This window comes from Geodermatophilus sp. DSM 44513, from assembly GCF_032460525.1.
In the GTDB taxonomy this organism is placed as follows: Bacteria; Actinomycetota; Actinomycetes; order Mycobacteriales; family Geodermatophilaceae; genus Geodermatophilus.
Genome location: NZ_CP135963.1, coordinates 3,316,969 through 3,432,311, shown reverse-complemented (window position 1 = coordinate 3,432,311; position 115,343 = coordinate 3,316,969). Strand labels below are relative to the sequence as shown.

The 115,343-nt window shown below is 75.5% G+C and carries 104 protein-coding genes, 2 tRNA genes and 2 pseudogenes (2 of these 108 only partly in view); 66 read left to right on the top strand and 42 right to left on the bottom strand.

The features are described from left to right. Both RTG05_RS16595 and RTG05_RS16590 read right to left on the bottom strand, forming a co-directional pair. Nucleotides 1-207, bottom strand: the 5' end (the start) of a protein-coding gene (locus tag RTG05_RS16595) for a Gfo/Idh/MocA family protein (protein ID WP_166526037.1). It extends 819 nt beyond the left edge of the window; 207 of the gene's 1,026 nt are visible here — the first part of the coding sequence; it begins with the start codon at nt 205-207; its stop codon lies beyond the left edge, outside the window. A 21-nt stretch (nt 208-228) separates the two neighbouring features. Next, the gene (locus RTG05_RS16590; protein WP_166526036.1) at nt 229-957 is read right to left on the bottom strand and encodes a YqjF family protein; all 729 of its coding nucleotides are present in this window, start codon (nt 955-957) and stop codon (nt 229-231) included. A 79-nt stretch (nt 958-1,036) separates the two neighbouring features. On the opposite strand from RTG05_RS16590, the gene RTG05_RS16585 reads away from it, so the two are divergent. Together RTG05_RS16585 and RTG05_RS16580 are read left to right on the top strand one after the other, a co-directional pair. Beyond that, a complete protein-coding gene (locus tag RTG05_RS16585) occupies nt 1,037-1,810 on the top strand; it encodes an enoyl-CoA hydratase-related protein (protein WP_166526035.1) in 774 nt (257 codons plus the stop codon). 254 nt (nt 1,811-2,064) lie between these two features. After that, entirely contained in the window at nt 2,065-3,396 is a 1,332-nt protein-coding gene (locus RTG05_RS16580; RefSeq protein ID WP_166526034.1) for a dicarboxylate/amino acid:cation symporter, read from the top strand. A gap of 13 nt (nt 3,397-3,409) precedes the next feature. Here RTG05_RS16580 and RTG05_RS16575 read toward each other — a convergent pair whose 3' ends face one another. Continuing rightward, nucleotides 3,410-4,252 (bottom strand): hypothetical protein, encoded by an 843-nt coding sequence (locus tag RTG05_RS16575; protein ID WP_166526033.1) that lies wholly within the window; start codon nt 4,250-4,252, stop codon nt 3,410-3,412. Nucleotides 4,253-4,329: 77 nt separating this feature from the next. Between RTG05_RS16575 and nucS the strand changes: the two genes are divergently transcribed. The 3 genes from nucS to RTG05_RS16560 are packed head-to-tail and all read left to right on the top strand — an operon-like array spanning nt 4,330 to nt 7,158. Continuing rightward, nucleotides 4,330-5,001 carry an endonuclease NucS gene (gene nucS, locus RTG05_RS16570; RefSeq protein WP_166526032.1) on the top strand — a complete coding sequence of 224 codons (672 nt, stop codon included), beginning with the start codon at nt 4,330-4,332 and terminating at the stop codon, nt 4,999-5,001. Nucleotides 5,002-5,060: 59 nt separating this feature from the next. Next, the gene (locus RTG05_RS16565) at nt 5,061-6,842 is read left to right on the top strand and encodes a 3-hydroxyacyl-CoA dehydrogenase family protein (protein ID WP_166526031.1); all 1,782 of its coding nucleotides are present in this window, start codon (nt 5,061-5,063) and stop codon (nt 6,840-6,842) included. A gap of 4 nt (nt 6,843-6,846) precedes the next feature. Then, the gene (locus tag RTG05_RS16560) at nt 6,847-7,158 is read left to right on the top strand and encodes an Rv1322 family protein (RefSeq protein ID WP_166526030.1); all 312 of its coding nucleotides are present in this window, start codon (nt 6,847-6,849) and stop codon (nt 7,156-7,158) included. Here the strand turns inward: RTG05_RS16560 and RTG05_RS16555 are convergent. The 7 genes from RTG05_RS16555 to RTG05_RS16525 form a co-directional block, all read right to left on the bottom strand. Continuing rightward, entirely contained in the window at nt 7,148-7,759 is a 612-nt protein-coding gene (locus RTG05_RS16555; protein WP_166526029.1) for a class F sortase, read from the bottom strand. The genes RTG05_RS16560 and RTG05_RS16555 overlap by 11 nt on opposite strands. A gap of 10 nt (nt 7,760-7,769) precedes the next feature. Beyond that, on the bottom strand, nt 7,770-8,606 hold the full coding sequence (locus RTG05_RS16550) for a DUF4397 domain-containing protein (RefSeq protein ID WP_315911967.1): 837 nt from the start codon (nt 8,604-8,606) through the stop codon (nt 7,770-7,772). Nucleotides 8,607-8,695: 89 nt separating this feature from the next. Continuing rightward, complete coding sequence (locus RTG05_RS16545) at nt 8,696-9,661, bottom strand: hypothetical protein (protein ID WP_315911966.1); 966 nt, start codon at nt 9,659-9,661, stop codon at nt 8,696-8,698. A gap of 60 nt (nt 9,662-9,721) precedes the next feature. Then, nucleotides 9,722-10,990 (bottom strand): hypothetical protein, encoded by a 1,269-nt coding sequence (locus RTG05_RS16540; protein ID WP_166526026.1) that lies wholly within the window; start codon nt 10,988-10,990, stop codon nt 9,722-9,724. A 191-nt stretch (nt 10,991-11,181) separates the two neighbouring features. Then, nucleotides 11,182-12,513 (bottom strand): crotonyl-CoA carboxylase/reductase, encoded by a 1,332-nt coding sequence (gene ccrA, locus RTG05_RS16535; protein ID WP_166526025.1) that lies wholly within the window; start codon nt 12,511-12,513, stop codon nt 11,182-11,184. 68 nt (nt 12,514-12,581) lie between these two features. Beyond that, nucleotides 12,582-13,055, bottom strand: a complete 474-nt coding sequence (mce, locus tag RTG05_RS16530; protein ID WP_166526024.1) for a methylmalonyl-CoA epimerase — start codon at nt 13,053-13,055, stop codon at nt 12,582-12,584. 65 nt (nt 13,056-13,120) lie between these two features. Continuing rightward, nucleotides 13,121-13,585, bottom strand: coding sequence for an alpha/beta fold hydrolase (locus tag RTG05_RS16525; RefSeq protein WP_315911965.1), 465 nt, complete (start codon nt 13,583-13,585; stop codon nt 13,121-13,123). A gap of 49 nt (nt 13,586-13,634) precedes the next feature. Here RTG05_RS16525 and RTG05_RS16520 point away from each other — a divergent pair, with 49 nt between their 5' ends. From RTG05_RS16520 to RTG05_RS16495, 6 genes are all read left to right on the top strand, one after another. Further along, nucleotides 13,635-15,107 carry an acetyl-CoA C-acetyltransferase gene (locus tag RTG05_RS16520; protein WP_315911964.1) on the top strand — a complete coding sequence of 491 codons (1,473 nt, stop codon included), beginning with the start codon at nt 13,635-13,637 and terminating at the stop codon, nt 15,105-15,107. Next, a complete protein-coding gene (gene meaB, locus RTG05_RS16515) occupies nt 15,104-16,102 on the top strand; it encodes a methylmalonyl Co-A mutase-associated GTPase MeaB (protein WP_166526022.1) in 999 nt (332 codons plus the stop codon). Before RTG05_RS16520 ends, meaB begins: the two co-directional genes overlap by 4 nt. A gap of 63 nt (nt 16,103-16,165) precedes the next feature. Beyond that, nucleotides 16,166-17,641 (top strand): phytoene desaturase family protein, encoded by a 1,476-nt coding sequence (locus tag RTG05_RS16510; RefSeq protein ID WP_166526021.1) that lies wholly within the window; start codon nt 16,166-16,168, stop codon nt 17,639-17,641. Nucleotides 17,642-17,773: 132 nt separating this feature from the next. After that, complete coding sequence (locus tag RTG05_RS16505; protein ID WP_166526020.1) at nt 17,774-18,661, top strand: hypothetical protein; 888 nt, start codon at nt 17,774-17,776, stop codon at nt 18,659-18,661. Nucleotides 18,662-18,740: 79 nt separating this feature from the next. After that, nucleotides 18,741-19,265 (top strand): MarR family winged helix-turn-helix transcriptional regulator, encoded by a 525-nt coding sequence (locus tag RTG05_RS16500; protein WP_166526019.1) that lies wholly within the window; start codon nt 18,741-18,743, stop codon nt 19,263-19,265. A 43-nt stretch (nt 19,266-19,308) separates the two neighbouring features. After that, nucleotides 19,309-20,277: a tetratricopeptide repeat protein gene (locus RTG05_RS16495; protein ID WP_315911963.1), complete on the top strand. Its 969-nt coding sequence runs from the start codon at nt 19,309-19,311 to the stop codon at nt 20,275-20,277. On the opposite strand, the gene RTG05_RS16490 is transcribed toward RTG05_RS16495, so the two are convergent. The 7 genes and pseudogenes from RTG05_RS16490 to RTG05_RS16465 all read right to left on the bottom strand — a co-directional run bounded on the left by RTG05_RS16490 (nt 20,274) and on the right by RTG05_RS16465 (nt 29,991). Next, nucleotides 20,274-20,906 (bottom strand): hypothetical protein, encoded by a 633-nt coding sequence (locus RTG05_RS16490; protein WP_315911962.1) that lies wholly within the window; start codon nt 20,904-20,906, stop codon nt 20,274-20,276. The genes RTG05_RS16495 and RTG05_RS16490 overlap by 4 nt on opposite strands. 61 nt (nt 20,907-20,967) lie before the next feature. Further along, a pseudogene (locus tag RTG05_RS22395) lies at nt 20,968-21,672 on the bottom strand (neutral zinc metallopeptidase); the annotation flags it as partial. 69 nt (nt 21,673-21,741) lie between these two features. Beyond that, nucleotides 21,742-24,279: a 1,4-alpha-glucan branching protein GlgB gene (gene glgB / locus RTG05_RS16485; RefSeq protein WP_166526017.1), complete on the bottom strand. Its 2,538-nt coding sequence runs from the start codon at nt 24,277-24,279 to the stop codon at nt 21,742-21,744. Then, on the bottom strand, nt 24,276-24,605 hold the full coding sequence (locus tag RTG05_RS16480) for a hypothetical protein (RefSeq protein WP_166526016.1): 330 nt from the start codon (nt 24,603-24,605) through the stop codon (nt 24,276-24,278). The genes glgB and RTG05_RS16480 overlap by 4 nt, the downstream gene beginning before the upstream one ends. 49 nt (nt 24,606-24,654) lie before the next feature. Next, entirely contained in the window at nt 24,655-26,031 is a 1,377-nt protein-coding gene (locus tag RTG05_RS16475; protein WP_166526015.1) for a maltokinase N-terminal cap-like domain-containing protein, read from the bottom strand. Further along, nucleotides 26,028-27,860 (bottom strand): maltose alpha-D-glucosyltransferase, encoded by a 1,833-nt coding sequence (gene treS / locus RTG05_RS16470; RefSeq protein ID WP_166526014.1) that lies wholly within the window; start codon nt 27,858-27,860, stop codon nt 26,028-26,030. The genes RTG05_RS16475 and treS overlap by 4 nt, the downstream gene beginning before the upstream one ends. 97 nt (nt 27,861-27,957) lie before the next feature. Next, entirely contained in the window at nt 27,958-29,991 is a 2,034-nt protein-coding gene (locus RTG05_RS16465; protein WP_166526013.1) for an alpha-1,4-glucan--maltose-1-phosphate maltosyltransferase, read from the bottom strand. 179 nt (nt 29,992-30,170) lie between these two features. Between RTG05_RS16465 and glgP the strand changes: the two genes are divergently transcribed. Both glgP and RTG05_RS16455 read left to right on the top strand, forming a co-directional pair. Next, nucleotides 30,171-32,720: an alpha-glucan family phosphorylase gene (glgP, locus tag RTG05_RS16460; RefSeq protein WP_166526012.1), complete on the top strand. Its 2,550-nt coding sequence runs from the start codon at nt 30,171-30,173 to the stop codon at nt 32,718-32,720. A 150-nt stretch (nt 32,721-32,870) separates the two neighbouring features. Further along, nucleotides 32,871-33,848: an FHA domain-containing protein gene (locus tag RTG05_RS16455; RefSeq protein WP_166526011.1), complete on the top strand. Its 978-nt coding sequence runs from the start codon at nt 32,871-32,873 to the stop codon at nt 33,846-33,848. A 135-nt stretch (nt 33,849-33,983) separates the two neighbouring features. On the opposite strand, the gene glgX is transcribed toward RTG05_RS16455, so the two are convergent. Next, nucleotides 33,984-36,116, bottom strand: coding sequence for a glycogen debranching protein GlgX (gene glgX, locus RTG05_RS16450; RefSeq protein ID WP_166526010.1), 2,133 nt, complete (start codon nt 36,114-36,116; stop codon nt 33,984-33,986). A 77-nt stretch (nt 36,117-36,193) separates the two neighbouring features. Here glgX and RTG05_RS16445 point away from each other — a divergent pair, with 77 nt between their 5' ends. The 9 genes from RTG05_RS16445 (at nt 36,194) to mnmA (ending at nt 47,212) form a co-directional block, all read left to right on the top strand. Further along, complete coding sequence (locus RTG05_RS16445; protein ID WP_166526009.1) at nt 36,194-36,985, top strand: ABC transporter ATP-binding protein; 792 nt, start codon at nt 36,194-36,196, stop codon at nt 36,983-36,985. Between the two features lie 174 nt (nt 36,986-37,159). Beyond that, nucleotides 37,160-38,845, top strand: coding sequence for a hypothetical protein (locus RTG05_RS16440; RefSeq protein ID WP_315911961.1), 1,686 nt, complete (start codon nt 37,160-37,162; stop codon nt 38,843-38,845). 115 nt (nt 38,846-38,960) lie between these two features. Further along, the gene (locus RTG05_RS16435) at nt 38,961-40,586 is read left to right on the top strand and encodes a glycosyltransferase family 39 protein (protein WP_166526007.1); all 1,626 of its coding nucleotides are present in this window, start codon (nt 38,961-38,963) and stop codon (nt 40,584-40,586) included. A gap of 38 nt (nt 40,587-40,624) precedes the next feature. Then, a complete protein-coding gene (locus RTG05_RS16430; RefSeq protein WP_166526006.1) occupies nt 40,625-41,410 on the top strand; it encodes an enoyl-CoA hydratase/isomerase family protein in 786 nt (261 codons plus the stop codon). A gap of 126 nt (nt 41,411-41,536) precedes the next feature. Further along, entirely contained in the window at nt 41,537-42,316 is a 780-nt protein-coding gene (locus tag RTG05_RS16425; protein ID WP_166526005.1) for an electron transfer flavoprotein subunit beta/FixA family protein, read from the top strand. A 30-nt stretch (nt 42,317-42,346) separates the two neighbouring features. Beyond that, nucleotides 42,347-43,309 (top strand): electron transfer flavoprotein subunit alpha/FixB family protein, encoded by a 963-nt coding sequence (locus RTG05_RS16420; RefSeq protein ID WP_166526004.1) that lies wholly within the window; start codon nt 42,347-42,349, stop codon nt 43,307-43,309. A 230-nt stretch (nt 43,310-43,539) separates the two neighbouring features. Further along, nucleotides 43,540-44,928, top strand: a complete 1,389-nt coding sequence (locus RTG05_RS16415) for an MFS transporter (protein ID WP_315911960.1) — start codon at nt 43,540-43,542, stop codon at nt 44,926-44,928. Beyond that, entirely contained in the window at nt 44,925-46,142 is a 1,218-nt protein-coding gene (locus RTG05_RS16410) for a cysteine desulfurase family protein (RefSeq protein WP_166526003.1), read from the top strand. The genes RTG05_RS16415 and RTG05_RS16410 overlap by 4 nt, the downstream gene beginning before the upstream one ends. Further along, nucleotides 46,139-47,212, top strand: coding sequence for a tRNA 2-thiouridine(34) synthase MnmA (gene mnmA, locus RTG05_RS16405; protein ID WP_166526002.1), 1,074 nt, complete (start codon nt 46,139-46,141; stop codon nt 47,210-47,212). The genes RTG05_RS16410 and mnmA overlap by 4 nt, the downstream gene beginning before the upstream one ends. Nucleotides 47,213-47,218: 6 nt before the next feature. On the opposite strand, the gene RTG05_RS16400 is transcribed toward mnmA, so the two are convergent. The 5 genes from RTG05_RS16400 to RTG05_RS16380 all read right to left on the bottom strand — a co-directional run bounded on the left by RTG05_RS16400 (nt 47,219) and on the right by RTG05_RS16380 (nt 54,207). Next, the gene (locus RTG05_RS16400) at nt 47,219-48,412 is read right to left on the bottom strand and encodes an ABC transporter ATP-binding protein (protein WP_166526001.1); all 1,194 of its coding nucleotides are present in this window, start codon (nt 48,410-48,412) and stop codon (nt 47,219-47,221) included. Nucleotides 48,413-48,435: 23 nt separating this feature from the next. Then, nucleotides 48,436-50,292, bottom strand: coding sequence for an alpha-amylase family glycosyl hydrolase (locus RTG05_RS16395; protein WP_208104618.1), 1,857 nt, complete (start codon nt 50,290-50,292; stop codon nt 48,436-48,438). Further along, a complete protein-coding gene (locus RTG05_RS16390; protein WP_166526000.1) occupies nt 50,289-51,233 on the bottom strand; it encodes a sugar ABC transporter permease in 945 nt (314 codons plus the stop codon). Before RTG05_RS16390 ends, RTG05_RS16395 begins: the two co-directional genes overlap by 4 nt. Next, entirely contained in the window at nt 51,230-52,840 is a 1,611-nt protein-coding gene (locus RTG05_RS16385) for an ABC transporter permease subunit (protein WP_208104617.1), read from the bottom strand. The genes RTG05_RS16390 and RTG05_RS16385 overlap by 4 nt, the downstream gene beginning before the upstream one ends. A 95-nt stretch (nt 52,841-52,935) precedes the next feature. After that, nucleotides 52,936-54,207 (bottom strand): sugar ABC transporter substrate-binding protein, encoded by a 1,272-nt coding sequence (locus RTG05_RS16380; RefSeq protein WP_166525999.1) that lies wholly within the window; start codon nt 54,205-54,207, stop codon nt 52,936-52,938. A 246-nt stretch (nt 54,208-54,453) separates the two neighbouring features. Here RTG05_RS16380 and RTG05_RS16375 point away from each other — a divergent pair, with 246 nt between their 5' ends. Further along, the gene (locus RTG05_RS16375) at nt 54,454-55,518 is read left to right on the top strand and encodes a methionine synthase (RefSeq protein WP_166525998.1); all 1,065 of its coding nucleotides are present in this window, start codon (nt 54,454-54,456) and stop codon (nt 55,516-55,518) included. Nucleotides 55,519-55,524: 6 nt separating this feature from the next. On the opposite strand, the gene RTG05_RS16370 is transcribed toward RTG05_RS16375, so the two are convergent. Continuing rightward, nucleotides 55,525-57,576, bottom strand: coding sequence for a cation:proton antiporter (locus tag RTG05_RS16370; protein ID WP_166525997.1), 2,052 nt, complete (start codon nt 57,574-57,576; stop codon nt 55,525-55,527). A 166-nt stretch (nt 57,577-57,742) separates the two neighbouring features. Here RTG05_RS16370 and ligA point away from each other — a divergent pair, with 166 nt between their 5' ends. After that, on the top strand, nt 57,743-59,941 hold the full coding sequence (ligA, locus tag RTG05_RS16365; RefSeq protein WP_208104616.1) for an NAD-dependent DNA ligase LigA: 2,199 nt from the start codon (nt 57,743-57,745) through the stop codon (nt 59,939-59,941). 39 nt (nt 59,942-59,980) lie between these two features. Here ligA and RTG05_RS16360 read toward each other — a convergent pair whose 3' ends face one another. Together RTG05_RS16360 and RTG05_RS16355 are read right to left on the bottom strand one after the other, a co-directional pair. Beyond that, nucleotides 59,981-60,712 carry a class I SAM-dependent DNA methyltransferase gene (locus RTG05_RS16360; RefSeq protein ID WP_166525996.1) on the bottom strand — a complete coding sequence of 244 codons (732 nt, stop codon included), beginning with the start codon at nt 60,710-60,712 and terminating at the stop codon, nt 59,981-59,983. Nucleotides 60,713-60,857: 145 nt separating this feature from the next. After that, nucleotides 60,858-61,538, bottom strand: a complete 681-nt coding sequence (locus RTG05_RS16355; RefSeq protein WP_166525995.1) for an ACT domain-containing protein — start codon at nt 61,536-61,538, stop codon at nt 60,858-60,860. A gap of 331 nt (nt 61,539-61,869) precedes the next feature. On the opposite strand from RTG05_RS16355, the pseudogene gatC reads away from it, so the two are divergent. The 4 genes and pseudogenes from gatC to gatB all read left to right on the top strand — a co-directional run. Continuing rightward, nucleotides 61,870-62,163 (top strand): annotated as a pseudogene (gene gatC / locus RTG05_RS16350) (Asp-tRNA(Asn)/Glu-tRNA(Gln) amidotransferase subunit GatC); the annotation flags it as partial. Beyond that, nucleotides 62,160-63,680 (top strand): Asp-tRNA(Asn)/Glu-tRNA(Gln) amidotransferase subunit GatA, encoded by a 1,521-nt coding sequence (gene gatA, locus RTG05_RS16345; protein WP_166525994.1) that lies wholly within the window; start codon nt 62,160-62,162, stop codon nt 63,678-63,680. The pseudogene gatC and the gene gatA, both read left to right, overlap by 4 nt. Further along, on the top strand, nt 63,677-63,856 hold the full coding sequence (locus RTG05_RS16340) for a hypothetical protein (protein ID WP_166525993.1): 180 nt from the start codon (nt 63,677-63,679) through the stop codon (nt 63,854-63,856). The genes gatA and RTG05_RS16340 overlap by 4 nt, the downstream gene beginning before the upstream one ends. Continuing rightward, complete coding sequence (gene gatB / locus RTG05_RS16335) at nt 63,853-65,352, top strand: Asp-tRNA(Asn)/Glu-tRNA(Gln) amidotransferase subunit GatB (RefSeq protein ID WP_166525992.1); 1,500 nt, start codon at nt 63,853-63,855, stop codon at nt 65,350-65,352. The genes RTG05_RS16340 and gatB overlap by 4 nt, the downstream gene beginning before the upstream one ends. 128 nt (nt 65,353-65,480) lie before the next feature. Here the strand turns inward: gatB and RTG05_RS16330 are convergent, their stop codons facing one another. From RTG05_RS16330 to RTG05_RS16320, 3 genes are read right to left on the bottom strand one after another with little or no spacing between them, the layout of a single operon-like run. Next, on the bottom strand, nt 65,481-66,641 hold the full coding sequence (locus RTG05_RS16330; protein ID WP_315911959.1) for a PQQ-dependent sugar dehydrogenase: 1,161 nt from the start codon (nt 66,639-66,641) through the stop codon (nt 65,481-65,483). 46 nt (nt 66,642-66,687) lie between these two features. Next, nucleotides 66,688-67,053 carry a PH domain-containing protein gene (locus RTG05_RS16325; protein ID WP_166525991.1) on the bottom strand — a complete coding sequence of 122 codons (366 nt, stop codon included), beginning with the start codon at nt 67,051-67,053 and terminating at the stop codon, nt 66,688-66,690. Between the two features lie 24 nt (nt 67,054-67,077). Further along, entirely contained in the window at nt 67,078-67,905 is an 828-nt protein-coding gene (locus tag RTG05_RS16320) for a helix-turn-helix transcriptional regulator (RefSeq protein ID WP_166525990.1), read from the bottom strand. Nucleotides 67,906-67,994: 89 nt separating this feature from the next. Between RTG05_RS16320 and ilvD the strand changes: the two genes are divergently transcribed. From ilvD to ilvC, 5 genes are all read left to right on the top strand, one after another. Continuing rightward, nucleotides 67,995-69,701, top strand: coding sequence for a dihydroxy-acid dehydratase (gene ilvD / locus RTG05_RS16315; RefSeq protein ID WP_166525989.1), 1,707 nt, complete (start codon nt 67,995-67,997; stop codon nt 69,699-69,701). 197 nt (nt 69,702-69,898) lie between these two features. Continuing rightward, entirely contained in the window at nt 69,899-72,496 is a 2,598-nt protein-coding gene (locus RTG05_RS16310) for a putative bifunctional diguanylate cyclase/phosphodiesterase (RefSeq protein WP_166525988.1), read from the top strand. 331 nt (nt 72,497-72,827) lie between these two features. After that, nucleotides 72,828-74,714 carry an acetolactate synthase large subunit gene (locus RTG05_RS16305; protein ID WP_166525987.1) on the top strand — a complete coding sequence of 629 codons (1,887 nt, stop codon included), beginning with the start codon at nt 72,828-72,830 and terminating at the stop codon, nt 74,712-74,714. A gap of 95 nt (nt 74,715-74,809) precedes the next feature. Further along, a complete protein-coding gene (gene ilvN / locus RTG05_RS16300; protein WP_166525986.1) occupies nt 74,810-75,337 on the top strand; it encodes an acetolactate synthase small subunit in 528 nt (175 codons plus the stop codon). A gap of 58 nt (nt 75,338-75,395) precedes the next feature. Then, a complete protein-coding gene (ilvC, locus tag RTG05_RS16295) occupies nt 75,396-76,424 on the top strand; it encodes a ketol-acid reductoisomerase (protein WP_166525985.1) in 1,029 nt (342 codons plus the stop codon). Between the two features lie 25 nt (nt 76,425-76,449). Here ilvC and RTG05_RS16290 read toward each other — a convergent pair whose 3' ends face one another. Further along, entirely contained in the window at nt 76,450-76,797 is a 348-nt protein-coding gene (locus RTG05_RS16290) for a hypothetical protein (RefSeq protein ID WP_166525984.1), read from the bottom strand. Nucleotides 76,798-76,871: 74 nt separating this feature from the next. Then, nucleotides 76,872-77,624: a hypothetical protein gene (locus RTG05_RS16285; protein WP_166525983.1), complete on the bottom strand. Its 753-nt coding sequence runs from the start codon at nt 77,622-77,624 to the stop codon at nt 76,872-76,874. A gap of 157 nt (nt 77,625-77,781) precedes the next feature. On the opposite strand from RTG05_RS16285, the gene serA reads away from it, so the two are divergent. Next, nucleotides 77,782-79,395, top strand: coding sequence for a phosphoglycerate dehydrogenase (serA, locus tag RTG05_RS16280; protein WP_315911958.1), 1,614 nt, complete (start codon nt 77,782-77,784; stop codon nt 79,393-79,395). 15 nt (nt 79,396-79,410) lie between these two features. Then, nucleotides 79,411-80,433, top strand: a complete 1,023-nt coding sequence (locus tag RTG05_RS16275; RefSeq protein WP_166525982.1) for a 3-isopropylmalate dehydrogenase — start codon at nt 79,411-79,413, stop codon at nt 80,431-80,433. Between the two features lie 82 nt (nt 80,434-80,515). Here the strand turns inward: RTG05_RS16275 and RTG05_RS16270 are convergent, their stop codons facing one another. Next, the gene (locus tag RTG05_RS16270; RefSeq protein ID WP_166525981.1) at nt 80,516-80,845 is read right to left on the bottom strand and encodes a putative quinol monooxygenase; all 330 of its coding nucleotides are present in this window, start codon (nt 80,843-80,845) and stop codon (nt 80,516-80,518) included. A 115-nt stretch (nt 80,846-80,960) separates the two neighbouring features. Between RTG05_RS16270 and RTG05_RS16265 the strand changes: the two genes are divergently transcribed. The 9 genes from RTG05_RS16265 to RTG05_RS16225 all read left to right on the top strand — a co-directional run bounded on the left by RTG05_RS16265 (nt 80,961) and on the right by RTG05_RS16225 (nt 89,076). Next, a complete protein-coding gene (locus tag RTG05_RS16265) occupies nt 80,961-81,773 on the top strand; it encodes a fumarylacetoacetate hydrolase family protein (RefSeq protein ID WP_166525980.1) in 813 nt (270 codons plus the stop codon). Then, nucleotides 81,770-83,236 carry a glutamate--tRNA ligase gene (gene gltX, locus RTG05_RS16260; RefSeq protein WP_166525979.1) on the top strand — a complete coding sequence of 489 codons (1,467 nt, stop codon included), beginning with the start codon at nt 81,770-81,772 and terminating at the stop codon, nt 83,234-83,236. Before RTG05_RS16265 ends, gltX begins: the two co-directional genes overlap by 4 nt. Next, entirely contained in the window at nt 83,236-84,498 is a 1,263-nt protein-coding gene (locus RTG05_RS16255) for a CPBP family glutamic-type intramembrane protease (RefSeq protein WP_166525978.1), read from the top strand. The genes gltX and RTG05_RS16255 overlap by 1 nt, the downstream gene beginning before the upstream one ends. After that, a tRNA-Gln gene (locus RTG05_RS16250) sits at nt 84,484-84,555 on the top strand. Before RTG05_RS16255 ends, RTG05_RS16250 begins: the two co-directional genes overlap by 15 nt. A gap of 46 nt (nt 84,556-84,601) precedes the next feature. Beyond that, nucleotides 84,602-84,674, top strand: a tRNA-Glu gene (locus RTG05_RS16245). 134 nt (nt 84,675-84,808) lie between these two features. After that, complete coding sequence (galT, locus tag RTG05_RS16240; RefSeq protein WP_208104615.1) at nt 84,809-85,900, top strand: galactose-1-phosphate uridylyltransferase; 1,092 nt, start codon at nt 84,809-84,811, stop codon at nt 85,898-85,900. After that, nucleotides 85,897-87,054 (top strand): galactokinase, encoded by a 1,158-nt coding sequence (gene galK, locus RTG05_RS16235; protein WP_166525977.1) that lies wholly within the window; start codon nt 85,897-85,899, stop codon nt 87,052-87,054. Before galT ends, galK begins: the two co-directional genes overlap by 4 nt. A 31-nt stretch (nt 87,055-87,085) precedes the next feature. Beyond that, nucleotides 87,086-88,750: a sodium:solute symporter family protein gene (locus RTG05_RS16230; RefSeq protein WP_166525976.1), complete on the top strand. Its 1,665-nt coding sequence runs from the start codon at nt 87,086-87,088 to the stop codon at nt 88,748-88,750. Nucleotides 88,751-88,779: 29 nt separating this feature from the next. After that, a complete protein-coding gene (locus tag RTG05_RS16225; RefSeq protein ID WP_166525975.1) occupies nt 88,780-89,076 on the top strand; it encodes a hypothetical protein in 297 nt (98 codons plus the stop codon). A 50-nt stretch (nt 89,077-89,126) separates the two neighbouring features. On the opposite strand, the gene RTG05_RS16220 is transcribed toward RTG05_RS16225, so the two are convergent. Beyond that, nucleotides 89,127-89,831, bottom strand: coding sequence for an IclR family transcriptional regulator (locus RTG05_RS16220; protein WP_315911957.1), 705 nt, complete (start codon nt 89,829-89,831; stop codon nt 89,127-89,129). Between the two features lie 83 nt (nt 89,832-89,914). Here RTG05_RS16220 and leuC point away from each other — a divergent pair, with 83 nt between their 5' ends. Both leuC and leuD read left to right on the top strand, forming a co-directional pair. Further along, a complete protein-coding gene (gene leuC / locus RTG05_RS16215) occupies nt 89,915-91,336 on the top strand; it encodes a 3-isopropylmalate dehydratase large subunit (protein WP_166525974.1) in 1,422 nt (473 codons plus the stop codon). Nucleotides 91,337-91,340: 4 nt separating this feature from the next. After that, nucleotides 91,341-91,940 carry a 3-isopropylmalate dehydratase small subunit gene (leuD, locus tag RTG05_RS16210; protein WP_166525973.1) on the top strand — a complete coding sequence of 200 codons (600 nt, stop codon included), beginning with the start codon at nt 91,341-91,343 and terminating at the stop codon, nt 91,938-91,940. 66 nt (nt 91,941-92,006) lie between these two features. Here leuD and RTG05_RS16205 read toward each other — a convergent pair whose 3' ends face one another. From RTG05_RS16205 to cofC, 3 genes are read right to left on the bottom strand one after another with little or no spacing between them, the layout of a single operon-like run. Beyond that, a complete protein-coding gene (locus tag RTG05_RS16205) occupies nt 92,007-92,951 on the bottom strand; it encodes an NUDIX hydrolase (RefSeq protein ID WP_166525972.1) in 945 nt (314 codons plus the stop codon). After that, on the bottom strand, nt 92,941-94,989 hold the full coding sequence (locus tag RTG05_RS16200; protein WP_166525971.1) for an RNA degradosome polyphosphate kinase: 2,049 nt from the start codon (nt 94,987-94,989) through the stop codon (nt 92,941-92,943). Before RTG05_RS16200 ends, RTG05_RS16205 begins: the two co-directional genes overlap by 11 nt. Before the next feature lie 48 nt (nt 94,990-95,037). Beyond that, on the bottom strand, nt 95,038-95,679 hold the full coding sequence (gene cofC, locus RTG05_RS16195; RefSeq protein ID WP_166525970.1) for a 2-phospho-L-lactate guanylyltransferase: 642 nt from the start codon (nt 95,677-95,679) through the stop codon (nt 95,038-95,040). Between the two features lie 136 nt (nt 95,680-95,815). On the opposite strand from cofC, the gene RTG05_RS16190 reads away from it, so the two are divergent. Genes RTG05_RS16190 through RTG05_RS16180 form a run of 3 tightly spaced genes read left to right on the top strand, consistent with a single transcriptional unit; the run spans nt 95,816 to nt 98,783 of the window. Continuing rightward, a complete protein-coding gene (locus tag RTG05_RS16190; protein WP_166525969.1) occupies nt 95,816-96,631 on the top strand; it encodes a lysophospholipid acyltransferase family protein in 816 nt (271 codons plus the stop codon). Further along, nucleotides 96,628-97,623 (top strand): NAD(P)H-dependent glycerol-3-phosphate dehydrogenase, encoded by a 996-nt coding sequence (locus RTG05_RS16185; RefSeq protein ID WP_166525968.1) that lies wholly within the window; start codon nt 96,628-96,630, stop codon nt 97,621-97,623. Before RTG05_RS16190 ends, RTG05_RS16185 begins: the two co-directional genes overlap by 4 nt. Further along, complete coding sequence (locus RTG05_RS16180) at nt 97,620-98,783, top strand: cystathionine gamma-lyase (RefSeq protein ID WP_315911956.1); 1,164 nt, start codon at nt 97,620-97,622, stop codon at nt 98,781-98,783. The genes RTG05_RS16185 and RTG05_RS16180 overlap by 4 nt, the downstream gene beginning before the upstream one ends. A gap of 13 nt (nt 98,784-98,796) precedes the next feature. Here RTG05_RS16180 and RTG05_RS16175 read toward each other — a convergent pair whose 3' ends face one another. Next, complete coding sequence (locus RTG05_RS16175) at nt 98,797-99,567, bottom strand: CDP-alcohol phosphatidyltransferase family protein (protein WP_166525967.1); 771 nt, start codon at nt 99,565-99,567, stop codon at nt 98,797-98,799. Nucleotides 99,568-99,683: 116 nt separating this feature from the next. Between RTG05_RS16175 and RTG05_RS16170 the strand changes: the two genes are divergently transcribed. Together RTG05_RS16170 and RTG05_RS16165 are read left to right on the top strand one after the other, a co-directional pair. Next, the gene (locus RTG05_RS16170) at nt 99,684-100,835 is read left to right on the top strand and encodes a D-alanine--D-alanine ligase family protein (protein WP_166525966.1); all 1,152 of its coding nucleotides are present in this window, start codon (nt 99,684-99,686) and stop codon (nt 100,833-100,835) included. Beyond that, nucleotides 100,832-101,464 (top strand): hypothetical protein, encoded by a 633-nt coding sequence (locus tag RTG05_RS16165; protein WP_166525965.1) that lies wholly within the window; start codon nt 100,832-100,834, stop codon nt 101,462-101,464. The genes RTG05_RS16170 and RTG05_RS16165 overlap by 4 nt, the downstream gene beginning before the upstream one ends. Here RTG05_RS16165 and RTG05_RS16160 read toward each other — a convergent pair. After that, nucleotides 101,461-102,012 (bottom strand): DUF3515 domain-containing protein, encoded by a 552-nt coding sequence (locus RTG05_RS16160; RefSeq protein ID WP_315911955.1) that lies wholly within the window; start codon nt 102,010-102,012, stop codon nt 101,461-101,463. The two genes, RTG05_RS16165 and RTG05_RS16160, sit on opposite strands and share 4 nt — an antisense overlap. A 74-nt stretch (nt 102,013-102,086) precedes the next feature. Then, nucleotides 102,087-102,320, bottom strand: a complete 234-nt coding sequence (locus RTG05_RS16155; protein ID WP_166525964.1) for an Lrp/AsnC ligand binding domain-containing protein — start codon at nt 102,318-102,320, stop codon at nt 102,087-102,089. A 92-nt stretch (nt 102,321-102,412) separates the two neighbouring features. Here RTG05_RS16155 and RTG05_RS16150 point away from each other — a divergent pair, with 92 nt between their 5' ends. The 3 genes from RTG05_RS16150 to RTG05_RS16140 are packed head-to-tail and all read left to right on the top strand — an operon-like array spanning nt 102,413 to nt 104,557. Next, nucleotides 102,413-103,447 (top strand): thiamine-phosphate kinase, encoded by a 1,035-nt coding sequence (locus RTG05_RS16150; RefSeq protein WP_208104614.1) that lies wholly within the window; start codon nt 102,413-102,415, stop codon nt 103,445-103,447. Continuing rightward, nucleotides 103,431-103,934 carry a GNAT family N-acetyltransferase gene (locus RTG05_RS16145; RefSeq protein ID WP_166525963.1) on the top strand — a complete coding sequence of 168 codons (504 nt, stop codon included), beginning with the start codon at nt 103,431-103,433 and terminating at the stop codon, nt 103,932-103,934. Before RTG05_RS16150 ends, RTG05_RS16145 begins: the two co-directional genes overlap by 17 nt. Continuing rightward, complete coding sequence (locus tag RTG05_RS16140; protein ID WP_166525962.1) at nt 103,931-104,557, top strand: cytidylate kinase-like family protein; 627 nt, start codon at nt 103,931-103,933, stop codon at nt 104,555-104,557. The genes RTG05_RS16145 and RTG05_RS16140 overlap by 4 nt, the downstream gene beginning before the upstream one ends. 94 nt (nt 104,558-104,651) lie before the next feature. Here the strand turns inward: RTG05_RS16140 and RTG05_RS16135 are convergent, their stop codons facing one another. The 3 genes from RTG05_RS16135 to rpmB all read right to left on the bottom strand — a co-directional run bounded on the left by RTG05_RS16135 (nt 104,652) and on the right by rpmB (nt 105,918). Beyond that, nucleotides 104,652-105,206 carry an endonuclease domain-containing protein gene (locus RTG05_RS16135; RefSeq protein ID WP_166525961.1) on the bottom strand — a complete coding sequence of 185 codons (555 nt, stop codon included), beginning with the start codon at nt 105,204-105,206 and terminating at the stop codon, nt 104,652-104,654. 93 nt (nt 105,207-105,299) lie between these two features. Further along, a complete protein-coding gene (locus RTG05_RS16130; protein ID WP_166525960.1) occupies nt 105,300-105,530 on the bottom strand; it encodes a hypothetical protein in 231 nt (76 codons plus the stop codon). A gap of 196 nt (nt 105,531-105,726) precedes the next feature. Continuing rightward, nucleotides 105,727-105,918 (bottom strand): 50S ribosomal protein L28, encoded by a 192-nt coding sequence (rpmB, locus tag RTG05_RS16125; protein ID WP_089304095.1) that lies wholly within the window; start codon nt 105,916-105,918, stop codon nt 105,727-105,729. Between the two features lie 164 nt (nt 105,919-106,082). Between rpmB and RTG05_RS16120 the strand changes: the two genes are divergently transcribed. From RTG05_RS16120 to smc, 12 genes are all read left to right on the top strand, one after another. Beyond that, nucleotides 106,083-107,711 carry a DAK2 domain-containing protein gene (locus RTG05_RS16120; protein ID WP_166525959.1) on the top strand — a complete coding sequence of 543 codons (1,629 nt, stop codon included), beginning with the start codon at nt 106,083-106,085 and terminating at the stop codon, nt 107,709-107,711. Beyond that, a complete protein-coding gene (recG, locus tag RTG05_RS16115; RefSeq protein ID WP_315911954.1) occupies nt 107,711-109,894 on the top strand; it encodes an ATP-dependent DNA helicase RecG in 2,184 nt (727 codons plus the stop codon). Before RTG05_RS16120 ends, recG begins: the two co-directional genes overlap by 1 nt. A gap of 13 nt (nt 109,895-109,907) precedes the next feature. After that, nucleotides 109,908-110,462: a 16S rRNA (guanine(966)-N(2))-methyltransferase RsmD gene (gene rsmD / locus RTG05_RS16110; protein ID WP_166525958.1), complete on the top strand. Its 555-nt coding sequence runs from the start codon at nt 109,908-109,910 to the stop codon at nt 110,460-110,462. Further along, nucleotides 110,459-110,941 carry a pantetheine-phosphate adenylyltransferase gene (gene coaD / locus RTG05_RS16105; RefSeq protein ID WP_166525957.1) on the top strand — a complete coding sequence of 161 codons (483 nt, stop codon included), beginning with the start codon at nt 110,459-110,461 and terminating at the stop codon, nt 110,939-110,941. Before rsmD ends, coaD begins: the two co-directional genes overlap by 4 nt. Continuing rightward, nucleotides 110,938-111,630, top strand: a complete 693-nt coding sequence (locus tag RTG05_RS16100; protein WP_166525956.1) for a hypothetical protein — start codon at nt 110,938-110,940, stop codon at nt 111,628-111,630. The genes coaD and RTG05_RS16100 overlap by 4 nt, the downstream gene beginning before the upstream one ends. A 198-nt stretch (nt 111,631-111,828) precedes the next feature. Next, the gene (locus RTG05_RS16095) at nt 111,829-112,374 is read left to right on the top strand and encodes a YceD family protein (protein ID WP_315911953.1); all 546 of its coding nucleotides are present in this window, start codon (nt 111,829-111,831) and stop codon (nt 112,372-112,374) included. 1 nt (nt 112,375) lies between these two features. Further along, the gene (gene rpmF / locus RTG05_RS16090) at nt 112,376-112,555 is read left to right on the top strand and encodes a 50S ribosomal protein L32 (protein ID WP_166525954.1); all 180 of its coding nucleotides are present in this window, start codon (nt 112,376-112,378) and stop codon (nt 112,553-112,555) included. Between the two features lie 17 nt (nt 112,556-112,572). Further along, complete coding sequence (rnc, locus tag RTG05_RS16085) at nt 112,573-113,385, top strand: ribonuclease III (protein WP_166525953.1); 813 nt, start codon at nt 112,573-112,575, stop codon at nt 113,383-113,385. Between the two features lie 4 nt (nt 113,386-113,389). Continuing rightward, on the top strand, nt 113,390-114,283 hold the full coding sequence (gene mutM, locus RTG05_RS16080; RefSeq protein WP_166525952.1) for a bifunctional DNA-formamidopyrimidine glycosylase/DNA-(apurinic or apyrimidinic site) lyase: 894 nt from the start codon (nt 113,390-113,392) through the stop codon (nt 114,281-114,283). After that, nucleotides 114,280-114,540, top strand: coding sequence for an acylphosphatase (locus RTG05_RS16075; protein ID WP_166525951.1), 261 nt, complete (start codon nt 114,280-114,282; stop codon nt 114,538-114,540). The genes mutM and RTG05_RS16075 overlap by 4 nt, the downstream gene beginning before the upstream one ends. A gap of 148 nt (nt 114,541-114,688) precedes the next feature. Beyond that, nucleotides 114,689-114,880: a hypothetical protein gene (locus tag RTG05_RS16070; RefSeq protein ID WP_166525950.1), complete on the top strand. Its 192-nt coding sequence runs from the start codon at nt 114,689-114,691 to the stop codon at nt 114,878-114,880. A gap of 91 nt (nt 114,881-114,971) precedes the next feature. Continuing rightward, nucleotides 114,972-115,343, top strand: partial view of a chromosome segregation protein SMC gene (gene smc, locus RTG05_RS16065; protein WP_166525949.1) — the beginning only. It continues 3,195 nt past the right edge of the window; only the first 372 of its 3,567 coding nucleotides appear in the window; it begins with the start codon at nt 114,972-114,974; its stop codon lies off the right edge, out of view.

Genomic DNA, 115,343 nt, shown 5'->3' with positions numbered 1-115,343 from the left:
CACCGCCTCCGCGCCGGCGGCGGCCAGCTCCTCCAGGGAGGCGACGGTGGGCAGCCCCGGGTGCTCGGCGGCGACCTGCGCGCGGCGCTCGGCCGAGGTGGTCACCACGCCGAGCAGGTCGACCTCCGGTGCGGCGGCCAGCAGCGGCGCGTGGAACCAGCGCCCGCCGAAGCCGTAGCCGACCAGGCCGAAGCGCACGGGGTCCATCCCGCGATCATGCCCTGCCGGTCAGCGCAGCCGGGGGCCGAAGCGGACGTCGACACCGGGGGAGAACAGCACGCTGTCCGGCGGACCGCCCACCGAGGGGAACCCGGCGGCGGCCCGCAGGTCGTCCGCGCAGCCGAGCAGCTCGGCGGCGTGCAGCGGCCAGGCCGGGTGCTCGTTGGGCCAGTAGGCCAGCCGGCCGCCGGCGGTCTGGTGCAGCCCCCAGCGGCCGGTGAGGAAGCCGGCCAGCGGGCCGGGGTCGGCCAGCCGCGCGCCCACCCGGACGGCGACCCGCCCGCCGGCACCGCGCGGCCCGGGCCAGCGGCGGCGCGAGGTGTAGGTGACCACGTCGCCGTCGCGGTGCACCCGCATCCGCGCCCAGCAGTACGGCAGCCCGGCTCCCCAGCGGGCGGCGAGCACCGGCAGCAGCCGGTCGGCGTCCAGCGACCGGAACACCACGCCCCGGCGGCCCTGCCCGTCGGCGGAGTACAGCCGGACGTTGGTCTCCGCGAACGAGCCCGCCCACGGCACGCCCGGGGCGCCGAGCAGCCCGATCCGGCGCATCCGGAACGGGATCAGCCCGACGTGGGTGGCGCCGTCCAGCACGTCGGGCCGGGTGCCGGCCGGCAGCAGCGGGGCGACCAGGGCCGGGTCCACCGCCCAGTGCAGGAAGGTGACGTCGCGCCAGCCCTGGGTGAACACGGTGCGCCCGGCCGGGCGGGGGGCGGTGTCGGTCACCAGCTCGGGTTCCACGCCCCGAGCGTCCCAGCCCGTTGCCCCGAGGCGGCCTGCTCCGTTGCCCCCACCCGCCCCTCCGTGGTGTGGTCGCCCCATGAGCGCAGCAGGTGAGCCCCGGGTCGAGCGGGACGGCGACGTCGTCACCCTCACGATGTGCCGGCCCGCCCGGCGCAACGCGCTGTCCCGCGACCACCTGCAGCAGCTGCTGGCCGCGGTGCGGACGGTGGGCGACAGCGACGCCGCCGGGCTGGTGATCGCCGCGGAGGGGCCGGTGTTCAGCGCCGGGCACGACTTCGCCGACGTGGCCGGCCGGCCGGTCACCGAGGTGCGCGACCTGCTGCAGCTGTGCACCGAGCTGATGCAGACGCTGCACGACGTCCCGCAGGTGGTGGTGGCCCGCGTGCACGCCCTGGCCACCGCCGCCGGCTGCCAGCTGGTCGCCTCCTGCGACCTGGCCGTGGCCGCCGAGTCGGCCGCCTTCGCCGCCCCGGGCGGCAAGGGCGGCTGGTTCTGCCACACCCCGATGGTGGCCATCGCCCGCGACATCGGCCGCAAGCGGGCCATGGAGCTGGCGCTCACCGGCGACGTCATCGACGCCGCCACCGCGCTGGACTGGGGCCTGGTCAACCGGGTGGTGCCCGACGACGCGCTGGACGACGCCGTCGCCGAACTCGTGGACCGGGCCACCCGCGGCTCGCGGGCCAGCAAGGCGTGGGGCAAGCAGACGATGCACGCCCAGCTCGGCCGGCCCGAGCGGGACGCCTACACCACCGCGGTCGAGGTCATGGCCGCCGCCAGCCAGCTGCCCGGGGCGGTCGAGGGCATGTCGGCGTTCCTGGAGAAGCGCCGCCCCGTCTGGTCGGACTGAAGAAGGACCCCCTGCCCCCCGCCGCTCGCGAGCTCGCGGCGGGCCCCTGCAGGGGGCCAGTTCCAGCACCTCGCCTGGGGGTGAGACTGCGCACAGGGGGATGGGACGGCGCGGGGAGCGCCTTGTGGCCTGACGTGCGCGACAGGTGGGACCTCACCCGGCGGCGTGCGCTGGACTTCGGACGGATGACGGCCGACTCCTGAGCGCCCGCGCGCTACGCCGTCCCCACCCTCCGTCTCCAGGAGAAGTCCTCCGTGCTCGCTCGTCTCCGCCGTGTCCCGTTCGCGGCGCAGGTCCTCCTCGCCCTCGTGCTGGGCGTCGCCCTCGGCCTCCTCGCCCGGGACCTCGGTCCCGTCGCCGACGGGACGCCGAACTGGCTGACCAGCACCCTGCAGACCGTCGGCAGCACCTTCGTCACGCTGCTGCGGGTGCTCGTCCCCCCGCTGGTGGTCACCGCGGTGATCGTCAGCATCGCCAACCTCCGGCAGGTGTCCAACGCCGCCCGGCTGGCCGGGCAGACGCTGCTGTGGTTCGCGATCACCGCGCTGATCGCCGTCTCCCTGGGCATCGGCCTCGGGCTGCTCACCGAGCCCGGCCGCAACAGCTCCGTCGACGCCGCCGCCCAGGAGGTGCTCGCGACCACCGGCGGGTGGTGGGACTTCCTCACCGGCCTGGTGCCGGACAACGTGCTCGGCCTGCAGACCGGCGCCGACGGCAGCCTGTCGTTCAACGTGCTGCAGCTGATCGTGCTCTCGGTCGCCGTCGGTGTCGCGGCCCTCAAGGTGGGCGAGCCGGCCGAGCCGTTCCTGGCGCTGGTCCGCTCCGCGCTGGCCGTGGTGCAGAAGCTGCTGTGGTGGGTGATCCTGCTGGCCCCCCTCGGCACCGTCGGCCTGATCGGCAACGCGGTGGCCAGCTACGGCTGGGGGTCCCTCGGCTCGCTCGGCGTCTTCGCCGGGTCCGTGTACGCCGGCCTGGTCCTCGTGCTGTTCGTCGTCTACCCGGTGCTGCTGCGACTGCACGGCCTCTCGCCGCTGCGCTGGTTCGCCGGTGCCTGGCCGGCCATCCAGCTGGCCTTCGTGTCCCGCTCCTCCATCGGCACGCTGCCGGTGACCGAGCGGGTGACCGAGCAGCTCGGGGTCCCGCGGTCCTACGCGTCCTTCGCCGTCCCGCTGGGCGCCACCACGAAGATGGACGGCTGCGCGGCGATCTACCCGGCGCTGGCGGCGATCTTCGTCGCGCAGTTCTTCGGCGTGGACCTGTCGCTCACCGACTACCTGCTCGTCGCGCTGGTCTCCGTCGTCGGGTCCGCGGCCACCGCCGGGGTGACCGGTGCGGTGGTCATGCTGACGCTGACCCTCTCCACGCTGGGCCTGCCGCTGGCCGGCGTCGGCCTGCTGCTGGCGATCGACCCGATCCTGGACATGGGCCGCACCGCGGTGAACGTCGCCGGCCAGGCGCTGGTGCCGACCATCGTCGCCAAGCGCGAGGGCATCCTGGACCTCGACCGCTTCCGCTCGACCTCCCCGGCCGACCCGGTGGCCCGGCTCGAGGTCGACGAGGACCTGCGCCGGCCCGTCCAGGTGTAGGCCCCGCGGCGCCTCAGTCCCCGCCCAGGTCGGCGCAGCCGGTCTCGTGGGGCAGCAGGGGCCGCAGGGTCAGGGTCCACCGGCCGCCGTCGCCGGCCACCCACGGCGTCAGCGTCGTGGCGCCCGCGGCGGCGGCCAGCACCGCCTCGGCCTCCGCGCCGCGGGCGGTGACGCAGGACAGGCCCAGCCCGCCCGGCAGCGGCTCGCCGGGCAGCGCGGGGCCGGGCCACGGCAGGTCGGGCTGGACGAGCTCCGGCTCGGCCGGCGGGGTCCACGGCGCGACCACGGCGGCCACCGACCCGGCCGGGTACGGTCCCGGGCCGGTGGCCCCCAGGGTCTCCGGGGCGCCCAGCACGCCCAGCAGGTCGAGCAGCTCCCCGCGCGCCGCGCGCTGCTCGGCGGTGAGCCCGGCGTCCTTGGGCAGCTCGACCAGTGCGGCCACCTCGCGGACCGACGTCCCCTGGTCGGTGACCAGGGTGAACCGCGTCGCCGGGACGTCGGCCAGCGGCGGGGAGCCCAGGTCGTCGTCGGCGGTCACCCCGGCCGCCACCGCACGGTCGACCGCCGCCTGCAGGCCGTCGGCGTCCAGCTGCCACTGCTGCAGGGAGGGGAGGGCCGGCGGCGGGTAGACCTCGATCTGCGCACCCGGCGCCACCACCCGGCCGTCGGCGTAGACGGCGACCAGCGGCAGGCGGGCGGCCAGGGCCTCCGGGGTGGTGAACCCGCCGACGTGCTCGACGGCCAGCACCAGCCGCCCCGGGCCGTCGGCGACCGGCACCGGCCGGGCGGCGGCCCCGCCGTCCCCGGCGCAGCCGGCCAGCAGCAGGAGGAGGGCCAGGAACGGGGCACGGCGCACCCGGTCAGGGTCCCGCGTCCCCGGCCCGGTCCCGGCGCGCCGGGCGCGTCGTCACCGGTTCGGTACCGTCGGCGCCCGTGCGCCTGGTCATCGCCCGCTGCTCGGTCGACTACATCGGCCGACTCACCGCCCACCTGCCGATGGCCTCCCGGCTGCTGCTGGTCAAGGCCGACGGCTCGGTGTCGGTGCACGCCGACGACCGCGCGTACAAGCCGCTGAACTGGATGACCCCGCCGTGCTCGCTGCGCGAGGAGCTCGCCGACGGAGCCGGCACCTGGACGGTGACCAACCGGGTCGGCGAGCAGCTGGTGATCACCATCGAGTCCGTCGAACACGACAGCTCCCACGAGCTCGGCGTCGACCCGGGCCTGCAGAAGGACGGCGTGGAGGCCGAGCTGCAGCGGCTGCTGGCGCTGCACGTGGAGACCTTCGGGACCGGCTGGTCCCTGGTGCGCCGCGAGTACCCGACCGCGATCGGCCCGGTGGACCTGCTCTGCCGGGACGCCGACGGGACCACCGTCGCCGTGGAGGTCAAGCGCCGCGGCGAGATCGACGGCGTGGAGCAGCTGACCCGCTACCTCGAGCTGCTCAACCGCGACCCGCTGCTCGCCCCGGTCCGCGGGGTGTTCGCCGCCCAGGAGATCCGGCCGCAGGCCCGGGTGCTGGCCGGTGACCGCGGCATCGACTGCCTCACCGTCGACTACGCCGTCCTCAAGGGCACCGACGACCCCTCCCAGCGGCTCTTCTGAGGGAGCGGAGTCGCTGGAGTGCGGGGATCGTCACCGGGCGACTCCGCTACCGTGGCGGCGTGGCGAGAGTTCTGACCGAGGTCGGCGTGGTGGGGCTGGGCACGATGGGTGCCGGCATCGCCGAGGTGCTCGCGCGCGCGGGCCTGTCGGTCACCGCCGTGGACGTCGACGAGGCGGCCGTGGCCCGCGGCCGGGGGCACGTCGAGCAGTCCACCGGCAAGGCCCTGGCCCGCGGCAAGCTCGACGCCGCCGAGCGCGACACCATCCTGGGCCGGATCCGCTTCGCCACCTCGATGGAGGAGCTGTCCCGGGCCGAGCTGGTCGTCGAGGCGGTGCCCGAGCGGATGGAGCTCAAGCGCGACATCTTCTCCACGCTGGACAAGATCTGCCCGCCGGACACCATCCTGGCCACGAACACCTCGAGCCTGTCGGTCACCGAGATCTCGGTCGCCACCGGGCGGCCGAGCAAGGTCATCGGGATGCACTTCTTCAACCCGGCCCCGGTCATGAAGCTCGTCGAGATCGTGCGCACCGTGGTCACCGAGCCCTCGGTCGTCGAGGACGTCGAGGCGCTGGCCGCCCGGCTGGGCAAGGTCGACGTCACCATCGGCGACAAGGCCGGCTTCATCGCCAACGCGCTGCTGTTCGGTTACCTGAACCACGCGGTCGCGATGTACGAGAACCGCTACGCCAGCCGTGAGGACATCGACGCGGCGATGCGGCTGGGCTGCGGCCTGCCCATGGGCCCACTGGCGCTCATGGACCTCATCGGCCTGGACACCGCCTACGAGATCCTCGACACGATGTACCGGCAGTCCCGCGACCGGCTGCACGCGCCCACGCCGGTCATCAAGCAGATGGTGACCGCCGGGCTGCTGGGCCGGAAGTCCGGCCGGGGCTTCTACACCTACGCCGGGCGCGACTCCGCCGAGGTGGTCCCCGACGCGCACACCCCCGCGCCGGGCGGGGCCACCGAGGGCGCCCGCGAGGTGCGCACGGTCGGCGTCGTCGGCTCCGGGACCATGGCCACCGGCATCGTCGAGGTGCTCGCCCGCGGCGGCTACGACGTCCGCTTCGTCGCCCGCTCGCCGGAGAAGGTCGAGACGGTGGGCCGGGAGCTGGCCCGGTCGCTGGAGAAGCAGGTGCAGCGCGGCCGCCTGGACGGGGCCGAGCGCGACGCCGCCCTCGCCCGTGTCGCCGGCACGACGTCGCTGGACGACCTCGCCGAACGCGACCTGGTCATCGAGGCGATCGCGGAGTCGCTGCCGGTCAAGGAGGCGCTGTTCGAGAACCTGGGCGAGATCGCCAAGCCCGGCGCGGTTCTGGCCACGACGACGTCCAGCCTGCCGGTCATCGAGTGCGCCCGCGCCAGCGGCCGTCCCGAGGACGTCGTCGGCATGCACTTCTTCAACCCCGCCCAGGTGATGCGGCTCGTCGAGGTCGTCTCCACGATCTCCACCGCACCGGACGTCGCGGCCACTGCGCACGCGGTGTCCGAGCGGCTGGGCAAGCACGCGGTCTCCTGCGCCGACCGCGCCGGGTTCGTCGTCAACGCGCTGCTGTTCCCCTACCTCAACGACGCGGTGCGGATGCTCGAGGCGCACTACGCGACCGCCGACGACATCGACGCGGCGATGAAGGTCGGCTGCGGCTACCCGATGGGCCCCTTCGAGCTGCTGGACGTCGTGGGCCTGGACGTGGCGCTGGCCATCGAGCGGGAGCTCTACGCGGAGTTCCGCGAGCCCGGCTTCGCGCCCGCGCCGCTGCTGGAGCACCTGGTCACCGCCGGGTACCTGGGCCGCAAGACCGGCCGCGGCTTCCGCGACCACGCCCGCCGCTGAGCCGGTGCCCCGCCGGCACGGACGTCCCCGGCCGGGGCCGGCCGGCCGCGACCCCGTCCGCCGTCCCGAGACGGTGGAGGAGGCCGCGGACGGCGACTGGGTCATCCGCCGGCTCACCGGCGCGGCCGGGGGCAAGAGCTACCGCTGCCCCGGCTGCGACCAGGAGATCCCCCCGGGGACGCCGCATCTGGTGACCTGGCCGGCCTACCCCCGCGACTCCGACCTCGAGCCGTGGGACACCGCCTCGGCCGCCGACCTGCGCCGGCACTGGCACACCGTCTGCTGGCAGGCCCGGGGGCGCCGCCTCAGCCGCTGAGCACGGCAGTGACCACGACGTTGTCGAGGTAGCTGCGCGCCGCGCGGTCGAAGTCACCACCACAGGTGACCAGCCGGAGCTCCGCCCGCGGCGTGGGGCCGTAGACGGCCGCGGTCGGGAAGTCGTTCTTCGGGTACCGGTCGACCCCCGTGACGGCGAAGCGCACCGTCGTGCCGTCGGCCCGGTCCACCAGCACCTCGTCCCCGGTGGCCAGCGCGCCGATGCGGGCGAACACCGCCGGGCCGTCGAGGGAGTCCACGTGCCCGGCGAGCACCGCCGGCCCGACGTCCCCGGGCACGGCCCCGCCGGTGAACCAGCCGGCCCGTCCGTAGTCGTCCGGGGGGACCAGGGCGCCGGCCGCGTCGGTGCCGAGCCGCAGCAGCTCGCTGTCCACCCCGGCGGCCGGCACCCGCACCCGCACCGGCGCGGCCGCGGTGCGCTCCGTGCCGCGCTCGACGACCACCGGGGCCGCGACGGTGGTGGCCGGGCCCGCGGCGCCGACCGTGGTCAGCACCGCCGCCCCCGACGCCACGGCGGCCGCGGCGAGCAGCCCCCGCAGCCACGGCCGGGGTGGGTGGCGCGGCGCGCGGTGACGGCTCACGGCGGGCACCTCACCGTCGGGACCGCCGGGACCGCCGGGCCACGGCCAGCCCGGCACCGGCGAGCGCGGTGACCGCGACGGCACCGAGCACGCCCGGCGCCGGTGGCCGCGTCGCGGCCCCTCCGGCCCCGGCCTCCACCGCGCCGGTCGGCACCGTGCCGGCCCCCGCGGCGTCCAGGACGGTGCGCACGGTGTACCCGCCCTCGGGCCGGTCCAGGACGAACAGGCTGTAGACGGCGCCCGCGGCCACGTCCAGCGGCAGCTCGGTCGCCTCGCCGTCCACGGTCACCTGCAGGCGGCCGCCGCCCCCGGGCACGGTGGTGGGCTCGCCGGCCTCGGCGAAGGCCAGGTCGTCGGCGACGGGCGTGCCCCCGGCGGAGGCGTCCAGCGCCGGGGCGGTGCTGGCTCCGGACACCACCCGGACCCGCGCCTGCCCCGGTGGCGGGAGCGCCAGGTCGTCCTCCAGCACGGCCAGGCCCAGCTCGGCGAAGCGGCCGACCCCGGCGACGGTGCGGGCGCTGTCCGGGCCGACCTGCACGGTGGTCGACAGCACCGGCGGGGTGGCGGGGTCCGCGCCGGCCTGACGCATGCTCACCGTGTAGACCCCCGCGGGCACGTCCTGGTAGTCCGAGATCGTCCCGTAACCCACCCCGGGCACGGTGAGCAGCGCGGTGCCGTCGCCCGGGTCGGCCACCGAGTCGACGTAGACGTCGACCGCCGGGGTGTCGGGGGACAGGTGCGCCAGCCGCAGCAGCCCGGTCTCGGCGGCGCCGGCCCCGGTCGGGGTGAGGAGCACCGCCCCGGCGCCGAGGGCGGTCACGGCCAGCACGCGGGTCCAGCGGTCCACCGTCGTCCTCCAGCAGGTCGGGGGAGGCCCGGTCGCGGCCGGCCCGGTCTCCATCTCCGCACTCCCTGCGACTCCTGTCCAACCGGGTGTCACGAGGAGGCGTCGGCGACCAGCGCGTCGGGGTCCGACGCGTAGCGGTGGGACACCCGGACGCCGTCGGCGGTGACCTCCACGTGGTCGGGGGCGAACGGTGGCAGCTGGGCGTCCAGCCAGGTCTGCAGCTGCCCGGTCGCCGGCTGCCCGGCGCCCACCGGCGCACCGCCCACCCACGTGATGAGCGCGCTGCGGGCCGGACCCCCGCCGCCCCCGGCCCGCGACAGGGCGGCCACGCCGATGCCGTCCCGGGCGGTGAGCACGGCCAGCAGGGACAGCAGCCGCATGTCGACGTCGGCCGAGCGCAGCACCGCGGCGGCCTCGGGGGTCGTGCGGGTGGTCGGGTTGGCCAGCACGGCCTGCGCCAGCGCCTCCCGGACGTCGAGCTGCTCGGGGGTGGGCGTGCCGGGCGCGGGGTCGACCAGGGTCAGCCCGTCGACGGTGGTGACCACCCGGCCGCCCGGGGGCGGGTCGCCGTCGGTCACGGTGAGGACCAGGTCACCGGGGCCGGTCGGCCCCTCCTCACCGAGCAGGGCGCCGGTGGCGCCGGCGGCCAGCAGGTCGTCGCGCGCACCGTCGGTCGGGCGCAGGCGGGTGCCGGCGGGCAGCTCGCGGTCGGCCCACCGCAGCAGCTCGGCCGCCGCCGTCCCGTCGGGTGGGGGCGCGTCGGCGGGGACGGGAACCGGTGCTGGTGGTGGCGGGCCGCCGTCCCCGGCCGGACCACTCGCCGCCGGCCGGCCGTCGGGTGCGGCGGGGGCGTCGGCCGTCGGCTGCGCCCCGGGCGCGGCGTCTTCCCCGGCACCGTCCGCGCCGAGGACGATCCCGGCGAGCGCGGCGGTGAGCACCACCAGCAGCGCGACGGCCACCACGACCGCCCCCCGCCGGCCTGCCGGCGACGCGCCCGCCCGGCCGCGGGAGAGGGCGCGGGAGAGGGCGTGGAGCCGGCTGGGAGGGGTGGGCACCTCGTCTCCTCCCCGACGTCCGTGGGCGGGACTCGTCGGCCCTGGAGGACGGTGCCCGTCTCAGCGGCGGCCGCGGGCGAGGGACTCGTCGGTGTCCGCGGTGTCCGTCCCGGGCCGGGCGGCGGGCTGCACGAGCGTGGGCGGGTCGACCCGCGGGGCCTGCGTGCCGGTGGCCGGGGCCACCGGGCGCAGCTGCTGGGTGGTCTGCGGGTCCGGCGTCGCCGGGACGTCGGCCGGGGTCACGGCCGGCTGCGTCGGCGGGGCCGGGGGCCGCGTGGGCTGGCGTACCGCGGCGGCCTCACCGCTGCCCGGGAGCGGCTCGGCGGGCCGCTGTGCGGACTGCGGCGAGGTCGTCGGCCGCACCACGGGCCGGTGGCCGGTGACCGGGCCGACCGGCGGCGGCGCGGCGATGACCGGACCGCCCGGCGTGCGCTCGTCGCGGACCTGCTCGGGCTGGCCCTGCGCGCCGCGGGGCATGGGCTGCGGGCGCGCCTGCCCCGGCCGGGTACCGCCCTGCGGCTCGGGCCGCCGGTCACCGAGGTCGGGCAGCCGCTCGAGCAGCCGGCGGGCCTCCAGCAGCCGCCCGGTGAGCTCATCACGGACCGCGCGGACGGCGGCCGCCGCGGCCTCGGCGTCGCTGACCAGCCGGGCGGCGTGCTCCTCGGCCGCGGCGACGCGCTGCCGGGCGGCGTCGGCGGAGGTCCGGTCCCGCTCCTCGTCGATCCGGGCGGCCTCCTGCCGGCGCGACCGCTGGGCGATCTCGAAGTCCTCCTCGACCTTGGCCCGGCGGGCCTGCGACTCGGCGTCCAGCCGGGCGACCTTCTCCTGGGCCTTGGTGACCAGCTCGTCGGCACGGATCTGTGCCTTGCTGGCGATCTGCTCGGCGGCCTGCCGCGCCTCGGCGATCATCCGGTCCACCTCGGCCTGGCCGGCCGCGTGCCGCTCGTGCATCGCGCGTTCCTCGGCGGCGGTGTGCTCCCGCAGCGCCTGGACCTCCTGCTGGGCCGAGCGCCGGATCTCCGCGGCCTCCTCCTCGGCCAGCCGCAGCATGTGCTGGATGCGCTCGCTGAGGTTCTCGAAGGTCGGCGGCCCGGAGGACGCCGCCTTGCGCCGCAGCTGGTCGACCTCCCCGTGCAGCGCCGAGAGCTGCCCGGCGAGGTCCGACGACCGGTTGACCGCCGCGTCACGGTCGGCGAGGGCGACCTGGATGTCGGCCTCGAGCCGCTCGATCGTCTCGGCCACCTGGTGCCGGTCGTAGCCCCGGAGCACCACGTCGAACGAGTGCTGCGCCTCGCGCATCGGCAGCATGTCGCGGCGCGGATCGGTCATGCGGTCATCCTCGCAGAGTCGGCGGACCGGCCCGGCGTGTTCTCCGGACCCTCCCCTGCAGGGTGCCAGCACCGCACGGGGCGGCGCCACGCGCCGGGTGTGTCCCGCCGGGACACACCCGGCGCGCCGGCGGGCCCCTCCTGCAGGGGCCCGCCGCGAGCCTGCGGGGGGTGGGGGCAGGAGGGCCTCCTTCACACCCCGCGGAAGCGGTTGATCGCGGTCAGGTGCCTCTCGCGCTTGGCGGTGTCCTTGACGCCGAGGCCCTCGGCCGGGGAGAGGGTCAGCACGCCGACCTTGCCCTGGTGGCTGTTGTGGTGGACGTCGTAGGCGGCCTGGCCGACCTCGTCCATCGGGTAGACCCGGGACAGCGTGGGGTGCACCAGGCCCTTGTCGATGAGCCGGTTGGCCTCCCACGCCTCCTTGTAGTTGGCGAAGTGCGACCCGACGATCCGCTTGAGGTTCATCCACAGGTAGCGGTTGTCGTAGGAGTGCATGTACCCGCTGGTCGAGGCGCAGGTGACGATCGTGCCGCCCTTCTTGGCCACGTACACGCTGGCGCCGAAGGTCTCCCGGCCGGGGTGCTCGAAGACGATGTCGACGTCGTCGCCGCCGGTCAGCTCCCGGATCCGCTTGCCCAGCCGCTGCCACTCCCTGGGGTCCTGGGTGTCCTCGTCCTTCCAGAACCGGTAGCCCTCCTCCGCGCGGTCGATGACCAGCTCGGCGCCCATCCGCCGGACGATGTCGGCCTTCTCCGGGCTGGAGACCACGCAGACCGGGATCGCGCCGCCGTTGAGCGCCATCTGGGTGGCGTAGGAGCCCAGCCCGCCCGACGCCCCCCAGATCAGCACGACGTCGCCCTGCTTCATGCCCGCGCCGTTGGGGCTGACCAGCTGCCGGTAGGCGGTGGAGTTGACCAGCCCGGGGCTGGCCGCCTCCTCCCAGGTGAGGTGGGCGGGCTTGGGCATCAGCTGGTTGCTCTTGACCAGGGCGAGCTCGGCCAGGCCGCCGAAGTTGGTCTCGAACCCCCAGATCCGCTGCTGCGGGTCCAGCATCGTGTCGTCGTGGCCGGCCGGGTCCTCCAGCTCCACCGACAGGCAGTGCGCCACCACCTCGTCGCCGGGCTTCCAGCGGTTCACCCCGGGGCCCACCCGCAGGACGACGCCGGCGAGGTCGGAGCCCACGACGTGGTAGGGCAGGTCGTGCCGCTTGGCCAGGTCGTGCAGCCGCCCGTAGCGCTCCAGGAAGCCGAAGGTGGACACCGGCTCGAAGATCGACGTCCAGACGGTGTTGTAGTTCACCGAGGACGCCATCACGGCCACGATCGCCTCTCCCGGGCCGAGCTCCGGCGTCGCCACCTCCTCGACGTGCAGGGACTTGCGGGGGTCCTTCTCCTTGGTGGTCAGGCCCTCGAACATGTCCTGCTCGTCCTTGCGGACCAGCACCGCGCGGTAGGACCGCGGCACCGGCAGCGCGGCGACGTCGGTCAGCTGGTCGGCGAGGATGGCGTCCCTGATCTCGTCCACGTACGTCTCCCGGGTCGTCGGCTCGTGAGTGCCGGCAGATGTTACCGGTGGGTAGCCAGGACGTCAGCTCACCGGTCGCGCGGGTCGTGTCGCCCGTCCGCCGCCGGCTCGACCAGCTCCACGAGCACGCCGCCGGCGTCCTTGGGGTGCACGAAGTTGACCCGGCTGCCCGACGTGCCGCGCCGGGGGGTGTCGTAGAGCAGCCGCAGGCCGCGCTCGCGCAGGGTGGCGGCCGCCGCCTCCGCGTCGGTCACCCGCAGGGCCAGCTGCTGCAGGCCGGGGCCGGAGCGGCCGATGAACCTCGCGATCGTCGACTCCGGGGTCAGCGGCGCGAGCAGCTGGATGCGGGTGTCGCCGTCGCCGACGGCGAGCATCGCCTCGCGGACGCCCTGCTCCTCGTTGACCTCCTCGTGCACCGAGTGCACGCCGAGGGCCTGGGCGTAGAAGGCCAGCGCCTCGTCGAGGTCCGAGACGGCGATGCCGACGTGGTCGACGGCGGTGAACAGCTCGGTCGGCAGGCCGGTGCGCGGGTCGGTGGTCACCGCGGCATCCTCCCGGACCGGACGGTCACGAGGACAGGCAGGCACCCCCTCGCGCGCGGAGGCCCTCAGCGGGCCAGGAAGCCGATCAGCGCGCCGTTGAACTCCGCCGGGTGCGAGGCGTTGACCCCGTGCGGGCCGCCCAGCAGGCCCTTGCCGCCGGGGTTGACGAAGTCGGCGGTGAAGCCGTCGAGGAACGCGATGCGGTCGCCGGGGGACGCCGGCCTGGAATGCTCGATGGTGGCGTCGTCCAGGTCACCGTCGGGGTTGTCGTCGGCCTGGTGGAGGGACGGCGGGACGGCGGCGGCCAGCACCGCGCGGCTGACCCGCTCGACGCCGTACCGGGCGATGTACCGGACCACCTCGCCGCCGCCCGTGGAGAAGCCGACCAGGGCGACGTCGCGCAGGTCCAGGTGCTCGAGCAGCGCGTGCAGGTCGGCGGCGAAGGTGTCGTGGTCGTAGCCGCCCCAGGGCTGGGAGGAGTCGCCGAAGCCGCGGCGGTCGCAGGTGACGACGCGGTGACCGGCGGCCACCAGCGGGCCGACCTGCCGCTGTCCGGGCGCGCCCGGACAGCGGCCCCCCGTGGACGAGCACGACCGGCCGGCCGGCGCCGACGTCCTGGTGGTGCAGCTCGACCGGCTGGCCGTCGTCGGTGCCGACGGTCAGGCGGGGCACGGGTCCTCCGGCGGGTCGACGATCGGCGGGTGCCCCACCCGGTCGGGCACGATCGACGGCGGTGAGACCTGCATCACCCCGGCGCCGCGCCGCCCCGGTCCTATCCTGGGGGATCGCTGCCGCGTCCCGAGGTGCGGCGGCCCCGACCCCGCGGTCGCCGGCGTCGCCGGCCCACCCAGGAGGCAGTCCATGTCCCGTTCGGTCATCGTCAGCGGCGCCCGCACCCCGATGGGCCGGCTGCTCGGCTCGCTCAAGGACCTCTCCGCCGCCGACCTGGGTGGCGTGGCGATCAAGGCCGCGCTGGACCGCGCCGGCATCTCCGGCGACCAGGTCGAGTACGTGATCATGGGCCAGGTGCTGCAGGCCGGCGCCGGCCAGAACCCGGCCCGCCCCGCGGCGGTGGCCGCCGGGATCCCCATGACGGTTCCGTCGATCACCGTGAACAAGGTCTGCCTGTCCGGCCTCAGCGCGATCGCGATGGCCGACCAGCTGATCCGCGCCGGCGAGTTCGACATCGTCGTGGCCGGCGGCCAGGAGTCGATGACCAACGCCCCGCACCTGCTGCCGAACTCCCGCACCGGGACGAGGTACGGCGACGCGCGGCTCGTGGACGCCATGGCGCACGACGGGCTGTCGGACACCTTCGACCAGGTGGCCATGGGGGCGCTGACCGAGCAGGCCAACAGCCGCTACGACCTGACCCGTGAGGAGCAGGACGCCTTCGCCGCGGGGAGCCACCAGAAGGCGGCCGCCGCCGGCAAGGACGGCATCTTCGCCGAGGCGATCACCCCCGTGCTGATCCCGCAGCGCAAGGGCGACCCGATCGAGTTCCGCGACGACGAGGGCGTCCGCGCCGACACCACGGTGGAGACCCTGGCGCGGCTCAAGCCGGCCTTCGCCGCGGACGGCACGATCACCGCCGGCACCGCCTCGCAGATCTCCGACGGCGCCTGCGCGGTCGTGGTCATGTCCGCGGCCAAGGCCGCCGAGCTCGGGCTCACCCCGCTGGCCGAGATCGGTGCCCACGGTGTCGTCGCCGGCCCGGACGCGACGCTGCAGAGCCAGCCCTCGCGCGCCGTCCAGCGGGCCTGCGAGCGCGAGGGCATCGCGCCCGCGGACCTCGACCTGGTCGAGTTCAACGAGGCCTTCGCCGCCGTCGCCATCGTCTCCACCCGCGAGCTCGGCATCGACCCGGAGAAGGTCAACCCGAACGGCGGTGCGATCGCCCTCGGCCACCCGATCGGCATGAGCGGCGCCCGGATCGTGCTGGACGTGGCGCTGGAGCTCGGCCGCCGGGGCGGCGGCGTGGGTGCCGCGGCGCTGTGCGGCGGCGGCGGGCAGGGCGACGCGCTGATCCTGCACGTGCCCGCCCGGACGTGACCCCGGAGGGCCCCGCCTCCCCTCCCGGGCGGCGGGGCCGCGACCCGGTCGACGTCGCGGACCTGGTCGCCCGGGCCCGGGACGGCGAGGCCCGCGCCGTCGCCCGGCTGATCTCCCTGGTCGAGGACGCCGGCCCCGCGCTGCCCGAGGTGGCCGCGGCGCTGGCGCCGCACGGCGGGCGCGCGCAGGTCGTCGGACTCACCGGCGCGCCCGGCGTCGGCAAGTCCACGACGACCACCGCGCTGGTGGGTGTCCTGCGCGGGCGCGGCCTGCGGGTCGGCGTCCTCGCGGTGGACCCGTCCTCGCCCTTCTCCGGCGGGGCGCTGCTCGGCGACCGGGTGCGCATGCAGGACCACGCCGGGGACGACGGGGTCTACATCCGCTCGATGGCCACCCGCGGCCACCTCGGCGGGCTGGCCTGGGCCACCCCGCAGGCGCTGCGGGTGCTCGACGTCGCCGGGTGCGACGTGGTGCTGGTGGAGACCGTCGGGGTGGGCCAGTCCGAGCTGGAGGTCGCCTCGCTCGCCGACACCACGCTGGTGCTGCTCGCCCCGGGCATGGGCGACGGCATCCAGGCGGCCAAGGCCGGGATCCTCGAGGTCGCCGACGTCCTGGTGGTCAACAAGGCCGACCGCGAGGGCGCCGACCGGACGGTGCGCGACCTGCGGTCGGCCCTCGCCCTCGGCGGTCGGCACGAGGCCCCGGGCGCCTGGTGCCCGCCCGTGGTGCGCACCGTGGCCACCGCCGGCACCGGCGTCGAGGACCTGGCGCGGGCGCTGGCGGAGCACCGCGCGTGGCTGGCGTCCTCGGGGGAGGGGGACCGCCGGCGGGCCGCCCGCGCGGCGCGGGAGATCGAGGCCGTCGCGCTGACCGGGCTGCGCGAGCGGATGGGCCAGGTCCGCGGCTCCGCGGCGCTGGGCGCGCTCGCCGCGCAGGTGGTCGCCGGGCGGACCGACCCCTTCCGGGCCGCCGCCCTGCTGCTGGACCAGCTGTAGCCCGCCGCCCGGGCGGGGGCGTGGCGCTGCGGGCAGGATGACCGGGGTGGACGGGCTGGAGCAGTGAACGGGGCGCCGGACGCCGTCGTCGTCGGAGCGGGCCCCAACGGACTGGCCGGGGCGCTGCGCCTGGCGGCCGCCGGACTGCGGGTGCGGGTCGTCGAGCACGCCGACCGGCCCGGCGGCGGGCTGCGCACCGAGGAGCTCATGCGCCCCGGCTACAAGCACGACGTCTGCTCGATCGTGCACCCGATGGCCGCGGCGTCCCCCTTCTTCCGCGAGTTCGACCTGGCCAGCCGCGGCGTGCGGCTGCTGCAGCCCGAGGTCTGCTACGCCCACCCCCTCGACGGCGGACGCGCGTCGGTCTCCCGGCGCTCGCTCGAGGACACCGCCGCCGGCCTGGGCGTCGACGGGCCGGCCTACCGGCAGCTGTTCGGCCCGCTGGTCGAGCACGGGCAGGACGTCGTCGACTACTTCCTCACCAGCCGGCTGCGCCGGCTGCCCACCCGCAGCGTCGGGGCGGTGACCCGGTTCGCGCTCAACGCGCTGCCGAACATCCGCTGGCTGGCCCACCGCTACTTCGAGACCGACGGGGCGCGGGCGCTGATCGCCGGCGCCGCAGCCCACGGCATGCTCGACCTGTCCCGCCCGCTGACCGCGGGGCTGGGCCTGGTGCTCGGGATGACCGCGCACCACGGCGGCTGGCCCGTGGTGGAGGGCGGCTCGCAGAACCTCGCCGACGCGATGGTCACCGCGATCGAGCAGCAGGGCGGCGAGGTGGTCACCGGGCACACCGTGACCGACCTGCGGGAGTTCGACGGCGTGCCGGTGGTGCTGCTGGACACCACGCCGCGGGCCTTCGTAGACATGGCCGGCGACCGGGTGCACGAGGGCTACCGCCGCTGGGCGTCCCGGTACAAGCACGGCCCCGGCGTCTTCAAGATCGACTGGATCCTCTCCGAGCCGGTGCCCTGGACCAACCCGGAGGTCCGCCGGGCCGGCACCATCCACGTGGCCGGCACGCTGGAGGAGACGATGGCGGGGGAGTCCGCGCCCGCGGCCGGCCGCAACACCGACAAGCCCTACGTGCTCGCCGTCCAGCCCACGGTGGTCGACCCGACCCGCGCCCCGGCCGGCGGGCACGTGTTCTGGGCCTACGTGCACGTGCCGCACGGCTCCGACGTCGACGTGACCGCAGCGATCGAGGCGCAGGTCGAGCGGTTCGCCCCCGGGTTCCGCGACACCATCGTCGAGCGGGCCACCAAGAACGCCCCGCAGATGCAGGCCTGGAACCCCAACCACGTCGGCGGGGACATCTCCAACGGCGAGGCCTCGCTGCTGCAGATGCTGGCCCGCCCGGTGCCGCGGTGGAACACCTACAAGACGCCGGTGCCGGGCACCTACCTGGCCTCCGCGGCCACCCCGCCTGGGCCGGCGGTGCACGGGATGTGCGGCGACCTGGCCGCGCGGACGGCGCTGCGCGAGGTGTTCGGCCTGCGGGAGGCGCCGCGGCTGCGCCCCGCCCCGCCCGCCGCCTGAGGGCCCGGCCTGCCTACGCCGAGATGCGCCCGGCTGCGGCCTCGGCGGGCCGCGAGGGCACCGTCGGCCGCATCTCGCCGGGGCCTGTGGACGGCGCCGGTCGGGCCACCGGCGAGCGGGCAGAGTGCGGCGGTGCCCGTGGCCCCGCACCGTCCGCCGCAGCTGCGCGGGCGGCTGTTCCGCGGCTCGCACGCGGTCCGCGACAGCCTGCTCACCCCGGCCCAGCTGCGCAGCTCCGCGTGGCGGCGGGTGTACCCCGACGTCTACGCCTGCGCCTCGGTCCGGCTCACGCACCCCCTGCGGGCGCTGGCGGTGACCCGGCTGCTCGTCGCCGGCGCGGTGGCCAGCGGTCGCAGCGCCGCCGTCCTGCACGGGGTCGACCTCGCCGGTCCGGACGACGACGTCGAGTGCACCGTGCCTGCCGGGTGCCGGGCCGGTGCCCTACCGGGCGTCCGACTCAGCCGCCGGGCCCTCGGCGCCGGTGACGTGACGGTGATCCGGGGCGTCCCGGCGACCGACGCCGTCCGGACGGCGCTGGACCTGGGCCGGATCAGGCCGCCGGAGGAGGCGGTCGTCGCGCTCGACCGGTTCACCGGCGCCCGGGTGGTCGACCTGGACGTCCTGCGGGCAGCCGCCGCCGGGTTGACCGGGCGCGGCTGCCGGGCCGTCCGGTGGGCGGTCGGCCGGGCCGACGGGCTGGCCGGGTCCCCGCCGGAGACGCGGCTGCGCCTGCTGCTGCACGACTCCGGGTTGCCGCGGCCGGTCGCCCAGTACACCGTGCGGGACGGCCGTGGCTTCGTGGCGCGGGTCGACTTCGCGTGGCCCGGGCAGCGGCTCGCCGTCGAGTACGAGGGTCACTGGCACGGGCGGCCCCAGCAGGTGCCCGAGGACCGCGCCCGGCTCAACCGGCTGACCGCGGCCGGGTGGCGGGTCGTGTTCGTCACCGCGGCGGACCTCCATCGGCCGGAGCTGCTGGTCCAGCGCATCCGCGCCGCGCTCGGGCCGCCGAGACCCGCGTGACCGTCGCCTCCCGGCCGGGGGAGGGGACGACGGGACGGATCTCGAGGGCCCGGCGGCGGTCCCCGTACCCTCGGCAGCCGTGGTCCGTCCGCTGGGGTTGCCGTTCGATCCCATCGCGCGCGCCGGGGAGACCTGGGAGCAGCGGTTCGGCCCGGCCGCGGCGATGCGCGCGGCGACGTCGGTCTTCCGGGTGCAGCAGATCCTGCTCGCCCGCTTCGACGAGGCGCTGCGCCCGCACGCGCTGACCTTCGCCCGCTACGAGGTGCTGGTGCTGCTCACCTTCAGCCGCACCGGCGAGCTGCCGCTGAAGGTCATCGGCAGCCGGCTGATGGTGCACCCGACCAGCGTGACCAACGCGATCGACCGGCTGGTCGCCGCCGGCTACGTCGACCGGCGTCCCAACCCCGCCGACGGCCGCGGCGTGCTCGCGGCGATCACCGGCCGGGGGCGGGCCGTCGTCGACGCGGCCACCGCGGCCCTGACCGCCCTGGACTTCGGTCTCGGCGACGTCCCCGACGACGAGCTGGACACGCTGTTCGCCGTCCTCGAGCGGGTCCGCCGCGGTGCCGGTGACGTGGCCGACGACGGGACGCCGGCCGGCTGACCGCCCCCGACACCGGTTCCGCGGCGATGGGAGGATCGAGGCCATGCAGCCCACCCGACCCGGACGCCCCGACCCGCGCGCGCAGGCCCAGCAGGCACAGCTGGCCGCCTCCCTCGCCGGCGCGGTCGACCTCGCCGCCGTCAAGGCCCGCTCGGAGGCCGCGGCACGGGCCCAGGCCGCACCCCCGCCCAGCCCGGCCGCCCCCGCCGGTGCGCCCGGCTCGGCCGTCGTCGACGTCTCCGAGGCCACCTTCCAGGCCGAGGTGCTCGACCGGTCCTTCCAGGTGCCGGTCGTGCTCGACCTGTGGGCCGAGTGGTGCGGGCCGTGCAAGCAGCTGTCCCCGGTGCTCGAGCGGCTGGCCGCGGAGGGCGGCGGCTCGTGGGTGCTGGCCAAGGTCGACGTCGACGCCAACCCCGCGTTGGCCCAGGGTCTGCGGGTGCAGGGCATCCCCGCGGTCAAGGCCGTCTGGCAGGGCCAGCTGGTCGCGGAGTTCACCGGTGCCATCCCCGAGGAGCAGGCGCGCCAGTTCGTCACCGAGCTGGTGCGAGCCACCACCGGGGGGGCCGTCCCGGACGCCGGTCCGGCCGACGGGGCCGAGGCCGAGGACCCGCGCCTGGACGCCGCCGAGGCCGCGCTGGAGCGCGGGGACCTGGGTGCCGCGGAGGCCGCCTACCAGGCCATCGTCGACGCCGAGCCCGACCACCCGGTGGCCGGGCTGGCGCTGCGCCAGGTGCAGCTGTTCCGCCGCGCGGACGAGGCCGGTCCGGACGCGCTCGCGGCCGCCGACGCCGCTCCGGACGACGTCGCCGCCCAGGCCCGCGCCGCGGACTTCCTGCTCGGCACCGGCGACGTCGACGGGGCCTTCGGCCGGCTGCTGGACGTGGTCCGCCGGACCGCCGGGGAGGACCGCGACGCCGCCCGCCGACACCTGGTGGAGCTCTTCGGCGTCGTCGGCGACCAGGACCCGCGGGTCGCCGCGGCGCGCCGCCAGCTCACGCTCGCGCTCTACTAGACCCCCACGTCGCAGGCGGCGGCGCCCTGGAAGAAGCCGTTGCGGAACAGGTCGACCAGCTGGAAGCCGCTGAGCTGCACGTCCGGCACCACCGAGGGGTCGGTGCCGTAGGCGAGCAGGAACTGGGCGGCCTCGTCGATGTCGCCGGGGGAGATCTCGGCGGCCTCCAGCTGGTTGTCGAAGAAGGCGGCGGAGAACCACCCGGTGAGGCACACCGCTGAGCGGATGGCCGGCTCGTCGTCCGTGGACAGCCCCAGCTGCTCGCGGGCGGCCAGCGCGTAGGGCAGCGAGGTGGCGGTGATGACGGCGTAGTCGGCGTTGTCCAGCTGCTCGTAGGCCGGGCCGACCAGGTCCTCGACGTCGTAGCCGACCAGGTCCTCCTCGGGGCAGAACACCAGGTCGAGGTCCTCGGCGGCGCAGTCCGGGGCGGTACCGGCGAACGGCTGGACCGACGGCGGGGTGAAGGTCTCCGCGAAGACCTGGTCGAAGGCGAGGGTCCAGAACTCCGACAGGCCGTCGGCGGCGAACCGCTGGGCCAGCTGGAGGGGCGCGTTTCCGCCGCTGGCGGCGTCGTCCGGGTCGGTGAAGGCGCTCTGGGTGTAGGGCCCGCTCGGCGTCGAACTCGTCACGGCAGACGGTCGCGCCGGCGTCGAAGCCCTCCTGGAACGCCGAGATGCGGTCGAAGTAGGAGCCGTGCGCCGCCTCGGTGGTGATGCTGGTGCCCACCGGGTCGCGCAGCAGCAGGTAGCCGGCCAGCACCTCGTCCAGCTCGGGCGCGCGGATCTGGGAGTGCTCGCCCTGCCCGTTCGCGACCCACGCCGTCCAGGCGCCGGCGAAGCAGTCGGCCTGGGTCTCCACGGAGATGGAGAAGTCGGGGTAGCCCACCCGGCCCTGCACCGCGTGCCCGAACTCGTGGGCCATCACCAGCGCGGGGATGAACCGGCCGTACTGCTCGGCGAGCTCACCGAGGAAGGCCCGGTCGTAGCTGATCGAGTCGGAGTTCGGGGCGTCGGTGGCCTGGCAGTAGAACGCGTTGCCCCCGACCTCCCGCGGGTCCGAGCCGCAGCCGATGCCCTGCGGGTACGCGCCGGGGTCGACGTCGTCGGGGTCGACGCTGAAGTAGCCGCCCGCCAGCGGCACGAAGTCCTGACCGAAGACCTCCGGGAACTGCTGGGCCCAGTAGGTCTCCAGGTCGGCCAGCGCGTTGCGCGCCAGTGTGTCCACGGGCCCGTCGGTGGCGCCGACGACGGTCAGCTCGGCGGCCGGGAGGTCCGAGGCCGGCGCCTGGGCCGCACTCGGCAGGCCGACGACGACGTAGGAGCAGCCGGACAGGACGAGCAGCGCGGCCGTGGCCAGCAGCGCCACGGCCGCGCGTCGCGGGGATGAGGCAGGCATGTCCCCCGGATCGTCCCATCGGGGCGCACCGGCCGCGCCCGGAGGGAACGGGCGGGCCGTGCGGGTCTCTCAGTCCGAGTGCACGAACCAGACGGTGCCCAACGCCGGGGCGGTCAGCGTCGCCGAGCACGGCTGGCCGTGCCACGGTTCCTCGACGGCCTCGATGCCGCCCAGGTTGCCGACACCGGCACCGCCGTAGCCCTCGGCGTCGGTGTTGAGCACCTCGCGCCACCGTCCCGGCCGGGGCAGGCCGATCCGGTACCGCTCGTGGGGGGCGCCGGCGAAGTTGGCCACGCAGGCCAGTGTCGGCGTGGCCTCCTCACCGGAGCGGCCGAAGCGCAGGAAGGAGAGCACGTTGCCCGACGCGTCGTTCGCGTCGATCCACTGGAACCCCGCGGGGTCGACGTCCTGGGACCACAGGGCGGCGGTCTCCCGGTACCGGGCGTTGAGGTCGGTGACCAGCTGCAGGACGCCGCGGTGGGCGGGGTCCTCCAGGTGCCACCAGTCCAGCGAGCGGCTCTCGGCCCACTCGGCGTCCTGGGCGAACTCCGAGCCCATGAACAGCAGCTGCTTGCCGGGGTGGGCCCACATGTAGGCCAGGTAGGCCCGCAGGTTGGCCAGCTGCTGCCACCGGTCGCCGGGCATCTTCCGCACCAGCGAGCCCTTGCCGTACACGACCTCGTCGTGGCTGATCGGCAGCACGTAGTTCTCGGAGTAGGCGTAGATCATCGAGAACGTCATCTGGCCGTGGTGGTAGCTGCGGTGCACCGGCTCCTTGGACACGTACCCCAGCGAGTCGTGCATCCAGCCCATGTTCCACTTGAAGCCGAACCCCAGGCCGCCCAGGTGGGTGGGCCGGGTGACCCCGGGCCAGGCCGTCGACTCCTCGGCGATGGTGACCACGCCGGGCACCTCGCGGTACACGGTGGCGTTCATCTCCTGCAGGAACGCCATCGCCTCGAGGTTCTCCCGCCCGCCGTGCACGTTGGGCACCCACTCGTCGCGCGAGTAGTCCAGGTAGAGCATCGAGGCGACCGCGTCGACCCGGATGCCGTCGACGTGGAACTCCTTGCACCAGTACAGCGCGTTGGCGACGAGGAAGTTGCGGACCTCCGAGCGGCCGAAGTCGAAGACGTAGGTGCCCCAGTCCAGCTGCTCGCCACGGCGCGGGTCGCCGTGCTCGTAGAGCGGGGTGCCGTCGAAGCGGGCCAGCGCCCAGTCGTCCTTGGGGAAGTGGGCGGGTACCCAGTCCACGATGACCCCGATGCCGGCCTGGTGCGCCCGGTCGACCAGGTACCGCAGGTCGTCCGGGCTGCCGAAGCGGGCGGTGGGCGCGTAGTAGGAGGTGACCTGGTAGCCCCACGAGCCGCCGAAGGGGTGCTCGGCCAGCGGCATGAACTCGATGTGGGTGAAGCCGTGCTCGACGACGTAGTCGACCAGCTCGTCGGCCAGCTGCCGGTAGGACAGGCCCTGCCGCCAGGACCCCGCGTGCACCTCGTACACGCTCATCGGCCGCTCGTGCCAGCCGCCGCGGGCCCGCTCGGCCAGCCAGGCGTCGTCCTGCCACTCGTGCCGGGACTCGGTGACGACCGAGGCGGTGAGCGGCGGCACCTCGGTCTCGAAGGCCAGCGGGTCGGCCTTGTGCCGCCACACGCCGTCGCGGCCGAGCACGTGGTAGCGGTACTTGGTGCCCACCGCGACGCCCGGGATGAACACCTCCCAGACGCCGGAGGAGCCCAGCGACCGCAGCGGGTAGGCGCGGGCCTCCCAGTAGTCGAAGTCCCCGGTCACCCGCACGCCCTGCGCGTTGGGCGCCCAGACGGCGAAGGAGACGCCCGCGACCGGGCCGCCGGGGGTGTCGTAGCGCCGGACGTGCGCACCGAGCACCTCCCAGAGCCGCTCGTGGCGACCCTCGCGGATCAGGTGCTGGTCGACCTCGCCCACGGTGGGCAGCCACCGGTAGGGGTCGTCGACGACGAAGCTGGTCGTGCCGCCCTGGCCGTCGCCATAACCGACCTCGATGCGGTAGTCCCCGGGCTGCTCCGGCAGGTGGGCGGCGAAGACCCCGCCGTCGTGCACGCGGGTGGCGTCGTACCGGGAGCCGTCCTCGTCGACGACGGTCGCGGAGACCGCGTCGGGCCGCAGTGTCCGGACCACCCAGCCGTCCCGCGCCGGGTGGGCGCCCAGCACGCTGTGCGGGGCGTGCGACCAGCCGTCCACGACGGCGCGCAGCTGCTCCTCGGAGACCTCGGCCGGGGCGTCGTGCTGGGCGGCGCCCTCCACGGCCGGGCCCTCCCCGGCCGGTGCCGCGGCGACCACGGCGCCGCCCTGCTCGATGACGACGTCACGCTGCGTCCCCGCGGTGCCCGTCGTCCCGGGGGCCTTCCGCTTCCTCGCGCCCGCCGTGGTGCCGGTGGCCTCGTCCGCGGCCTGCCCGGCCGTCGCCCTCTTCGCGGGTGCCTTCTTCGCCGGTGCCTTCTCGGCCGGTGCCTTCTTGACGGGTGCCTTCTTGGCGGGTGCCTTCTCCGTCGCGGCCCGCTTGCGCGCCGGGACGGCGTCGGTCGGGGCGGCGCCGGTGGTGCGCGCGGTCTCGTCCGGGGACGTCATCGGTCGTCAGCCTCGTCCGGTGCCTGGGGGGTGCTGGGCTCGGCGGGATCGGTGCTCGGCGGTTCCGGCTGGCCGGCCGGTGTCCCGGTGGGGCTGCCGGGCTCGGCGATCGGCGCGGGGGCGACCACGGGCGTGGCCGTCCCGCCCCGCTCGGCCACGACCTCGCCCTGGTCCTCGTCGCGTGGTGCGGGCCTGGCCGCGTTCACGATCGGCTCGTCCTCGGCCGCCTGCGCCGCGGCCGTCTTCTCCTCCACGGCGGCGGTCAGCTCGTCGCGGGTCTTGGGCTGGTTGCTGCTCTCGCCGGTCGTGTCGTCCGGGGCTGTCATCGCTCGCGGTCCTCTTCCCTGCCGGTGGATCGGTGGTCGTGCCGCGCGCTCACTGGCCCGCGGCGGTGAGCCGGGACAGCGACTGCAGCGGGATCATCAGCCAGTGCGGGCGGTTGCGCGCCTCGTAGACGCACTCGTAGACGGCCTTGTCCGCCTCGAACGCCCGCAGCAACGGGCTGTCGCCGCAGGAGTCCGTCCCGCTCGCGGCCGCGTAGCCCGCGCAGAAGGCGCTGCGGTTGCGCTCTGCCCACTCCTGCGCGCGGTATGCGCGCTGGGGATCACCCGGCTGCTCGACCAGCATGTGCCGGGCGGCGTAGTCGAAGCTGCGCAGCACCCCGGCGACGTCGCGCAGCGGACTGTCCAGCTCGCGGCGGTCGGCCAGCGGACGGGCCGGCTCGCCCTCGAAGTCCAGCACGATCCACCCGGTGGTGGTGCGCAGCACCTGGCCCAGGTGCAGGTCGCCGTGCACCCGCTGGCGGACGACGCGCTCGCCGCTGCCGACCACCGCGGCGTACACCGCGCGCAGGCCGTCGGCGTGCTCGGCCAGCTGCGGCACCACCTCGACGGCGGCCTCGAGCCGTTCGGTCATCTGCCGGGCGACCGTGGCGAACCACTCGGGGCCGGCGTCCTCGGTGGGCAGCACCGCGGCCATGTCGGCGTGCACGGAGGCCGTCGCGGCCCCCAGTCGCTCGCTGTCGGCGGCGAAGTCCCCACCGACCTCGTCGGCGTGCAGGTCCCCCTCGGCGTACAGGTCGCGCACGCTCGCGGTCGCCAGCCGCCACCCGTCACTGGCGTTGGGCACGAACCGCTGCAGCATGAGGACCGTCGCCGGCGGGGTGTCGGCGTCCCGGTCGTGGTCGATCTCGGCGTGCCCGAGCAGCGGCGCGATGTGCGGGTTGTCGGTCCGGCGCAGCGCGTCGTGCACCTCGACGTCGGGGTTGAGGCCGGGCTCGAGCCGGCGGAACAGCTTGAGGATCGCCTCCTGCCCGTAGACCAGCGAGGTGTTGCTCTGCTCGGTGGAGACGATGTCGCCGGGCAGCCCGACCGGGATCTGCGCGCTCTCGCCGGGGACGAAGCGCATCGGGCCCACCGACGCCCCCTCGGCGAGGTGGGTGAGCCAGGTGGCGGTCGCCTCCCGGTCGCGCATGGCGTCGTAGGCGTAGTTCTCGCCGTTCTCGTGCGGCACCGTCCCGATCAGTGCCGCGGCCAGCTCGTCGACGGGGTGGTCGCGCCACGACAGCGGCACCAGGTAGGTGTCGGTGCCGCCGTCGGCGTACGTGACCGTCACCCGGTGGATGGACAGGACCGGGTGGGAGCGGTCGAGGAAGAAGCTCTCCTCGTCCACGCCGGCCCACTCCCGGCCCTTGCCGCCGAACCAGCGTTGGGAGGGGATCCAGTCCCGGAACAGTCCGGTCAGCGCGGTCATCGGGGTCCCCCCGTGTCGGTGGTGTCGCCGGCGGGCGGTTCCTCACCGGTGCCGACGAGGCCGGCGGCCAGCAGGGACTCGGCGACGGCGGTGTCGTCGGTCGCGGCCGGCTCCTCCACCGGCGCGGCCGGCTTGGCCAGCTCGAACCAGTAGAAGCCGTGGCCGGAGAGCGTGAGCATGTAGGGCAGCACGCCGATCTGCGGGAAGTCCACCCGGCCGGTCAGCTCGACCGGGGTGTAGCCCTCGAAGCGGCGCAGGTCCAGCTCCACCGGCTGAGGGAAGCGGGACAGGTTGTTGACGCACAGCACCACGTCGTCGCCGAACTCGCGGACGAAGGACAGCACCGTCGGGTTGCGCGAGCCGATCTCCCCGAAGCTGCCCAGCCCGAAGGTGGGGTGCTGCTTGCGGACGTGGATCATCTGGCGCAACCAGTGCAGCATCGAGTTGGTGTTGCGCAGCTGGGACTCGACGTTGGTGACCTGGTAGCCGTAGACCGGGTCCTGGTTGAGCGGCAGGTTCATCCGCTGCGGGTCGGCGGTGGAGAAGCCGCCGTTGCGGTCCGGCGTCCACTGCATGGGGGTGCGGACGCCGTCGCGGTCACCGAGCCAGATGTTGTCGCCCATGGCGATCTCGTCGCCGTAGTACAGGACCGGTGACCCGGGCAGGCTCAGCAGCAGCGCGTTGAACAGCTCCAGGGTGTCCATGTCGTTGTCCAGCAGCGGCGCCAGCCGGCGGCGGATGCCGATGTTGGCCTTCATGCGGGGGTCCTTCGCGTACTCCCCCCACATGTAGTCGCGCTCCTCGTCGGTGACCATCTCCAGGGTCAGCTCGTCGTGGTTGCGCAGGAAGACGCCCCACTGGCAGTTGTCCGGGATGGCCGGCGTCTGCGCCATGATCTCCGAGATGGGGAAGCGCTGCTCGCGCCGGACGGCCATGAACAGCCGCGGCATGACGGGGAAGTGGAAGGCCATCTGGCACTCGTCGCCGTCCTCGCCGAAGTACTCGACGACGTCGGCCGGCCACTGGTTGGCCTCGCACAGCAGCACGGTGTCGGGGTAGTCGGCGTCGACCACCTTGCGCACGTGCTTGAGGAACTCGTGGGTGCGCGGCAGGTTCTCGCAGTTGGTGCCCTCCTCCTCGAAGAGGTAGGGCACCGCGTCCAGCCGGAAGCCGTCGATGCCCAGGTCCAGCCAGAAGCGCAGCGCGTCGACGATCGCCTCCTGCACCCGCGGGTTCTCGAAGTTCAGGTCGGGCTGGTGGGAGAAGAAGCGGTGCCAGAAGTACTGCTTGCGCACCGGGTCGAAGGTCCAGTTGGAGCTTTCGGTGTCGACGAAGATGATCCGCGCGTCGGCGTAGCGGGTGTCGTCGTCGCTCCACACGTAGAAGTCGCCGTAGGGGCCCTCGGGGTCGCTGCGGCTGGCCTGGAACCAGGGGTGCTGGTCCGAGGTGTGGTTCATGACGAAGTCGATGATCACGCGCATGCCGCGGGCGTGGGCGGCGGCCAGGAACTCGGTGAAGTCCTCGATGTCGCCGAACTCGGGCAGCACCGCGGTGTAGTCACTGACGTCGTAGCCGCCGTCGCGCAGCGGGGAGGCGAAGAAGGGCGGCAGCCACAGGCAGTCCACGCCCAGCCACTGCAGGTAGTCCAGCTTGTCGATCATGCCGCGCAGGTCGCCGATGCCGTCGGCGTTGCTGTCGGCGAAACCGCGGACCAGCACCTCGTAGAACAGGGCGCGCTTGTACCACTCGGGGTCGGTGCCGGGCGCGGGCAGCGCCGACGCGGTGCCGGGGGAGCGGCGGGCGGGGAGGTCGGGGACGGGAACGGTCATCGCTGTGGGTGGCCCTCGGTTCTGCAGGAGCGGTGGTGGAGGGACCCCGTCCTCCCCACCCTTCGCGAGCTCAGGGCGGGACCCGGGACGGGGCCGGCTAGGTGACGGGCGGGGGGACCGTCACCGGACGGGGGAAGGTGACGGAGAAGACGTGCGCCGGCTCCCGGAAGGGGTCGAGCTCGACGTAGTTGTACTGGCCCCAGTCGTAGGAGGCGCCGGTGAGCTCGTCGGTCACGGTCATCCGCTCGTACCAGTCCAGGCCGAGCGCGGGCAGGTCCAGGGACGTCGTCCCGATCTGGGTGTCGTGGCTGTCCAGGGCCACCACGACGAGGACGGCGTCCTGCGAGCCGGGGTCGGTCTTGGAGAAGCAGATCAGGTTCGGGTTGTCCACGGCGTGGAACCGCAGCGTGCGCAGCTGCTGCAGGGCCGGGTGGGCCCGGCGGATCTCGTTGAGCCGGCGCAGGTAGGGCGCCAGGCTGCGCCCGGAGGCCTCGGCGGCGGCGAAGTCGCGCGGACGCAGCTGGTACTTCTCGCTGTCCAGGTACTCCTCGCTGCCGGGCCGCACGGCGACGTGCTCGAACAGCTCGAACCCGGAGTACACACCCCACGTCGGGCTCATCATCGCCGCGAGCACCGCCCGGATCTTGAACATCGGCGGGCCGCCGAGCTGCAGCGACGCGTGCAGGATGTCCGGGGTGTTCACGAAGAAGTTCGGCCGCATGTAGTGGCAGTTGGCGGCCAGCTCGCGGCCGTAGTCCTCCAGCTCACCGCGCGCGGTGCGCCAGGTGAAGTACGTGTAGGACTGCGTGTACCCGATCCGCGCGAGCTGGTGCATCATCGCCGGCCGGGTGAAGGCCTCGGCGAGGAAGAGCACGTCGGGGTCGGTCTCCTTGACCGTCCAGATCAGCCAGTGCCAGAAGTTCAGCGGCTTGGTGTGCGGGTTGTCGACGCGGAAGATGCGCACCCCGGCGTCCATCCACACCCGCAGCACCCGCAGGCACTCGGCGTAGAAGCCCTCGGGGTCGTTGTCGAAGTTGACCGGGTAGATGTCCTGGTACTTCTTCGGCGGGTTCTCCGCGTAGGCGATCGTCCCGTCGGGCTTGGTGGTGAACCACTCCGGGTGCGCGGCGACCCACGGGTGGTCGGGGGCGGCCTGCAGCGCGAAGTCCAGCGCCACCTCCATGCCCAGCTCGCGGGTGCGCCCGACGAAGTCGCGGAAGTCCTCCATCGTGCCCAGCTGCGGGTGGACGGCGTCGTGCCCGCCCTCGGCGCTGCCGATGGCCCAGGGGGAGCCCGGGTCCTCCGGAGCGATCTCGTAGGGGTTGCCGCCGGGGTACTGCGGGGTGTTCGGGCCCTTGCGGTTGACCGTGCCGATCGGGTGCACCGGCGGCAGGTAGACCACGTCGAAGCCCATGTCGGCGACCGCGGGCAGCCGTTCGGCGGCCGTGGCGAACGTGCCGTGCGTGGGCCGGCCGTCGACGACCGGGCCGGTGGAGCGGGGGAAGAACTCGTACCAGGAGCCGAACAGCGCGCGGGGCCGGTCGACCCACACCTCGTACACCGGGCCGCCGGTGACCAGCTCGCGCACCGGGTGCTCGTACAGGTACCGCTGCAGCGCCTCCGCCATCGCCGGGGCGATGCGGGCGGGCAGCTCCAGCGCGGTGTCCCGCAGCGCGGCGGCGGCCTCGGTGAGCTGCGCCCGCCACTGCGCGTCGGCCCCGCCGGCCACCCGGTCCAGCAGCCGGGCGCCCTCCTCGAGGTCGTTGGCCAGCTCCTCGGGCCCCTGCCCCGCGGCCGTCTTGACGTCGACGGCGTGGTGCCAGGTCGCCAGCGGGTCGCTCCAGGCCTCCACCCGGTAGGTCCACCGGCCCTCGCGGTCGGGGACGACGGTGGTCAGCCAGCGGTCGGGCTGGTCGCCGAAGCGCGCCATCCGGCGCAGCGGCTGCGCCGCGCCCTCGCCGCCGGGTGGGGTCCACACCACGTTCGCGGCGACCGCGTCGTGGCCCTCGCGGAACACCGTCGCGGTGATCGGCACGTGCTCGCCGACGACGGCGCGCGCGGAGAACGCGCCGCAGGACACGACGGGAGCGACATCGGTGATGCCGAGACGGAGGTCAGCGCGGCCAGTCATCGCGGCCACGCTATCGAGGGGGCGTCGGGTGAGCACGTCGGCCACCGTGGCCTGGCGGGCACGGTGCGGGACGGGCGGGACGGGCGGGTGACCGGGGCGTCGGCTGGCCATGGTGCATCCTCGCGCGTACCGGGCCGCGCCGCTCTGGCGACCGGGACCGGCGTCGCTAGTCTCGCCCCGTGCGCGCTCTCCGCCGGTTCACCGTCCGGGCGTCGCTCCCCGAGGAGCTGATGCCGCTGTCCCAGCTCGTGGCCAACCTGCGCTGGTCGTGGCACGCCGAGACCCGTGACCTGTTCGAGGCGCTGGACCCCGAGCTGTGGCGCACCTGCAACGGCGACCCGGTGCAGGTGCTCGGCGAGGTGTCGGCCGCCCGGCTGGCCACCCTGGCCCGGGACCGCCGCTTCGTGCGCAGGCTGCAGGACGTCGTCGACGACCTCGAGGACTACCTGTCGGCGCCGCACTGGTACCAGTCGCTGGGCCCGGAGGCGCCCGCGACGGTGGCCTACTTCTCCGCGGAGTTCGGCATCACCGAGGTGCTGCCGCAGTACTCCGGCGGCCTGGGCATCCTCGCCGGTGACCACCTCAAGGCCGCCTCCGACCTGGGTGTGCCGCTGGTCGGCGTCGGGCTGCTCTACCGGGCCGGCTACTTCGAGCAGGGCCTGTCGGCCGACGGCTGGCAGCTGGAGCACTACCCGTCGCTGGACCCGCAGGGCCTGCCGCTGAAGCTGCTGCGCCAGTCCGACGGCACGGCCGTGGTCATCAACGTCCCGCTGCCCGAGGGCCGCACGCTGTTCGCCCACGTCTGGCGAGCCCAGGTCGGCCGGGTGGCGCTGCTGCTGCTGGACAGCGACATCGAGGAGAACGCCCCCGCCGAGCGCGGCGTGACCGACCGCCTCTACGGCGGCGACGAGGACCACCGGCTGCGCCAGGAGATGCTGCTCGGCATCGGCGGCGTCCGGGCGCTGCGTGCCTACTGCCAGCTCACCGGGACGCCGGCGCCGGAGGTCTACCACGCCAACGAGGGGCACGCGGGCTTCCTCGGGGTGGAACGGATCCGCGAGCTCACCGAGTCCCACGGGCTGTCCTTCGCCGAGGCGCTGCAGGCGGTGCGCGCCGGCACGGTCTTCACCACGCACACCCCGGTGCCGGCCGGCATCGACCGCTTCCCGCGGACGCTGATCGAGCGCTACTTCGCCGGCTTCGGCGTGCCGCTGGAGCACCTGATCCCGCTGGGGGCCGAGACCGACCCGGCGAAGTTCAACATGGCGCACATGGGCCTGCGGCTGGGCCAGCGCGCCAACGGCGTCAGCCGGCTGCACGGCCACGTCAGCCGCGGCATGTTCAGCTACCTGTGGCCCGGCTTCGACGAGGCCGACGTGCCGATCAGCTCGATCACCAACGGGGTGCACGCGCCGACCTGGACCGCCCGCGAGCTGGTCGAGATGGGCACCCAGGCCAGCAGCCAGGGCGACCCGGTCGAGGCCGGCGGCGACGTGCACTTCGACGGCGTGGACCGCATCCCCGCCGGGGAGCTGTGGAGCACCCGCCGGATGCTGCGCGGCCGGCTGGTCGAGGAGGTGCGCCGCCGGCTGCGGGAGACCGCGCTGTCCCGCGGTGCGGCGCCGTCCGAGGTCGGCTGGACCGACGGCGCCTTCGACCCCGACGTCCTCACCATCGGCTTCGCCCGCCGGGTGCCGTCCTACAAGCGGCTGACCCTGATGCTGCGCGACCCCGAGCGGCTCCGGGCGCTGCTGCTGGACCCCGAGCGGCCGGTGCAGCTGGTCATCGCCGGCAAGAGCCACCCCGCCGACGACGGCGGCAAGCAGCTGATCCAGCAGATGGTGAAGTTCGCCGACGACCCGCAGCTGCGGAAGCGGATCGCCTTCCTGCCCGGCTACGACATCGGCATGGCCCGCTACCTGTACTGGGGCTGCGACGTCTGGCTGAACAACCCGCTGCGCCCGCTGGAGGCCTGCGGGACGTCGGGCATGAAGGCCGCGCTCAACGGCGGGTTGAACCTGTCCATCCGCGACGGCTGGTGGGACGAGTGGTTCGACGGCCAGAACGGCTGGGCCATCCCCACCGCCGACGGCATCACCGACCCCGAGCGGCGCGACGACATCGAGGCCCGGGCGATCTACGACCTGCTGACCAGCCAGGTGGTGCCGCGGTTCTACGAGACCGACCGGGACGGCGTCCCGACCCGGTGGGTGGAGATGGTGCGGCACACGCTGCGCGAGACCGGCCCCAAGGTGCTGGCCACCCGGATGGTGCGCGACTACGTCCAGCAGCTGTACGTGCCCGCGGCCGGCTCCGCGCGGGCGATGGCCGAGGGCGGCTACGGCGCGGCGCGCACCGAGGCCGGGTGGCGGGCCCGGCTGCTCGACCACTGGGGCACCGTGCGCGTCGCCCACGTCGAGGCCACCGGTGCCGGCGACACCCCGGAGATCGGCTCCACGCTGGCGCTGCGGGCGGAGGTCGAGCTGCCCGGGCTGACGCCGTCCGACGTGCTGGTGCAGGCGGCCTACGGGCGGGTCGACGACTCCGACGGCCTGCACCAGGTGACCACGCTGCCGATGGCCCACGAGCACACCGAGGGGTCGCGGCACTGGTTCAGCGTCACGGTGCCGCTGGAGCGCACCGGTGCGTTCGGGTACACGGTGCGGGTGCTGCCGCACTCGGCGCACCTGGCCGACCCGGCCGAGCTGGGGGTCGTCGCCTCGGCATGAGACGCGGGGCCCTGCGAGGGGGCCGTTCCGGCACCGCACCGGGTCACACTCACCCCGCGTGTCGCAGCGGTCCCGCAGGGCTGTGCGGTGATCGGCGTGGCGGTGCAGGCGGCTCACCCAGCCGGGTGAGTCGGCTCTAGGCTGGACGCCATGCCCGACCGCTGTGAAGTCCTGCCTGGAGACTCCGTCGTCGCCCGACGGGGGAGCGGTCTGCTGTGGGTGGACGCCCCCGGCTCACCGGCCCTGGTCGCCGCCCTGCACGCCTGCCTGGGGGTGTCCGGCCCGGGCGCCGAGCGGGTGCTCGCCGCGGTCGCCGGTCAGGTCTCGGCCCTCGGTGGCGGCGCGGCGTCCTTCGCGCTGGTCCTGGTCGACACCGCCGAGGGCACCGGCACCGGTGTCGCGCTGTGGTCGGGCAAGGGCCAGCCGGCGGTGGACGGCGTCCCGGTGCCCGGCTCGTCGGTCGACGGCTGCACCCTCGCCAGCGGGTTCCAGCTCGGGCAGACGCTCTACGTCGGGCCCGGCCAGCCGGTGCCCTCGATGCCGCCGGGCGTGGCCTACGACCTGGTCGCCGGCACCGTGCCCGGCTCGGGGGCGATGCTGCAGCTGGCCGCGGTCGCGCACGCGTCGTCCGCCGCCGTCCCGCAGTCCTCCTCGCCGTTCTCCGCGGGCTCCGACCCCGGCTTCGGCGGCGCCGGCTCCTCCCGGTACGGCGCTCCGGCCGCGGCTCCGCACCAGCAGGAGGACGAGGGCGAGGCGACGGCCTTCTGGCAGCCCCGGGCGCAGGCGACGCCGGTGCTGCGCTTCGACGACGGCCTGGTCGTGACCGTCGACGAGGACCTCGTGCTCGGCCGCCGTCCCGACAACCACGAGATGGTCACCGCCGGCTCGGCGCGGCCGGTGCCGATCGCGGACACCCAGAACGTGCTGTCCTCGGCGCACGCCGCCATCCAGCGCAACGGCCACGAGGTCTCCCTGGTCGACCTCGGCTCGCTCAACGGCACCCACGTGGCCGGCCCCGAGGCCACCGAGTGGACCCAACTGGAGCCCGGCGTGGCCCACCCGCTCTCCGACGGCGACCGGCTGCTGCTGGGCTGGACGGTCATCACCTTCGAGCAGCCGCAGGACTAGCAGCCCGTCCCGGTCGTCCCGGGGACCGCGCTCGCCACTCCCGCGCCGTTCCCCCGGCTCTCCCGCCGGTGCAGCGGCGTGAGACCGGTGGCAACGGCGCGGGAGTCGCCCCGGTCGTCGCCCGGCCCCGCGGTGTCATGGCCGGCGCAGGACGCGGAGCAGCCAGACGCAGCGGGCCGGGAGCTCGATCGGGCCGGGCGCGACCACGGCCGGGCGCGGGGGTGCGCCGGTCGGCCACTCCGTCGACACGACGAACTCGTAGGCGTCTGCCCACGGCGGCCCGGGCAGGTGCACCGTCACCGGCTCGGCCCCCGCGTGCAGCTGGACGAGGTAGGAGTGGTCCTGCACCGGGCGCCCGCGCTGGTCGCGGTGCCGGATGCCGCGGCCGTCGAGGTACATGCCGACCGTCTGCAGGTCGTTGTCGAACCAGTCGCCGGTGGTCAGCTGCGCGCCGCCCGGGGCGAACCAGGCCACGTCGCGGGTGCCGCCGCTGCCGGCCACCTCGTGCCCCTCGAAGAACGCCTCCTGGCGCAGCACGGGGGACTCCCGGCGCAACCGCACCAGGCGGGCGACGAAGGCGCGCAGGTCCTCGTCGACGTCGGCCCAGTCCAGCCAGGAGACCTCGTTGTCCTGGCAGTAGGCGTTGTTGTTGCCCCGCTGGGTGCGGCCGAGCTCGTCGCCGGCGGTGAGCATGGGCACGCCGGTGGACAGCAGCAGCGTGGCCAGGTGGTTGCGCACCTGCCGGGCCCGCAGCGCGGTGACCGCCGGGTCGTCGGTGGGGCCCTCGACGCCGCAGTTCCAGTTCCGGTTGTGGCTCTCGCCGTCCCGGCCGTCCTCGCCGTTGGCGTCGTTGCGCTTGCGCTGGTAGGTGACCAGGTCGGCGAGGGTGAAGCCGTCGTGCGCGGTGACGAAGTTGACGCTGGCGAGGGGGCGGCGGCCGTCGGAGCGGTAGAGGTCCGAGGAGCCGGTGAGCCGGTAGGCCAGGTCGCGCACCCCGACGTGCGAGCCGGACCACACGTCGCGGACGGTGTCGCGGTACCTGGCGTTCCACTCCGTCCACAGCGGCGGGAAGTTGCCCACCTGGTACCCGCCGGGCCCGACGTCCCACGGCTCGGCGATCAGCTTGACCCGGCTGACCACCGGGTCCTGGTGGACGACGTCGAAGAACGCCGACAGCCGGTCGACGTCGTGCAGCGAGCGGGCCAGCGCCGCGGCCAGGTCGAAGCGGAAGCCGTCGACGTGCATCTCGGTCACCCAGTACCGCAGCGAGTCCATGAGCAGCGCCAGCACCTGCGGACGGCGCACGTCGAGGGTGTTCCCGCAGCCGGTGTAGTCCTGGTAGCGGGAGGGGTCGCCCTCGCGCAGCCGGTAGTAGCCGCCGTTGTCGATGCCCTTGAACGACAGCGTCGGGCCGGTGTGGTCGCCCTCGGCGGTGTGGTTGTAGACCACGTCCAGCACGACCTCGATGCCGGCGGCGTGCAGCGTCTTGACCATCGCCTTGAACTCGGTGACCTGCTGGCCGCCGCCGCCGGAGGAGCTGTAGGCGGCGTGCGGGGCGAAGAAGCCCAGCGTGTTGTAGCCCCAGTAGTTGGTCAGCCCGCGGCGCAACAGGTGCGGCTCGCTGACGAAGTGGTGCACCGGCAGCAGCTCGACCGCGGTCACCCCCAGGGCCTGCAGGTGCTCCACGAACGCCGGGTGGGCCAGCCCCGCGTAGGTGCCGCGCAGCGCCGGCGGGACCTCGGGGTGGCACCTGGTGGCGCCCTTGACGTGCACCTCGTAGATGACCGTGTCCGACCACGGGGTGGCCGGGCGGCGGTCGCCGTCCCACGGGAAGGGGTCGTGGACGACGACGCCGCGCGGGACGTACGGCGCGGAGTCCCGCGGGTCGGCCCCGTCACCGCCCTCGAAGCGGAAGCCGAACAGCGCCGGGTGCAGGGCCTGCTCGCCGTCCAGCGCCCGGGCGTAGGGGTCCACCAGGAGCTTGGCGGGGTTGTGCCGCAGCCCCGAGCCCGGGTCCCAGCCGCCGTGCACCCGGTAGCCGTAGCGCTGGCCGGGGCCCACGCCGGGCAGCCGGCCGTGCCAGACCTGGTGGGTGTTCTCCCGCAGCCGGTGGCGGTGCTCGGTGCCGTCGGGGTCGAACAGGCACAGGTCCACCGCGTGCGCCCCGGCCGACCACAGCGCGAAGTTCGTCCCGGTGCCGTCCCAGTGCGCGCCCAGGGGCGCGGGGGACCCGGGCCACACGTCGTGGTCGTCGGGGTCGGTGCGCACGGGAGCGATCCTGTCAGCACCGCCCGGGATCCGGGCCGCAGCGGCGCGGGTGCGGTGCGGGTTGGTTGGATGGGGGCGTGTCGAGCCAGCCGGTCGTCGAGGTGCACGGGGTGGACGTCGTCCGGGGGCAGTCGCACCTGCTGCGCGGCGTCGACTGGACGGTGCGGGCGGACGAGCGCTGGGTGGTGCTCGGGCCCAACGGCGCGGGCAAGACGACGCTGCTCCAGCTCGCCGCGGCCCACCTGCACCCCACCCGCGGTCAGGTCACGCTGCTGGGGGAGACCCTCGGCGCGGTCGACGTGTTCGAGCTGCGCCCGCGGATCGGGCTGACCAGCGCGGCGCTGGCCGCGCGGCTGCAGGGCGGCGAGCGGGCCGGCGACGTCGTGCTGTCCGCGGGCTACGCGGTGGTCGGCCGCGGGCGGGAGCGCTACGACGTCGACGACCTCACCCGCGCCGCGTCGCTCATGCACCAGTGGGGCGTCACCCCGATGGCGCACCGCCCGTTCGGCACGCTGAGCGAGGGTGAGCGCAAGCGGGTGCAGATCGCCCGCGCGCTCATGCCCGACCCCGAGCTGCTGCTGCTCGACGAGCCCGGCGCCGGCCTGGACCTCGGCGGCCGGGAGGACCTGGTCAGCCGGCTGACCGACCTCGCCACCTCCCCGTCGGCGCCGGCGCAGGTGCTGGTCACCCACCACGTCGAGGAGATCCCGCCCGGGTACACCCACGCGCTGCTGCTGCGCGGCGGCGGGGTGGTCGCCGCCGGGCCGCTGGAGCAGGTGGTCGGCCAGGAGGCCCTGTCGGAGACCTTCGGGCTGGCCCTGTCGGTGCAGCGCTCCGAGGGGCGCTGGACCGCCCGCCGGGCCGCCTGAAAGAGGACCCCCCTGCCCCCCGAGAAGGACCCCCCTGCCCCCCGCCACTCGCAGGCTCGCGGCGGGACCCTGCAGGGGGGCCGTCCGAAGCTCGCGACGGGTCCCTGCAGGGGGGCCACCCCTGGCTGTGCGAGCCGTGCAGACCGTCCGGGCCGTCCCGGGGTGTCGGCTGTCGTGGCCGGCGGCGCCCTGGGCGTCGGGGTGGTGGTCGCGCTGCTGCCGCTGGTGCTCTTCCCCACCGTGCTCAGCCAGGACGGCCCGGCGCACGTGGCGAGCGCCTGGGTCCTGCTGCGTGGCGGGGACGACGACGCCACCGGCGCGGTGCTGCGCGAGCACTACCGCACCGACCTGACGCCGGTGCCCAACATGCTGGCCACGCTGCTGCTGACCGCGCTGCTGCCCCTGGCCGGGCCGGACGGCGCGGAGAAGCTGCTGGTCGCCGGCCTCGTCCTCGGCCTGGTCGGCGCGCTGGCCGCCGCGGTCCGCGCGGTCGACCGGCGGGCCTGGTGGCTGGCCGCGGCCGCCCTGCCGCTCACCGGCAGCCACCTGGTCGCCTACGGCTTCTACAACTTCGTGCTCGGGGTCATCGGGGCGCTGCTGGTGCTGGCGGTGGTGCTGCGCCGGCCGGACGGCTGGCGGGTGGGTGCGGCCGCGGGGCTGGCCGGCCTGCTCCTGCTCACCTGGAGCGCGCACCTGCTGCCGTGGGTCTTCGCCGCGGGCAGCGCGCTGGTGCTGGCCGCCGTCCGCACCGCCGTCGCGGCCCGTGCGGCCGGGAGGCTGCCCGCCGCCCGCCGGCACGCCGTGCCGGTGCTGCTCGCCGTCGCGCCGTCGGCGGCGCTGACCGCCGGGTACCTGGCCTCGGGGGAGGGGCCGCCGGCCGACGCCGACGTGCGACCGCGGGCCGAGCGGGTGCTCGAGCTGCTGACCGGGCTGCGGCCCTACGTCACCGGCTGGGGGGAGGAGCGCCCCGCGGCGCAGGTCACCGTGGTGCTGCTCGCCGTGCTCGCCGCCGCGGCGCTGCGGCGGGCCCGACCCGGCGGTCCAGGCCGGCGCGCCGAGCGGGTCGCCCTGGGGCTGCTGCTGGTCGGGGTCACCGGGGTGCACTGGCTGACCCCCGGCCGGCTGAGCGAGGACTTCGGCTTCCTGCCCGACCGGCTGGCCTGGTTCCCCCCGCTGCTGCTCGTGCTGTGGGCGGCCACCCGCGCCCCTGGCCCGCGCGTCGCCGCGGCCGCGACCGTGCTGCTGGTCACCGCGGCCTCCGCGGCGGCGCTGGCGCGGCTGCCGGCGCAGGCGGCCGCGGCCGGGGAGGTCGGCGAGCTGCTGGCCCTGGCCGAGCACGTCCCGGCCGGGTCCACCGTCGCCGTCCTGCAGTACGACCGCTCGGTCGTCTGGCCCGGGAGGGGGTCGCCGGACCCGCTGCGCCACGAGTCCAGCCGCTTGGCGGTCCGCGCCGGCGGGGTCGACCTCGGGCACTACGAGGCGGTGTACGACTACTTCCAGGTGCGCTTCACCGGGGCGCCGTCCCTGCGGCAGCGGCTGGACGCCGACCCCGACGTGCGCGGGCTCGAGCAGATCCCCCCGGCGGTCGACCTGCCCGCGGTGCGCGGCGAGCTCGACGCCGTCGTCGTGCTCGGGCTGGCGCGGGCCGACGCCGACGTCCGTCGCACCCAGGGAGCGCGAGCCGTCACCGAGGAGCTGGCGGCCCACTACTCTGCGGTGGCGACCTCGCCGTCCGGGCTGGCCGTCCTGTGGCGCGCCGAGCGGGGGTCGGGTGAGACTGCCCGCAGCGGCAGCGCGGCCGCCCCCCGGAGCGGACCGATCGGTCCAGGTACAACGGAGGGGACGCCGACGCCCGGCTGAGCCACCGGCCGGGCCCAGGACCCGGGTCACCGGGCAGAGCCAGCGGAGGATGCGTGCCCAGTCCACAGCCGGGACCCGGCTCCACCGCCGCGCGCCCGGCCCGCCGTCCGCACGCGTGACCGCTGGCACCGAGGGCGCGCAGGCCACCCGGGTCCGCCCGGCCCCCGCCCGACCCGACCGCCGCCCCGGCCTGTGGACCCGGCTGGGCGAACGCTCCGGGCAGCCCTGGCCGCTGGCCGTGCTGGCCACCGTCCTCGCCGGGTGCGTCGCCGTCGGCGTGCTCGCCCGCTTCGTGGCGCCCCCCGAGCTGTGGCTGGACGAGGCGCAGAGCGTCGCCATCGCCCGGCTGCCGCTGCCCGAACTGGTCACCGCCCTGGAGCAGGACGGCTCACCCCCGCTGTACTACCTGCTGCTGCACGGCTGGACGTCGCTGTTCGGCACCAGTGCCACCGCGGTGCGCGCCCTGTCGGCCGTCATCGGCGTGCTCACCCTGCCGCTGGCCTGGTACGTGGCCCGCCGGCTGGCCGGCCGCCGCACCGCCGTCGCGCTCGTCGTGCTGCTGGCCACCTCGCCGTTCCTGATCCGCTACTCCAGCGAGACGCGCATGTACGCGCTGCTGGTGCTGCTCACCGTCCTCGGCGCCGCGGCCGGCGCGGCGGTGCTGCGCCGGCCCGGCCCCGGGCCGGTGCTCGGCCTCGGCGTGGTCACCGGCGCGCTGCTGCTCACCCACGTGTGGGCCTTCCACGTCGTCGCGGTCACCGGCCTGCTCGCGCTGGCGGCGCTGCGCTCCCGCCGCGCGGTCGCGCTGCGCGTCCTCGCCGCGCTCGCGGTCGGCGGGCTGCTGTTCAGCCCCTGGCTGCTGTCGCTGTTCGTGCAGCTGGCGCACACCGGGACGCCGTGGGCCGCGCCGCCGGCGTTCGCCGTGCTGCCGATGGCGCTGGAGGCCTGGCGCGGCGGGTCGCAGGTCCGCGACCACGTGCTCGGGACGGCGCTGCTGCTGCTGGCGACCGTCGGCCTGCTCGCCGCCCCCACCACTCGCCGTCCCGGCGCCCGCACGGTGCTCCTGGCGCTGCCCCCCCGCCCCTCCCGCGCGGTGCTCCTCGCGCTGTCGCTGGGCACCCTCCTGGTGGCCGGCGCGGTGAGCGCGCTGACCGGCACCGCCGTCGCCGACCGCTACACCAGCGTCGCCGTGCTGGCCTTCCTGACCCTGGTCGCCCTGGGCGTGGCCGCGCTGCCGGGCGTCGCGCTGCGCGCCACCGGGCTCCTCCTGGTCGCCGGCCTCGGGCTGGCCAGCGCGCTGCCCGGGCTGACCGACGCGCGCACCCAGGCCGGCGAGGTGGCCCAGGCCCTCGAGGACGCCGCCCCCGGGGACGTCGTCGTCTTCTGCCCCGACCAGCTCGGGCCCGGGGTGACCCGGCTGGTGCCGCCGGAGCAGCGGCTGGACCTGGTCGTCTACCCCGACCTGCGCCCGGCCGACCGGGTCGACTGGACCGACTACGCGGAGCGGGTGACCAGCATGTCGTCGGCGGCCGTCGCGGCCGACGTGCTGCAGCGGGCCGGGGACTCCTCGGGTGTCTGGGTGGTCACCGGGCCGGGCTACCGGGTGCCGTCCGGCCAGCGCTGCGACGGCCTGGTCGACGCGCTGGAGCGCGCCCGTGGCGAGGCCGAACCGGTCGTGACCCCCGATCCGCGCCCGGAGGAGAACCACCGGCTGGAGTACCTGGCGCCGGTCGCTGACTAGGGTGCGGCGACGACGTCGTCCACCGCCTGGAGGTCCCCGTGGCAGAGCCGGAGTTCGTGACGCTGCAGGTCGAGGACGGGGTGGGGACCATCCGCCTCGACCGGCCGAAGATGAACGCCATCGACGAGCAGCTGCACCTGGAGGTGCGGGCCGCGGCGCTGCAGGCCGGTGAGCGGGCCGACGTCCGGGCCGTCGTCCTCTACGGCGGGGAGCGGGTGTTCGCCGCCGGCGCCGACATCAAGGCGATGTCGCAGCTCGACGGCCGCAGCATGGTGGCCTGGGGGCGGGAGCTGACCAACTCCTTCACCGCGGTGCAGGAGATCCCCAAGCCGGTCATCGCCGCGATCACCGGCTACGCCCTCGGCGGGGGCTACGAGCTGGCGCTGTGCGCCGACTTCCGGGTCATGGGGGCCGGCGCCAAGGTGGGCCAGCCGGAGATCCTGCTCGGCGTCATCCCCGGCGCCGGCGGCACCCAGCGGCTGGCCCGGCTGGTCGGCCCGGCCCGGGCCAAGGACCTGGTGTTCACCGGGCGGCACGTCGGGGCCGAGGAGGCCCTGGAGATCGGCCTGGCCGACGCCGTCGTCCCCGACGCCGAGGTGTACGAGACGGCGGTCGCCATGGCGCGCAAGTTCGCCGCCGGCCCGCCGCTGGCGCTGGCCGCGGCCAAGAAGGCGATCGACGAGGGCCTGGACCGGCCGCTGCGCGAGGGCCTGGTCCTGGAGAGCCGGCTGTTCGCCGAGCTGTTCGACACGGAGGACCAGGCCACGGGCATGCGCTCGTTCCTGCAGGACGGGCCGGGGAAGGCCACCTTCGCCGGGCGCTGACCCGCCGCCTGCGGCGGGCGCGGTCACCGGGCCGCCCACCCCCTGCCCGTTACCGGCCGGTAACCTGGACCATCGACAGCAGGCGGGCGTCCGCCCGCGCCCCGATGCGTGGAGGAGGGTCCGACGATGGAGATCGTCGTTCTGGTCAAGCAGGTCCCCGATTCCGGGAGCGAGCGCACCCTGGACCCGGCGGACAACACCGTCGCCCGCGGCAGCGCGGACAACGTGGTCAACGAGATCGACGAGTACGCCATCGAGGAGGCCCTCGTCCTCAAGGAGGCGCACGGCGGCGAGGTCACCGTGCTGACCGTGGGTCCGGAGTCCGCGTCCGACGCCATCCGCAAGGCGCTGTCCATGGGCGCGGACAAGGCCGTGCACGTCGTCGACGACGCCATGCACGGTTCCTGCGCCCCGCAGACCTCCGCGGTCCTGGCCGCGGCGCTGCAGCAGCTGTCCTTCGACATCGTGCTGTGCGGCGCGGAGTCCACCGACGGCCAGCTGTCGGTGATGCCGGCGCTGCTGTCCGAGCGGCTGGGCATCCCGCAGCTGTCCGGCGCCCGCAAGCTGACCATCGAGGACGGCGTCGCCAAGGTCGAGCGGCAGACCGACGGCGGCTACTGGGCGCTGGAGGCGCCGCTGCCGGCCATCGTGTCCACCTGGGACACCATCAACGAGCCGCGCTACCCCTCCTTCAAGGGGATCATGGCCGCCAAGAAGAAGCCGGTGACCAAGCTGTCGCTGGCCGACATCGGCATCGACCCGTCCACCGTGGGCCTGGCGACGGCGACCAGCCAGGTGCTCGACTTCGCCGGCCGCCCGCCGAAGGGTGCCGGTGTCAAGGTCACCGACGAGGGCGACGGCGCCACGAAGCTGGTCGACTACCTCGCCGGCCAGAAGATCGTCTGACCCGCGTCGACGCGCAGAGGGAGAACTGTCATGGCAGAGGTGCTGGTCCTCGTCGAGCTCAACCCGACCGGTGAGGGCGTCCGCAAGACCACGCTGGAGGCGCTGACCGCCGCCCGCGTGCTCGGCGAGCCGTCCGCGGTCGTCATCGGTGCCCCGGGCACCGCGGCCGCCGTCCGGCCGCAACTGGCCGAGTACGGCGCAGCGCGGGTCTACGTCGCGGAGTCCGAGGAGGTCGAGCAGTTCCTCGTCGTCCCCAAGGCCGAGGTGCTCGCACAGCTCGTGGCCGACAAGCAGCCCGCCGCGGTGGTCATGCCCTCTTCACCGGAGGGCAAGGAGATCGCCGGCCGGCTGGCCATCAAGACCGGCAGCGGCTTCCTGACCGACGTCACCGAGATCGCCCCCGACGGCACCGCGACCCAGGTCGCCTTCGCCGGGGCGACCATCGTGCACTCCAAGGTCACCACCGGCACCCCGATCTACACGGTGCGCGGCAACTCGGTGACCCCGGAGCCCGCCCCCGGCGCGGCCGAGGAGGAGCAGGTGACGGTGCAGCTGTCCGACGCCGCTCGCGCCACCCGCGTGCTCGACCGGGTCGTGGAGCAGAAGTCCTCCCGGCCGGAGCTGACGGAGGCCTCGATCGTCGTCTCCGGCGGTCGCGGCGTGGCCTCGGCGGAGAACTTCTCCCTCATCGAGGGTCTCGCCGACAGCCTCGGCGCGGCGGTCGGTGCCTCGCGCGCCGCGGTGGACTCCGGCTTCTACCCGCACACCTTCCAGGTGGGGCAGACCGGCAAGACCGTCAGCCCGCAGCTCTACATCGCCGTGGGCATCTCCGGGGCCATCCAGCACCGGGCCGGCATGCAGACGTCGAAGACCATCGTCGCGGTCAACAAGGACGCCGAGGCGCCGATCTTCGAGCTCGCCGACTTCGGCGTCGTGGGCGACCTGAACACCGTCGTCCCGCAGGCCACCGAGGCGATCGCCGCCCGCAAGTGAAGGACCCCTCCGCCCCCCACCCCTCGCACGCTCGGGGCGGGACCCTGCGGAGGGGCCGTGCCCGAACGGCACCAGCCCCCCACCCCTCGCACGCTCGGGGCGGGACCCTGCGGAGGGGCCGTTCCGACACCCAGTGAGCCCGGGCGCCGGTCCCCGTCGGGGGCCGGCGTCCGGTGTGTCCGGGGCGGGGGGAGGGCACGGGGACACCGCGGTTCAACGGGGAGGTGGGCGTGGCAGGTGACGCCGGGCTCTGGGACCGGTCCTCCCGCCGGACGACCGCCGGGCTGCTCACCCTCGTCACGCTGATCGCCTTCGAGGCCATGGCGGTCGGGACGGCGATGCCGACGGCGGTGACCGAGCTCGACGGGCTGGCGTGGTACGCGTGGCCGTTCAGCGCCTTCCTCGTCACCTCCGTCGTCGGCATGGTGCTGGGCGGGCAGGCCGGTGACCGCCGGGGCGCCTGGCCGGCGCTGCCGTGGGGGGTCGCCACCTTCGCCCTCGGCCTGCTGGTGGCCGGCGCGGCGCAGCACATGGCCGTCCTGGTCGCCGGCCGGGCGGTGCAGGGCCTGGGCGCCGGGGTCATGGTCACCCTGCTCTACGTCATCGCCGGGCACGCCTACGCGCCCGCCCTGCGGCCCCGGCTGTTCGGGGCCATCTCCGCCGCGTGGGTGCTGCCGGCGCTGGTCGGGCCGGTGGTCTCCGGGCTGGTCACCGCGCACGCCTCCTGGCGGGGGGTGTTCCTCGGCCTGCTGCCGCTGGTCGTCGTCGGTCTGCTGCTGGTGGTGCCGGTCAGCCGCCTGGGCCCGCCCGGCGCCGGAGGAGCCGCGGTGCGGCGGGGTGCCGTCGGCTCCGCGCTGCTCGCCGGCCTGGGCATCGGGCTGCTGCAGTACGCCGGGCAGCGGCTGGACGGCCCCGCTCTGCTGCTCGCCGTCGCCGGGGCGGGTGCCCTCGCGGCCGGCCTGCGCCGGCTGCTGCCGGCCGGCACCGTCCGGGCCCGCCGCGGTCTGCCCGCCGTCGTCGCCTCCCGCGGGCTGCTGGCCGGTGCCTTCTTCGGGGTGGACGCCCTGCTGCCGCTGACCCTGACCGCGGTGCACGGTCACGGTCCGACCGCCGCCGGGCTGCCCCTGACCGCCGGGGCCATCGGCTGGGCGGCCGCCTCCCAGCTGCAGGGCCGGCGCCCCGACGTCCCGCGGACGAGGGTCCTGCGGGCCGGGTTCGTGCTGCTGTCCGTGGGGCTGGCCGGCACCGCGCTGGCCGCCGTCTCGGCGCTGGGTGGCTGGCCGGCGTACCTCACCTGGGCGGTCGCCGGGCTCGGGATGGGCCTGGGCATGCCCAGCGTGGGGGTGCTGCTGCTCGACCAGTCGCCGGAGTCCGAGCGCGGCGCGAACGCCGCGGCGCTGCAGATCGCCGACGTCACCGCCTCGGCCCTGTGCGTGGGCCTGGCCGGCATCCTGCTGGCCGCCGCCGGCGCCGGGGCGCTGTCCCTGCCGGCCGCGGTGCTCGGCTCGGTCGCCGCGCTGACCGTGCTCGCCGTGGCCGGCACCGGCGTCGCCGGGCGGGCGGCCGCCCCGGCGCGGCGGAGGGCTGCGGCGGACGCGACTACATTGGCCACGTCATGAGCTCCTCCGAGACGGTCTACCTGGACCACGCCGCGACCACCCCGCTGCTGCCGGCGGTGCTGGCCGCGATGACCGCACAGCTGGGCCGGGTCGGCAACGCCTCCGCGCTGCACGCCAGCGGCCGCGCCGCCCGCCGGGTCGCCGAGCAGTCGCGCGAGCGGCTGGCCGAGGCCCTGGGCGCCCGGCCGTCGGAGGTGCTGTTCACCGGCGGCGGCACCGAGAGCGACAACCTCGCCGTCAAGGGCCTGTTCTGGGCGCGCCGGGACGCCGACGCCCGCCGCCGGCGCATCGTGGTCAGCCCCGCCGAGCACCACGCGGTGCTCGACAGCGTCGAGTGGCTGGCCAAGCACGACGGCGCCGAGGTCACCTGGCTGCCGGTCGACCCGACCGGCCGGGTCACCCCGGGTGCCCTGCGCGCGGCGCTGGGCACCGGGGAGGACGTCGCCCTGGTCAGCGTCATGTGGGCCAACAACGAGATCGGCACGGTCAGCGACCTGGCCGCGCTGGCCGAGGTGGCGCACGCGGTCGGCGTCCCGCTGCACACCGACGCCGTCCAGGCCGTCGGGCAGGTGCCGGTCGACTTCGCCGCCAGCGGCGTGGACGCGCTGACCATGACCGCGCACAAGCTCGGCGGGCCGATGGGCGCCGGCGTGCTGCTGCTGCGCCGCGACGCCGCGTGCACCCCGCTGCTGCACGGCGGCGGCCAGGAGCGCGACGTGCGCTCGGGCACCCTCGACGTCGCGGCCATCGTCGGGCTGCAGGTCGCGGCCACCACGGCCGTCGCCGAGCGGGAGGACCGTGCCGACCGGGTGTCCGTGCTGCGCGACCGGCTGGTGGCCGGCGTGGTGGCGCAGGTGCCCGACGTCCAGCTCAACGGGGCGGCCCTGGACGACCTGGTCGACGGCACGGTCGCCGGCGGGCCGGGGCGGCTGCCCGGCAACGCCCACCTGTCCTTCCCGGGTGCGGAGGGCGACGCGCTGCTCATGCTGCTCGACGCCCGCGGCGTGGAGTGCTCCACCGGCTCGGCGTGCAGCGCCGGCGTCGCCCGGCCCAGCCACGTGCTGCTGGCCACCGGCGCCGACCCCGACCGGGCGCGCAGCTCGCTGCGGTTCAGCCTCGGGCACACCTCGACCGACGCCGACGTCGACGCCCTCCTCGCGGTGATCGGGCCGGTGGTGGAGCGCGCCCGCCGGGCGGGGATGGGCCGGCGGTGAGGCTGCTCGCCGCGATGAGCGGCGGCGTGGACTCCGCCGTCGCCGCCGCGCTGGCCGTGGACGCCGGGCACGACGTCACCGGCGTGCACCTGGCACTGTCACCGGACCGGCAGACCCTGCGCAGCGGTGCCCGCGGCTGCTGCAGCGTCGAGGACGCGCACGACGCCCGCCGGGTCGCCGACGAGCTGGGCATCCCGTTCTACGTCTGGGACCTCGCCGACCGGTTCGCCCAGGACGTCGTCGAGGACTTCGTCGCCGAGTACGCCGCCGGGCGCACCCCGAACCCGTGCCTGCGGTGCAACGAGCGGATCAAGTTCTCCGCGGTGCTGGACCGGGCGCGGGCCCTGGGCTTCGACGCGGTGGTCACCGGCCACCACGCCCGGCTGGTGGACGGCGAGCTGCGCCGCTCGGTGGACACGGCCAAGGACCAGTCCTACGTGCTCGCCGTCCTCACCCCCGCGCAGCTGGCCGGGGCGGTGTTCCCGCTGGGGTCGATGACCAAGCAGCGGGTGCGCGAGGTCGCCGCCGAGCGCGGCTTCGCGGTGGCCACCAAGGCCGACTCGCACGACGTCTGCTTCATCCCCGACGGCGACACCCGCGGCTTCCTCACCCGACGGCTCGGTGCCCGGCCCGGCCCGGTGGTCGACGCCGCGACCGGCGCGACGGTGGGGCAGCACGCCGGCACCCACGGGTTCACGGTGGGCCAGCGCCGCGGGCTCGGGGTCGCCGTCGGCGACTCCCGGCCGCGCTACGTGCTGGGCATCGAGCCGGTGACCCGCACGGTGACCATCGGCACCGCGGACCTCGCCGGGGTGACCGAGGTCCGTACCGCCCCGCCGACCTGGACCGGCCCGGCGCCGGCCCTCCCGGTGCGGGCCGAGGTGCAGCTGCGCGCGCACGGCAGCCCGGTGCCGTGCGCGGTCACCGCGGGGGACGACGGCGGCCTGCGGCTGCTGCTCGACACCGCGCAGCGCGGGGTCGCGCCGGGCCAGTCGGCGGTGCTGTACGCCCCCGACGCCGGGCGCGGCGACCTCGTGCTGGGCCAGGGGACCGTCGCCGCGACCGCCTGACCCGGCTCACCCGCGGATCGCCGCGCCGCTCGCCGTGTCGAAGAAGTGCAGGCGCTCGGTGTCGACGACCACCTCGATCTCGTCGCCCGGCCGCACCCGCGACCGCGGCGCGAACGAGGCGACGAACTTGGTGCCCGCCACCCGGTGCGACGTCTCCTCGGCCCGGGCGTCCTGGGCCAGGGCGCGGGTGTCCTCGGTGACCACCTCGGGGGCGTCCACGGTGAAGTGCACGGTGATCTCCGACCCCAGCGCCTCGGTCAGCACCACCCGCGCCCGGAGCCGCGCGTCCTCGGGTGCGTCGCGGGCGATCCGGGCGTCCTCCATGTCCTCGCTGCGGATGCCCACGGCCACCTCGTGCCCGACGTGGCCGGCCAGCGCCGGCGCCTTGGCCAGCGCCTCCGGGCCCAGCCGCAGCGGGCAGGAGCCGAGGTGGACGACCAGACCGTCGCCGGCGCGCTCGACCCGGCCCAGGCCCATGTTCATCGGCGGGGAGCCGATGAAGCCCGCGACGAAGAGGTTGGCCGGGTTGTCGTAGAGGTACTGCGGGTCGCCGGCCTGCTGCAGCACCCCGGCCTTGAGGACGGCGACCCGGTCGCCCATGGTCATGGCCTCGACCTGGTCGTGCGTGACGTAGATCGTCGTCGTCCCCAGGTCCTGCTGGACCTGGGCGATCTCCGCGCGCATCTGCACCCGCAGCTTGGCGTCGAGGTTGGACAGCGGCTCGTCCATGAGGAACACCGAGGGCTCGCGGACGATCGCCCGCCCCATCGCCACCCGCTGACGCTGCCCGCCGGACAGCTGGGCGGGCTTGCGGTCCAGCAGCGGCGTCAGCTCCAGCATGTCGGCGGCGCGCTGCACCCGCCGGCCGATCTCGGCCTTGTCCATGCGCTTGATCCGCAGCCCGTAGCCGATGTTGTCGGCCACCGTCATGTGCGGGTACAGGGCGTAGGACTGGAAGACCATGGCGATGTCGCGGTCCCGCGGCGGGAGCGTGTTGACCACCCGGTCGCCGATGCGCAGCGTCCCGCTGGTCACGTCCTCGAGCCCGGCGACCATGCGCAGCGCGGTGCTCTTCCCACAGCCCGAGGGGCCGACGAGCACCAGGAACTCCCCGTCGGCGATCGCGAGGTCGAGGTCCTTCACGGCGTGGAACCCGTTCTCGTACTGCTTGTTGACCTTGTCGAGGACTACCTCGGCCATGCTGCTCTCCGGGCGTTCGGGGGTCAGGCGAGCTGCCAGACCTGGAAGGTGGGTCCGTCCCCGGGCAGGACGGCGGTGGAGGTGGCGTCGGCGACCAGCGGCGGTGCCCCGCCGTGGACGTTGGGCGCCTCGCCGGTCAGCCCCAGCGGGACGGCCGGGAGCCGCAGCGGCCGCCCCGGGGCCCGGCGGGCCAGGACGAGGAGCCGCTCGCCGGGCGCCTCGCGCAGGAAGGCCATGACGTCGCCGTCGGCGGCCAGCCAGCGCAGCCCGCCGCGGCGCAGCGCGGTGCTCCGGCGGCGCAGGGCGGCCAGGGCGCGGTAGGCGTCCAGCGTCTGCCCGTCCCAGGTCTCGGGGGCGTGCCAGGGGAACGGCGTGCGCGCGGCCTCGCCGGAGGTGCCGGTCAGCCCCAGCTCGTCGCCGGCGAAGACCATGGGTGCACCGGGGAGGGTGAACAGCAGCCCCGCGGCGACCTCGTGCACCTCCCGGGTGCGCACCAGCGTGCGGATGCGGGCGGTGTCGTGGCTGGACAGGATCGACCAGGAGGTCGCCGTGGCCCGCCAGGGGCGCGCGGCGGTGAAGGCCCGCATCGTGGCCACCGACGCCTCGGCCGGCAGCCGGGGCACCGGCGGCGGCAGGCCGGGGTGGCGGTGCTCCTCGGCGTCCGGGGCGCGCAGCCAGGAGCGGACGGGCGTGCTGAACCTCGCGTAGTCCATGACCCCGTGCCAGCCCTCGCCGGCCAGGTCGGCGCTGGCGTCGAAGCTGTGCTCGGCGAGCAGCAGCGCGTCCCGGCCGCTGTCGGCCAGGGTGCGCCGCAGCGCGCGCACCACCGCGCGGTTGTGGTCGTCCCGGCCGCGGCGCCCGGTCATCTGGCCGACGTCGATGCGCCAGCCGTCCAGGGAGAACGGCGGGCGCAGCCACCGGCCGGCGGTGCTGTCCGGCCCCTCGACCAGCCGCCGGCGCAGCTCCGCGGAGCCGAAGTCGAACTTGACCAGCGTGTCGTAGCCGAGCCAGTTCTCGTAGGCGTCGGAGTCCGGGCCGGCGAAGTAGAAGAACCCCCGCTCCGCCGATCCGCGGTCGGCCAGCGCCCGGCGGAACCAGGTGTGGGTGTCCCCGCAGTGGTTGGTGGTGAGGTCGCCGAGCAGGCGCATGCCGCGCCGGTGCACGGCGTCCGACAGCCGCGCCAGCGCCTCGTCGCCGCCGAGCAGGGGGTCGACGGCGGTGAAGTCGGTGGCGTTGTAGCGGTGGTTGGACTCCGCCGGGAAGAACGGGGTGAGGTAGACGGTGTCGGCGCCCAGGCCCGCGACGTGGTCCAGGTGGGCGGTGACGCCGTCGAGGTCGCCCCCGTACAGCTGGGTGGCCACGGTCGGGCCGAACGCGTCCACCGGGTCCTGCCAGCGGGCGGGGTGCGCCCAGGCCGGCGTGCGCCGACCGTCGGCGGCGGGCGAGCGGGCGAACCGGTCGGGGAAGACCTGGTAGACGACGGCGTCGCGGGCCCACCCGGGCGCCGCGGGGGGCACGGCGAGGCGGAAGTCGGCGGCGTCGGTGACCTCGTGGCCGTGCACCCCGGCGCCGGTGAGCCAGCGGTAGCCGCGCGGTCCGCCGGTGAGCAGGAAGCGGTAGTGGGTGTCCGGGTTGCGCACCGGGACCTCGCAGCGCCACCACGTGTCGGTCGGCGTCGTCCGGTCGACCGTCCCGGGGAACAGCTCGGCCTCCCCGTCCGGGGTGGACCGCACGTGCACGCCGGTGGCGCCGTCGCCGGTCGGCACCCGCAGGAACACCGTCGCGGTGCTGCCGACCGCCGGCGCGTCGTCCGGCACGAACAGCGCCGACCCGTCGGAGTGCGGCAGCGCCAGGGCCGACGCCGGGTCGACCGGGGTCACCCCTTCACCGCACCGGCCGTCAGCCCACCGACGATGTAGCGCTGCAGGTACTGGAACAGCAGCACGGTCGGGATGGCGGTGATCAGCGCCCCGGCGGCGAACACCCCGAAGTTGTCGTTGCGCTGGATGCCGGAGGCCACCAGGCCGTAGAGCCCGACCGCCACGGTCTTCGACCGGTCGTCGGTGAGGAAGACGCTGGCGATGATGAACTCGCTCACCGTGGCGATGAAGGCCAGCAGGCCGGTCACCGCCAGGATCGGCCGGACCAGGGGCAGGATGATGCCGAAGAAGACCTGCGCGTGGGTGGCGCCGTCGACCTTGGCCGACTCGTCGAGGTCCCGGGGGACGGTGTCGAAGAAGCCCTTCATCAGCCACGTGTTCACGCCCAGCGCCGTCCCGAGGGTCAACAGGATCAGCGCCCACGGGGTGTTGAAGCCGAGGGCCGGGTAGTACTCGCTGACCACCACGAACACCAGGTACAGCGCGACGATGTTGAGGAACTGCGGGAACAGCTGGACCAGCAGCGCGGTCAGCAGACCGACCCGCCGGCCGGTGAACCGGAACCGCGAGAAGGCGAAGGCCGCGCAGGCCGACAGGAACACCGACAGCCCGGCCGACAGCAGGCCGATGAGCAGGGTGTTGCCGAACCAGCGCGCGAACCGGGTCTCGGTGAACAGCTCGGTGAAGTTGGCGAGGCTGGCGCCGGTCGGGACGAGCGTGGAGGAGCTCAGCGTCCCGACCGGGTTGAACGCGGCGGAGACCACGAACAGGATCGGGAAGAGCGCGAAGGCCAGGGCGAGCAGGCCGACGAGGTGCCGCCAGCCGACCTGGCGGAACCAGCCACCCCGGGTACCGCCGAGCCGGACGGCGCCGGGCGGCGGGTCGCCGCCTTCACCGCCGGGGTTGACCGAGGGGGGCGGGGCGGTCTGCACGCCGGTCATCGGTTGACCTCCTCCAGGGCTCGGGTGCGGCGGAACATCAGGATCGACATGACGGCGACGATGAGGAAGATGAGCACGGAGATGGCCGCAGCGAACCCGTACTGCGCGCCGCCCACCCCGAACGCCAGCCGGTAGGTGTAGGTGATCAACAGGTCGGTCGCTCCCGCCTGCGGGTTGTCCGCCGGGAACGGCCCGCCCTCGGTGATCAGGTAGACCGCGTTGAAGTTGTTGAAGTTGAACGCGAACGAGGTGATCAGCAGCGGGGACAGCGCGACCAGCAGCAGCGGGAAGGTGATGGTGCGGAAGGCGTAGCCGGGCCGGGCGCCGTCGACGCCGGCGGCCTCGGTGAGGTCGGCCGGGATGGCCTGCAGCGCACCGGTGGCCACCAGGAACATGTAGGGGTAGCCCATCCACAGCTGGACCAGCAGCACCGCCACCCGCGCCGTCCACGGCTCGCCGAGCCAGTTGACGTCCAGCCCCAGCAGCCGGTTGACCAGGCCGAAGTCGGTGTTGAACATGTCCCGCCAGACCAGCAGCATCGCGAAGGCCGGCATGGCGTAGGGGAGGATCAGCAGCGAGCGGTAGAGGCGCTGCCCGCGCAGCCGCGGGTGGTTGAGCACCACCGCCATGAACAGCCCCGCCGCGAAGGTGAGCAGGACCGACAGCGCCGCGAAGGCCAGGTTCCACACCAGGATCTGGAAGAAGTACTGGCTGATCGTGGGGTTGGTGACCACGGCGGCGAAGTTCTCCAGGCCGACGCCGACCCGCCAGCCCTGGGCCAGGTTGTCGCCGTTCTCGTCGACGAAGTAGCCGACCTCCTCGTCGGCGGTCCAGACCTGCCCGCTCTGCGCGTCGGTGATGCAGTCGCACCCGGCGTCGTACTGCTGGCGGGCCGCGCCCTCGTAGGCGCTGGACAGGCCCTGGTTGCGGATGGCCCCACCGTCGGTCGGGACGCTGAAGGTGGAGATCTCGGCGTCGCGGGCCGTCGCCTGCCCGAGGTCGAGGACCGTGTACCCGTCCAGGGCGGTGATCCGGCCGGTGGAGCCGACCTCCACGTCGTCGGGGTCGAGTTCCTCCAGCCCCTCGGCGGTGCCGAGGAAGTACTCGTCCTGGGCGGTGTCGGTGAGCAGGAAGACGACGTCCCCGGTGGCCGGGTCGCCCTCGGTGGCGATCGACAGCTCGTAGGTGGGGGAGTCGGGCAGCTGCTGGACGGAGGCGCCCTCGATGGCGCGGACCGCGTCCTCCTTGCTGCCCCGGTGCGCGTCGCCGTAGTTGGTGAAGGCGATCGACACGGTGTAGACGACCGGGAACAGCTGGAAGGCGAGCAGGAACAGCGTGCCGGGGACGAGGTACTTCAGGGGCACGTGCCGCGGTGAGAGGTAGACCCAGAACAGCAGCGCGGTGACCAGCACGAGGACGGCGAGCAGCAGCCACTCGCCGGCGGCGACCAGCGGCAGGGCGGCGGCGACCGCGATCGCGCCCACCACGGCGAGCAGGGTGGTCTTGACCACCTGGCCGACGACCGTGGTGGAACCCCGGCTCCTCGGCCGGCGCCCGCCCTCGTGCGGGGTGGAGGTCTGCGGCGCCTGCTGCAGCGATGAGGCCACGGGACGGCTCCTTCCGAGCGGGCCCCGGTGCCGGTCGGGCACCGGTGGGTGGCCGGACCGCCGCAGCCGGGGCTGCGGCGGTCCGGCCGGCCGGGTCAGTTGATCGCGTCGGAGATCGTCTGGGCGGCCGAGGTGATCGTCGACGGGACGTCCGCGCCGCCGATGACGGCGGCCTCGGCCTTGCCCATCGGGTCGAACACGGCCTGCATCTCCGGGATCGCCGGGAGGATGTCGCCGCCCTCACCGGCGGCCAGCACCTGGGCGACCAGCGGGTTGTCGGCCTGGACCGCCTCGAGGACGGCGGTCAGCGCCGGCGGGCGCGGGTCGGCCTCGAACAGCTGCTGGGCGATCTCGGGGTTGGTGAAGTAGTTCGTGGCGAACTCCTGGGCCAGCGTCTTGTTGTCGCTGCCGCTGGCGACGTACATCGCCTGCACGCCCACGAACGGCCGCGCGGGGCCGCCGTCGGCGAAGCCGGGCACCGGGCTGATCTCGAAGGGCACGTCGGTCTCGGCCAGCGGGGCCAGGTTCCACGGCCCGGACAGCATGTAGACCGCGTCGCCGCCGCCGAACAGGTTGACGATGTTCTCCCCGGTGATCGAGCGCTTGAGCACCCCGGCACCGGTCTCGCCGAGGGCGCCGATCTTCTGGAAGGCCTCCACCGACCCGGGGGAGCCCAGGCCGAAGTCGGCCGGGTCGTAGCTGCCGTCGGGGTTCTCGCCGAACAGGTAGCCGCCACCGGAGGTGAACAGCGGGTAGATGTGGTAGGGGTCGCCGACCTCGCCGACGGGCAGCGCGAGCACCTCGCTGGCCCGCCCCTCCGCGACGACGGCCTGCCCGGTGGCCACCAGGTCCTCGATGGTGGACGGCGCCTCGGGCGCCAGGTCGGTGTTGCGGAACAGCACGACGTTCTCAACCGCGAACGGCACACCGTAGACCTGGCCGTTGAAGGTGACGCCCTCGATGGCCAGCGGGTTGAACTCCGCGGTCTGCTCGGGGGACAGCTGGATCGGGTCGATGGCGCCGTTCTGGACGAAGTTGCCGATCCAGTCGTGTGCGCCCATGACGATGTCGGGGCCCTCGCCGGCCTGCGCGGCCGTCACGAACTGCGACTGGACGTTCTCCGCGATCGACTGGACCTCGACGGTGACCCCGTTCTCCTCGCCGAACTGCTGCCCCAGGGTCTCCATGATCGGGGTGCGCTCGGCGTCGACCATGATCGTCAGGTCGGCCTCGCCACCGCCCCCACCGCCGGTGCCACCGCCCCCGCCGGCCGCCTCGCCGTCGGTCTCGCTGCCGCCTCCGCAGGCGCTCACCGCCATCGTCACGGCGACGCTGCCGACCAGCGCCTTCCAGCTGCGCCCACGCATGTGTCTTCCCCCTCGTCGATCTCCGGTGACCGGCTCCGTCGGTGACCCGCGTGGTCGCGCGACGGACCGCGCCCAGCGAAGGTCCTGGCCGCCGGCCGGTCAACGCTTCGTCACCAACCGTTGCCGAACCGTTTCCCGTCGCCGGGCGGGCGGGCGACCGGCACCGGTCCGGCCCCGGCGGAGGCCGGCCGGAGGCGGTCCGTCGGGGTGCCGAGCGGCCCTCGGCCGGGGACTACCGTCGGCGCCGTGGCCCCGCTGGACCCCGTCTCGCCCGCCGACCCCGACGTCCCCGCCGACCTCGCCGCCGCGGGGACGGCCCCCGGTGCGGAGCCGGCCGGGCGGTGGGGGGCGGCGACCGGCGTGGGCTCGCTGCCCGGCGCGGACCCGGCCGAGGCAATGCGCGTGGTCACCGGCGAGCTGCCCGACTTCGCCCACCTGCCCGAGCTGCCCGGCCGCGGGGCGGGCGCGGACCTGCTCGGGCGCAGCGCCGCGCTGCTGGTCGACCTGGCCGTCGAGCTGACCCCGGCCGGCTGGCGGCTGGTCCCGCGGGCGGGGGTCGACCTGCGCCGCGCCCAGGAGTTCCTGGCCCGCGACCTCGACGCCCTGCACGACGTCGCCGAGGGCTACTCCGGGCCGTTCAAGGTGCAGGCCGCCGGGCCGTGGACGCTGGCCGCCGGCCTGGAGCGCACCCGCGGCGACCGCGCCGTCGTCGACCCCGGCGCCCGCCGCGACCTCGCCCAGTCGCTCACCGAGGGGCTGGCGGCGCACGTCGCCGCCGTCACCGCACGGGTGCCCGGGGCGCGGGTGGTCGTCCAGCTCGACGAGCCCTCGCTGCCCGCCGTCCTCCAGGGGGCGCTGCCCACCGCCAGCGGCTTCGGGAAGCTGGCAGCGGTCGAGGAGCCGGTGGTGCAGCAGGAGCTCGCCGCCGTCGTCGGCGCCCTGCCCGGTCCGGTGGTGGTGCACTGCTGCGGCAACCGGGCGCCCCTGGAGCTGTTCGGCGCGGCCGGCGCGGACGGCGTCTCCTTCGACCTCGGGCTGGTGCAGGACCTCGACGCCCTGGGCGCCGCGGTGGAGGCCGGCACCCGGCTGCTCGCCGGCGTCGTCCCCGGCACCGACGCGCCGCTGCCCGCGCCGAGGGCGACGGCGTCGCGCGTGCGGGCGTGGTGGCGGGAGCTCGGCTTCGCCGCAGACGTGCTGCACGAGGCGGTCACCCTCACCCCGTCCTGCGGGCTGGCCGGCGCCACGCCGGGGTACGCGCGGGCGGCCATGACCCACGTGCGCGAGGCCGCGAGGTACCTGCTGCCGGAGTGACCGCCCTCAGCGCGCCTCCAGCGCGCTCGCCCGCGGGGCGTCGGCCGGCCCGGCGACCGTGACGTCGTCGACGAAGCAGTGGGCCCAGGTCTCGCCCGGCTCGCCCGAGACCACCAGCGGGTGGTCGGACTCGCGGGCGTGCGCGCGGGCGTGCCGGCCGGGCGAGGAGTCGCAGCAGCCGACGTGCCCGCAGGTCAGGCAGATGCGCAGGTGCACCCAGCCGTGCCCGTCGCGCAGGCACTCGACGCAGCCCCAGGCCGTGGGCAGCACCGCGCGGGACAGCGCCCCGTGCCCGCAGCCGCTGTCCGCCGGCCACGGGTAGCGGACGACGGCGGTCGTGTCGAGGACGGTCTCGTCCTGGCCGGGCGTCTTCTTGCGGTGCCCCAGGCGGCCGAGCACCGACAGCACCAGCGCGTGGTCGGAGGCGCGGTCGCGGTCGACCACGGAGTCCGCGCCGGCCTCGGCCAGGACGGCGACGTCGACGTCGCCCCGCGGGCGGACGACGATCGGCGCCCGGGTGAGCGCGCGGGCCACCGACACCACCCGCTCGGCCTGCTCGGGCTCGTCCTCGGCCACCACGACCAGGCGGGCGCGGTCCACGCCGGCCTCCTGCAGCACGCGCAGCTTCGTGGGGTCCCCGCGCAGCACCGGGTACCCGGCCGCGGCCGCCTCCGCCGCGCCGTCGGGGTTCAGCGTCGTCATGACCAGCGGCTCACCGCGGGAGCGCAGCGTGCCGGCCAGGTGCAGCGCCGTCGGACCCCACCCCAGGATCGCCACGTGGTCCGTCGGCGCCCCGGGCTCCACCCCGGCGGGCCCGCCGTCGCGGCCGTCCGCGCCCGGGCCCGCCGCGGTGCCGGCCCGCCGGTCGACCGCGGCGCCGAGCGCGGCCAGCGCCGGGGTCGCGACCATGAGCAGCACCGTCGTCGCCACGAAGGTCTGCGCGCCGTCGTCCCCGAGGCCGAGGGGGGACAGCCCGGCGGCCGTGCCGACGGTCAGCAGCACGAAGGAGAACTCACCGACCTGGGCGAGCAGCAGCCCGGAGGCCACCGCGGTGCGCCACCGGATCCGCAGCGCGAGCACGGCGGCCGACGTGGTCAGCGTCTTGACCACCAGCACGCCGAGCGCGGCGCCGAGCACCAGCGCCCAGTTGTCCAGCACGAAGCCGACGTCGAGCAGCATGCCCACCGACACGAAGAACACCGCGCTGAAGACGATCTGCAGCGGCAGCACCTCGGCGAGGGCCTGGGAGCTCGCGCGGCTCTCGCTGACCATGAGGCCGGCGAGGAAGGCGCCGAGGGAGACGCTCACCCCGGCCAGGGCGGTGAGGAAGGCGGTGCCGAAGCAGACGGCGACGACGGCCAGCAGGAACACCTCGGGCGAGCAGGTGCGGGCCACCACCTCCAGGACCGGCGGCAGCACGCGTCGGGCCACGACGAGGACGGCGCCGACCACCAGCACCGCGGTCACCGCGGCGCGCAGCAGGGACGCGCCGCCACCGCCCTCGCCCCCCTCGCCGCCGAGGAGCGGGACGACCAGGACCATGCCCACGACCGCGAGGTCCTGGGCGATGAGCAGCGCGAGGGCCAGCTGCCCGCGCCGTCCGGACTGCTCGTGCCGGTCGCCCAGCAGCTTGAGCACGATGGCGGTCGATGACAGGGCGAGCAGGAAGCCGGTGAACAGCCCGTCCTGCCAGGTGCCGCCCAGGGCGAGGGTGAGGACCAGGCCCGCGGCGGTCGCCAGGCCGACCTGCAGCGCGCCCCCGAGCGCGATCCAGGTCCACACCCGGGCCAGCCGGTCGAGGGAGAACTCGATGCCGATGGTGAACAGCAGCAGGATGACGCCGACGTCGGCCGCCGCCTGCACCGCCTCGTCGTTCTGCACCACCCCGAGCTGCGCCGGCCCGATGAGCACGCCGGCGGCGAGGAAGCCGACGATCGGGACGACCCGCGCGCGGGCCATCAGGTAGCCGATCACCGCGGCGGCGACGACGAGCCCGGCCGCCGGCCCGAGGTAGGCCGGGGGGCCGTCGGCGGCGGCGAGGACGGTCAGCGGCTCCATGCGGCCTCCTCCGGGGCGGCCCGGCCGCCGTGGCCGGGGACCTGTGCGCATGGTCCCCCCGGCGCGTCGGCCCGCGCCAGGACCGGCCCCCCGGTCGCCCCCGGGCCCGCCGCCCGACGGGGTGAACGGAGCTCCGCCGTCGTACCCGGCGGATACCGTTCCCGCCGTGACCACCGACGCCGAGCTGGAGGAGCCGCAGGTCGACGCGCCCCGGGTCGTGGCGCCGGCCGACCGGGCGGACCTCACCGAGGTCCCCGACGCGGCGCGCACCCGGCACCGCGACCTGGCCGAGGAGCTGGACCGCCACGCGTTCGCCTACTACGTGCAGGACGCGCCACTGGTCAGCGACGGGCAGTACGACGAGCTCATGGGCGAGCTCCGGGCGATCGAGGCCGCCCACCCCGCGCTGGTCACCCCGGACTCACCCAGCCAGAAGGTCAACGGCGGCTTCACCGCGACCTTCGCCCCCGTCCGGCACCTGGAGCGGATGCAGAGCCTGGACAACGCCTTCTCCCGTGACGAGCTGTCGGCCTGGGCCACCCGGGTGGAGCGCGAGGTCGGCTCCGCGGCGGTGTACCTCTGCGAGCTCAAGGTGGACGGCGTCGCGGTCGACCTGGTCTACGAGCGCGGCCGGCTGGTGCGCGCGGCCACCCGCGGGGACGGCGTCACCGGGGAGGACGTCACCGCCAACGTGCGCACGATGGACGACGTCCCGCAGCAGCTCACCGGTGCCGACGTGCCGCCGCTGCTGGAGGTCCGGGGGGAGGTCTACTTCCCGGTCGCCGCCTTCGCCGACGTCAACGCCGGCATGGTCGAGGCGGGCCGGGCGCCGTTCGCCAACCCGCGCAACGCCGCCGCCGGCTCCCTGCGGCAGAAGGACCCGCGGGTCACCGCCTCCCGGCCGCTGCGGCTGGTGGTGCACGGTCTCGGCGCGCGCGAGGGGTTCGCCCCCGAGCGGCAGTCGGAGGCCTACACGCGGCTGCGCGAGCTGGGGCTGCCGGTCAGCGACCGGTTCGCGGTGCTGGACGACCTCGAGGGCGTGTGGGGCTACGTCGAGCGCTACCGCGAGCAGCGGCACTCCGTGGAGCACGAGATCGACGGCGTCGTCGTCAAGGTCGACCAGGTGGCGCTGCAGCGCCGGCTGGGCTCGACCTCGCGGGCGCCGCGCTGGGCGATCGCGTTCAAGTACCCGCCGGAGGAGGCCACCACCCGGCTGCTCGACATCCGGGTCAACGTCGGGCGCACCGGGCGGGTCACCCCGTTCGCGTACATGGAGCCGGTGAAGGTGGCCGGCTCGACGGTCCAGCTGGCCACCCTGCACAACGCGAGCGAGGTGCAGCGCAAGGGCGTCCTCATCGGCGACACCGTGGTCATCCGCAAGGCCGGCGACGTCATCCCCGAGGTGCTGGGGCCGGTGGTCGCGGCCCGCACCGGCGACGAGCGGCCGTTCGTGATGCCCACGCACTGCCCCGAGTGCGGCACCGAGCTGCGGCACGAGCGGGAGGGCGACGCCGACATCCGCTGCCCCAACGCCCGGTCCTGCCCCGCGCAGCTGCGGGAGCGCGTCTTCCACGTCGCCGGCCGCGGCGCCTTCGACATCGAGAACCTCGGCTACGAGGCGGCGGTCGCGCTGCTGCAGGGCGGCCTGCTGCAGGACGAGGGCGACCTGTTCTTCCTGGACGAGGCGGCGCTGTGCCGCACCGCGTTCTTCACCCGGAAGGACGGCGCGCTGTCGGCCAACGGGCAGAAGCTGCTGGCCAACCTGCAGACCCGTCGGGACGTCCCGCTGTGGCGGGTGCTGGTCGCGCTGTCCATCCGGCACGTCGGCCCGACGGCCGCGCAGGCGCTGGCCCGCGACTTCCGCTCGATCGACCGGATCGTGACGGCGTCGGAGGAGGAGCTGGCGGCGGCCGACGGGGTGGGGCCGACGATCGCGAGGTCGGTGCTGGACTGGTTCGCCGTCGACTGGCACCGCGAGGTGGTGGAGAAGTGGCGCGCCGCGGGCGTGCGGATGGCCGACGAGGGCGACGCCGCCGGGCCCGGGCCGCTGACCGGCGTCACCGTCGTCGTCACCGGGTCGCTGCGCGACCACAGCCGCGACCAGGCGATCGCCGCCATCCAGGAGCGCGGTGGCAAGGTGACCGGCTCGGTGTCGAAGAAGACCGGCTTCGTCGTCGTCGGCGCCGACCCGGGCAGCAAGTACGACAAGGCGGTGCAGGTCGGGGCGCCGGTCCTGGACGACGACGGCTTCCGGGTGCTGCTGGAGGAGGGGCCCGAGGCGGCCCGTGCGGTGGCGACGGTCGGCGACGGCACCGAGCCGGCCGCACCGCCGGCGCCCGACGGCGGCGAGCCGCCGGGGGAGTGAGCCGGCCGGGGGAGTGGGCCGGCGGGGGAGTGGGCCGGCTCAGCCCGGCATCCGCCAGACCGACACGTGCGAGCGGCTCTCGCCGGTGAACGGGCGGCGCTGCCAGTCCTCCCACCGGGACTCCAGCACCATCCCGGCCAGTCGCGCCATGAGGTCGAGCTCGGCCGGCCACACGTACCGGAACGGCATCGAGACGACCCGCCACTGCCCGTCGCCCAGCCGGTGGTGGTGGGAGACCAGCCGCTGCGCGGCGACGTCGTACTCGTCGAAGCCGAGACGGGTGGGGGAGAGCAGGAACGGCCGGGCGACCTCCCCGGGGGGGAGCCGGCGCAGCTCGGGGACGCCCACCTCGACGACGAACCGACCACCGGGGGCCAGGTGGCGGGCGACGTTCCGGAAGCAGGAGACCTGCTCGTCCTGGGTCGTCAGGTTCATGATCGTGTTGAACACGAGGTAGGCCAGGGTGAAGACGCCGTCCACCGAGGTGGTCGCGAAGTCCCCCAGCGTGACGGGGACCCGGTCGGCCCCGGGCTTGGCCCGCAGCCGCGCCAGCATGTCGGGGGACAGGTCGATGCCGTGCACGCCGACCCCGCGGGCGGCCAGGGGCAGCGCGACCCGGCCGGTGCCGACTCCGAGCTCCAGGGCGGTGCCGTCACCGGCGAGGTCGGCGAGGAGGTCGACGACCGGGTCCAGGACCGCGGGGGTGGAGACGTCGGCGGAGGACTCGTCGTAGTGCTCCGCGACCCACCCGGCGAAGTGGTCGACCGTCATGCGGGCAGCGTGCCGACGGGTCGGGCCGACGCGCCACCGGTTTACCGGCCGCCTGCCGGGACCGCGGTGCGTGCGGACGCGAACGGCCCTCCTGCAGGGTCCCGCCGCGAGCTCGCGAGTGGTGGGAGGGCAGGAGGGTCCTCCATCAGGCCGGCGGCAGGTGCGCGACGCTGGCGGCGATGCCGGCGAGGTGCACCAGGCGCAGCAGCTCCGAGCGACGGTAGGCCGGCCCGCCGGAGCGGCCGGTCACCACCGCCGTCCGGAGGTCGCCGAAGGGGGCCGCCATCATCTCGATGGCCATCTCCCGCCAGCGCTCGGGCAGCCAGTCCGCCTCGCTGGGCAGCAGCCGCGGGCTGTCCAGCGGCAGCCACGGCAGGGTCATGCCGTCGAAGGACGGCGCCGCGTCGGAGGCGGCCAGCACCTCGCACGGGCCTCCCGCGTCGCCGGAGAGGACGACCGCCCAGCCGCTGTGGAACACCCGCGGCAGCTCGGCCGCCAGCAGCTTCACCGCGAGCGTGGGCGACCCCGGCGCCGCCGCCCGGGCGAGCGCCTCCAGCAGCTCCAGCTCGCGGTGGGTGTCCAGCGGACCGGCGAAGGGGCGCAGCGACTCCACCTGCACACCCGGCACGGCCTGCGCGGCGGTGATCAGGCTGTCCGGCAGCCGGTCGGGCGGCAGGTCCACCACGACGTCGTCGACGGCCACCCCACCGCCGCGCTCGAGCACGTCGACGGACACGATGTCGATGCCCGCCTCACCCAGGGCCGTGGCCACGGCGCCGAGGATGCCGGGACGGTCGGGGACGACCAGCCGCAGGAGATGGGACACGGTTCCTCCGGGTCGTGGCCCCTGCACGGTCCCGGCGCGAGCCTGCGAGCGGCGGGGGGCAGGGGGTCCTTGGTCGATCTCCGTCGATCGCGGGTGGCGACAGCTTCCCCCATGCACCGTCCGGGGGTCGAGCGGCCGGTCGCCCCGGCGGGCCGCCCACGTACAGTGGCGGGGTTCCGACGACCGAGGAGACCCGCGCCCCAGCATGAGCACCCCCTCCCCGCAGGACACCGCCGGACCCGGGCGCGACGACACCGCCGGACTCGGGCGCGATGACACCGCCGGACTCGGGCGGGACGACACCGCCGGACTCGGGCGGGACGACACCGCCGGACTCGGGCGGGACGACGTCGCGCACCTGGCCCGGCTGGCCCGGCTCGCGCTCACCGACGAGGAGCTCGACGCCTTCGCGGGGCAGCTGTCCGCGGTGCTCGACGCGGTGGCCGAGGTCGGGAAGGCCGACGTCGCCGACGTGCCGCCGATGACCCACGCGGTGCCGCTGACCAACGTCACCCGCCCGGACGTCGTCACGCCCAGCCTGCCGCGCGACGTCGTCCTGGCGCAGGCGCCGGCGGCCGAGGACGACCGCTTCCGGGTGCCGCAGATCCTGGGGGAGGAGGAGTGAGCACCGACCCCACCACCCTGGACGCCGCCGAGCTGGGCCGGCTGCTGGCCGCCGGCGAAGCCAGCTCGGTGGAGCTCACCCGGGCCTACCTGGACCGGATCGCCGCGCAGGACGACGTCCTCGGCGCCTACCTGCACGTGGACGCCGAGGCCGCGCTGGCCCGCGCCGCCGAGGTCGACGCCGCCCGCGCCGCCGGGGAGGAGCTCGGCCCGCTGGCCGGCGTCCCGGTGGCGCTCAAGGACGTGTTCGTCACCGAGGGCGTGCCCACCACCAGCGGGTCGCGGATCCTCGAGGGCTGGCACCCGCCGTACGACGCCACCGTCGCGGCTCGGCTCAAGGCGGCCGGCACGGTGCTGCTCGGCAAGACCAACATGGACGAGTTCGCGATGGGCTCCTCCACGGAGAACTCCGCGTACCGCCCGGCCCGCAACCCGTGGGACCCCGACCGCATCCCCGGCGGGTCCTCCGGCGGGTCCTCCGCCGCGGTCGCCGGCGGGCTGGCGCCGTGGGCGCTGGGCACCGACACCGGCGGCTCGATCCGCCAGCCGGCCGCGGTCACCGGGCTGGTCGGGCACAAGCCCACCTACGGCTCGGTGTCCCGCTACGGGCTGATCGCGTTCTCCTCCAGTCTCGACCAGGCCGGCCCGATGGCGCGCACCGTGCTGGACGCCGCCGTCCTGCACGAGGCGATCGGCGGGCACGACCCGCGCGACTCCACCAGCATCGAGGCCCCCGTGCCGCTGCTGGTCCGCGCCGCGCAGGACGGTGCCCGCGGGGAGCTGGCCGGGCTGCGCGTCGGCGTCGTCCGGGAGCTGGGCGGCGACGGGCACGCCGACGGGTACGACGCCGGGGTCCTGGACCGGGTGCGCGAGACCGTCGCGCTGCTCGAGGGCATGGGCGCCGAGGTGCGCGAGGTGTCCTGTCCCTCGTTCGCCCTGGCCCTGCCGGCCTACTACCTGATCGCCCCCAGCGAGGCGTCGTCGAACCTGGCCCGCTTCGAGGGCGTGCGGTTCGGCCTGCGGGCGGGCGACGACGGCAGCCGCTCGCTGGAGGAGGTCATGTCGCTGACCCGGGAGCAGGGTTTCGGCCCGGAGGTCAAGCGGCGGATCGTGCTGGGCACCTACGCCCTGTCGGCCGGGTACTACGACGCCTACTACGGGCAGGCGCAGAAGGTCCGCACGCTGATCACCCGCGACGCCACCGCCGCGTTCGCCGACGTCGACGTGCTGGTCAGCCCGACCAGCCCCACGGTGGCCTGGCCGATCGGCGCCCGCGTCGACGACCCGTTGGCCATGTACGCCGCCGACCTGTGCACGCTGCCGGCCAGCCTGGCCGGGCTGCCGGCCATCTCGGTGCCGTGCGGGCTGTCCGAGGGCCTGCCGGTCGGGTTCCAGGTCATGGCCCCCGCGCTGGCCGACGACCGCTGCTACCGGGTCGCCGCCGCGGTGGAGACCGCGCTGGACGCCGCCCGCGGCACCCGCTTCCTGGACCAGCTCACCGAGCGGACGCCGGCGTGAACGGGGCGCTCAAGGCCGCGTGGGCGCTGACGGCGTTCGTCGTGCTGGTGGGGCTGGTCGGCTGGATCGCCACCGGTGAGGTCTTCTTCGCGGTCTTCATCGTGCTCGGCGTGCTCACCGCCGTCGGCGCCGTGGTGACCGGCCGCTCCGTCCGCAAGGAGAACGACTCCCGATGAGCGACACCCTCGTCGAGTACGACGAGCTCCTCACCCGCTACGAGCCGGTCGTCGGCCTGGAGACCCACGTCGAGCTGGGCACCGCGTCGAAGATGTTCTGCGGCTGCGCGACCACCTTCGGCGCGGAGCCCAACACCCAGACCTGTCCGGTGTGCCTGGGTCTGCCCGGCTCGCTGCCGGTGGTCAACGCCGCCGCGATCGAGGCGACCATCAGGATCGGGCTGGCGCTGGGCTGCCGGATCGCCTCGTGGTGCCGCTTCGCGCGGAAGAACTACTTCTACCCGGACATCCCCAAGGGCTTCCAGACCAGCCAGTACGACGAGCCGCTGTGCACCGCCGGGCACCTCGACGTCGAGGTCGACGGGCAGACATACCGGGTGGAGATCGAGCGGGTGCACCTGGAGGAGGACACCGGCAAGAACCTGCACGTCGGCGGGGCCACCGGGCGCATCCACGGCGCCTCGCACTCGCTGGTCGACTTCAACCGCGCGGGCATCCCGCTGGTCGAGATCGTCACCCGGCCGATCCCCGGCGCCGGCGCGCGGGCCCCCGAGGTCGCCCGGGCCTACGTCGCCGAGCTGCGCGACATCGTGCAGAGCCTGGGCGCCTCCGACGTCCGGATGGAGCAGGGCAGCCTGCGCTGCGACGTGAACACCTCCCTGGCGCCGACCGGCAGCCTGGAGTGGGGCACCCGCACCGAGACCAAGAACGTCAACTCGCTGCGCAGCGTCGAGCGCGCCGTCCGCTACGAGATGCGCCGGCAGGCTGCCGTCCTCGACGCCGGGGGCCGCGTGCGGCAGGAGACCCGGCACTTCCACGAGGACACCGGCAGCACCTCACCCGGGCGCAGCAAGGAGGAGGCCACCGACTACCGGTACTTCCCCGAGCCGGACCTGGTGCCGGTCGCGCCCGACGAGGAGTGGGTGGCCGCGCTGGCCGCCGCCCTGCCGGAGCTGCCCGCCGCCCGCCGCGCCCGGCTGCAGCAGGAGTGGGGGCTGTCGGGCACCGAGATGACCTGGCTGGTCAACGCGGGCGCGCTCGGCCTGGTGGAGGCCACCGTCGCCGCGGGCGCCGGGCCGGCCGACGCCCGCAAGTGGTGGCTCGGCGAGCTCGCCCGGCGGGCCAACGACGCCGGCGTGGAACTGGCGGAGCTGGCCGTGACCCCGGCGCAGGTCGCCGAGCTCAGCCGGCTGGTCGCCGACGGCACGGTCAACGACAAGCTGGCCCGGCAGGTGCTCGACGGCGTGCTGGCCGGCGAGGGCGACCCGGCGCAGGTCGTGCAGGCCCGCGGGCTGGCGGTGATGGGGGAGTCCGACGAGCTGGTCGCCGCGGTCGAGGAGGCCCTCGCCGGCAACCCCGACGTCGTCGCCAAGGTGCAGGCCGGCAAGGTGGCGGCCCTCGGCGCGCTGGTCGGCGCGGTCATGAGGACCACCCGCGGCAAGGCCGACGCCGCGACCGTCAAGCGCATGCTCGAGGAGCGGCTGGTCGGGAGCTGAGTCACTGCGGTCCTACCGGACCGCACCGCGGCCAGGAGCCCGGAAGGACCCCGGTGCCCCCCACGCCTCGCAGGCGCAGGCGGAGGGCCCCTGCACCGAGGCCGAACGGCGCGCTGAGCCCCGCCGTCCTACAACGGGGAGTCGGCGGCGCCGCCGGGCGGGAAGACGCGCAGCACCCGGTCGTCGTCCTCGGCCGGGGTGCCGACGCCGTCCTCGTTGGACGTGGTGATCCACAGGGCGCCCTCGCCGTCGAGGACGACGGTGCGCAGCCGGCCGTAGCGCTCGACGAGGAACTCCCCCGGCTCCTCGGCCAGGGCGCCGGTGCCGTCCAGCTGCACCGTGTGCACGCGGCGGCCGTCCAGCGCGCCGAGGAACACCGTGCGCCCGGCCACCGCGCACCCGGCCAGGCCGCCCTCGGCCGGGGGGAAGTCCACGACCGGACCGGCGCTGTCCGGCGCCGCGGCCGGCCAGCCGCCGTCGCCGCCCTCGACGACCGCCACCAGCTCGTCGGGCCCCTCCGCGGAGTCGTCCGTGGCGAACAGCGCCTCCCCGCCCGGGCACAGCGCCGTGACGTCGGCGTGCCCGGAGCTGTACACCGGGCCGGCCCCCACCGCCCGGCCGAAGACGTCGACGTGCAGCACCTTGCCGGCCAGCGAGGCGGGGTCCTGGGCCAGCGCCGGGTCCGCGGTGTCCCCGGTGCCGACGAACAGGGTGCCGTCGGGGGCGAACGCCAGCCCGCCGCCGTTGTGCGTCTCGCCGCGCGGGATGCCGGTGAGCACCGGGTTGGGGGTGCTGCCCATCGGGAAGCGGACCACGCGGTTGTCGGTGGCCGTGGAGACGTAGGCGTAGAACAGCCCGTCCTCCGGGAAGGTCGGCGAGATCGCCAGGCCCAGCAGCCCGCCGTCCCCGGCGGTGTCGATGCCGGGCAGCGTCATGAGCTCCCGGGCGGGGGAGCGGTCGGGGAACACCTGCAGCAGCCGCCCGGTCTCCCGCTCGCCGACGACCGCGGTGCCGTCGGGCAGCACGACCAGGCCGGTGGGCACGGTCAGCCCGGAGGCGACCACGTTCGGGTCGCCGGCCTCCTCGTCGGACTCCGGGTCGGCCGGGTCCCCCGGACCGGGCACCTGCGGTGACTCCGTGGGCGGGCCGACCTGGGGCGGGGGGCCCTCCGGCCGCGGGCGGAACGGGCCGGACGGCTCGTAGCCCTCGCCGCCGCAGGCGGCCAGGACGACGGTCAGCACCGCGGCAGCGGCCAGGCGCCGTCCCCGTCGCGCGCGCAGCCGGCTCACCCCTCGCACAGTACGTGCGGGCGCCGGCGGGGCGGCTCCCGCAGCACTACCCGACGTCGGGGATGCGGCCGCCGGAGACCGCGGCCAGCCGGGGCAGGTCGCGGGTGCGCAGCACCGGCAGCCGCAGCTCGGTGCCGCGGGTGGTCACCAGGCGCAGGTCGCCGCGCTCGGCCACCCGGATGCCGGCCACCTCACGCCAGGGCACGTGCCGGGCGGCGGCCAGCGAGCGCACCGTGACCCCGTCGTCGGCGACGTCCACCCCGACCCGCAGCACCCACACGGCGATCAGCGCGGGTACGAGCAGGAGCAGCGCCGCCCAGGGGGCGGCGGCCGCCAGCGGCAGGACGCAGATGGCCAGGAAGAGGACCGGGAGCAGCGCCACCCGGCTGGTCCGCAAGCGCGCCGTGGCCACGGCCGCACATCCTCCCAGACCGGCTCAGGCCGACAGCCGCGCCAGCCGGTCGGCCGCGTCGCCACCCTCGGCGGCGGTGTAGACGACCACCGACAGGCCCGGGGCGTCGGCCGGCGCGAGCTGGTGGTGCTCCAGCAGCAGCGTGCCGACCCGGGGGTGCTCGAAGCGCCGCTCGGCGGAGCTGAACCGGTCGACGTCGTGGCTGGCCCACCCGGCGCGGAAGTCGGGGCTGGCGGCCTGCAACCGGGACACCAGGTCGACCACCCCCGGGTCGGCCAGCCGCGGGCCCACCTCGGCGCGGAACTGGGTGAGGAAGCGGCGGCTGTCGGTGCCCCAGTCGCCCAGCAGGTCCCGGACGGCCGGGTCGGTGAACACCAGCCACAGCAGGTTGCGCTCGGCCGGCGGCACGGTGGCCACCCCCGGGTACAGCCGCTGGTAGGCCCGGTTCCAGCCGGCGATCGTCCAGCCGGCGGTGATCGCGTAGGCGGGGGAGGGGCCCAGCGCGTCGAGCAGCCGCTGCACGTGGGCCGGCATGCCGTCGACCGCGCCGCCGGGGGTGCTGCCGCCGTGCCCGGTCAGCCGCAGCACGTACCCGTGCTCGGCCGGTGACATCCGCAGCGTGCGGGCCAGCGCGTCGACCACCTGGCGCGAGGGCCGGATGTCGCGGCCCTGCTCCAGCCACGTGTACCAGGTGTGGCTCACCCCGGAGAGCAGCGCGACCTCCTCCCGGCGCAGACCCGGCGTCCGCCGCGCACCGCCCGTCGGCACCCCGGCGGACCGCGGGTCGACCTGGCGGCGGCGCGACCGCAGGAACTCGGCCAGTTCACCGCGGGCGGTGGCGGAGGTGGGCACGGTGGCCTCCGGGGGACGTCGGTGGTGGTGCCGGTACCAGTATCGGTCGTCCCTGGGGCGGACCCCCCGACCGGCCTACGCTCCACGACGTGACGACCGTCGAGGACCCCCGCACCGCCACCGTCGACGTCAAGCCCCGCAGCCGCGAGGTGACCGACGGCATCACCCGCGCCCCGGCCCGCGCCATGCTGCGCGCGGTCGGGATGGGCGACGACGACTGGGAGAAGCCGCAGATCGGCGTCGCCTCGTCGTGGAACGAGATCACCCCCTGCAACCTCTCCCTCGACCGGCTGGCCAAGCGGGCCAAGGAGGGCGTGCACGCCGCCGGTGGGTTCCCGCTGGAGTTCGGCACCATCTCCGTCTCCGACGGCATCTCCATGGGCCACGAGGGGATGCGTGCCTCCCTGGTCTCCCGCGAGGTCATCGCCGACTCGGTGGAGACCGTCGTGTTCGCCGAGCGGCTCGACGGCACCGTGCTGCTGGCCGGTTGCGACAAGTCGCTGCCCGGCATGCTCATGGCCGCCGCGCGGCTGGACCTGGCCAGCGTGTTCGTCTACTCCGGCTCCACGCTGCCGGGGAAGCTCGGTGACCGCGACGACCTGACGATCATCGACGTCTTCGAGGGGGTCGGCGCCTGCGCGCGCGGGCTGATCACCCGCGAGGAGCTCGAGGCGATCGAGCGGGCCGCCTGCCCCGGCCAGGGCTCCTGCGGCGGCATGTACACGGCCAACACCATGGCCAGCGTCGCCGAGGCCCTCGGCATGGCCCTGCCCGGCAGCGCCGCCCCGCCGGCCCCCGACAGCCGCCGCGACGCCGTCGCCGTCGCCTCCGGCGAGGCCGTCGTCAACCTGCTGCGCAAGGGCATCACCGCTCGCCAGATCATGACGCGGGAGGCGTTCGAGAACGCGATCACCGTGGTCATGGCGCTCGGCGGCTCCACCAACGCCGTCCTGCACCTGCTGGCCATCGCGCACGAGGCGCAGGTCGACCTCACCCTCGAGGACTTCAACCGGATCGGCGACCGCACCCCGCACCTGGCCGACGTCAAGCCCTTCGGCCGGTTCGTCATGACCGACGTCGACCGCGTCGGCGGTGTCCCGGTCGTGCTGCGCGCGCTGCTCGACGCCGGCCTGCTGCACGGCGACGTGCTCACCGTGACCGGGAAGACGATGGCGGAGAACCTCGCCGAGATCGCCCCGCCGGACCTCGACGGCACGATCGTGCACGCGATGAGCGACCCGATCCACAAGACCGGCGGCCTGACGATCCTGCGCGGCACGCTGTCCCCGGAGGGTGCGGTGGTGAAGTCCGCCGGCTTCGACGCCGACGTCTTCGAGGGCACCGCTCGGGTCTTCGACGGCGAGCAGGGCGCCATGGACGCCGTCACCGAGGGCACCCTGCGGGCCGGCGACGTCGTGGTGATCCGCTACGAGGGGCCCCGGGGTGGGCCAGGCATGCGCGAGATGCTCGCCGTCACCGGCGCGATCAAGGGCGCGGGCCTGGGCAAGGACGTGCTGCTGCTCACCGACGGCCGGTTCTCCGGGGGGACCACGGGCCTGTGCGTCGGCCACGTCGCACCCGAGGCCACCGACGGCGGCCCGATCGCGTTCGTGCGCGACGGCGACCGGGTCCGGCTGGACCTCGCCCGCCGGACGCTGGACCTGCTGGTCGACGACGCCGAGCTGGCCCGCCGCCGGGAGGGCTGGACGCCGCTGCCCCCGCGCTACACCACCGGCGTCCTCGGCAAGTACGCCAAGCTGGTCAGCTCCGCGGCCCAGGGCGCCGTCTGCGGCTGAACAAGGACCCCCTCGCCCCCCACCGCTCGCAGGCTCGCGGCGGGTCCCTGCGAGGGGGCCGTTCCAGCACGTCACCTGGCTCGCGGCGGGCCCCTGCAGGGAGGCCGTTCCAGCACGTCACCCGGGGGCCACCCCAAGGGGTGAGGAGCCGGCCCGCACTCCTGTCGCCGGCGCCGGCACCTGCCGACTGAGCAGGTGTGGACCGGCTGAGGTGGTGGCTGCTCGGCAGCTCGGTGCCCGTGGCCGCGGCCTGCGCGGTGTCCGCGGCCACGGCCGGCCCGGACCCCGTCGGCGACCTCGCGCTCGCCGCCCTCGGGATCGCCACCGCCGTCGTCCTGTGGACGGCGGGCCGGTCCCGGAGCGCCCGGTGGCGGGGCTGGCGGCTGTTCGCGCTCGCCCCGGTGCTGCCGGTCCTGGGCCAGGTCGCCGTCCTGGTCGCCGGGCCGCGGGACCCGGTGCTCGAGGTGGCCCTGCGCTGGCTGCCCACCGTGCCCGGCCAGGTGCTGGCCGCCGCCGGCATCCTCACCCTCGTCCCGCCCGCCCGCAGGCGCGGCGGCCCGCGGGCGGCCGTGGAGCTCGCCCTGTTCCTCATCGCCTGCGTGCTCGTGCTGCAGGTGCTGGTGCTCGACCCGGTCCCCGGCTGGCGGGACCTGACCCCCGCGGGGTCCGCCGTCCTCGCCGTGGCCACGGTGGTCACCTCGGCCACGGTGGCCGCGGCGGTCCTGCTGCTGGGCGTCGTCGAGGCCCGCCGCCAGCGCACGGCCCTGGTGCTGCTGGCCGCGGTCGCCCTCCTGGCGCCCGGCCGCGTCCTGGTCGCCGCCGGGCTGGTGCTGCTCGGCGCGGCCGCCCTGCTCGACCCGGGCCCGTGCCCGGACCCCGACGCGCAGGGGCCGGGCGGGCGGCGGCTCAGCGGCCGCTCCACCGCGCTGCGCCAGGTGCTGCCGCACCTGGCGATGACGGCCGCCTGCCTCGGTGCGGCCGCGGTCTCGCTCAGCGGCCACCGGGTCAGCCCGGTGGTCGCGGTCGGCGGCTCGCTGTGCGCCGTCCTGGCCGTGCTGCACCGGTGGGTCACCGCGCGCGAGGAGGAGGAGCTGGGCGCCCGGCTGCGGCGCAGCGAGGCCTACTTCCGCTCCCTGGTCGCCGCCAGCAGCGACGCCGTCCTCATCCTCGACCGCACCCTGCAGGTCAGCTGGACGTCCCCGACACTGGGGACGGCGCTCGGTGACCCCGCCGCCGTCCCCGTCGGCACCGACCTGCTCGCGCTGCTGCACCCCGACGACGTCCTGCCCGTCTCCCGCGCCCTGGCGCCGGGGGCCGGGGACGGTGGTGACCCGTCCGGACTGCTGCGGCTGCGGCTGCGGCACGCCGACGGCACGTGGCGGGTCCTGGAGGCCAGCGTCTCCGACCTGCGCTCGGACACCGTGGTCGGCGCCGTGGTCCTGCACTGCCGGGACACCACCGAGCGGGTCGCCCGCGAGCACACCCTGGAGCAGGTCGCGTTCACCGACCCGGTCACCGGGCTGCCCAACCGGGCCGGCTGCGAGCGCACGCTGGAGCAGGCGCTGGCCGAGGGCGGGTCGTCCCCGCGCAGCCTGCTGCTCGTGGAGCTCGACGGGATCGACGCCGTGCGCGAGGACGCCGGCCGCGACGTCGTCACCGAGGTGCTGGTCGAGGTCGCCCGCCGGTTGCGGGCCACGGTGCGCGCCGGCGACCCCGTGATGCGGGTCGGCGGGGGCGCCTTCGCCGTCCTCGCCGGGGGTCCGCCCCAGGCGGTGGACCTGCTGGCCGACCGCTGCCTGTCGGTGGTCGAGCAGCCGCTGCACACCAGCGCCGGGGTCTTCGACCTCGGCGCCGACATCGGCGTCGTCGAGTTCGCCGCCGCCGGTTCGGTGGCCGAGCTGATGACCCGCGCCGAGCTCGCCGTACGCGCGGCCTGCGCCGCGGGCACCGGCACCCCGCTGCGCTACCGGCCGGCGCTGAGCAGTGCCGCCGAGCGGCGGGCCCGCCTGCGCGAGGACCTGCCCGGCGCCTGGGACCGCGGCGAGCTGTCCGTCCTCTTCCAGCCGGTGGTCTCGCTGGCCGAACGCCGGGCGACCGGTGTCGAGGCGCTGCTGCGCTGGACCCACCCCCGGCTCGGCGAGGTGCCGCCCGCGGAGTTCGTGCCCGTCGCCGAGCGCGCCGGGGTGATCGGGGAGCTGCAGCGCTGGGCGCTGGAGCAGGCCGCCACCGCCGCGTTGCCCCTCGCCCACGGCGGCACCCCGCTGCGCCTGGGCGTGAACATCTCCGCCTCGCACGTCGCCGCCCGCACCCTGGTCCGCGACGTGGCCGCCGTCCTCGAGTCGACCGGCCTGCCCCCGGAGCGCCTCATCCTGGAGGTGACCGAGGCGACGCTCGCCTCCGAGGGCGAGCACGTGGCCGCCGACATCCGCGCGCTGCGGCTCATGGGCGTGCACGTGGCCCTCGACGACTTCGGCACCGGCCGCTCCTCGCTGGCGCACCTGACCCGGCTGCCGATCGACGTGCTGAAGCTGGACCGCTCGTTCGTGCTGCGGATCGACCGCGACCGCGAGACGCGGGCGCTGTGCGAGTCGGTGGTCGGGATCGCCGCCGCGCTCGGCCTGGACGTCGTGGCCGAGGGCGTGGAGACGCCGGCCCAGCTCGGTGCGCTGCGCGCCGCGGGCTGCGGCTTCGCCCAGGGCTTCCTGCTCGGCCGGCCGATGCGGGTGCAGGAGCTGGTCGAGGTCCTGGACCGCGGAGCCGGCGTGGTGTGGCCCGGGCTCGTCGGGTCGCACTGACCGCACCGCGGCCGGCGTCCCACGGCGCGCGACACGCTGTCCCACGGCGTGGGACGACGTGGTTGACGGCCGGGCCGCCCGGGGCGCACAGTGGCCGCGTGCGTCCGGCCTGCCTGCTCCTCGTAGTCGCCTAGCGCGTCGGTCGCCCGACCGACGTGCTGACCCTCTGTGCCGCAGGCACGGGGGGTCTTTCGTTTGCGGGCCCGACCCCCGGTGCGACCGGTCCGCCACGGGCACCCCCCGCCGCACACCGCACCACGGTCCCGTCCGGGGCCGGCAGCGAGTCCCCCAGCACCGAGCCCACCAGCAGCGAGCACGGCCAGGAGACGACATGACGACCACCACCCCGCGGGAGCCCGCCACCCGCGAGGCCGCCACCCGTGAGGCAGCCGCCGCCCTGACCGGTGTCGAGACCACGGCCCGCTCCATCGCGGAGGCCGCCGCCGAGTCGCGCACCGGCATCACGGGGGCGCAGAGCCTCGTGCGGTCCCTGGAGGCGGTCGGCGTCGAGGTGGTCTTCGGCATCCCCGGCGGGGCGATCCTGCCCGCCTACGACCCGCTGTTCGACTCGCGGGTCCGCCACGTCCTGGTCCGCCACGAGCAGGGCGCCGGGCACGCCGCCCAGGGGTACGCCCAGGCCACCGGACGGGTCGGGGTGTGCATGGCGACGTCCGGGCCGGGCGCGACGAACCTGGTCACCCCGCTGGCCGACGCCCACATGGACTCGGTGCCGCTGGTGGCCATCACCGGCCAGGTGCCCAGCCACGCGATCGGCACGGACGCCTTCCAGGAGGCCGACATCCGCGGCATCACCATGCCGATCACCAAGCACAACTTCCTGGTCACCAACCCCGACGAGATCCCCCAGCGGATCGCCGAGGCCTTCCACCTGGCCGCCACCGGCCGCCCCGGCCCGGTGCTGGTCGACATCTCCAAGGACGCGTTGCAGGCGACCACGGACTTCACCTGGCCGCCGCGGCTGGCGCTGCCCGGCTACAAGCCGAACACCCGGCCGCACGGCAAGCAGGTGCGCGAGGCGGCCGCGCTGATCGCCGCAGCCCGCCGTCCGGTGCTCTACGTCGGCGGCGGTGTGCTCAAGGCGCGGGCCACCGCGGAGCTCGCCGAGCTGGCCGAGCTCACCGGAGCCCCGGTGGTCACCACGCTGATGGCCCGCGGCGCCTTCCCCGACAGCAACCGGCAGAACCTGGGCATGCCCGGCATGCACGGCACCGTCGCCGCGGTCACCGCGCTGCAGAAGGCCGACCTGCTGATCGCCCTCGGCGCCCGCTTCGACGACCGCGTCACCGGGCAGCTGTCCTCCTTCGCGCCCGGGGCCGCGGTGGTGCACGCCGACATCGACCCGGCCGAGATCGGCAAGAACCGCAAGGCCGACGTGCCCATCGTCGGCGACGCCCGGGAGACCATCGCCGAGCTCGTCGTCGCGCTGCGCGCCGAGCACGAGGCCGGCCGCACCCCGGACCTCGCGGACTGGTGGGCGCAGGTCGAGCAGTGGCGGAGCACGTACCCGCTGGGCTACGACCGTCCCGAGGACGGCGCCCTCTCCCCGCAGTACGTCATCGAGCGGCTGGGCGCCATCGCCGGGCCCGACGCCATCTACACCTCCGGCGTCGGCCAGCACCAGATGTGGGCCGCCCAGTTCATCCGCTACGAGAAGCCGGGCACCTGGCTCAACAGCGGCGGCCTGGGCACGATGGGCTACGCCGTCCCCGCCGCGATGGGCGCCAAGGTCGGCTGCCCCGACACCACCGTGTGGGCCATCGACGGCGACGGCTGCTTCCAGATGACCAACCAGGAGTTGGCCACCTGCGCCATCGAGGGCATCCCGGTCAAGATCGCCGTCATCAACAACGGCAACCTGGGCATGGTGCGCCAGTGGCAGACCCTCTTCTACGAGGGCCGCTACTCCAACACCAAGCTGCACGCCCAGAACGCCGACGGCACCCCCAAGCCGGTGCGCATCCCCGACTTCGTCGCGCTGGCCGAGGCCCTGGGCTGCGTGGGCCTGCGCTGCGAGTCCGAGGACGACGTCGACGCGGTGATCGAGAAGGCGATGGCCATCACCGACGCGCCGGTGGTCATCGACTTCGTCGTCGGCGCCGACGCCCAGGTGTGGCCCATGGTCGCCGCGGGCGCGAGCAACGACGACATCCTGGCCGCGCGCGACCTGCGCCCGGTCTTCGGCGACAACCAGGTCTAGCGGAAGGACCCCGTCCCCCTCACCCCTCGCTCCGCTCGGGGCGAGCCTCTGGACGGGGCCATCAGTCAGCCGGTCCCAGTGGAAGGAACGTTGCGTTGTCACGCCACACGTTGTCGGTGTTGGTCGAGAACAAGTCCGGCGTGCTGGCGCGCGTCTCGGCGCTGTTCAGCCGGCGCGGGTTCAACATCGAGTCCCTCGCCGTCGGGCCGACGGAGAACCCCGACCTGTCCCGGATGACGATCGTCGCCGAGGCCGAGAGCCAGCCGCTGGAGCAGATCACCAAGCAGCTCAACAAGCTGATCGAGGTGATCAAGATCGTCGAGCTGGACCCGGCCGCGGCCGTGCAGCGCGAGCTGCTGCTGGTGAAGGTCCGCGCGCCGATGGCCGACCGCACCCAGGTGCTGCAGACCGCCGAGCTGTTCCGCGCCCGCGTCGTCGACGTCAACCCCGACACCGTGACCCTGGAGGCGACCGGCACGCCGGACAAGCTCCAGGCCCTGCTCGCCGTCCTCGCCCCGCTGGGCATCAAGGAGATGGCGCAGTCGGGCACGGTCGCCCTGGGCCGGGGGCCGCGCTCGATGAGCGGCGCCGGTACTTTGCGCCCGGTCGACCGCACGGCCTGAACCCGTCCCCCCACCGCCAATATCGCGATAAAGGCACCACAGCAGAGGAGTCCACCGCATGGCCGCCGAGATCTCCTACGACGACGACGCCGACCTGTCGATCATCCAGGGGCGCACCGTCGCCGTCCTGGGCTACGGCAGCCAGGGGCACGCGCACGCCCTGTCGCTGCGCGACTCCGGGGTCGACGTCCGCGTCGGCCTGCCCGAGGGCAGCAAGAGCCGCGCCAAGGCCGAGGCCGAGGGCCTGCGCGTGGTGACGCCGGCCGAGGCGGCCGCCGAGGCGGACCTGGTGATGATCCTCGCGCCGGACCACGTGCAGCGGACGCTGTACACGGAGTCCGTCGAGCCCAACCTGCAGGACGGCGACGCGCTGTTCTTCGGGCACGGCTTCAACATCCGGTTCGGCTACGTCAAGCCCCCGGCCGGCGTCGACGTCGCGATGGTCGCCCCCAAGGGCCCCGGCCACCTCGTGCGCCGCGAGTTCGAGAACGGCAAGGGCGTGCCCTGCCTGGTCGCCGTGGAGCAGGACGCCAGCGGGCAGGCGCTGCCGCTGGCGCTGTCCTACGCCAAGGCCATCGGTGGCACCCGCGCCGGCGTCATCCGCACCACCTTCGCCGAGGAGACCGAGACCGACCTGTTCGGCGAGCAGGCGGTCCTCTGCGGTGGCGCCAGCGCGCTGATCACCGCCGGCTTCGAGACCCTCACCGAGGCCGGCTACCAGCCCGAGGTGGCCTACTTCGAGTGCCTGCACGAGCTGAAGCTGATCGTCGACCTCATGTACGAGGGCGGGATCGCCAAGCAGCGCTGGTCGGTGTCCGACACCGCGGAGTACGGCGACTACACCTCCGGACCGAGGATCATCGACCAGCACGTCAAGGACGCGATGAAGGACGTGCTGGCCCGCATCAAGGACGGCTCCTGGGCCGCGGAGTTCATCGCCGACCAGGACGCCGGCGCCCCGGACTTCCGGCGTCGCCGCGCCGAGGCCGAGGCGCACCCGATCGAGGAGACCGGGCGCCGGCTGCGCGGGCTGATGAGCTGGGTGTCGACGTCCGACGACTACACCGGCACCGCCGCGCGCGGCTGACCGAGGCGCCGCCTCCCGCGACGGCTCAGCCGTCGCGGGAGGCGGCGAACCACTCGCGGGACGGCGCCTGCAGCAGCAGGACGACGGCGCCGACCGCCAGCAGGAGCAGCAGTGCCGGCAGGAAGCCCACGCCACCGCCCTGCAGGACGCCGACGGCGACGCCGGTCAGCGCGACCACACCGCTGACCGCGGACGCGGCGACCAGCGTCCGGCGGTCCCGCCCCCGCAGGACCGACACCGCACCCCAAAGGCACGCCGCGGTCAGCGCCAGGTAGAGGACGCCGAACACCGCCAGCAGGCCCGCCTGGGCGGTGAAGGTGAACGACACGAGGGCCACCACGAACAGCAGGGTGGCCTGGGCGAACCCGGCCACGCCCGCCATGAGGACGTGCGGCGGGCGCCCGTCACCGGCTCCACGACGACCGGACGTCGACACCGGGCCCGCGCTCAACGCGCCCGCCGCGCGCGGTGCGCGGCGTAGAACTGCGCCGCCGGGCGCACGCACAGCAGCACGACGACCGCCAGGGCGGCCAGGAGGAACAGCAGGACGACCGCGATCTCGCCGGCCCCGGTGCCGCCCGAGGCCGCCCCGGCGAGGGTGGCGAGGGTGGCCAGGCCGGTCACCGCGACCGCGATCGACCCGCCCACCAGCAGCGGCACCCGGCTGCGCCCGGTCAGCGCGCGCACCGACCCCCACACCACGAGCGCCGCCCAGACCAGGACGACCAGGCCCAGGCCGATCGCGAACGCCTGCACGGCGTCGGTGAACTCGGCCACCTCACCGGGGTCGGTGGCAGTGACCGACGGGTCGCCGGCCGCGAGGTCCCCCAGGAGGCTGCCCAGCACGGCACCGCCCAGGACGAGACCGAGGCCCACCAGCGCACCCAGGGCGCCGAAGACGGAGCCCAGCACCGCGGCCACCACGACCGCCGTGGGGCGGGCCGGCACCGGGGCCTGCCCGTACGGCCCGACCTGCCCGTACGGCCCGGCCTGCCCGTACGGCCCGGCCGCCGGGTGGTGGTCAGCGGTCGCTCCGTACGGGCCCGGCGCCGGGGCGGAGGGGCCGTGGGGGGAGGGCTGGTGCCGCTGACCGCCGTACGGCTGACCCGGCCGCCCGACGGTCTCGTACCGCGGCGGCTGCCCGTACGGCCCCGGCCACGGGCCGGCACCGGAGCCGCGCCCGTCGTCCTGACTGCTCATGATCCCCTCCGTCGGCGCCGGCGTCCGCCGGCAGCAGACGCCAGGATGTCCAGCCCGCGGTCGCCCCGGCAAGCGAGCTCCCCCGGTGCCCGGGGTGCCCGCGGCACACCGGGGCTGGTCGGCCCGGCGTCGGCACCCGTCCCTAGGCTGTGCCCCCGTGACCACGCCGATGTCCGGGACAGCGCCCGTCGTCCTGATCGCCGAGGAGCTGGCCCCGAGCGTGCTGCAGGTGCTGGGTCACGAGGTCGAGATCCGCCACGTCGACGGCGCCGACCGGGCCGCCCTGCTGCCGGCGCTGGCCGACGCGTCGGCCGTGGTGATCCGCAGCGCCACGCAGATCGACGCCGAGGCACTGGCCGCCGCGCCGAACCTCAAGGTCGTGGCCCGCGCCGGCATCGGGCTGGACAACGTCGACGTCACCGCGGCCACCGAGCGCGGCGTCATGGTGGTCAACGCCCCGACGTCGAACGTCGTCAGCGCCGCCGAGCACGCGGTTGCGCTCCTGCTGGCCGCCGCCCGGCGCATCCCGGCCGCCGACGCCTCGCTGCGCGCCGGCACCTGGAAGCGCTCGGCGTTCACCGGCGTCGAGGTCACCGACAAGGTCGTCGGCGTGGTCGGGCTGGGCCGGATCGGCCAGCTGGTCGCCCAGCGGCTGGCCGCCTTCGGCGTCACGCTGATCGCCTACGACCCCTACATCCAGCCCGGCCGCGCCGCGCAGCTCGGCGTGCGCATGGTGTCCCTGGAGGAGCTGCTGCGCGAGTCGGACTTCATCACCATCCACCTGCCGAAGACGCCGGAGACCCTCGGTCTGATCGGCGCCGCCGAGCTGGCCACCACCAAGCGCGGCGTGATCGTCGTCAACGCCGCCCGCGGCGGGCTGGTCGACGAGGCGGCGCTGGCCGAGGCGCTGGCGTCCGGGCAGGTCGGCGCGGCCGGCATCGACGTGTACGCCCAGGAGCCGTGCACCGACAGCCCGCTGTTCGCGCTGCCCACCACCGTCGTCACCCCGCACCTGGGCGCCTCCACGACCGAGGCGCAGGACAAGGCGGGCACCGCGGTCGCGCACTCGGTGCGCCTGGCGCTGCAGGGGGAGTTCGTGCCCGACGCGGTGAACGTCCAGGCCGGCGGGGTCGTCGCCGAGGACGTCCGCCCCGGCCTGCCGCTGGCCGAGAAGCTCGGGCGGGTGTTCACCGCCGTCGCCGGCGGGCTGGCCCAGTCGGTGACCGTCGACGTCCGCGGCAAGATCGCGGAGTTCGACGACTCGGTGCTGCAGCTCGCCGTCCTCAAGGGCGTCTTCTCCGACGTGGTCGAGGAGCAGGTCACCTACGTCAACGCCCCGCTGCTGGCCGAGCAGCGGGGCCTGGCGGTGGCGCTCACCAGCGACGTGGAGAGCCCGGACTACCGCAACCTGATCAGCGTCCGCGGGGCGATGGCCGACGGCACGGAGGTCACCGTCTCCGGCACGCTGTTCGGCAAGAACCAGGTGCCCAAGCTGGTCGAGGTCAACGGCTTCGACACGGACCTGGACGCCGCGGGCTACCTGCTGTTCTTCCTCTACACCGACCGCCCCGGCGTGGTGGGCACCGTCGGCGCGGCGCTCGGGGAGGCCGGCGTCAACATCGCCGGCGCACAGGTCAGCCGCACCACCCGCGGCGGCGAGGCGTTGATGGCGGTGACCGTCGACAGCCCCGTGCCGGCCGAGCTGCTCGGGGACATCGCCGGCCGCATCGGCGCCCGTGAGGCCCGCTCCGCGGACCTCACCGCGTCCTGACCTAGGGTCGTCGCCATGCGCCTGGCAGTGATCCCCGGGGACGGCATCGGCCCGGAGGTGGTGGCCGAGGGCCTCAAGGTCCTCCACGCGGTCGCCCCCGACGTCGAGACCACCCCCTACGACCTCGGCGCCTCCCGCTGGCAGCGCACCGGGGAGCTGCTGCCGGACACGGTGCTCGACGAGCTGCGGCAGCACGACGCGATCCTGCTCGGCGCCATCGGGGACCCGAGCGTGCCGCCGGGCATCCTCGAGCGCGGGTTGCTGCTGCGGCTGCGCTTCGAGCTCGACCACCACGTCAACCTGCGCCCGGCGCGACTGTTCGACGGCGTCGCCAGCCCACTGGGCGACCCCGGCGCGATCGACATGCTGTGCGTGCGGGAGGGCACCGAGGGCCCCTACGTCGGCAACGGCGGGGTGCTGCGCCGCGACACCCCGCACGAGGTGGCCACCGAGGTGAGCGTGAACACCGCGTTCGGCGTCGAGCGGGTCGTCCGCTACGCGTTCGAGCGCGCCCTGGCCCGCCCGCGCCGGCACCTCACGCTGATCCACAAGACCAACGTGCTCACCCACGCCGGGTCGCTGTGGTCGCGGACGGTCGAGGAGGTCTCCGCCGAGTTCCCCGAGGTCGCCGTCGCCTACTCCCACGTCGACGCCGCCGCGATGTTCTTCGTGACCGATCCCGGACGCTTCGACGTCCTGGTCACCGACAACCTCTTCGGCGACATCGTCACCGACCTGGCCGCGGCCGTCACCGGCGGCATCGGCCTGGCCGCCAGCGGCAACCTCGACGCCTCCGGCACCTCCCCGAGCATGTTCGAGCCGGTGCACGGCTCGGCGCCGGACATCGCCAGCACCGGCGTCGCCGACCCCACGGCCACCGTGCTGTCCGTCGGCCTGCTGCTCGACCACCTCGGTCGCGGTGACCAGGCCCGCAAGGTCGACGCCGCGGTGGCCTTCGACCTGTCCACCCGGGACCCGCGGGCCCGCGTGCGGACCACCGAGGTCGGCGACCGGCTGGCCGCGCTCGCCGGCGGGTGAAGGACCACCCTTCTCCCCACGCCTCGCAGGCTCGGCGCGGGCCCCTGAAGGGCGGCCGTTCCAGCTCCTCACCAGGCGGGGATCATCCCCTGGGCTGCACCTCGCCCATCGGGCCGAAGCCGCTGACGTCCGGGGCGTCCACGTAGATGATCTGCGGCTGCTCGGCGACGAACTCCGACATCCAGTCGAAGGCGGCCTTGGCGTGCGGGGTGGCGACGTGCGAGGCGCCGGCGTCGGAGTCGCGGAAGCCCTCGATGCACACGAACGTGTTCGGGTCCTCGACGCTGCGCGACCACTCGAAGAACAGGCTGCCCTCCTCGGCGTTCACCGCCCGGGCGTACTCGTCGGCGTGGGTCCGGAAGTCCTCGATCCGGTCGGGCCGGACGGGCATCTTGATGACGATCAGGATCACGGCGTCTCCTCTGGTCGATCCGGTGCGCTCCGGGCGAGCACAGTGTCACAGCGGACGGGGTCGACCGCCCGGCCGGCGGGACGGCGGGCCCGCGCGGGGTCAGTAGCCTCGGGGCGTGCGCATCGTCCGCTTCGCCTCGCCCTCCGGCATGTCCTTCGGCGTCCTCGACGGGGACGGCCAGGTCGCCCAGATCGAGGGCCACCCGTTCGGCACCGTCTCCTTCACCGGCCGCCGGTTCGCCCAGGCCGACGTCCGGCTGCTCTCGCCGATCCTGCCGAGCAAGGTGGTGGCCGTCGGCAAGAACTACGCCGAGCACGTCCGGGAGATGGGCACCGGGGACGCGCCGGCGCAGCCGCTGCTGTTCCTCAAGCCGTCGACCACGGTGATCGGCCCCGGCGACGCCATCCGCATCCCGCCGGGCAGCACCAACGTGCACCACGAGGTGGAACTGGCCGTCGTCATCGGCGCGCGCGGTGCCCGGCACGTCAGCCCCGAGCAGGCCCTGGGCAGCGTGTTCGGCTACACCATCGCCAACGACGTCACCGAGCGGGACATGCAGGCCAGCGACGGGCAGTGGACCCGCGCCAAGGGCTTCGACTCGTTCTGCCCGCTGGGGCCGTGGATCGAGACCGACCTGGCCGCCCTCGGCAAGGACCCCGCCGACCTCGAGGTCACCTGCACGGTGGACGGCGAGCTGCGCCAGTCCGGGCGCACCAGCCAGCTGCTGTTCGGGATCCCCACGCTGGTCTCGCACATCTCCCAGGTGATGACCCTGCTGCCCGGCGACGTCGTGCTCACCGGCACCCCGGCCGGCGTCGGCGTGATCGCCCCGGGCCAGACGGTCGCGTGCAGCATCGAGGGGCTGGGCACGCTGACCAACCCCGTGTCCGGCGCCGACACCGTCTCCACCGCGGGCGGCGCCCGGTGACGGTGACCCGCTTCTGCCCCTCGCCCACCGGGCTGGTGCACGTCGGGGCCATGCGGACGGCGCTGTTCAACTGGGCGCACGCCCGGCACACCGGCGGCACGTTCGTCTTCCGCATCGAGGACACCGACGCCGCCCGCGACAGCGAGGAGTCCTACCGGCACCTGCTGGACTGCATGCGCTGGCTCGGGCTGGACTGGGACGAGGGCCCCGAGGTCGGCGGCCCGCACGGCCCCTACCGGCAGTCCGAGCGGCTCGACGTCTACCGCGACGTCGCCGCGCGGCTGCTCGAGGCCGGGCACGCCTACGAGTCCTTCTCCACCCCCGAGGAGGTCGACGCGCGGCGCCGGGCGGCCGGGCAGGACCCCAAGCTCGGCTACGACAACGCCGACCGGCACCTCACCGAGGAGCAGCGGGCCGCCTTCCACGCCGAGGGGCGGGCGCCGGTGCTGCGGCTGCGGATGCCCGACGAGGACCTCGCCTGGACCGACCTGGTGCGCGGCGACATCTCCTTCGCGGCCGGCTCGGTGCCCGACCCGGTGCTGGTGCGCGCCACCGGCGCGCCGCTCTACCCCTTCACCAACCCGGTGGACGACGCGCTGATGGGCGTCACCGACGTGCTGCGCGGGGAGGACCTGCTGCCCTCCACGCCGCGGCAGATCGCCCTGCACCGGGCGCTGACCGACATCGGGGTGGCCGCCGGGGTGCCGCGGTTCGGGCACCTGCCGCTGGTGTTCGGCGAGGGCAACAAGAAGCTGTCCAAGCGCGACCCGCAGTCGGACTTCGACGTCTACCGGGACCGCGGCTTCCTGCCCGAGGGCCTGGTCAACTACCTGGCGCTGCTGGGCTGGGCCATCGCCGACGACCGCGACGTGTTCTCACCCGCCGAGCTCGTCTCGGCCTTCGACGTCACCCGGGTCAGCGCCAACCCGGCCCGCTTCGACCTCAAGAAGGCCGAGGCGATCAACGCCACCCACCTGCGCGCGCTGCCGGTCGAGGACTTCACCACGCGTGTCACGCCGTTCCTCGCCCGGGCCGGGCTGGTCGGCGACCCGCCCACGGCCGAGCAGCAGCGGGTGCTCGCCGCCATCGCCCCGCTGGCCCAGGAGCGGATGATCGTGCTGTCCGACGCCGTCGGCCTGCTCGGCTTCCTGTTCACCGAGGACGTCGACGTCGACGCCGGTGCCGCGGCGAAGAACCTCCGGCCCGAGGACGGCGAGGTGCTCGACGCCGCGGTCGCCGCGCTCCGGGAGCTGCCCGCCTGGACCACCGCCGACATCGAGGGCGCGCTCAAGCAGGCCCTCGTCGAGGACCTCGGCCGCAAGCCCCGCCAGGCGTTCGGGCCGGTGCGCGTCGCGGTCAGCGGGCGGACGGTGTCCCCGCCGCTGTACGAGTCCCTCGAGCTGCTCGGCCGCGACCGCACCATCCGCCGCCTGCAGGGTGCCCGGGAGGCGTACACGCGCTGATGGGTCCCCTCCCCGGCGGACCGCCGGCCCCGAGCACCGCCGACGACGAGCCGTACACCGGTCCGCCGCCGACCGGGCGCTATGCCGCGCCGCCGCACGTCCCCGGGGCCGCGCACGGCGTGGCCGCGTGGCCGGCCGCCGGCGCGCCCGGCGGGACGCCCCCCTGGCAGCAGGCCCTGCTGCGCTGGCAGCCCGGCCCGCAGCCACCGGCGTGGCTGCCGCCCGGGGGTTCCGGCCTCCAGCCGCCGCCGGGCACCCCGCCGCACGACGAGCCGGTCGAGTACCTGCAGGTGATGCGCACGCGGGACTGGCGCTGGTGGCGGCCGGTGCTCGGCCTGCTGCTGTTCGCCGTCTTCTACGGGGTCGCCGCGGTGCTGGTGGTGATCGCCGGCCTGGCGACCGGCGTCTTCCCCGACCCGACGGCCATCGACCCCACCGACCTCACCGACCCCACCCTGCTGCTGGTCACCAACGTCTCGCTGATCGTCGCCGTCCCGTGCGTCTGGCTGGCCTGGGCGGCGCCGCACGGCCTGCGGATCGGCTGGTCGTCGTCGGTGCTGGCCCGGCTGCGCTGGCGGCTGCTCGCGCCCTGCACGCTGCTGACCCTGCCCACGCTCGTCGCCGGCCTGTTGCTCAGCGTCGGCCTGAGCGTCGTGGCAGGGGACTGGGCGCCCACCGGCCCGGTACGGGACTACGGCTGGCTGCTGCTCGTCGTGCTGCTGACCACGCCGCTGCAGTCCGCCGCCGAGGAGTACGTGTTCCGCGGCTACCTGAGCCAGGCGATCGCCGCGTGGGTCGGCCGGCCCCGGGCGGGTGCGGTGGTGGCCGCCGTGCTCACCGCCGCGCTGTTCTCCGCGCTGCACCTCCCGCCGGACCTGTGGACCTTCCTCGACCGGTTCGCCTTCGGGCTGGCCGCCTCGGCGGTCGTGTGGCTCACCGGCGGGCTGGAGGCGGCGATCGTGCTGCACGCGGTCAACAACGTGGTGGTCTTCGCGCTGGCCGGCGGGCTGGGGGAGGGGGTGGCCACCGACGCCGTCCCGGCCGGTGCCGGCGTGCTGGTGGTGCTCGTCGACCTGCTGGCGATGGGCGGCTACGTCGCGCTGGTCGCCCGCTCCCGCGGCCGGCTGCACCCGCAGACGCGGACCGCCGCGCTGGACCTGCGAGCACCGTCACCCCCGGGGGTGCCCGGGCCGCCGCCGGGCATCGGGTATGCTCTCTACCGGCGCCGCGAGGCGCAGCACGGCCCTTGGGGTATGGGGTAATTGGCAGCCCGACGGTTTCTGGTTCCGTTAGTCTAGGTTCGAGTCCTGGTACCCCAGCGAGGCAGCTGTTTCCTGGAGCAGCGGTCCTTAGCACCACCTGTACGGCCCCGTCGTCTAGCGGCCCAGGACGCCGCCCTCTCACGGCGGTAGCGAGGGTTCGAATCCCTTCGGGGCTACGCCCGTGCCAGAGCCCCCGGCCACCCCGGCCGGGGGCTCTCGCCGTGCCGGGGGTCGGGTTGGCCCGGGAGGGACGGCAGGTCTAGCGTCTCCGGGGTTGCTCACCCACAGTGACGGAAGGGCGGGACGCGCGGTGATCCGGACGAGTCGTCGGCTGGCCGACGGCCGGGAGGTCCTCTACTTCGACGCCGGTGACACCGCCCCCCCGCGCACCGCCGAGGACCCGCGCGACCTGCCGCCGGTCAGCACCCGCTCGCAGCTGCGCTTCGACCCGCTGCTGGGGGAGTGGGTCGTGCTGGCCTCGCACCGGCAGACGCGCACCTTCCTGCCGCCGGCCGACCTGTGCCCGCTGTGCCCGACCCGGCCCGGCAAGGAGCCCACCGAGGTCCCCGAGGCCGACTACCAGGTGGTCGTCTTCGAGAACCGGTTCCCCTCCCTGGCCACCGCCGTCGAGCGCGACGTGCCCCCGACCGCCCCCGGCGCCCCGCTGACCGGGCTGCGGCCCGGCTTCGGCCGCTGCGAGGTCGTCGTGTTCACCAGCGAGCACGACCGGTCCTTCGCCACCCTGGGCGTCGACCGGGCCCGGCTGGTCGTCGACGTGTGGGCCGAGCGGACCGCCGAGCTGTCGGGCACCCCCGGGGTCGAGCAGGTCTACGTGTTCGAGAACTCCGGCGAGGAGATCGGGGTGACGCTGTCCCACCCGCACGGGCAGGTCTACGCCTACCCGTTCGCGGCGCCGCGGGTGGAGAAGCTGCTCGCCTCCGTGCAGCGGCACCGGCAGGCCACCGGCGGGGACCTGTTCGCCGACGTGCTGGCCGCCGAGCGCGCCGGGCCGCGGGTGGTCACCGCCAACGAGCACTGGACGGCGTTCGTGCCGGCCGCCGCGCGCTGGCCCTACGAGCTGCAGGTCTTCCCGCACCGCAAGGTGCCCGACCTCCCGGCCCTCGACGACGCCGAGCGGGACGCGCTGGCCGGCATCTACCTCGACGTGCTGGGCCGCTTCGCCCGCCGCTTCGACACCCCCATGCCCTACATCTCCTCCTGGAACCAGGCGCCGGTCACCCGCGGGCGGGAGGACTGGTGGCTGCACCTGCAGCTGTTCTCGCTGCGCCGGGCCCCGGGCAAGCTGAAGTACCTGGCCGGCTCGGAGTCCGGCATGGGTGCCTTCATCACCGACACGGTGCCCGAGGACGTCGCCGCGCAGCTGCGGGACGTGCGCCCGTGACGGCGGCGGACGCGGCCCGCGCGGCGTTCGCGGAGGCCTTCGGCGCCGACCCCGAGGGGGTCTGGGCCGCGCCGGGGCGGGTGAACGTGATCGGGGAGCACACCGACTACAACGACGGCTTCGTGCTGCCGGTGGCCCTGCCGCACACCACCCGGGCCGCGGTCGCCCGACGCGACGACGGGCGGGTCGCCCTGGTGTCCGCGCAGCACCCCCGCGACCGGGTGGAGGTGGCCGTGGCCGAGCTCGCCCCCGGGCACCCCGGTGGCTGGGCCGGCTACCCCGCCGGGGTGGTCGACGCGCTGCGCGACCGGGTGCCCGGCGGGGTGAGCGTGCTGGTCGACGGCGACGTCCCGGCGGGCATGGGCCTGTCCTCGTCGGCCGCGCTGTCCTGCTCGGTGGCCCTGGCGCTGCGCGACCTGGCCGCGCCCGACCTCGCCGCGGCCGACCTGGTCGACGTCGCCCGGCGCGCGGAGAACGACTTCGTCGGCGCCCCGACCGGCATCCTCGACCAGTCCGCGTCGCTGCTGTGCACCGCCGGGCACGCACTGTTCCTCGACACCCGGGACCGCAGCACCGAGCAGGTGCCGCTGGACCTGCGGGCGGCCGGGCTGAAGCTGCTCGTCGTCGACACCGGGACGACGCACGACCACGCCACCGGCGGCTACGGCGACCGGCGCCGCGAGTGCGAGCAGGCCGCCGCCCGGCTCGGCGTGCCCGCGCTGCGCGACGTCCCGGACGTGGCCGCCCTCGGCGCGCTGGACGACGGCAGCCCCGGCGGCGGCGTGCTGCTGCGGCGGGCCCGGCACATCGTCACCGAGAACGCCCGGGTGCTGGAGGTCGTGGCGCTGCTGCGGGGCGACCGCGGTCCGGCGGCGATCGGGCCGGTGCTCACCGCCGGGCACGCCTCGCTGCGCGACGACTTCGGCATCTCCACCGTGGAGCTCGACACCTGCGTGGACACCGCGCTGGCCGCCGGCGCCGCCGGTGCCCGCATGGTCGGTGGCGGGTTCGGCGGCAGCGCCGTCGTCCTCGTGGACGCCGCCCGCACCGACGCCGTCGCCCGGGCGGTCACCGACCGCTTCGCGCAGCAGGGCTTCGCCGCGCCCCGTGCCTTCGCGGTGGTGCCGTCCGCGGGCGCCCGGCGCCTGGCCTGACCCACCCCCCGACACCGGAGGCCCGCCACCCGTGGACGCCCTGCGCCTGGACGCCTCGTTCGTCGACTACCTGCTGGTCGCCGCCTACTTCGCCGTCGTGCTGCTGATCGGCGTCGCCGCCCGCCGCCGGGTGTCCGACAGCCTGGACTTCTTCCTGTCCGGCCGGTCGCTGCCCGCGTGGGTGACCGGGCTGGCGTTCGTCTCGGCCAACCTGGGCGCGGTCGAGATCATCGGCATGTCGGCCAACGGCGCCCAGTACGGCTTCCCGACCATGCACTACTTCTGGATCGGCGCCGTCCCCGCGATGCTCTTCCTGGCCATCGTGATGATGCCCTTCTACTACGGGTCGAAGGTGCGCAGCGTCCCGGAGTTCATGCTCCGCCGGTTCGGCACCGGCGCGCACCTGGTCAACGCGGTCTCCTTCGCCCTGGCGCAGGTGCTCATCGCCGGCATCAACCTGTTCCTGCTGGCCACCATCGTCGAGGCGCTGCTGGGCTGGCCGCTGTGGGTGTCGCTGATCGTCGCGGCCGCCGTGGTCCTCAGCTACATCACCCTCGGCGGGCTGTCGGCGGCCATCTACAACGAGGTGCTGCAGTTCTTCGTCATCGTCGCCGCGCTGCTGCCGCTCACCCTCATCGGCCTCAACCGGGTCGGGGGCCTCGGCGGCTTCGTCGACGCGGTGACCGGGACGCCGGGGTACACCGACCCGCTGTCGACCTGGCCGGCCACCGACCTGTCCGGCTTCGCCAGCCCGGTGTGGTCGACGCTCGGCATCGTGTTCGGCCTGGGCTTCGTGCTGTCCTTCGGCTACTGGACGACGAACTTCGTCGAGGTGCAGCGGGCGATGGCGACCCACTCGATGTCCGCGGCGCGCAGCACCCCGGTGATCGGGGCCTTCCCGAAGATGTTCATCCCGTTCCTGGTCGTCGTCCCCGGGATGGTCGCCGCCGCGATCGTGCCGGAGGTGCGCGCGCTCAAGGAGGGCGCGGACAGCCCGATCACCTACAACGAGGCGCTGCTGGCCCTCGTCCGGGACGTGCTGCCCAACGGGCTGCTGGGCGTGGCGATCGCCGGCCTGCTGGCCTCCTTCATGGCCGGCATGGCGGCCAACATCTCCGCCTTCAACACCGTCTTCAGCTACGACCTGTGGCAGACCTACGTCCGCCGGGACCGCCCCGACGCCTACTACCTGCGGATCGGCCGGCTGGCCACGGTCGGTGCGACGGTGGTGGCCATCGGGACGGCGTTCATCGCCGCCGGCTACAGCAACCTGATGGAGTACCTGCAGACGCTGTTCGGGTTCTTCAACGCCCCGCTGTTCGCCACCTTCATCCTCGGCATGTTCTGGAAGCGGATGACGCCGACGGCCGGCTGGGTCGGGCTGGTCTCCGGCACGCTGGCCGCCGTCACGGTCTTCCTCGCCAACGAGACCGGGCTCATCTCCCTGCCCGGCCAGGGCGCGGCCTTCGTGGCCGCCGGGGCGGCGTTCGTCGTCGACGTCGTGGTCAGCGTCGCGGTCAGCCGGGTGACCGAGCCCAAGCCGGTCGCCGCGCTGGCCGGGCTGGTCTACTCCGAGACGCCCCGGGAGCAGCGCACCGACCCCGACGCCGGCCGGTTGCCCTGGTACCGGTCGCCGACCAAGCTGGCCGGGGTCGCGCTGGTCATGGTGATCGCGCTCAACGTGGCGTTCGCCTGATGGCGGGCCGGTCGGCGGAGGAGGGCCCGATGGGCAGCAGCGGGGGCGAGGCGCCCGCCGGTGAGCGGCACGCGGCCGGCGCCTACGACGTCCGCAACGTGATCGCGGCGCTCATCGGCTTCTACGGCGTGGTCCTCGTCGTCGTCGGCCTGGTGGACGGCGCCGAGGCCGAGGCCAAGACCGGTGGCGTGGACGCCAACCTGTGGGCCGGTGCCGGGATGCTGCTGTTCGCCGCGGCGTTCGCGCTGTGGTCGCGGCTGCGCCCGGTGGTCGTCGACCCCGGCGCCGACGTCACCGGCGACGAGGAGCGGCCGCCGGCGCCCTGAGGAGAGGACCCCGGCCCCCACGGCTCGCAGGCTCGCAGCGGGCCCCTGCGTCACCTGGCGGCGCGGGCGATGGCGCCGGCGGCCTCCAGCACCGCGCCGACCACCTCGGGCGCCGGACGGCGGCCCAGCCGCTCCACCGGGCCGGAGACGGAGACCGCGCCCAGCACCCCGCCCCCGGCGTCGCGGACCGGCGCGGACAGCGAGGCCACCCCGGGCTCGCGCTCGGCGATGCTGTGCGCCCAGCCGCGACGGCGGACGTCGAGCAGTGTGCGGGCGGTGAAGCTGGCGGCCGGTAGCAGCGGGGTGACCTCGTCAGCGGGGGCGAAGGCCAGCAGCGCGTGGGCCGCCGAGCCCGCGGTCATCGGCAGCCGCGCCCCGACCGGCACGGTGTCGCGCAGCCCGTGTGCCCGCTCGGCGGCGGCCACGCACACCCGGCTGGCGCCGTCGCGGACGTAGAACTGGGCGCTCTCCCCGCTGGCGTCCCGCAGCGCCACCAGGTGCCGGCCGGCGACCGCGGCGAGGTCGGCGACCCCGCCACCGCCGAGCTCGCCCAGGGCCGGCCCGGGGGCCCAGGCGCCGGCCGGGGTGCGGCGCACCAGGCGGTGCCCCTCGAGGGCGACGGCGAGCCGGTGCGCGGTCGCCCGGGGCAGCCCGGTCCGCTCGACCAGCTCGGCGAGGGTGGCGGGCTCGGCGGACACCGCGCGGAGGATCGCCACCGCTTTGTCCAAGACGGCGACGGGGTTAGGCTGTCCCACACAGCAATACTTGCATCCCACCTGCTGAGATGGCCAGCCGGTCGCGGAGGGACGCGAGCGACGCCGACCCGGAGGGACCCGCCGTGCCGAAGACCCTGGCGGAGAAGGTCTACGACGCCCACGTGGTGCGCAGCGCCGCGGGCGAGCCGGACCTGCTCTACATCGACCTGCACCTGGTGCACGAGGTCACCAGCCCGCAGGCCTTCGACGGCCTGCGCGCCTCCGGTCGCACGGTCCGCCGTCCCGACCTGACGATGACCACCGAGGACCACAACGTCCCGACCCAGGACCTCCTGCGCCCCATCGCCGACCCGGTGAGCCGCGCCCAGATCGAGGCGCTGCGCCGCAACGCCGCCGAGTTCGGGCTGCGCCAGGCGCCGATGGGCGACCGCGACCAGGGCATCGTGCACGTCATCGGCCCGCAGCTGGGCCTGACCCAGCCCGGCACGACCATCGTCTGCGGCGACAGCCACACCTCCACCCACGGCGCCTTCGGCGCGCTGGCCTTCGGCATCGGCACCAGCGAGGTCGAGCACGTCCTGGCCACCCAGACGCTGCCGCAGTACCGGGCGAAGCAGATGTCGGTCACCGTGGACGGCGAGCTGCCCGACGGCGTCTCGGCCAAGGACGTCATCCTCGCCCTCATCGCCCGGATCGGCACCAACGGCGCCGCGGGCCACGTCATCGAGTACCGCGGCAGCGCCATCGAGGCGCTGTCGATGGAGGCCCGGATGACCATCTGCAACATGTCCATCGAGGCCGGCGCCCGCGCCGGCCTGATCGCGCCGGACGACACCACCCTCGCGTTCCTCCGCGGCCGCCCGCACGCCCCGCAGGGCGCGGACTGGGACGCCGCCGTCGCGCACTGGCGGACGCTGCGCACCGACGAGGACGCCGTCTTCGACACCGAGGTCGTCCTGGACGCCGCGTCGCTGGCCCCCTTCGTCACCTGGGGCACCAACCCCGGCCAGGGCCTGCCGATCTCCGGGTCGGTGCCCGACCCGGCGGCCGTGGCTGACGAGGACGAGCGCCGGGCCGTCGAGCAGGCGCTGGCCTACATGGGGCTGACCCCGGGCACGCCGCTGCGCGAGATCGAGGTGGACACCGTCTTCCTCGGCTCGTGCACCAACGGCCGCATCGAGGACCTGCGCACCGCCGCGGCGCTGCTGCGTGGCAGGCGGATCGACGCCGGCACCCGGATGCTCGTCGTCCCCGGGTCGGTCGGGGTGAAGCTGCAGGCCGAGGCCGAGGGGCTGGACCGGGTGTTCACCGAGGCCGGTGCGGAGTGGCGCGGCGCGGGCTGCTCCATGTGCCTGGGCATGAACCCCGACCAGCTGCAGCCGGGGGAGCGGGCGGCCTCCACCAGCAACCGCAACTTCCAGGGCCGGCAGGGCAAGGGCGGGCGCACCCACCTGGTCTCCCCGTCGGTCGCCGCCGCCACCGCGCTGACCGGGCGGCTGACCGCCCCCGCCGACCTGGCCTCCTCCGAGCCCGCTGGAGTCTGACCCGATGGACGCGTTCACCACGCACACCGGCACCGTCGCCCCGCTGCGCCGCAGCGCCGTCGACACCGACCAGATCATCCCGGCGGAGTACCTGAAGCGGATCACCCGCACGGGGTTCGAGGACGGGCTGTTCTCGGCGTGGCGCCGCAACGAGCCGGACTTCGTGCTCAACCGGCCGCAGCACGCCGGCGCCTCGATCCTGGTGGCCGGGCCCGACTTCGGCACCGGCTCCTCCCGCGAGCACGCCTGCTGGGCACTGCTGGACGGCGGGTTCCGCGTCGTGGTCAGCTCGCGGTTCCCCGACATCTTCAAGAACAACTCGACCAAGTCCGGACTGCTGACCGTCGTCCTGCCCCAGGCCGAGGTCGAGGCCCTGTGGGACGCGGCGGAAGCCGACCCGGCCACCCCGGTGACGGTCGACCTGCGCGGGAAGCAGGTCAGCCACGGCGGGCGCAGTGTGTCGTTCGAGGTGGACGACTACACCCGCTGGCGGCTGCTCGAGGGCCTCGACGACGTCGGGCTCACCGAGCGCCACCTGACCGACATCGAGGAGTTCGAGGCGCGCCGCCCGGCCTGGCTGCCCACGGTGCTGCCCGCCAGGTGAAGGACCCCCTTCCCCCCACGACTCGCACGCTCGTCGCGGGACCCTGAAGGGGGCCGTTCCAGCACGTCACGGGGCGGGGTCCTCGGGATCGGCCCAGAGGTCCCGGTGGTAGTCGGCGGCCAGCGCCCCCGGCCGCCCGCCCAGCACCCAGGTGCTGCCCTTGGCCGCCGGCGGGTGCGCCCGCGCGGGCACCCCGTCCCAGCGCACGCCGAGCTCGGTCAGCACCGACGGGATGGTCCCGCCCTGGCTGCACACGACGGTCACCGCGGGCCGCCCCTCGCCGGCGTCCACCGGCCGCAGGAGGCGCTCGACGGTGGCCAGGCCGGCCCGCGGGTCGGCGGTGAACTCCTCCTCGCCCAGCTCGGGTGCCTCCCCGACGACCGTCCCCAGCCGCTGCGCCAGCGGGGCCACGGTGTCCCGGCAGCGGGTGGGCCGGGCCGAGAGGACGGCGGTCGGCCCGAACAGCGGCAGCACCTCGGCCAGCCGCCGCGCCTGCTGCCGGCCGCGGTGCTCCAGCGGCCGCAGCTCGTCTGGGCCGTCCCAGTCCGCCCTGCTGCCGGCCCTGGCGTGCCGGACCAGCAGCAGGGTGGGCTCCCGCGGGACGTCGGTGCGCGCCAGGTCGGCCAGCACGGCGCGGTCGTGCGGGTGGGTGACCAGCGCGCAGGCGCGGTCGACCGGCAGCCAGCGCAGCTCGTCGACCTCCCGGTTGGCGCGGAAGCCCCCGCCGACGACCCGCATCAGCCAGTAGTCGACCCGCTTGGGCCCCTCCGGCACCTGGTACTGCGTGCGCACGCTGCGCCGGCCGACCACCACCTGCAGCCCGGTCTCCTCCTCCACCTCGCGCACCGCCGTCTGCAGCGGGTGCTCGCCCGGCTCCGGCTTGCCCTTGGGCAGCGACCAGTCGTCGTAGCGCGGGCGGTGCACCACCGCCGTCTCGATGCCGCCGTCGGCCGCCGGGCGCCACAGCGCGCCCCCGGCCGCGCGCACCGTGCGGCCCGGCTCAGCCGGCATGGTCGACCGCCGCGGCCATCAGCCCGGCCTGGTAGTCCCGCCCACCGGTGCGCGTCCAGGCGCCGTCGCTGCCCAGCTCCCAGCAGCGCACGCCCTCGGTCATCGCCCCGTCGAAGGTCTCCTGCAGCTGGCGCTCGGCGGCGTCGTCGCAGACCCGGAGCAGCACCTCGACGCGGCGGTCGAGGTTGCGGTGCATGAGGTCCGAGCTGCCCAGCCACCACTCGCCGTCCCCGCCGGCGGCGAACCAGATCACCCGCGAGTGCTCCAGGAAACGGCCCACGATCGAGCGCACCCGCACGTTGTCCGACAAGCCCGGGACGCCGGGGCGCAGCGAGCAGATGCCGCGGATCAGCAGCTCCACGGGGACGCCGGCCGCCGCCGCCTCGTAGAGGGCGTCGATGAGCTCCTCGTCGACGAGGGAGTTCACCTTGACCCGGATGCCGGCCGGCAGCCCCTCGCGGGCGTTCCGGGCCTCCCGCCGGATCTTCTCCAGCAGCCCGGTGCGGATCCCGTGCGGGGCCACCATCAGCCGGCGGTAGGACGTCTGGCGGGAGTAGCCGGTCAGGGTGTTGAACAGGTCGGTGAGGTCCGCGCCCACCCGCGGGTCGGCCGTGAGGACGCCGAGGTCCTCGTAGAGCCGGGCGGTCTTGGGGTTGTAGTTGCCCGTGCCGATGTGGCAGTAGCGGCGGATCAGCGCGCCCTCCCGGCGCACCACCAGCGCGGTCTTGCAGTGCGTCTTCAGGCCCACCAGGCCGTAGACGACGTGGCACCCGGCCCGCTCCAGCGACCGGGCCCAGCTGATGTTGGCCTCCTCGTCGAAGCGCGCCTTGATCTCCACGAGGACGACGACCTGCTTGCCGGCCTGCGCGGCGTCGATGAGCGCGTTGACGATCGGGGAGTCACCCGAGGTGCGGTACAGCGTCTGCTTGATGGCCAGCACGCCCGGGTCGGCGGCGGCCTGCTCGATGAAGCGCTGCACGCTGGTCGCGAACGAGTGGTAGGGGTGGTGGACGAGCACGTCGCCCTCGCGCAGCGTGGCGAACACGCTCTTCGGGGTCTCGCCCTCGGACAGGCGCGGGTGGGTGGCCGGCACGAACGGCTCGTCCTTGAGCTCGGGGCGGTCCACCCCGTAGAGCTCCCAGAGTGCGGCGAGGTCCAGCAGGCCGGGCACGTGGACGACGTCGGAGGCGTCCACCTCCAGCTCCGAGACCAGCACCTGCAGGACCTCCGGGTGCATCGGCTCGGCGACCTCCAGCCGCACCGCCGGCCCGAACCGGCGGCGGGCCAGCTCGCGCTCGAGGGCCTGCAGCAGGTCCTCGTCGCGGTCCTCCTCGACCTCCAGGTCGGCGTTGCGGGTGACCCGGAACAGGTGGTGGTCGATGACGTCCAGGCCGGGGAACAGCGCCGGCAGGTGCGCGGCGATGAGGTCCTCCAGCGGCAGGTAGGCCGCGGTCGAGTCGACGGCCACCGGCACGAACCGCGGCACGTTGTTGGGCACCTTGAGCCGGGCGAAGCGCGCGGCGTCGGTGTCGGGGTCGCGCACCCGGACGGCGAGGTTCAGCGACAGGCCGCTGATGTAGGGGAACGGGTGCGCCGGGTCGACCGCCAGCGGCGTGAGCACCGGGAACACCTGGTCGCGGAAGTACTCCCGCAGCCGCGGCACCTCCGCCTCGCCCAGGTCGTGCCAGCGCACGATCCGGATCCCGGCCTCCTCCAGCCGCGGGGTGATGTCCTTGGTGAACACGTCGGCGTGCCGGTGCACCAGGTCGCGGGTCCGCTCGCTCACCCGCGCGAGCTGCTCGCGGATGGTCAGCCCGTCGGGTGAGCGGACGGTCAGCCCGGTGCTCTGCCGGCGCTTGAGGCCGGCGATGCGGACCATGTAGAACTCGTCGAGGTTGCCCGCGAAGATCGCCAGGAACTTCACCCGCTCCAGCAGCGGCACGGAGTCGTCCTCCGCCAGCTCCAGCACGCGGGCATTGAAGTCCAGCCACGACAACTCGCGGTTGATGTAGCGGTCGGCGGGTCGGGTCGGGGCCACCCGCTCATCGTGCCGCAGTCCGGTGACCGGCGGGTGACCGGCGCGAGGTCACCCGACGGCGTCCCCGGCCGCGCCGAGCAGGGCGGCGGTCCGCGGCCCGACGCCGAGCGCCAGGGCGGCGCGCAGGTCACCGGCCGTGTCGACGTCCCGGGCCAGACCCGGCCAGTGCCCGTCCAGCCGGACCGCGCCGCCGACCGCGTGCCGCCGCGCCGACCCCGGCCCGAACGCGGGGGACAGGTCAGTGCCGACCGCGGTGAGCAGCGTCGTCCCGGTGCCCTGCGCGTCGGCCACGAAGCAGCGGGCGGCCACCTCCGCCGCGGCCAGAGCGGCGGTCAGCTCCTCCGGCCGCAGGGCCGGCAGGTCGGAGGACAGCGCGGCCACCGCGGCGGCCCCGGTGGCGCGGGCGCCGTGCGCCAGGGCCGGGTTGAGGCCGGCGTCGGGCTCGTCGGGCACCGTGCGGGCGCCCAGGGCGCGCACCTCGGCGGCCGCGGCCGGGTCGTCGGTGACCACCAGGACGCCGGCGACGGCGGGGGAGGACAGCGCCGCGGCGACGGTGTCGCCGAGCAGCGCGAGCACCAGCCGGTCGTGCGCGGCGCCGGGCCGGCCGGCCGTCCCGGCGGTCAGCGGCCGCAGTCGGGTCTTGGCCAGCGACAGCTGCTTCGCCGGGACGACGACCGACCACCTGCGCACGGCGACAGTGTGGGTCCACGGCGCGCCACCCCGGCCGGCGGACCCCGGTGCGCCGTCCGGGACGGCCGAGGGCCGATCATGGGGGCTCGGACGTCCCGGCCGGGCAGGCGCGGGACCGGCAGGAGGGGAGGGACCGGTGACGCAGCACGGGACACCGGACGCCGGGGGAGCGGGTCGCACCCCGGCCGCGCCGTCCCGGTGGCGCACCCGCCGGCCGCTGCCGCCGGCGCTGCTCTTCTGCGTGCTGGTGGTCTACCCGCTCACCGTGCTGCTGTTCCGGATGCGGATCCGGCACGCCGAGCGGTTCCCCCGCACCGGTCCGGTGCTGGTCGTGGCCAACCACGTGTCGGTCCTGGACCCGCTGGCCTGCGCCCGGCTGGTCTGGGAGTGCGGCCGGGTCCCGCACTTCCTGGCCAAGGAGGCGGTCTTCGCCGGACCGGCCGGGCGGCTCCTGCGCGCCGCCGGGCAGATCCCGGTCGCCCGCGGGTCGGCCGACGCCCGGGCCTCGCTCGCGGCCGCCGAGGCCGACCTCGCCGCCGGCAACGTCGTGGTCATCTACCCCGAGGGCTCGGTCACCCGGGACCCCGACTGGTGGCCCATGGAGGCCCGCACCGGGGTGGCGCGGCTGGCCCTGGCCACCGACGCCGTCGTCCTGCCGGTGGCCCAGTGGGGCCCGCAGCGGGTGCACGACTACCACACCAAGCGGCTGCACCCGCAGCTGCGCGCCCCGGCGGACCACCTGGTCGGGGAGCCGGTGGACCTCACCGACCTGCGGGCCGACGTGCGCGCGGGGCGGCCGATGACCGGTGACCTGCTGCGCCAGGTGACCGACCGGGTGATGACCCGCGTCCGCGACCAGCTGGCCGAGCTCCGCGGGGAGCCGGCCCCGCCCACCACCACCCCCCACCCGCGGCGTGTGCTGCCCGGTGACCTGCCGGGGAGCCCCGCGTGACCCGCGCCGCCGTCCTCGGGGCCGGCTCGTGGGGCACCACGTTCGCCAAGGTGCTGGCCGACGCCGGCTGCTCGGTGCTGCTGCACGCCCGCCGCCCCGAGCTGGCCGGAGCGATCCGGGAGACCCGGGAGAACCCCGAGTACCTGCCCGGCATCCGGCTGCCCGAGCGGCTGCGGGCGACCGCCGACCCCGCCGAGGCCCTCGCCGGCGCCCAGATCGTGGTGCTCGCCGTGCCCTCCCAGTCGCTGCGGGCCAACCTCGGCGAGTGGGCGCCGCTGCTGCCGGACGACGCGGTGCTGCTGTCGCTGATGAAGGGCATCGAGCTGGGCAGCACCAAGCGGATGAGCGAGGTGATCTGCGAGGTCACCGGGGCGGGGCCCGACCGGGTCGCCGCGCTGTCGGGCCCCAACCTGGCCCGCGAGATCGCCGAGGAGCAGCCGGCCGCGACCGTGGTGGCCTGCTCCGACCACGAGCGGGCCGCGCAGGTGCAGGCCGCCTGCCACACCCCCTACTTCCGGCCCTACACCAACGCCGACCTGGTCGGCTGCGAGCTGGGCGGCGCGGTGAAGAACGTCATCGCGCTGGCCTGCGGCATCACCGAGGGCATGGGTCTCGGCGACAACACCCGGGCCTCGCTGATCACCCGCGGCCTGGCCGAGACCGCCCGGCTGGGTGCGGCCCTGGGTGCCGAGCCGGCCACCTTCGCCGGGCTCGCGGGCCTCGGCGACCTGGTGGCCACGTGCAGCTCCCCGCTGTCGCGCAACCGCACCTTCGGCGAGCGGCTGGGGCGCGGCATGTCCGTGGAGGAGGTGCAGCGGACCACCCGCCAGGTCGCCGAGGGCGTCAAGAGCTGCCGCCCGGTGCTGGACCTGGCCCGGGCCCGCGGGGTGGACATGCCGCTGACCGAGGCCGTCGTGCGGGTGTGCCACGAGGGCGTGCCCGTCCCGCAGGTGGTGAAGGAGATCATGTCCAGGGAGGCGAAGCCGGAGTGAGCGACGGGACCGCAGGCCGAGCCGGCGTCGGCGGGCAGGTGTGGGGTGACGGGACGCGGGTGGTGCGCGCCGGCGAGGAGGCGGCCGTGCCCGGCGCGCCGATGCGCCCCTCGCCGGTGTTCGCCGCGCCCTTCCACCTGGGCGACCGCCCGCCGGGTGCCGACGGCGCGGACACCTACGCCCGCACCGGTCAGCCCACGCTGCGCGTCTACGAGGCCGCCGTCGGGGAGCTGGACGGCGGCCGCTGCCTGTCCTTCGCCACCGGCATGGCCGCGATCGGCGCCGCGGTGCTGGCCGTCGTCCGCGCCGGCGACCGCGTCGTGCTGCCCTCGGACGGCTACTACGCCACCCGGCTGCTGGCCCGCGACGAGCTGGAGCGCTACGGCGTGACGGTGCAGTACGTGCCCACCCCGGAGATCGGTGAGGTCGCCGCCCGCGGCGACCTCGAGGGCGCGCGGTTCGTGATGCTCGAGACACCGAGCAACCCGCTGCTCGACGTCTGCGACGTCGCCGCCGTCGCCCGCGCCACCCGCGCCGCCGGTGCGGTGCTCGCCGTCGACAACACCACCGCAACCCCGCTGGGCCAGCGGCCCCTGGCCCTCGGCGCCGACCTGACCGTCGCGGCCGACACCAAGGCGCTCACCGGGCACAGCGACCTGCTGCTGGGCCACGTGAGCACCGCCGACGACGAGCTGTTCGCCCGGCTCAAGGACCACCGCGACCACACCGGCGGCACGCCCGGCCCGTTCGAGGCCTGGCTCGGGCACCGCTCGCTGAGCACGCTGGACCTCCGGCTGGGCCGCCAGGCGGCGACCGCGGCGGCCGTGGCCGACCTGCTCGCCGCGCACCCCGCGGTGTCCGGCGTCCGCTGGCCGTGGCGGCCCGGCGACCCCTCCCACGAGCTGGCCTGCCGGCAGATGCTGCGCCCGAACGGCGTGGTGTCCGCCGAGCTGGCCGACGCCTCGGCGGTCGCCCGGCTGCTGGGCGCCAGCCGGCTGTGGACGGCGGCCACCAGCTTCGGCGGCGTGCACAGCACCCTCGACCGGCGGGCCCAGTGGGGCGGCGACGCCGTCGGCGAGGGCTTCGTGCGGCTGTCCTGCGGCATCGAGGACACCGCCGACCTGGTCGCCGACCTCACCGCCGCCCTCGACGCGGTGTAGCCGCCGGCCTCCTTCAGCCCGCGGTGGGCGACAGGTCGGCGGGCTCGCTGCGCCGGCGGTGCGCCGCCCGGGCGGTCAGCCACAGGCTCACCCCGACGTAGTAGCCGATGTAGGCCAGCGACAGCGTCACCACGACCGGGTGCGGGTCGGGCACCTGCACCAGCAGGACGCCGTAGAGGACCAGCCACGCAGCCGTCAGCCCCAGGCTCAGGCCGTGCAGCACCGGCGTGCGCGAGGGGTACAGGTAGCGGACCGGCACGAACACCAGCACCGAGCAGACGACCAGCACGGTCGCCACCACGCCCGGCGCCAGCTCCAGGACGATGGCGTAGAAGGCCACCACGTTCCAGTAGCTCGGGAACCCCAGGAAGGTGTGGTCCTCGGTCTTCGCGTCGACCCGGCAGAACTGGTAGCTCGACGCCAGCAGCGGCAGCGCGGCGACGACCCAGCCGAGGCCGCCGGCGGGCAGGGACCCGGTGGTCCACAGCAGCACGACCGGGGCGAAGGCGTAGGTGAGGTAGTCGACGATGTCGTCGAGCCGGGCGCCGTCGAACCACGGGATCGTCTCCTTGACCCGCAGCCGCCGGGCCAGCATCCCGTCGGTGCCGTCGACGACGAGCGCGACCAGGCCCAGCCACAGGGCGGCCACGGCGTCGCCCTCGAAGGCCGCCAGCACGATGAGCAGCCCGAGCACCGAGCCGCTGGCGGTGTAGAGGTGCACGGCGGCCCCGGCCAGCCGCAGGCCGAGCGGGGGGGACGCCGTCCCGGCACTGTTCTGGGCCATCGCGACTGAGGTTCCCACACCGCGGCTGCGCGGGCCCCGTCGTGCCCGCCGCCGGGGCCGGCCGCGTCGCCTCCACTAGGGTCGGCCGCGATGAGCGGACAGCCGGGCAGACCGCTGTGAGCGGGCCAGTGGAGCGGTTGCGCGTGGCGGTCGTGTTCGGCGGCCGCAGCGCGGAGCACCCCATCTCGTGCGTGTCGGCCGGGGCCGTCCTCGCGGCGCTGGACCGGGACCGCTACGACGTCGTCCCGGTGGGCATCACCCGCGCCGGCGCCTGGGTGCTGCCCGACCCCGGACAGCGCCTGGCGATCACCGACGGCGTCCTGCCGGAGGTCGGCGGCGGGACGGCGGTGACGCTCGTGGGGAACCCGGCCGGCCCCGGCCTGCTGCGCCTGGACGGCGCGGGGGAGCGGATCGGCCTCGACGTCGTCTTCCCCGCGCTGCACGGCACGCACGGCGAGGACGGCACCGTCCAGGGGCTGCTGGAGATGAGCGGCATCCCCTACGTGGGCTCGGGGGTCCTCGCCAGCGCGGCGTCGATGGACAAGGAGTTCACCAAGAAGCTGCTCGCCGCCGCCGGGCTGCCGCAGGGTGACCACGTGGTGCTGCGGGACGCCTCCGGTGCGGTGTCGGCCGATCCCACGGTGCTCGACGCCGCCGCCCGCGAACGGCTCGGCCTGCCGGTGTTCGTCAAGCCCGCGCGGGCCGGCTCGAGCATCGGGATCACCAAGGTCACCGACTGGGCGCAGTTCCCCGAGGCCGTGGCGACCGCCGCCGCGGTCGACCCCAAGGTCGTCGTCGAGGCCGCCGTCCCGGGCCGGGAGGTGGAGTGCGGCGTGCTGGCCGGGCCCGGCGGCGGGCCCCCGCAGGCCAGCCTGCCGGCCGAGATCCGGCTGCACCCGGACACCGACTGGTACGACTTCGCCGCCAAGTACCTCGACGACGCCGCCGACTTCGACGTCCCGGCCGACCTGACCGCCGAGCAGACCCGCGCGGTGCAGGACGCGGCCCGCCGGGCCTACCTGGCCCTGGACTGCCGCGGCCTGGCGCGGGTCGACTTCTTCCTCGGCACCGGCCCGGACGGCGCCGAGCGGCTGGTGGTCAACGAGGTGAACACCATGCCCGGGTTCACCCCCATCTCGATGTACCCGCGGATGTGGGCCGCCTCCGGGGTGGACTTCGCCGCGCTGGTCGACCGGCTGGTCGAGGTCGCCCTGGCCGACGCGAGGGCCACCGGCCCGGCCGCGGCGCTGGACGGCACCCGGGCGTGAACCCGCCGGCGGGAGTCCGGCACGGCGGGCCGGCGCTGCTGCTGGCCCTGCTGGTGGGCTGCGCCGCCCCGTCGGACGCCGGCCCGCCGGCCGCGGCGACACCCGACGTCCCCGCCGAGCTGGAGGAGCTGGTCGTCACCGCCGTCCCCTCCGGCCTGCCCCGCGTGCCCGACGACGCCCTCGCACCGCCCGCGGGGGAGAAGTCGGTCCAGGACGTCGCCGGGTACGCCCAGGACGCCGACCGCGAGCGCGAGGTGCTCGACGACTACGGCTACCGCTTCGGCTGGGAACGCTACTGGGGCTCCGGGTCCGGCCCGCTGACCACCGTCGCGGTCCACCGGTTCGCCACCGCCGAGGGCGCCGGGGCGTTCACCGGGGACGTCGCCGCGCACGACGCCCGGGTCTACGGCGGGCAGCTGCACGGGGACCCGGCGGAGCTGCCCGCCGGCTGCTCCCTGCTCGTCCTGCCCGACGGCGCCCCGGCCGCGCGGGTGGCCTCGCCCGCGGCGTTCACCTGGTGCCCGCACGGGGTGTTCAGCGTGTCGGTCACCGCGGTGGCGGGTTCGGTGGAGGTCGCCACCGGGGAGGCGCGCGCGGTCACCGCCGCCCAGCTGGACCGGCTGCCCTAGTCGCCGGTGTCGATCGGCTGCAGCGGCAGGGTGTCGTTGATCACCGGGCCCAGCGCGGTGACCGGGGCGCTGTCGGTGTCGGCGGACACGGTCACCTGCAGGTAGACCGGCCGGTCGACGGCGGTCCACATGATCCGCTCGGGGTCGGTGGTGTCCACCAGCCAGTTGACCCCGCTGATCTGGATCAGCGGGGACGTCGGCTCGAGCGCGGCCGGCCGCTCGACGCCGCACACCAGCACCACCGGCGGCTCGCCCCAGGCGTAGGCGAACGGGGAGTCGGACTGCACCGGGCGGGACTGCTCCCCGGCCAGCTCCAGGGGCAGCTCGGCCATCAGCGCCGGGCAGGCGGCGTCGGCCTCCGGGGTGACCGGCGGGACCTGCACCGGCAGCGGGGGCAGGTCGGCGCGGCCGGGCACCGGGGCGCCGTCGACGTCGGCCACCGCGTCGCCGGCCGGGCCGTCCGTGGCGTCGTCCCCGCCCAGGACGCGGGTGAGCACCAGCAGCACCACCACCAGGGGCAGGACGACGGCGGTGACGACCAGCGCCACCCGCCGCAGCGGGTCCTCCGGCCGGGGTGGCGGCGTCGGGTCGCCGGGGGCCGCGGGGGTCTCGGTCAGGGTGCTCAGATGTTGACGACGGGGCAGGTCAGCGTCCGGGTGATGCCGTCGACGGACTGCACGCGGGCCACGACCAGCCGGCCGAGCTCGTCGACGGTCTCGGCCTCGGCCCGCACGATGACGTCGTAGGGGCCGGTGACGTCCTCCGCCTTGGACACCCCCGCGATCTCGCTGATGGTCGACGCGACCTGGGCGGCCTTGCCGACTTCGGTCTGGATGAGGATGTAGGCGTGGACCACGGGAGACCCTTCCTCGGGCGGCGCTGCAGGTGCGGCGTCCGCGCCGGCGGGCGGACAGTTGCGCAACCTACCGCAGCACGTTGGAGGAGCCGGTGAGTCGTCCCCGTCCCCTGGTCCCCCGGACCGACCCTGCCGACAGCGTCCGGGTGGTGGGGGAGTTCGGCGTCATCGCCCGCGTGCTGGCGCGCTCCGGCGTGGCCCGGGTGACCGAGGTGGGCCCCGGCGACGACGCCGCCGTCCTGCGCGCGCCCGACGGCCGGGTGGTCGCCACCACCGACGTCCTCGTCGAGGGGCGGCACTTCCGGCGGGACTGGTCCTCGGCCGAGGACGTCGGGCACAAGGCCGCGGCGGCCAACCTGGCCGACGTGGCCGCGATGGGCGGGGTGACGACCGCCCTGCTGGTCGGGCTGGCCTGCCCGCCGGACACCCCGACGACGTGGCTGGAGGGCGTGGCCGCCGGCCTGGCCGCCGAGTGCGCGCCGCTGGGGGCCGCGGTGGTCGGCGGGGACACCGTGTCGGCGGCGCCCGGCAGCGGTGCCGTCGTCCTGTCGGTGACCGCCCTGGGCGACCTCGGCGGGCGGGCCCCGGTGCTGCGCTCGGGCGCCCGGCCCGGTGACGTGCTGGCCCTCGCCGGCCGGCTGGGCTGGTCGGCCTGCGGGCTGGCGGTGCTGCGGCGCGGGTTCACCAGCCCGGCGGCCGCGGTGGCCGCGCACCGGCGGCCCACCCCGCCGTACGCGGCCGGACCGGTGGCGGCCGGCGCGGGAGCGACCGCGATGTGCGACGTGAGCGACGGGCTGCTGGCCGACGCCGGGCACCTGGCGCAGGAGAGCGGCGTGCGGATCGACCTGGACCGGGCCGCGCTGGTGCGGGCCACGCTGCAGCCGCCGGGGCCGCTGCAGCAGGTGGCCGCCGCCCTGGGCGGGGACCCGATGGCGTGGGTGCTCACCGGCGGGGAGGACCACGCCCTGCTGGCCACCTTCCCGGCCGGCACCGACCTGCCCGAGGGCTGGACGGCGATCGGCGCGGTCCGCGGCGGCAGCCCCGGGGTGCGGGTCGACGGCGAGCCGGCGGAGGCCGTCGCCGTGTCGGTCGGCGCGGAGGGGACCGGGCATGCGCACTTCCGCTGAGCCCCGGCTGGCCGACGGTCGCCCGGTGACCCTGCGCGCCGTGCCCTACGACGACCCGCTCGCCCAGGAGATGGTGTCCCGCGTGCAGCAGGAGTACGTGGCCCGCTACGGCGGGCCGGACGAGGCCGTCGTCGACGCGGCGGAGTTCGACCCGCCGGCCGGGCTGTTCCTCGTCGCCGAGGTGGACGGCGTGCCGGCGGGGTGCGGCGCCTGGCGGGTGCACGCGCCCGGCGTGGCCGAGGTGAAGCGGGTCTACGTGGCGCCGGGCTTCCGGCGGCAGGGCCTCGCCCAGCTGCTGATGGCGGCGCTGGAGGACAGCGCCGCGGCGGCCGGGCACCGCTCGGTGGTGCTCAACTCCGGGCCGGAGCAGCCCGAGGCGCTGGCGCTGTACGCCGGCCTCGGCTACACCCCGGTGCCCGGGTACGGCGTCTACGCCGACGAGCCGGACGCGGTGCACCTCGGTCGTCGGCTGGGAGGTGGGCGGTGAGCGGCGTCGTCACCGTCTCGGCGTCCTACGGCGCCGGGGGCGCGGAGGTCGGGCCCGCCGTCGCGGCCCGGCTGGGGATGGTGTTCCACGACCGCGCCATCCCCGCCCGGGTGGCCGGGCGGCTGGGCATCCCGGTGGCCGAGGCGGAGGCGAACGACGAGACCGTCGCCCGCGGGCTGTGGCGGATCGTCGCCTCGCTGGGCTCCATGCCCGACCCCATGGGCGGCGTCGTCCCGGTGACCGAGCAGCTCGACGAGCGGACCTTCCGGCTGCAGACCGAGCGGGTGGTGCGCGAGATCGCCGACGGGCCGGGCGGGGTGGTGCTGGGACGGGCCGCCGCGATGGTCCTCGGTGAGCGGCCCGACGCCCTGCACGTGCGCCTGGACGGGCCGGCCGAGCGGCGGCTGGACGCCGCGGTGGCCCGCAGCGGGCGCCCGCGCGAGGAGGTCCGGCGGGAGATGCGCGCCAACGACGCCGCGCGGGTGGGCTACGTGCGCCGCAACTACCGGGTCGACCCGGCCGCCCCGGGCAGCTACCACCTGGTGGTCGACAGCACGGCGCTGCCGCTGCAGACCGTGGTCGACCTCGTGGTGGAGGCCGCCCGCGGCCGCGGCATCGCCTGAGCGCGCCCGGGCCGCTCTCGCCGGGGCCGCTCCCGGCGAGATCGGCGATGTCGCACGGATGCAGCCGCGGAACCGTGCGACATCGCCGATCTCGTCAGCGGAGGGCGCGGCGGACCTCGGCCACGACGTCCGCGGGCCGGCCCAGGACGTCGGCGGAGCTGAAGCGCAGGACCGTCCACCCGGCGGCGACGAGCCGGTTCTGCCGGCGCAGGTCGCCGACGAACACAGCGCGCTCGCGGTGGAGGTCGCCGTCGAACTCGACGAGGACCCTCCGCTCCGGCCAGGCCAGGTCGGCGCGCCCCAGCGGGGACCCGGCCGCGTCGCGGACGACGTGCTGCAGGTCCGGCGCCGGGAGGCCCGCCTCGTGCAGGAGCCAGCGGAGCACCGACTCCATGGGCGACTCGGACCGGGGGTCGGCGACGGGCAGCACCGCACGGGCGCGGGCCGACCCCCGCCCGGTCGGGCGGGCCTGCAGCTGGACGGCCAGCTGGTCGCGAGCCACCCCGCGGGCCAGCAGCTGGTCGGTGACCGCGAGCAGCGCCGGGGGAGTGAGGACGCCGGCCAGGTCCCGCCAGGTGCGCGCCGGTGTGGTGACCGGCAGCGTCCCCCGGCGGGTGCGGTCGGCCTCCGGGAGCGGGCTGCGGTGCACCCGGCGGTCCCGCCGGCTCTCCGAGCGCGACGACAGGGGGACCGTGAGGTCCACCCGGCCCGACCGATCGGCCTGGAGGGGGACCTCGATGCCCTAGAGTCCGGCCGCGGACACGTGGCTGACGACGGCGCCGGGCGGTGCGGTGAGCAGCACGGCGGCCAGGCGGGCGGTCGCCTCCCCGGCCACCGCCCGCGGCAGGTAGGTGTCCCGGGACAGCCGGAGCACGCCCGGGTGCTGCAGCTGGCGGTCGGTGACGCCGGCCGCACGGGCCATGGTGCGGGTGGCGGGACCGGTCAGCCGGGAGGCGGGGCGTCGGCGGGGCACCGCGGCAGCCCGCCCCGCGCCGACCCGGCCCCGCTGGCGTCGTCCACAGCCCCGGCGACATCGGCGATCTCGCACGGATGGGGCCGCAGGACCGTGCGACATCGGCGATCTCGCCGGGGGGACGGCCGGCCGGAGACGCGACGGAGCCCGGGGGTCCGAGGACCTCCGGGCTCCGTCCAGCCGGTTCGGCGAGCGCTCAGGCGCGCACGACCTTGCCCGCACGGATGCAGGAGGTGCAGGCGTTGATGCGCCGGCGGTTGCCCGGGGCGACGAGCGCCTTCACGGACTGGATGTTCGGGTTCCACCGGCGCGGCGTGCGGCGGTGCGAGTGCGACACCGACATACCGAAACCGGGCCCCTTGCCACAGACGTCGCACACGGCAGCCACGGTGGATCACTCCCAGAGATTCGCTTCACGGACGGCGGCGCGCCGACGCGCCCGCACACAGACCGTCGAGGAGTCTAACCGCTCCCCGGCCGGGGCGTCGGAGGGGTCGCCGCCGTCCCGCGCACGCACCCGGGACCGTCGGCCCGGCTGGGTAGTCTCCGGCCGTGCTGCCGGCGCTGGACGACGCCGCGGTCGGCCAGTGGTGCCGGGCCGCGGTCGAGGCGCTGTCCGCCGCACGGGGTCGCCTCGACGACCTCAACGTCTTCCCCGTGCCCGACGGCGACACCGGCACCAACCTGCTGGCCACGGTGGAGGCGGCGCTGGCCGCGCTCGACCAGGCCGGCCCGGAGCACGCCGAGCCGGTGTGGGCGGTGCTCGCCCGCGGCGCGGTGCTGGGCGCCCTCGGCAACTCCGGCACGATCCTCGCCCAGCTCGTCCGCGGGCTGGCCGACCAGCTCGCCGGGCAGCCCCCGGCCGACGGGCCGACCCTCGCCGCCGCCCTGCAGAAGGCCGCCGGCACCGCCTACGGGGCGGTCGCCGACCCGGAGGAGGGGACCCTCCTCACGGTGGCCCGCGCGGGCGGCGAGGCCGCGGTCGCCGCGGTCGCCGGCGGGCACACCGCCCTCGCCGAGGTGGTGCGCGCCGCCGCCGACGGCGCCCGGGTCGCCCTGGACCGGACGCCGGGGCAGCTGGCCGTCCTGCGCGAGGCCGGCGTGGTCGACGCCGGTGGGGCGGGGCTGTGCGTGGTGCTCGACGCGCTGGTCGCCACGGTCACCGGGATCGGGCCCGACCGCCCGCCGCTGGTCCGCCGGCCCGGGCGCGGGGCGCACGCCGGGCACTCCCACGGGGTCGACCCCGCCGACCTGCCGCACCAGCCGCCCGCCGGCCCGGGCAGCGAGGTGCAGTACCTGCTGGCCGGCAGCGACGAGGCGGCCGTGGCGCGGCTGCAGGGTCGGCTGGCCGCGCTCGGCGACAGCCTGGTGGTCGTCGGCGTCGACACCCCGACCGGCCGCGAGTGGAACGTGCACGTGCACGTCAGCGACGTCGGGGCGGCGATCGAGGCCGGCATCGAGGCCGGCCGCCCGTACCGGATCACGGTCAGCCCGCTGGCGCCGGTGCGGTCCCCGGCGCCGGCGCCCGGCGCGCGGGCGGTCGTCGCCGTCGTCCCGGACGGCGGCCTGGCGGAGCTGTTCGGCAGCGAGGGCGCCACCGTCGTCCCCCGCGGGGCCGGCGGCGTCACCGAGGACGACGTGCTCGCCGCGGTCCTGGGCTGCGGTGCCGCCGCCGTCGTCGTGCTGCCCAACCACGCCGAGCTCACCGCGCCGGCCTCCCGCGCCGCCGAGCGGGCCCGCGAGGAGGGCCGCGAGGTCGCCGTCGTCCCCACCCGCTCGCCGGTGCAGGGCCTGGCCGCGCTCGCCGTCGCCGACCCGGCCCGGCGCTTCGGCGACGACGTCATCACCATGGCCGAGGCGGCCGCCGCGACCCGCTGGGCGGAGGTCACCGTCGCCGAGCAGGAGGCGCTGACCAGCGCGGGCCGCTGCGCGCCCGGTGACGTGCTCGGCTCGGCCGACGGCGACGTGCTGCTCGTCGGCGGCGCCCCGGCCGCGGTCGCCTGCGAGCTGTTGGACCGCCTGCTGTCCGCCGGCGGGGAGCTGGTGACCCTCGTGCTCGGCCCCGACGCCGACCTGGCCGCCGCCGTGCTGGCCCATCTGGCCGGCCGGCACCCGACGGTCGAGGTCACCCGCTACGACGGCGCGCCCGAGGGGGTCTCGCTGCAGGTGGGGGTGGAGTAGTGGCCGTCGACATGGCGACCCGGCTGGACCGGGTGCTCGGTGCCCGGACGGCGAGGGCGATGGCCGAGTCGCTGGACCTGCACACGGTGCGCGACCTGCTGCGGCACTACCCCCGCCGCTACGCGAAGCGCGGCGAGATGACCCGCCTGGACGACCTACAGGTCGGTGACCGGGTCACCGTGCTGGCCCAGGTGCGCACCGTCAGCACGCGGAAGATGCGCAACCGCCCGGGCTCGCTCACCGAGGTCACCGTGGGCGACGGCGCCGGCACCATGCAGCTGGTCTTCTTCAACCGCCGGCACAAGGACCTCAGCGCCGGCGCCTGGGGGCTGTTCGCCGGCACGGTCGGTGAGTACCGCAGGAGCAAGCAGTTCGCCCACCCCGACTTCCACCTCATCACCGGGGACGACGACACCGACTGGGCCCGCGCGCTCATCCCGATCTACCCGGCGACCAAGGAGGTCTCCAGCTGGGTCGTGCAGCGGTCGGTGAAGCTGCTGCTGGACGCCGCCGGCGGCTTCGGCTTCGTCGAGGACCCGCTGCCCGAACCGCTGCGCGCCCGCCACGGCCTGCCCGGCCTGGCGGCCGCGCTGCTCGACGTGCACCGGCCCACCTCCGACCACGACGTCGAGCGGGCCGCGCACCGGCTCAAGTGGGACGAGGCGCTCACCCTGCAGCTCACCCTCGCCGCGCGCCGCCGTGCCGCCGCGCTGGAGCCCGGCGTGGCCCGGCCGCGGCGGGCCGGTGGGCTGCTGGCGGCCGTCGACGCCGCGCTGCCCTTCGCGCTCACCGACGGGCAGCGCGAGGTGGGGGAGGAGCTGGCCGCCGAGCTGTCCCGGGAGCAGCCGATGCACCGGCTCCTGCAGGGGGAGGTCGGCGCCGGCAAGACGGTCGTCGCACTGCGCGCCATGGCTCAGGTCGTCGACGCCGGCGGGCAGGCGGCGCTGCTGGCCCCCACCGAGGTACTCGCCGCCCAGCACGCCCGCAGCATCGGCGCCCTGCTCGGCCCGCTCGGCCGCGCCGGCGAGCTGGACGGCGACCCGGCCGGCACCCGCGTGGTGCTGCTCACCGGGTCGCAGCGGGCCGCGGTCCGCCGGGAGGCCCGCGCCGCGGTCGCCGACGGCAGCGCCGGCATCGTCGTCGGCACGCACGCGCTGCTGCAGGAGGGCGTGGACTTCGCCGACCTCGGGTTCGTGGTCGTCGACGAGCAGCACCGCTTCGGGGTGGAGCAGCGCGACGCGCTGCGCGCCAAGGGCGACCGCCCCCCGCACGTGCTGGTGATGACCGCCACGCCGATCCCACGCACGGTGGCGATGACCGTGTACGGCGACCTGGAGACCTCCACGCTGCGCCAGCTGCCGGGAGGGCGCGGCGGCGTGGCCAGCTCGGTGGTCCCCGTCAATGACCGGCCGGCCTGGCTGGACCGCGCGTGGGAGCGGCTGCGCGAGGAGGTCGCCGCCGGTCGGCAGGCCTACGTCGTGTGCCCGCGGATCGGCGAGGACGCCGGTGCTGAGGAGGAGGAGCCCGACGGCGCCGACGGCGCGCCGGCCGAGGGTGGCTCGGACCGCCGCCCGCCGCTGGCCGTCCTCGACGTCGCCGAGCAGCTGCGCGCCGGCCCGCTGGCCGGGCTGCGCCTGGAGGTGCTGCACGGCCGGCTGACCCCGGAGGTGAAGGAGGCCACCATGCGCGCCTTCGCCGCCCGCGAGGTCGACGTGCTGGTCGCCACCACCGTCGTCGAGGTCGGCGTCGACGTGCCCAACGCCACCGTGATGGTGGTCATGGACGCCGACCGCTTCGGCGTCAGCCAGCTGCACCAGCTGCGCGGCCGGGTCGCACGAGGGCAGCACCGGGGGCTGTGCCTGCTGGTCTCCGAGGCGTCCCCCTCCTCGGCGACGGGGCAGCGGCTGGCCGCGGTGGCCGCCACCTCCGACGGCTTCGAGCTGGCCCGGCTGGACTTGGAGACCCGCCGCGAGGGCGACGTCCTCGGCGCCGCCCAGTCCGGCCGCCGCTCGGGCATCCGGATGCTCTCGCTGCTGGAGGACGAGGAGCTCATCGCCGAGGCCCGCGCGGAGGCGACCGCGCTGCTAGCCACCGACCGCGGCCTGGCCGACCTCCCCGGCCTGGCCGCGGAGGTGGCCGCACTGGCCACCGACGAGCGCGCCACGTACCTCGAGAAGGCCTGAGGGAGGCGCGCGGGTGACGCGGCTGATCTCCGGCGTCGCCGGGGGACGGCGGCTGAGGGTCCCGCCGTCGGGCGTGCGGCCCACCGGCGACCGCGCCCGGGAGGGGGTGTTCAACACCCTGTCGACGCTGCTCGACCTCGAGGGCGCCGCCGTCCTCGACCTCTACGCCGGCTCCGGGGCGCTGGGGCTGGAGGCGCTCAGCCGGGGCGCGGCGCAGGTGGTGTTCGTCGAGAACGCACCCCGGGTGCTGCCGGTGCTGCGCGCCAACCTGGATACGGTCGGACTGCCCGGCGGGCGCGTGCTGTCCGGTTCGGTGCCCACCGTCCTCACCGGGCCCCCACCGGCCCGCTTCGACCTGGTCCTCGCCGACCCGCCCTACGCCACGCCGCCGGCCGAGGTGGTCGGCGTGCTGGAGGCGCTGGTCGCAGGGGGGTGGCTGGCCGAGGACGCCGTCGTGGTGGTCGAACGCCCCAGCCGCGAGGCGCCGTTCGCGTGGCCGACACCCCTGCGCGGACTGCGCGACCGCCGCTACGGGGAGGCCGTGCTCCGGTACGGTCGCTGCCCGTGAGGCGTGCCGTCTGCCCCGGGTCCTTCGACCCCGTGACGAACGGTCACGTCGACGTCATCACCCGGGCCGCGGCGCTCTACGACGAGCTGGTCGTGGCCGTGCTGGTCAACCCCGGCAAGGCCGGCCTGTTCACCGTGGACGAGCGCATGGCGCTGCTGCGCGACGCGATCGCCGAGGTGCCCAACGTGCGGGTCGACAGCTTCTCCGGCCTGCTGGTCGACTACTGCCGCGACCACGACGTCCCGGTGATCGTGAAGGGGCTGCGGGCGGTCAGCGACTTCGAGTACGAGCTGCAGATGGCCCAGATGAACCGCGAGCTGGCCGCGGTGGAGACACTGTTCGTGCCCACCGCGCCGCAGGTGGGCCACCTGTCCTCCAGCCTGGTCAAGCAGATCGCCCAGTTCGGCGGGGACGTCTCGGCCCTGGTGCCCCGGGCCGTGCACGAGCGGCTCACCGCGCAGCGGGAGGGGACCTCGTGACGGAGGTGGTCTACCGGCTCTACGAGACCGTCGACGAGCTGAGCAGCGTCATCGAGAACGCCCGCGCCGTGCCGATGTCCGGCGGGTCGTGCATGGTGTCCCGCGACATCCTGCTGGACCTGCTCGACGACCTCCGGGAGAACCTGCCCGCCGAGGTGCACAAGGCCGGCGCGATCGTCGAGCAGCGCACCGAGATCCTCCAGCAGGCGCAGGCCGAGGCCGAGCGGCTCACCGGGCGCACCCGCAGCGAGACCGAGCAGGTCGTCGGCGCGGCCCGCCGGCAGCGGGAGGAGATCCTCGGCACGGCCCGCCGGCAGCGCGACGACCTGCTGGCCCGCGCCCAGGCCGAGGCCGAGGACCTGCTGGCCCGCGCCGAGGAGGAGGCCGAGCAGGTCGTCGACGAGGCGCGCCGGCACCACGAGGCGGTGCTCGCCGACGCGCAGGTCCAGCACGCCGAGATCCTGGCGGCCGCGCAGGCCGAGCACGAGCGGCTGGTCGGCGAGACCGAGGTCTACCGGGGTGCGGTCGACCGCGCCGACGAGCTCGGGGCGCAGACCGCCGCGGACGTCGCGCGCATGCGCACCGAGGTCGACGAGTACGTCGACAGCCGGCTGGCCGACTTCGGCGGCACGCTGGAGCGGATGCTGCGCTCGGTGGAGAAGGCCCGGGCCAGCCTGCGGGACACCTGAGCCGCACCCCGTCCCCCGCGGGAGGCCCGAGGGGGTCCGCCGCCATCGGGTAACCTGGTCGCCGACCGCCGGAGGTCCGCACCCCGGCCGGACACTTCCCCGAGACCCATCGCGAGTACCGACATGCCTGCCGCACCGCTGCCCCGTCCAGGCGCCGCGTCCCCGGACGCCCGGCGTCCGGCCGCCAACCCCTGGTCCGTGGACCTGCGCGAGCTGGGCCGCCGGGCCGGCTCGATGCACGAGCTGGAGCGCACGCTGCCCGCGCCCGCCGACTGGCGGGTGGAGCTCATCGGCGTCCCCGAGGGCGCGCCGGTCGCGCTGCGGCTGCGGCTGGAGTCGGTGATGGAGGGGGTGCTCGTCTCCGGCGAGGTCGACGTCCCCGTCGCCGGCTCCTGCGCCCGCTGCCTGGAGCCGGTCGAGGACACCCTGGAGCTCGACGTCCAGGAGCTGTTCGCCTACCCGGGCAGCACCACCGAGGCCACCAGCGAGGAGGACGAGGTGCGCCTCGTCGAGGGCGAGCACATCGACCTCGAGCCGATGGTCCGCGACCTCGTCGTGCTGAGCCTGCCGCTGGCGCCCACCTGCACCGAGGACTGCGCCGGGCTGTGCGTCGACTGCGGCCAGCGCCTCGACGACCTGCCGGCCGACCACACCCACGAGCAGCTCGACCCGCGCTGGGCCGGGCTGGCCGCACGACTCGCCGCACCGGGCACCCCCGGCGCGGCCGACCCAGAGGAGAACTGACGTGGCCGTCCCGAAGCGGAAGATGTCCCGCTCCAACACCCGCGCCCGGCGTTCGCAGTGGAAGGCCACCGCGCCCACCCTGACGCCGTGCCCGAACAAGGCCTGCGGCCAGCCCAAGCCGCCGCACCAGGCCTGCCGGAGCTGCGGTCAGTACGCCGGCCGCCAGGTCCTCTCCGTCTGACGCCGGCCGCACCAGCCGTGGGGACGACGCCACCCGCCGCCGACGGGTCGGCCGGCCGCTCCCCGGCCGGTGCCGCCCACGCCGACCGCGCGGCCGCCTGGCTCCTCGACGCCCTCGGCATCGAGCTGCCCGGCGGCCTGCTGGCGTTGGCCCTGACCCACCGGTCGTGGGCCTACGAGCACGGCGGGCTGCCCACCAACGAGCGCCTGGAGTTCCTCGGGGACTCGGTGCTCGGCCTGGTCGTCACCGACGAGCTCTACCGGCGCCACCCGGAGCTGCCCGAGGGGCGGCTGGCCAAGCTGCGGGCCTCGGTGGTCAACATGACCTCGCTGGCCGGTGTCGCCCGGCGGCTGGGGGAGGACGGGCTGGGCCCGCACCTGCTGCTGGGCCGCGGGGAGGAGACCACCGGCGGCCGGCACAAGGACTCCATCCTCGCCGACGCCGTGGAGGCGCTCATCGGCGCCGTGCACGTCGGCCTCGGCCTGGACGCCGCGGCGGCCGTGGTGCACCGGCTGTTCGACCCGCTGCTGGACCAGGCCGCCACCCGGGGCGCCGGCCTGGACTGGAAGACCAGCCTGCAGGAGCTGGGCGCCCGACTGGGCCTGGGCGCGCCGGGCTACGTCATCGAGGACGCCGGCCCCGACCACGCCAAGACCTTCACCGCCGCCGTCGTCCTCGCGGGCACCGTCCACGGCCGCGGCGCCGGCCGCACGAAGAAGGCCGCCGAGCAGGAGGCCGCCGAGGCCGCCTGGCACGCGCTGTCGCACACCACCCCGCAGGGAGCACCCCCGGACGGCGGGGCCGTCGCGGCCGTGACCGGCGCGGGCTGACCGCGTGCCCGAGCTGCCCGAGGTCGAGGTGGTCCGGCGCGGACTGGAGCGCTGGGTCGCCGGCCGCACCGTCGCCGCCGTCGAGGTGCGCCACCCGCGCGCGGTCCGCCGGCACCTGGAGGGCACCGAGCACTTCGTCGCCGCGCTGACCGGCCGCACCCTCACCGCGGCCCGCCGGCGCGGGAAGTACCTCTGGCTGCCGCTGGCCGAGGGCGACGGCACGCCCGCCGGGCAGGCGCTCGTCGCCCACCTCGGGATGAGCGGCCAGCTGCTCGTCGAGGAGCCCCGCCACCCCGACGGGGTGCACCTGCGCGCCCGGTTCACCTTCACCGACGGCGGCCGGGAGCTGCGCTTCGTCGACCAGCGCACGTTCGGCGGGCTGGCGGTGGAGGACGCCCCGGACCCGGACGACGTCCCGCCCCGGGTCGCGCACATCGCCATCGACCCGCTGGACGGCTCCTTCGACACCGACGCCTTCAGTGCGGCCCTGCGCCGCCGGCGCACCGAGGTCAAGCGCGCCCTGCTGGACCAGACGCTGATCGGCGGGGTGGGCAACATCTACGCCGACGAGTCGCTGTGGCGGGCCGGGCTGCACGGCGCCCGCCCCACCGACCGGCTCACCCGCGCCCAGGTGGCCGAGCTGCTGGAGGGGGTGCGCGACGTGCTGACCGAGAGCCTGGCGCAGGGCGGGACGTCCTTCGACTCCCTCTACGTCGACGTCAACGGGCGCAGCGGCTACTTCTCCCGCCACCTGGCCGTCTACGGCCAGGCCGACCGGCCCTGCCCCCGCTGCGGGACACCGATCGTGCGCGAGTCGTTCATGAACCGCTCCAGCTACAGCTGCCCGCGCTGCCAGCCCCGGCCCCGGTCGGCGCCTGCCCGGGCCCGGCGGCCGTGAGGCGGGTCGTCGCCCTGGTCTCCGGCGACGTGCAGGGCGTGGGTTCGGCCCCGCTGCAGGAGGCCGCGCCGAGCGTGCGAGGCGTGGGGGGCAGCGGGGTCCTTCCGGGCCCCGTCGAGGTCGTGCTCGAGGGGCCGGACGCCGCGGTGGCCGCCGTCCTGGCCGACCTGGACGGGCCGGACGCGCCCGGCGCGGTGACGGGAGTCGACGTCCGTGACGAGCGTGTCCAGGGGGACGCGGGGTTCACCACGGCGTGACGAACGCGACACCGGCCTGACACGATGGACCTGGAGTGTGCCCGTTGACCTGCGTGTCCGGGCCTGTCACCCTGGGGACACAGGACCGCGCCGACCGTCGTACGGGGCGCAGGTCACCCCCTCACGCAGTCGAAAGGCCGTTGTCGCCATGGCCAAGGCCCTGTTCGGTCACGTCGTCGCCCCCGCGGAGCTCCGAGTAGCCGAGGAGAACGCCCTCCTGCGGGCCCGGGTGCGTCGGCTGGAGCAGGAACTGCAGGAGCTGCGCGCCCAGCGGGACGCCGCCATCGCCCACGAGCTGCTCAGCCTCGCCGGCGACAACGCCGAGCCCGCGCTCGCCTGAAAGAGGACCCCGTCCTCCTCACCGCTCGCCAGCTCGCGGCGAGCCTCTGGACGAGGCCGGAGTCGCGCACCCCGGCTGAGTTCCTGACCCCGTGCACCTGGCGAGCCTGACGCTCAAGGGCTTCAAGTCCTTCGCGTCCGCGACGACCCTGCGCCTGGAGCCGGGGATCACCGCCGTCGTCGGCCCCAACGGCTCCGGGAAGTCCAACGTCGTCGACGCCATCGCCTGGGTCCTGGGCGAGCAGGGCGCGAAGACCCTGCGCGGCGGCAAGATGGAGGACGTCATCTTCGCCGGCACCGCCGGCCGCCCCGCGCTGGGCCGGGCCGAGGTGACGCTCACCATCGACAACGCCGACGGCGCGCTGCCCATCGACTACACCGAGGTCTCGATCACCCGGCGCATGTACCGCTCCGGGGAGAGCGAGTACGAGATCAACGGGGACAGGGTCCGGCTGCTCGACGTC

Coding starts and splice junctions, on each gene's coding strand:
- RTG05_RS16585 (WP_166526035.1), top strand. CDS start 1,037: ATGAGCGCAGCAGGTGAGCCCCGGGTCGAGCGGGACGGCGACGTCGTC.
- RTG05_RS16540 (WP_166526026.1), bottom strand. CDS start 10,990: ATGACCGATCCGCGCCGCGACATGCTGCCGATGCGCGAGGCGCAGCAC.
- RTG05_RS16495 (WP_315911963.1), top strand. CDS start 19,309: ATGCAGCCCACCCGACCCGGACGCCCCGACCCGCGCGCGCAGGCCCAG.
- glgB (WP_166526017.1), bottom strand. CDS start 24,279: ATGACGTCCCCGGACGAGACCGCGCGCACCACCGGCGCCGCCCCGACC.
- RTG05_RS16480 (WP_166526016.1), bottom strand. CDS start 24,605: ATGACAGCCCCGGACGACACGACCGGCGAGAGCAGCAACCAGCCCAAG.
- RTG05_RS16475 (WP_166526015.1), bottom strand. CDS start 26,031: ATGACCGCGCTGACCGGACTGTTCCGGGACTGGATCCCCTCCCAACGC.
- treS (WP_166526014.1), bottom strand. CDS start 27,860: ATGACCGTTCCCGTCCCCGACCTCCCCGCCCGCCGCTCCCCCGGCACC.
- RTG05_RS16465 (WP_166526013.1), bottom strand. CDS start 29,991: ATGACTGGCCGCGCTGACCTCCGTCTCGGCATCACCGATGTCGCTCCC.
- RTG05_RS16455 (WP_166526011.1), top strand. CDS start 32,871: ATGCCCGACCGCTGTGAAGTCCTGCCTGGAGACTCCGTCGTCGCCCGA.
- RTG05_RS16425 (WP_166526005.1), top strand. CDS start 41,537: ATGGAGATCGTCGTTCTGGTCAAGCAGGTCCCCGATTCCGGGAGCGAG.
- RTG05_RS16420 (WP_166526004.1), top strand. CDS start 42,347: ATGGCAGAGGTGCTGGTCCTCGTCGAGCTCAACCCGACCGGTGAGGGC.
- RTG05_RS16410 (WP_166526003.1), top strand. CDS start 44,925: ATGAGCTCCTCCGAGACGGTCTACCTGGACCACGCCGCGACCACCCCG.
- RTG05_RS16400 (WP_166526001.1), bottom strand. CDS start 48,412: ATGGCCGAGGTAGTCCTCGACAAGGTCAACAAGCAGTACGAGAACGGG.
- RTG05_RS16390 (WP_166526000.1), bottom strand. CDS start 51,233: ATGACCGGCGTGCAGACCGCCCCGCCCCCCTCGGTCAACCCCGGCGGT.
- RTG05_RS16380 (WP_166525999.1), bottom strand. CDS start 54,207: ATGCGTGGGCGCAGCTGGAAGGCGCTGGTCGGCAGCGTCGCCGTGACG.
- RTG05_RS16370 (WP_166525997.1), bottom strand. CDS start 57,576: ATGGAGCCGCTGACCGTCCTCGCCGCCGCCGACGGCCCCCCGGCCTAC.
- RTG05_RS16360 (WP_166525996.1), bottom strand. CDS start 60,712: ATGACGGTCGACCACTTCGCCGGGTGGGTCGCGGAGCACTACGACGAG.
- gatB (WP_166525992.1), top strand. CDS start 63,853: ATGAGCGACACCCTCGTCGAGTACGACGAGCTCCTCACCCGCTACGAG.
- RTG05_RS16305 (WP_166525987.1), top strand. CDS start 72,828: ATGACGACCACCACCCCGCGGGAGCCCGCCACCCGCGAGGCCGCCACC.
- ilvC (WP_166525985.1), top strand. CDS start 75,396: ATGGCCGCCGAGATCTCCTACGACGACGACGCCGACCTGTCGATCATC.
- RTG05_RS16285 (WP_166525983.1), bottom strand. CDS start 77,624: ATGAGCAGTCAGGACGACGGGCGCGGCTCCGGTGCCGGCCCGTGGCCG.
- RTG05_RS16275 (WP_166525982.1), top strand. CDS start 79,411: ATGCGCCTGGCAGTGATCCCCGGGGACGGCATCGGCCCGGAGGTGGTG.
- RTG05_RS16255 (WP_166525978.1), top strand. CDS start 83,236: ATGGGTCCCCTCCCCGGCGGACCGCCGGCCCCGAGCACCGCCGACGAC.
- RTG05_RS16225 (WP_166525975.1), top strand. CDS start 88,780: ATGGGCAGCAGCGGGGGCGAGGCGCCCGCCGGTGAGCGGCACGCGGCC.
- leuD (WP_166525973.1), top strand. CDS start 91,341: ATGGACGCGTTCACCACGCACACCGGCACCGTCGCCCCGCTGCGCCGC.
- RTG05_RS16205 (WP_166525972.1), bottom strand. CDS start 92,951: ATGCCGGCTGAGCCGGGCCGCACGGTGCGCGCGGCCGGGGGCGCGCTG.
- RTG05_RS16175 (WP_166525967.1), bottom strand. CDS start 99,567: ATGGCCCAGAACAGTGCCGGGACGGCGTCCCCCCCGCTCGGCCTGCGG.
- RTG05_RS16145 (WP_166525963.1), top strand. CDS start 103,431: ATGCGCACTTCCGCTGAGCCCCGGCTGGCCGACGGTCGCCCGGTGACC.
- RTG05_RS16070 (WP_166525950.1), top strand. CDS start 114,689: ATGGCCAAGGCCCTGTTCGGTCACGTCGTCGCCCCCGCGGAGCTCCGA.